Annotated in this window: 108 protein-coding genes, 1 tRNA gene and 1 riboswitch (2 of these 110 only partly in view); of the genes, 43 read left to right on the top strand and 66 right to left on the bottom strand. The window is 64.2% G+C overall.

What is annotated here, in order from left to right:
* The 5 genes from AC1DJB_RS11805 to AC1DJB_RS11785 all read right to left on the bottom strand — a co-directional run.
* On the bottom strand, positions 1–1,021 hold the 5' portion of the coding sequence (locus AC1DJB_RS11805) for a L,D-transpeptidase (RefSeq protein ID WP_476910279.1). Its footprint begins 167 nt before the window's first position; only the first 1,021 of its 1,188 coding nucleotides appear in the window; its start codon is at positions 1,019–1,021; its stop codon lies off the left edge, out of view.
* Positions 1,022–1,205: 184 nt separating this feature from the next.
* Positions 1,206–2,552 carry a L,D-transpeptidase gene (locus AC1DJB_RS11800; protein ID WP_476910278.1) on the bottom strand — a complete coding sequence of 449 codons (1,347 nt, stop codon included), beginning with the start codon at positions 2,550–2,552 and terminating at the stop codon, positions 1,206–1,208.
* 120 nt (positions 2,553–2,672) lie between these two features.
* Positions 2,673–4,154: an adenosylhomocysteinase gene (gene ahcY, locus AC1DJB_RS11795; RefSeq protein ID WP_476910277.1), complete on the bottom strand. Its 1,482-nt coding sequence runs from the start codon at positions 4,152–4,154 to the stop codon at positions 2,673–2,675.
* Positions 4,155–4,195: 41 nt separating this feature from the next.
* Positions 4,196–4,423, bottom strand: coding sequence for a Trm112 family protein (locus AC1DJB_RS11790; RefSeq protein ID WP_059387950.1), 228 nt, complete (start codon positions 4,421–4,423; stop codon positions 4,196–4,198).
* 185 nt (positions 4,424–4,608) lie between these two features.
* On the bottom strand, positions 4,609–4,983 hold the full coding sequence (locus tag AC1DJB_RS11785; protein WP_284752499.1) for a DUF3499 domain-containing protein: 375 nt from the start codon (positions 4,981–4,983) through the stop codon (positions 4,609–4,611).
* A 97-nt stretch (positions 4,984–5,080) separates the two neighbouring features.
* Here AC1DJB_RS11785 and AC1DJB_RS11780 point away from each other — a divergent pair, with 97 nt between their 5' ends.
* Positions 5,081–5,599 (top strand): metallopeptidase family protein, encoded by a 519-nt coding sequence (locus tag AC1DJB_RS11780; RefSeq protein WP_284989848.1) that lies wholly within the window; start codon positions 5,081–5,083, stop codon positions 5,597–5,599.
* Here AC1DJB_RS11780 and AC1DJB_RS11775 read toward each other — a convergent pair.
* From AC1DJB_RS11775 to AC1DJB_RS11765, 3 genes are read right to left on the bottom strand one after another with little or no spacing between them, the layout of a single operon-like run.
* Positions 5,593–7,254 carry a DUF5719 family protein gene (locus AC1DJB_RS11775; RefSeq protein WP_476910276.1) on the bottom strand — a complete coding sequence of 554 codons (1,662 nt, stop codon included), beginning with the start codon at positions 7,252–7,254 and terminating at the stop codon, positions 5,593–5,595. The two genes, AC1DJB_RS11780 and AC1DJB_RS11775, sit on opposite strands and share 7 nt — an antisense overlap.
* Positions 7,247–10,579, bottom strand: coding sequence for a glycosyltransferase (locus tag AC1DJB_RS11770; RefSeq protein WP_476910292.1), 3,333 nt, complete (start codon positions 10,577–10,579; stop codon positions 7,247–7,249). The genes AC1DJB_RS11775 and AC1DJB_RS11770 overlap by 8 nt, the downstream gene beginning before the upstream one ends.
* On the bottom strand, positions 10,579–11,124 hold the full coding sequence (locus AC1DJB_RS11765) for a WhiB family transcriptional regulator (RefSeq protein WP_084784377.1): 546 nt from the start codon (positions 11,122–11,124) through the stop codon (positions 10,579–10,581). Before AC1DJB_RS11765 ends, AC1DJB_RS11770 begins: the two co-directional genes overlap by 1 nt.
* Positions 11,125–11,488: 364 nt before the next feature.
* Between AC1DJB_RS11765 and AC1DJB_RS11760 the strand changes: the two genes are divergently transcribed.
* Entirely contained in the window at positions 11,489–12,187 is a 699-nt protein-coding gene (locus tag AC1DJB_RS11760) for a TIGR03089 family protein (RefSeq protein WP_476910275.1), read from the top strand.
* Positions 12,188–12,192: 5 nt separating this feature from the next.
* On the opposite strand, the gene AC1DJB_RS11755 is transcribed toward AC1DJB_RS11760, so the two are convergent.
* Entirely contained in the window at positions 12,193–12,765 is a 573-nt protein-coding gene (locus tag AC1DJB_RS11755; protein WP_284989853.1) for a GtrA family protein, read from the bottom strand.
* Between the two features lie 171 nt (positions 12,766–12,936).
* Between AC1DJB_RS11755 and AC1DJB_RS11750 the strand changes: the two genes are divergently transcribed.
* The 4 genes from AC1DJB_RS11750 (at position 12,937) to AC1DJB_RS11735 (ending at position 16,980) form a co-directional block, all read left to right on the top strand.
* Positions 12,937–14,124: a 5-(carboxyamino)imidazole ribonucleotide synthase gene (locus AC1DJB_RS11750; protein ID WP_476910274.1), complete on the top strand. Its 1,188-nt coding sequence runs from the start codon at positions 12,937–12,939 to the stop codon at positions 14,122–14,124.
* Positions 14,121–14,714, top strand: a complete 594-nt coding sequence (gene purE, locus AC1DJB_RS11745) for a 5-(carboxyamino)imidazole ribonucleotide mutase (protein ID WP_306961180.1) — start codon at positions 14,121–14,123, stop codon at positions 14,712–14,714. The genes AC1DJB_RS11750 and purE overlap by 4 nt, the downstream gene beginning before the upstream one ends.
* A 76-nt stretch (positions 14,715–14,790) precedes the next feature.
* Complete coding sequence (gene manA / locus AC1DJB_RS11740; protein ID WP_441433676.1) at positions 14,791–16,041, top strand: mannose-6-phosphate isomerase, class I; 1,251 nt, start codon at positions 14,791–14,793, stop codon at positions 16,039–16,041.
* 3 nt (positions 16,042–16,044) lie between these two features.
* Positions 16,045–16,980: a lipid II:glycine glycyltransferase FemX gene (locus AC1DJB_RS11735; RefSeq protein WP_306961177.1), complete on the top strand. Its 936-nt coding sequence runs from the start codon at positions 16,045–16,047 to the stop codon at positions 16,978–16,980.
* 85 nt (positions 16,981–17,065) lie between these two features.
* Here AC1DJB_RS11735 and glpX read toward each other — a convergent pair whose 3' ends face one another.
* Positions 17,066–18,085 carry a class II fructose-bisphosphatase gene (glpX, locus tag AC1DJB_RS11730; protein WP_171983398.1) on the bottom strand — a complete coding sequence of 340 codons (1,020 nt, stop codon included), beginning with the start codon at positions 18,083–18,085 and terminating at the stop codon, positions 17,066–17,068.
* Between the two features lie 204 nt (positions 18,086–18,289).
* Between glpX and AC1DJB_RS11725 the strand changes: the two genes are divergently transcribed.
* The 6 genes from AC1DJB_RS11725 to AC1DJB_RS11700 all read left to right on the top strand — a co-directional run bounded on the left by AC1DJB_RS11725 (position 18,290) and on the right by AC1DJB_RS11700 (position 24,007).
* Positions 18,290–19,009, top strand: coding sequence for a DUF4245 domain-containing protein (locus AC1DJB_RS11725; RefSeq protein ID WP_476910273.1), 720 nt, complete (start codon positions 18,290–18,292; stop codon positions 19,007–19,009).
* A gap of 9 nt (positions 19,010–19,018) precedes the next feature.
* Positions 19,019–19,633, top strand: coding sequence for a carbonic anhydrase (locus tag AC1DJB_RS11720; RefSeq protein WP_059387956.1), 615 nt, complete (start codon positions 19,019–19,021; stop codon positions 19,631–19,633).
* 97 nt (positions 19,634–19,730) lie between these two features.
* On the top strand, positions 19,731–21,167 hold the full coding sequence (locus tag AC1DJB_RS11715; protein WP_284990418.1) for a class II fumarate hydratase: 1,437 nt from the start codon (positions 19,731–19,733) through the stop codon (positions 21,165–21,167).
* Positions 21,168–21,299: 132 nt separating this feature from the next.
* The gene (locus tag AC1DJB_RS11710) at positions 21,300–21,968 is read left to right on the top strand and encodes a TetR/AcrR family transcriptional regulator (protein WP_306961173.1); all 669 of its coding nucleotides are present in this window, start codon (positions 21,300–21,302) and stop codon (positions 21,966–21,968) included.
* On the top strand, positions 21,965–23,689 hold the full coding sequence (locus tag AC1DJB_RS11705; protein ID WP_441437674.1) for an MDR family MFS transporter: 1,725 nt from the start codon (positions 21,965–21,967) through the stop codon (positions 23,687–23,689). Before AC1DJB_RS11710 ends, AC1DJB_RS11705 begins: the two co-directional genes overlap by 4 nt.
* A gap of 117 nt (positions 23,690–23,806) precedes the next feature.
* Positions 23,807–24,007 (top strand): hypothetical protein, encoded by a 201-nt coding sequence (locus AC1DJB_RS11700; RefSeq protein ID WP_059387958.1) that lies wholly within the window; start codon positions 23,807–23,809, stop codon positions 24,005–24,007.
* Here AC1DJB_RS11700 and AC1DJB_RS11695 read toward each other — a convergent pair.
* Both AC1DJB_RS11695 and AC1DJB_RS11690 read right to left on the bottom strand, forming a co-directional pair.
* Positions 23,995–24,468: an NUDIX hydrolase gene (locus AC1DJB_RS11695; protein WP_332601525.1), complete on the bottom strand. Its 474-nt coding sequence runs from the start codon at positions 24,466–24,468 to the stop codon at positions 23,995–23,997. The two genes, AC1DJB_RS11700 and AC1DJB_RS11695, sit on opposite strands and share 13 nt — an antisense overlap.
* Positions 24,469–24,632: 164 nt before the next feature.
* Positions 24,633–25,190, bottom strand: coding sequence for a prepilin peptidase (locus tag AC1DJB_RS11690; RefSeq protein ID WP_284990414.1), 558 nt, complete (start codon positions 25,188–25,190; stop codon positions 24,633–24,635).
* Between the two features lie 59 nt (positions 25,191–25,249).
* On the opposite strand from AC1DJB_RS11690, the gene AC1DJB_RS11685 reads away from it, so the two are divergent.
* On the top strand, positions 25,250–26,020 hold the full coding sequence (locus tag AC1DJB_RS11685; RefSeq protein WP_441437672.1) for a hypothetical protein: 771 nt from the start codon (positions 25,250–25,252) through the stop codon (positions 26,018–26,020).
* A 211-nt stretch (positions 26,021–26,231) separates the two neighbouring features.
* Entirely contained in the window at positions 26,232–26,876 is a 645-nt protein-coding gene (locus tag AC1DJB_RS11680) for a GNAT family N-acetyltransferase (protein WP_476910272.1), read from the top strand.
* Positions 26,877–27,036: 160 nt separating this feature from the next.
* On the opposite strand, the gene AC1DJB_RS11675 is transcribed toward AC1DJB_RS11680, so the two are convergent.
* Both AC1DJB_RS11675 and AC1DJB_RS11670 read right to left on the bottom strand, forming a co-directional pair.
* A complete protein-coding gene (locus tag AC1DJB_RS11675; RefSeq protein ID WP_370872299.1) occupies positions 27,037–28,311 on the bottom strand; it encodes a PhoH family protein in 1,275 nt (424 codons plus the stop codon).
* A 371-nt stretch (positions 28,312–28,682) separates the two neighbouring features.
* Positions 28,683–29,444 carry an isoprenyl transferase gene (locus AC1DJB_RS11670; RefSeq protein ID WP_059387964.1) on the bottom strand — a complete coding sequence of 254 codons (762 nt, stop codon included), beginning with the start codon at positions 29,442–29,444 and terminating at the stop codon, positions 28,683–28,685.
* Positions 29,445–29,687: 243 nt separating this feature from the next.
* Between AC1DJB_RS11670 and trhA the strand changes: the two genes are divergently transcribed.
* A complete protein-coding gene (gene trhA / locus AC1DJB_RS11665) occupies positions 29,688–30,329 on the top strand; it encodes a PAQR family membrane homeostasis protein TrhA (protein ID WP_307052656.1) in 642 nt (213 codons plus the stop codon).
* 14 nt (positions 30,330–30,343) lie between these two features.
* Here trhA and AC1DJB_RS11660 read toward each other — a convergent pair whose 3' ends face one another.
* The 3 genes from AC1DJB_RS11660 to mca all read right to left on the bottom strand — a co-directional run bounded on the left by AC1DJB_RS11660 (position 30,344) and on the right by mca (position 33,930).
* Positions 30,344–32,572 carry a thioredoxin domain-containing protein gene (locus AC1DJB_RS11660; protein ID WP_441433669.1) on the bottom strand — a complete coding sequence of 743 codons (2,229 nt, stop codon included), beginning with the start codon at positions 32,570–32,572 and terminating at the stop codon, positions 30,344–30,346.
* Positions 32,550–32,954 carry a hypothetical protein gene (locus AC1DJB_RS11655; RefSeq protein ID WP_441433668.1) on the bottom strand — a complete coding sequence of 135 codons (405 nt, stop codon included), beginning with the start codon at positions 32,952–32,954 and terminating at the stop codon, positions 32,550–32,552. The genes AC1DJB_RS11660 and AC1DJB_RS11655 overlap by 23 nt, the downstream gene beginning before the upstream one ends.
* 70 nt (positions 32,955–33,024) lie before the next feature.
* The gene (gene mca, locus AC1DJB_RS11650) at positions 33,025–33,930 is read right to left on the bottom strand and encodes a mycothiol conjugate amidase Mca (RefSeq protein ID WP_441433667.1); all 906 of its coding nucleotides are present in this window, start codon (positions 33,928–33,930) and stop codon (positions 33,025–33,027) included.
* A 127-nt stretch (positions 33,931–34,057) separates the two neighbouring features.
* Between mca and AC1DJB_RS11645 the strand changes: the two genes are divergently transcribed.
* Together AC1DJB_RS11645 and greA are read left to right on the top strand one after the other, a co-directional pair.
* Positions 34,058–34,516 (top strand): DUF4307 domain-containing protein, encoded by a 459-nt coding sequence (locus AC1DJB_RS11645; RefSeq protein WP_476910271.1) that lies wholly within the window; start codon positions 34,058–34,060, stop codon positions 34,514–34,516.
* A gap of 153 nt (positions 34,517–34,669) precedes the next feature.
* Positions 34,670–35,164, top strand: a complete 495-nt coding sequence (gene greA, locus AC1DJB_RS11640; RefSeq protein ID WP_184736437.1) for a transcription elongation factor GreA — start codon at positions 34,670–34,672, stop codon at positions 35,162–35,164.
* Between the two features lie 148 nt (positions 35,165–35,312).
* Here the strand turns inward: greA and ilvA are convergent, their stop codons facing one another.
* The 3 genes from ilvA to AC1DJB_RS11625 are packed head-to-tail and all read right to left on the bottom strand — an operon-like array spanning position 35,313 to position 38,872.
* The gene (ilvA, locus tag AC1DJB_RS11635; protein WP_284990405.1) at positions 35,313–36,551 is read right to left on the bottom strand and encodes a threonine ammonia-lyase; all 1,239 of its coding nucleotides are present in this window, start codon (positions 36,549–36,551) and stop codon (positions 35,313–35,315) included.
* A gap of 3 nt (positions 36,552–36,554) precedes the next feature.
* Complete coding sequence (locus AC1DJB_RS11630; RefSeq protein WP_284990403.1) at positions 36,555–37,880, bottom strand: AI-2E family transporter; 1,326 nt, start codon at positions 37,878–37,880, stop codon at positions 36,555–36,557.
* A gap of 41 nt (positions 37,881–37,921) precedes the next feature.
* Positions 37,922–38,872: an aldose 1-epimerase family protein gene (locus AC1DJB_RS11625; protein WP_306961152.1), complete on the bottom strand. Its 951-nt coding sequence runs from the start codon at positions 38,870–38,872 to the stop codon at positions 37,922–37,924.
* Positions 38,873–38,974: 102 nt separating this feature from the next.
* On the opposite strand from AC1DJB_RS11625, the gene galT reads away from it, so the two are divergent.
* Genes galT through AC1DJB_RS11610 form a run of 3 tightly spaced genes read left to right on the top strand, consistent with a single transcriptional unit; the run spans position 38,975 to position 42,566 of the window.
* Positions 38,975–40,108, top strand: coding sequence for a galactose-1-phosphate uridylyltransferase (gene galT / locus AC1DJB_RS11620; protein ID WP_284990401.1), 1,134 nt, complete (start codon positions 38,975–38,977; stop codon positions 40,106–40,108).
* Complete coding sequence (gene galK / locus AC1DJB_RS11615) at positions 40,105–41,274, top strand: galactokinase (RefSeq protein ID WP_332601536.1); 1,170 nt, start codon at positions 40,105–40,107, stop codon at positions 41,272–41,274. Before galT ends, galK begins: the two co-directional genes overlap by 4 nt.
* Positions 41,275–41,327: 53 nt before the next feature.
* Positions 41,328–42,566, top strand: coding sequence for an acetyl-CoA C-acetyltransferase (locus AC1DJB_RS11610; protein WP_284990399.1), 1,239 nt, complete (start codon positions 41,328–41,330; stop codon positions 42,564–42,566).
* 73 nt (positions 42,567–42,639) lie between these two features.
* On the opposite strand, the gene AC1DJB_RS11605 is transcribed toward AC1DJB_RS11610, so the two are convergent.
* The 29 genes from AC1DJB_RS11605 to AC1DJB_RS11465 form a co-directional block, all read right to left on the bottom strand.
* Entirely contained in the window at positions 42,640–43,542 is a 903-nt protein-coding gene (locus tag AC1DJB_RS11605) for a Bax inhibitor-1/YccA family protein (protein ID WP_284990398.1), read from the bottom strand.
* Between the two features lie 132 nt (positions 43,543–43,674).
* On the bottom strand, positions 43,675–44,388 hold the full coding sequence (locus AC1DJB_RS11600) for an ABC transporter ATP-binding protein (protein ID WP_284990397.1): 714 nt from the start codon (positions 44,386–44,388) through the stop codon (positions 43,675–43,677).
* Entirely contained in the window at positions 44,375–45,262 is an 888-nt protein-coding gene (locus AC1DJB_RS11595) for an ABC transporter ATP-binding protein (RefSeq protein ID WP_059387972.1), read from the bottom strand. Before AC1DJB_RS11595 ends, AC1DJB_RS11600 begins: the two co-directional genes overlap by 14 nt.
* Entirely contained in the window at positions 45,259–46,458 is a 1,200-nt protein-coding gene (locus AC1DJB_RS11590; RefSeq protein WP_476910270.1) for a branched-chain amino acid ABC transporter permease, read from the bottom strand. Before AC1DJB_RS11590 ends, AC1DJB_RS11595 begins: the two co-directional genes overlap by 4 nt.
* Entirely contained in the window at positions 46,455–47,474 is a 1,020-nt protein-coding gene (locus tag AC1DJB_RS11585; RefSeq protein ID WP_059387973.1) for a branched-chain amino acid ABC transporter permease, read from the bottom strand. The genes AC1DJB_RS11590 and AC1DJB_RS11585 overlap by 4 nt, the downstream gene beginning before the upstream one ends.
* A gap of 78 nt (positions 47,475–47,552) precedes the next feature.
* Positions 47,553–48,782: a branched-chain amino acid ABC transporter substrate-binding protein gene (locus AC1DJB_RS11580; protein WP_059387974.1), complete on the bottom strand. Its 1,230-nt coding sequence runs from the start codon at positions 48,780–48,782 to the stop codon at positions 47,553–47,555.
* Positions 48,783–49,023: 241 nt separating this feature from the next.
* Positions 49,024–49,097: transfer RNA gene (locus tag AC1DJB_RS11575), tRNA-Leu, on the bottom strand.
* A gap of 42 nt (positions 49,098–49,139) precedes the next feature.
* The gene (locus tag AC1DJB_RS11570) at positions 49,140–50,060 is read right to left on the bottom strand and encodes an N-acetyltransferase (protein WP_476910269.1); all 921 of its coding nucleotides are present in this window, start codon (positions 50,058–50,060) and stop codon (positions 49,140–49,142) included.
* 131 nt (positions 50,061–50,191) lie between these two features.
* Positions 50,192–51,637, bottom strand: coding sequence for an NAD(P)/FAD-dependent oxidoreductase (locus AC1DJB_RS11565; protein WP_284990394.1), 1,446 nt, complete (start codon positions 51,635–51,637; stop codon positions 50,192–50,194).
* 71 nt (positions 51,638–51,708) lie between these two features.
* The gene (locus AC1DJB_RS11560) at positions 51,709–53,097 is read right to left on the bottom strand and encodes a S8 family serine peptidase (protein WP_307052667.1); all 1,389 of its coding nucleotides are present in this window, start codon (positions 53,095–53,097) and stop codon (positions 51,709–51,711) included.
* Positions 53,098–53,113: 16 nt separating this feature from the next.
* Positions 53,114–54,079 (bottom strand): Ppx/GppA phosphatase family protein, encoded by a 966-nt coding sequence (locus AC1DJB_RS11555; protein WP_476910268.1) that lies wholly within the window; start codon positions 54,077–54,079, stop codon positions 53,114–53,116.
* Positions 54,076–54,792: a DUF501 domain-containing protein gene (locus AC1DJB_RS11550; protein WP_441433663.1), complete on the bottom strand. Its 717-nt coding sequence runs from the start codon at positions 54,790–54,792 to the stop codon at positions 54,076–54,078. The genes AC1DJB_RS11555 and AC1DJB_RS11550 overlap by 4 nt, the downstream gene beginning before the upstream one ends.
* 56 nt (positions 54,793–54,848) lie before the next feature.
* Positions 54,849–55,571 (bottom strand): FtsB family cell division protein, encoded by a 723-nt coding sequence (locus AC1DJB_RS11545; protein ID WP_441433662.1) that lies wholly within the window; start codon positions 55,569–55,571, stop codon positions 54,849–54,851.
* A gap of 157 nt (positions 55,572–55,728) precedes the next feature.
* On the bottom strand, positions 55,729–57,009 hold the full coding sequence (gene eno, locus AC1DJB_RS11540; protein WP_306961132.1) for a phosphopyruvate hydratase: 1,281 nt from the start codon (positions 57,007–57,009) through the stop codon (positions 55,729–55,731).
* Positions 57,010–57,102: 93 nt separating this feature from the next.
* Entirely contained in the window at positions 57,103–57,741 is a 639-nt protein-coding gene (locus AC1DJB_RS11535; RefSeq protein ID WP_307052671.1) for a MazG nucleotide pyrophosphohydrolase domain-containing protein, read from the bottom strand.
* Positions 57,742–57,829: 88 nt separating this feature from the next.
* Entirely contained in the window at positions 57,830–58,984 is a 1,155-nt protein-coding gene (locus tag AC1DJB_RS11530) for an adenosine deaminase (protein WP_059387977.1), read from the bottom strand.
* A 28-nt stretch (positions 58,985–59,012) separates the two neighbouring features.
* Positions 59,013–59,702 carry a DedA family protein gene (locus AC1DJB_RS11525; protein WP_332601836.1) on the bottom strand — a complete coding sequence of 230 codons (690 nt, stop codon included), beginning with the start codon at positions 59,700–59,702 and terminating at the stop codon, positions 59,013–59,015.
* Between the two features lie 234 nt (positions 59,703–59,936).
* Positions 59,937–60,587, bottom strand: a complete 651-nt coding sequence (locus AC1DJB_RS11520; protein ID WP_059387978.1) for a DedA family protein — start codon at positions 60,585–60,587, stop codon at positions 59,937–59,939.
* Between the two features lie 65 nt (positions 60,588–60,652).
* Positions 60,653–61,963, bottom strand: a complete 1,311-nt coding sequence (locus AC1DJB_RS11515) for a thymidine phosphorylase (protein ID WP_306961126.1) — start codon at positions 61,961–61,963, stop codon at positions 60,653–60,655.
* The gene (locus AC1DJB_RS11510; protein ID WP_441433660.1) at positions 61,960–62,370 is read right to left on the bottom strand and encodes a cytidine deaminase; all 411 of its coding nucleotides are present in this window, start codon (positions 62,368–62,370) and stop codon (positions 61,960–61,962) included. The genes AC1DJB_RS11515 and AC1DJB_RS11510 overlap by 4 nt, the downstream gene beginning before the upstream one ends.
* A gap of 2 nt (positions 62,371–62,372) precedes the next feature.
* A complete protein-coding gene (locus AC1DJB_RS11505) occupies positions 62,373–63,902 on the bottom strand; it encodes an ABC transporter permease (RefSeq protein WP_476910267.1) in 1,530 nt (509 codons plus the stop codon).
* Positions 63,899–65,272 carry an ABC transporter permease gene (locus tag AC1DJB_RS11500; protein WP_059387983.1) on the bottom strand — a complete coding sequence of 458 codons (1,374 nt, stop codon included), beginning with the start codon at positions 65,270–65,272 and terminating at the stop codon, positions 63,899–63,901. Before AC1DJB_RS11500 ends, AC1DJB_RS11505 begins: the two co-directional genes overlap by 4 nt.
* Complete coding sequence (locus AC1DJB_RS11495) at positions 65,265–66,815, bottom strand: ABC transporter ATP-binding protein (protein ID WP_284990383.1); 1,551 nt, start codon at positions 66,813–66,815, stop codon at positions 65,265–65,267. The genes AC1DJB_RS11500 and AC1DJB_RS11495 overlap by 8 nt, the downstream gene beginning before the upstream one ends.
* A gap of 163 nt (positions 66,816–66,978) precedes the next feature.
* Entirely contained in the window at positions 66,979–68,085 is a 1,107-nt protein-coding gene (locus AC1DJB_RS11490) for a BMP family lipoprotein (RefSeq protein ID WP_172465512.1), read from the bottom strand.
* Between the two features lie 328 nt (positions 68,086–68,413).
* The gene (locus AC1DJB_RS11485; protein WP_284992003.1) at positions 68,414–69,433 is read right to left on the bottom strand and encodes an NADP-dependent oxidoreductase; all 1,020 of its coding nucleotides are present in this window, start codon (positions 69,431–69,433) and stop codon (positions 68,414–68,416) included.
* Positions 69,430–69,861: an organic hydroperoxide resistance protein gene (locus tag AC1DJB_RS11480; RefSeq protein WP_476910266.1), complete on the bottom strand. Its 432-nt coding sequence runs from the start codon at positions 69,859–69,861 to the stop codon at positions 69,430–69,432. Before AC1DJB_RS11480 ends, AC1DJB_RS11485 begins: the two co-directional genes overlap by 4 nt.
* 46 nt (positions 69,862–69,907) lie before the next feature.
* A complete protein-coding gene (locus AC1DJB_RS11475; RefSeq protein ID WP_284992005.1) occupies positions 69,908–70,342 on the bottom strand; it encodes a MarR family winged helix-turn-helix transcriptional regulator in 435 nt (144 codons plus the stop codon).
* Positions 70,343–70,623: 281 nt separating this feature from the next.
* The gene (locus AC1DJB_RS11470; protein ID WP_059387988.1) at positions 70,624–71,823 is read right to left on the bottom strand and encodes an amidohydrolase; all 1,200 of its coding nucleotides are present in this window, start codon (positions 71,821–71,823) and stop codon (positions 70,624–70,626) included.
* A 76-nt stretch (positions 71,824–71,899) separates the two neighbouring features.
* Positions 71,900–73,033: a mannose-1-phosphate guanylyltransferase gene (locus tag AC1DJB_RS11465; protein WP_059387989.1), complete on the bottom strand. Its 1,134-nt coding sequence runs from the start codon at positions 73,031–73,033 to the stop codon at positions 71,900–71,902.
* Positions 73,034–73,271: 238 nt separating this feature from the next.
* Here AC1DJB_RS11465 and sdhC point away from each other — a divergent pair, with 238 nt between their 5' ends.
* The 5 genes from sdhC to AC1DJB_RS11440 all read left to right on the top strand — a co-directional run bounded on the left by sdhC (position 73,272) and on the right by AC1DJB_RS11440 (position 77,669).
* Positions 73,272–73,652 carry a succinate dehydrogenase, cytochrome b556 subunit gene (gene sdhC / locus AC1DJB_RS11460; RefSeq protein ID WP_084784381.1) on the top strand — a complete coding sequence of 127 codons (381 nt, stop codon included), beginning with the start codon at positions 73,272–73,274 and terminating at the stop codon, positions 73,650–73,652.
* 3 nt (positions 73,653–73,655) lie between these two features.
* Positions 73,656–74,135, top strand: a complete 480-nt coding sequence (locus AC1DJB_RS11455; protein WP_441437665.1) for a succinate dehydrogenase hydrophobic membrane anchor subunit — start codon at positions 73,656–73,658, stop codon at positions 74,133–74,135.
* A gap of 91 nt (positions 74,136–74,226) precedes the next feature.
* A complete protein-coding gene (gene sdhA, locus AC1DJB_RS11450) occupies positions 74,227–76,026 on the top strand; it encodes a succinate dehydrogenase flavoprotein subunit (RefSeq protein ID WP_476910265.1) in 1,800 nt (599 codons plus the stop codon).
* 1 nt (position 76,027) lies between these two features.
* Entirely contained in the window at positions 76,028–76,810 is a 783-nt protein-coding gene (locus AC1DJB_RS11445; protein ID WP_059387992.1) for a succinate dehydrogenase iron-sulfur subunit, read from the top strand.
* Between the two features lie 94 nt (positions 76,811–76,904).
* A complete protein-coding gene (locus AC1DJB_RS11440; protein ID WP_284992006.1) occupies positions 76,905–77,669 on the top strand; it encodes an alpha/beta hydrolase family protein in 765 nt (254 codons plus the stop codon).
* A gap of 90 nt (positions 77,670–77,759) precedes the next feature.
* On the opposite strand, the gene AC1DJB_RS11435 is transcribed toward AC1DJB_RS11440, so the two are convergent.
* The 13 genes from AC1DJB_RS11435 to glyA all read right to left on the bottom strand — a co-directional run bounded on the left by AC1DJB_RS11435 (position 77,760) and on the right by glyA (position 89,438).
* Positions 77,760–78,863 carry a YihY/virulence factor BrkB family protein gene (locus AC1DJB_RS11435; RefSeq protein WP_476910264.1) on the bottom strand — a complete coding sequence of 368 codons (1,104 nt, stop codon included), beginning with the start codon at positions 78,861–78,863 and terminating at the stop codon, positions 77,760–77,762.
* Positions 78,784–79,476: a 2'-5' RNA ligase family protein gene (locus AC1DJB_RS11430; protein WP_306964662.1), complete on the bottom strand. Its 693-nt coding sequence runs from the start codon at positions 79,474–79,476 to the stop codon at positions 78,784–78,786. The genes AC1DJB_RS11435 and AC1DJB_RS11430 overlap by 80 nt, the downstream gene beginning before the upstream one ends.
* Positions 79,477–79,480: 4 nt before the next feature.
* Positions 79,481–80,572, bottom strand: a complete 1,092-nt coding sequence (gene trpS / locus AC1DJB_RS11425; protein WP_332601545.1) for a tryptophan--tRNA ligase — start codon at positions 80,570–80,572, stop codon at positions 79,481–79,483.
* An 18-nt stretch (positions 80,573–80,590) separates the two neighbouring features.
* A complete protein-coding gene (locus AC1DJB_RS11420) occupies positions 80,591–81,424 on the bottom strand; it encodes an exodeoxyribonuclease III (protein WP_059388003.1) in 834 nt (277 codons plus the stop codon).
* A gap of 10 nt (positions 81,425–81,434) precedes the next feature.
* On the bottom strand, positions 81,435–82,007 hold the full coding sequence (locus AC1DJB_RS11415; protein ID WP_307052678.1) for a hypothetical protein: 573 nt from the start codon (positions 82,005–82,007) through the stop codon (positions 81,435–81,437).
* 67 nt (positions 82,008–82,074) lie between these two features.
* On the bottom strand, positions 82,075–82,908 hold the full coding sequence (locus tag AC1DJB_RS11410; protein WP_307052679.1) for an ABC transporter permease: 834 nt from the start codon (positions 82,906–82,908) through the stop codon (positions 82,075–82,077).
* A complete protein-coding gene (locus AC1DJB_RS11405; RefSeq protein WP_307052680.1) occupies positions 82,905–83,726 on the bottom strand; it encodes an ABC transporter permease in 822 nt (273 codons plus the stop codon). Before AC1DJB_RS11405 ends, AC1DJB_RS11410 begins: the two co-directional genes overlap by 4 nt.
* Entirely contained in the window at positions 83,719–84,648 is a 930-nt protein-coding gene (locus AC1DJB_RS11400) for an ABC transporter ATP-binding protein (RefSeq protein ID WP_059388000.1), read from the bottom strand. The genes AC1DJB_RS11405 and AC1DJB_RS11400 overlap by 8 nt, the downstream gene beginning before the upstream one ends.
* Positions 84,649–84,877: 229 nt before the next feature.
* Positions 84,878–85,180, bottom strand: a complete 303-nt coding sequence (locus AC1DJB_RS11395) for an SHOCT domain-containing protein (RefSeq protein ID WP_332601548.1) — start codon at positions 85,178–85,180, stop codon at positions 84,878–84,880.
* 133 nt (positions 85,181–85,313) lie between these two features.
* Complete coding sequence (locus tag AC1DJB_RS11390) at positions 85,314–85,979, bottom strand: response regulator transcription factor (RefSeq protein ID WP_284992010.1); 666 nt, start codon at positions 85,977–85,979, stop codon at positions 85,314–85,316.
* On the bottom strand, positions 85,976–87,106 hold the full coding sequence (locus tag AC1DJB_RS11385; RefSeq protein ID WP_306964654.1) for a sensor histidine kinase: 1,131 nt from the start codon (positions 87,104–87,106) through the stop codon (positions 85,976–85,978). Before AC1DJB_RS11385 ends, AC1DJB_RS11390 begins: the two co-directional genes overlap by 4 nt.
* A 101-nt stretch (positions 87,107–87,207) precedes the next feature.
* On the bottom strand, positions 87,208–88,116 hold the full coding sequence (locus tag AC1DJB_RS11380) for a bifunctional methylenetetrahydrofolate dehydrogenase/methenyltetrahydrofolate cyclohydrolase (protein ID WP_476910263.1): 909 nt from the start codon (positions 88,114–88,116) through the stop codon (positions 87,208–87,210).
* 8 nt (positions 88,117–88,124) lie between these two features.
* Positions 88,125–89,438 carry a serine hydroxymethyltransferase gene (gene glyA, locus AC1DJB_RS11375; protein ID WP_370872658.1) on the bottom strand — a complete coding sequence of 438 codons (1,314 nt, stop codon included), beginning with the start codon at positions 89,436–89,438 and terminating at the stop codon, positions 88,125–88,127.
* Between the two features lie 90 nt (positions 89,439–89,528).
* A riboswitch (ZMP/ZTP riboswitch) is annotated at positions 89,529–89,613 on the bottom strand.
* 35 nt (positions 89,614–89,648) lie between these two features.
* Here glyA and purU point away from each other — a divergent pair.
* The 3 genes from purU to AC1DJB_RS11360 all read left to right on the top strand — a co-directional run bounded on the left by purU (position 89,649) and on the right by AC1DJB_RS11360 (position 91,908).
* Positions 89,649–90,509, top strand: a complete 861-nt coding sequence (gene purU, locus AC1DJB_RS11370) for a formyltetrahydrofolate deformylase (RefSeq protein WP_284992013.1) — start codon at positions 89,649–89,651, stop codon at positions 90,507–90,509.
* Between the two features lie 124 nt (positions 90,510–90,633).
* Complete coding sequence (locus AC1DJB_RS11365) at positions 90,634–91,356, top strand: class I SAM-dependent methyltransferase (protein ID WP_476910262.1); 723 nt, start codon at positions 90,634–90,636, stop codon at positions 91,354–91,356.
* A gap of 27 nt (positions 91,357–91,383) precedes the next feature.
* Positions 91,384–91,908 carry a gamma carbonic anhydrase family protein gene (locus AC1DJB_RS11360; protein WP_476910261.1) on the top strand — a complete coding sequence of 175 codons (525 nt, stop codon included), beginning with the start codon at positions 91,384–91,386 and terminating at the stop codon, positions 91,906–91,908.
* Here AC1DJB_RS11360 and AC1DJB_RS11355 read toward each other — a convergent pair.
* Both AC1DJB_RS11355 and AC1DJB_RS11350 read right to left on the bottom strand, forming a co-directional pair.
* A complete protein-coding gene (locus tag AC1DJB_RS11355; protein WP_476910260.1) occupies positions 91,905–93,629 on the bottom strand; it encodes a flavin monoamine oxidase family protein in 1,725 nt (574 codons plus the stop codon). The genes AC1DJB_RS11360 and AC1DJB_RS11355 overlap by 4 nt on opposite strands.
* Positions 93,626–95,056, bottom strand: a complete 1,431-nt coding sequence (locus AC1DJB_RS11350) for an amino acid permease (protein ID WP_306964071.1) — start codon at positions 95,054–95,056, stop codon at positions 93,626–93,628. The genes AC1DJB_RS11355 and AC1DJB_RS11350 overlap by 4 nt, the downstream gene beginning before the upstream one ends.
* 219 nt (positions 95,057–95,275) lie before the next feature.
* Between AC1DJB_RS11350 and alr the strand changes: the two genes are divergently transcribed.
* The 6 genes from alr (at position 95,276) to AC1DJB_RS11320 (ending at position 101,533) form a co-directional block, all read left to right on the top strand.
* Positions 95,276–96,496 carry an alanine racemase gene (alr, locus tag AC1DJB_RS11345; RefSeq protein WP_441433651.1) on the top strand — a complete coding sequence of 407 codons (1,221 nt, stop codon included), beginning with the start codon at positions 95,276–95,278 and terminating at the stop codon, positions 96,494–96,496.
* Positions 96,486–98,093 (top strand): PucR family transcriptional regulator, encoded by a 1,608-nt coding sequence (locus AC1DJB_RS11340; protein WP_441433650.1) that lies wholly within the window; start codon positions 96,486–96,488, stop codon positions 98,091–98,093. Before alr ends, AC1DJB_RS11340 begins: the two co-directional genes overlap by 11 nt.
* Positions 98,094–98,554: 461 nt before the next feature.
* Positions 98,555–99,271: an ATP-binding cassette domain-containing protein gene (locus tag AC1DJB_RS11335; protein WP_476910259.1), complete on the top strand. Its 717-nt coding sequence runs from the start codon at positions 98,555–98,557 to the stop codon at positions 99,269–99,271.
* Complete coding sequence (locus tag AC1DJB_RS11330; RefSeq protein ID WP_476910258.1) at positions 99,272–100,699, top strand: hypothetical protein; 1,428 nt, start codon at positions 99,272–99,274, stop codon at positions 100,697–100,699.
* Positions 100,683–101,000, top strand: coding sequence for a hypothetical protein (locus AC1DJB_RS11325; protein WP_307053064.1), 318 nt, complete (start codon positions 100,683–100,685; stop codon positions 100,998–101,000). Before AC1DJB_RS11330 ends, AC1DJB_RS11325 begins: the two co-directional genes overlap by 17 nt.
* On the top strand, positions 100,997–101,533 hold the full coding sequence (locus AC1DJB_RS11320) for a hypothetical protein (RefSeq protein ID WP_306964045.1): 537 nt from the start codon (positions 100,997–100,999) through the stop codon (positions 101,531–101,533). Before AC1DJB_RS11325 ends, AC1DJB_RS11320 begins: the two co-directional genes overlap by 4 nt.
* A 30-nt stretch (positions 101,534–101,563) precedes the next feature.
* On the opposite strand, the gene AC1DJB_RS11315 is transcribed toward AC1DJB_RS11320, so the two are convergent.
* Positions 101,564–102,373 carry a nitrilase-related carbon-nitrogen hydrolase gene (locus tag AC1DJB_RS11315; RefSeq protein WP_476910257.1) on the bottom strand — a complete coding sequence of 270 codons (810 nt, stop codon included), beginning with the start codon at positions 102,371–102,373 and terminating at the stop codon, positions 101,564–101,566.
* A gap of 239 nt (positions 102,374–102,612) precedes the next feature.
* On the opposite strand from AC1DJB_RS11315, the gene AC1DJB_RS11310 reads away from it, so the two are divergent.
* The 9 genes from AC1DJB_RS11310 to AC1DJB_RS11270 all read left to right on the top strand — a co-directional run bounded on the left by AC1DJB_RS11310 (position 102,613) and on the right by AC1DJB_RS11270 (position 113,876).
* The gene (locus tag AC1DJB_RS11310; protein WP_284992024.1) at positions 102,613–103,803 is read left to right on the top strand and encodes an ROK family transcriptional regulator; all 1,191 of its coding nucleotides are present in this window, start codon (positions 102,613–102,615) and stop codon (positions 103,801–103,803) included.
* 138 nt (positions 103,804–103,941) lie between these two features.
* Positions 103,942–105,498: a multiple monosaccharide ABC transporter ATP-binding protein gene (gene mmsA / locus AC1DJB_RS11305; RefSeq protein WP_284992025.1), complete on the top strand. Its 1,557-nt coding sequence runs from the start codon at positions 103,942–103,944 to the stop codon at positions 105,496–105,498.
* Positions 105,499–105,542: 44 nt separating this feature from the next.
* Positions 105,543–106,811 (top strand): multiple monosaccharide ABC transporter permease, encoded by a 1,269-nt coding sequence (mmsB, locus tag AC1DJB_RS11300; protein ID WP_059388014.1) that lies wholly within the window; start codon positions 105,543–105,545, stop codon positions 106,809–106,811.
* 51 nt (positions 106,812–106,862) lie between these two features.
* Positions 106,863–107,963 carry a substrate-binding domain-containing protein gene (locus AC1DJB_RS11295; protein WP_059388015.1) on the top strand — a complete coding sequence of 367 codons (1,101 nt, stop codon included), beginning with the start codon at positions 106,863–106,865 and terminating at the stop codon, positions 107,961–107,963.
* A gap of 199 nt (positions 107,964–108,162) precedes the next feature.
* The gene (locus AC1DJB_RS11290) at positions 108,163–109,575 is read left to right on the top strand and encodes an ABC transporter permease (protein ID WP_332601558.1); all 1,413 of its coding nucleotides are present in this window, start codon (positions 108,163–108,165) and stop codon (positions 109,573–109,575) included.
* A gap of 2 nt (positions 109,576–109,577) precedes the next feature.
* Positions 109,578–110,279: an ABC transporter ATP-binding protein gene (locus tag AC1DJB_RS11285; RefSeq protein ID WP_059388016.1), complete on the top strand. Its 702-nt coding sequence runs from the start codon at positions 109,578–109,580 to the stop codon at positions 110,277–110,279.
* Positions 110,280–110,386: 107 nt separating this feature from the next.
* Entirely contained in the window at positions 110,387–111,457 is a 1,071-nt protein-coding gene (locus tag AC1DJB_RS11280) for a Gfo/Idh/MocA family protein (protein WP_476910256.1), read from the top strand.
* Between the two features lie 101 nt (positions 111,458–111,558).
* The gene (locus tag AC1DJB_RS11275; protein ID WP_476910255.1) at positions 111,559–112,503 is read left to right on the top strand and encodes a hypothetical protein; all 945 of its coding nucleotides are present in this window, start codon (positions 111,559–111,561) and stop codon (positions 112,501–112,503) included.
* A 107-nt stretch (positions 112,504–112,610) separates the two neighbouring features.
* Complete coding sequence (locus AC1DJB_RS11270; RefSeq protein WP_476910254.1) at positions 112,611–113,876, top strand: DUF320 domain-containing protein; 1,266 nt, start codon at positions 112,611–112,613, stop codon at positions 113,874–113,876.
* A gap of 110 nt (positions 113,877–113,986) precedes the next feature.
* Here the strand turns inward: AC1DJB_RS11270 and AC1DJB_RS11265 are convergent, their stop codons facing one another.
* Positions 113,987–114,342, bottom strand: the 3' end of a protein-coding gene (locus AC1DJB_RS11265) for a chlorohydrolase family protein (RefSeq protein ID WP_476910253.1). The gene runs 1,141 nt beyond the window's last position; the window shows 356 of its 1,497 coding nt (coding positions 1,142–1,497); the start codon falls outside the window, past its right edge; it ends in the stop codon at positions 113,987–113,989.

Raw genomic sequence — 114,342 nt, 5'->3', positions numbered from 1 at the left:
CGTTGTATGCGCCGACGGCCCCGTAAGCCGATGGAAGCGCTTGGTGAACGTAGACCCCTGAGTTCGTGAGCCGGTTGGCGTGCTCGACGACGAGCGGTGCGTAGTAGCCCTTGTCACCGGGTTTGAGTCCGATGCTGCCGGCGTTGAATTTGGAGTGGCGTTCCTGCTCCATGATCACGGCGTATCCGGTGGGCGAGAGCCAGTCCGGGCTGCCAAGGGTGACGGGAGCTGTCTTGACGAGTGCGCCGTCGAAATACACCTTCATGGTCTTGGTGGCGTCGTCCACTACCGCTATCCGCTGCGGACCGGTCGTGAACACTGCCTTGACATTGGAGTTGCCGATCATTCCGTTGCCGAAATCCTTGCCGAACAAAGGCATGTCCACTGTGACGCTCGTGTTGGCCGCCCAGAAGGTCTCCGGGCGGATCCGCACTTTGCGGTCCGAGTACCAGCGCCAGGCCACTTCCTGGCCAGAGGAAACGCCGATCTTCACGGCCTGTTCCATGGCGGCTTTATCCGCCACAGGCTCGCTGAAGTTGATTTCGATGGGTTGCCCCGAACCCATGACGGAACCGTCGTTGGGGAACACCAAGGCATTGGCCTCGTTGGGCGTGGATACCGTGCTGAAGGATTGCGTCTTCCGGGTTTCCCGGCCCGCGCCGTCAACAACAGTGAAGCCATAACGGTACTCGGTGTTGAACGCCAAGGGATCCAGCGTGGACCAGGTGCTGCCATCGGAACTGATGCTTCCCGTGATGGCCTTTCCGCCCTTGGCCGGGACGAGTTCAACGTCCTTCAGCGTGCCGTGTACCGCCTTCACGGAAGGCCCGACGGCGGGATTCACTTCGCGGGCGCCGTCAAGGGGCGTGATTCCCAGTTCCACTGCCTTGACGACAGCGGACGCCAACCCGGCATCCGTGCGTTGCGGAGATCCCGCTTCTGATTCGACCGCCGTTTGCAGCCAGTTCGGGGCGGTTGCAACACCGATTCCTCCGACCGCAACGCCGGCACATATCCCCATGATTCCGAGAATCTTCCCGGTCTTGCTTTTCCTTTGCGACGCCACAGTGCAACTCCACATCCCCCGGCAGAAAGCCAGCCCCCAAGACTGACCCGCCAAGTCTACCGGGGGTTCCGATGCGTCCGGGGCAGTGCGCTCAGGCGCGCCCTATCAGTCGGCGTATTGGGTCAGTCGGCGTATTGGGTCAGTTGGCGTATTGGGCCCAGGGGATGTTCCAGTCGCCAAAGCCGTCGTCGTAGTTGGCGTAGTCACCCTGGGTATTGACCACTTGGACGACGTCTCCGGTCGTCATGTTGTCGAACACCCATTTCGCGCCGTCAGGTCCCAATCCGATGCAGCCGTGGGAGAGGTTCGTGACGCCGATGTACGGCAAGGCCGAGTCGGTGGCCTGGTGGATGAACTCGCCGCTGGGCGTCAGGCGCGTCGCGTAGTTGACGTCAAGCTGTCCGTAGTAGGCCGGATCCCCCGGCTTAAGGCCGATGGTGGAGGCGTCCATGTGCTCCACCCGGTACTTCTCCATAAGGACCAAGTAGCCGCGCGCGGAAGGGAACCTGGTGTCGCCCATGGTGTCCGGCCACTGGCCCACTTGCTGGTCGTTGATGCTGACCGTGAACGTGTGGGCAACCGCGTCGGCCACCGCCACCTTCTTGTCGCCGATCTTGAAGGTGTTCGTCTTGTTGAAGTTGCCGATCTGGCCGTTGCCGAAGTCCACCCCGAACAGCTTGAGATCCACGGTGACGGTGCTGTTCGCTGCCCAGAAGTTCTCCGGACGGTAGCGCACCATGGTGTCGCTGAACCAGTGGAAGGCCCCCACCTGGCCCGACGTGGAGGTGACCTTGATGGCCTTCTCGACAGCGGCCTTGTTGACGACCGGTTCGCTGAACGTGAGCTGGAGCGGCTGCGCCACGCCCACCTTCGCCCCGTCCAGGGGGTACATGGCGGCGTCGGCCTCGTTCTGCGTGGAGACCGTCGTGAAGGATCCGGTCTTCGACGTTGCGCGACCGGCCGCATCGGCAACGGTGTAATTGAAGGTGTAGGAGGAGTTGAATTCGAGCGGAGTGGATGCCGTCCAGCTCAGTCCATCCGGGGTCAACGCACCATCAACGGTCTTGCCTTGGGCGCTCGTCAGGGAGACCCTGTCCAGGGTTCCGTCCTTGACGCTGATAGTGACGGGCGCAGCCGGGTTCACCTGTTTGGCTCCGCTCGCAGGCGAGGCAACCACCGTGGCAGGCTTCACGACGGGCAGCACCGCCGCTGCCTCGCTGCGTTCACCTGATGATCCCTCGGACTCGATTGCCGCACTCGCCGCATGCGGGGCCACTGCGGCGAACGTGCCGCTGAGCGCGGCAATGAGGCAGACAACCACGATCCAGGCGACCTTGCGGAACCTGCTTCGCTTCGTCGGCCCAGCGTCCAAGTGCCCAGCATCCAAGTGCCGGGCGCTGCCGCCGTCCTGCTCGGTGTCGAAGAGCCTCGCAGCGTCCACTTGCTCGAAAGTGTCCGCTTGCTCGCCGTCGGGATTAAGGCCCATTCCTTTTTTCTCCAAAACTCACGCCCCCCAATAAAACTCACGCCCCACAGCCGCATCCTAAGGGGCGCGGCTTGATATTGGCTGGGAGCCCGCCTTCCGGCGTGCCCCCAGCCAGTGTTCTTAGTACCGGTAGTGTTCCGGCTTGTACGGCCCGGCAACGTCAAGGTCCAGGTATTCCGCCTGTTCCTTGCTGAGCTCGGTCAGTTCCACGCCCAAAGCATCCAGGTGCAGGCGGGCAACCTTCTCATCGAGGATCTTGGGCAGGACATAGACCTGGTTCGAGTATTCGCGCTCGGCCTCGGGCTGGTCCCTCTTGGTCCACAGCTCGATCTGGGCGATCGTCTGGTTCGCGAAGGAGTTGCTCATAACGAACGAGGGGTGGCCCGTGGCGTTGCCCAGGTTCAGGAGGCGGCCTTCGGAAAGCACGATGATCGAACGCTCCTCGCGGCCGTCGGCTGCGGCGAACACCCACTCGTGGACCTGCGGCTTGATTTCCACCTTGTGCACGCCGGGGACCTTTGCCAGTCCGGCCATGTCGATCTCGTTGTCGAAGTGGCCGATGTTGCCCACGATCGCCTTGTTCTTCATGCGGAGCATGTCGGAGGCCATGATGACGTCCTTGTTGCCCGTAGTCGTGATGAAGATGTCGCCCTGTTCCAACACGGAATCCAGCTTGGCCACCTGGTACCCGTCCATTGCTGCCTGGAGCGCGCAGATGGGGTCGATCTCCGTCACGATCACGCGCGAACCCTGGCCGCGGAGCGCCTCTGCGGCGCCCTTGCCGACGTCGCCATAGCCGCAGACGATGGCGACCTTTCCGCCCATCAGGACATCCGTGGCGCGGTTGAGGCCGTCCGGCAGGGAGTGGCGGATGCCGTACTTGTTATCGAATTTGCTCTTGGTCACCGAGTCGTTGACGTTGATGGCCGGGAACAGCAGCTTGCCCTGTTCGGCGAGCTGGTAGAGCCGGTGCACGCCCGTGGTGGTTTCTTCGCTCACGCCACGGATCCCGGCGGCGATGCGGGTCCACTTCTTCGGGTCGGCGGCAAGGCTCTTCCGCAGCACGTCGAGGACCAGCGCATACTCTTCGGGATCACTCTCCGTGGCGGTCGGCACCGCGCCGGCTGCTTCGAATTCGACGCCTTTGTGGACCAGCAGCGTGGCGTCTCCGCCGTCGTCGAGGATCATGTTGGGCCCAAGCTCAGGGTTGGCGTCCGCGCCCGGCCAGGTGAGGATCTGCTCGGCGGTCCACCAGTATTCGTCGAGGGTCTCGCCCTTCCAGGCGAACACGGGAACACCCCGGGGATCCTCGACAGTTCCCTTGCCGACGACAACGGCGGCCGCTGCCTCGTCCTGGGTGGAAAAGATGTTGCACGAGGCCCACCGCACCTCCGCGCCGAGGGCCGTCAGCGTCTCGATGAGCACCGCGGTCTGCACGGTCATGTGCAGGGACCCGGCAATACGCGCCCCCTTGAGCGGCTGGCTTGGACCGAACTCGGCGCGCAGCGACATGAGGCCCGGCATTTCGTGCTCTGCCAGGCGAATCTGGTGGCGCCCGGCTTCGGCCAGGGAGATGTCTGCAACCTTGTAGTCGAAAGTCATGGAAGTCCTTTGGAAGTACCGAATGGTCGAGTCAGGGGGGCTCAGGCGTCGTGCCGGCCTGCGTCGTGCTGGTCTGAGGCCGCGGCGTTGGCGGCGGCCAGCAGCTCCGGGGGCAGGAGCAAGGGGATTCCGTCCTGGATTGCATAGCGGAGCTTCTCACCCGAGGCGGACGCGGCCGTCGAGACAAGTTCCTCGCCGTCCTGCTCCAGCGGGGACCCGGTGACAGGGCACCGCAGGATGGACAACAATTCAGGACTGACCTTTGGCATGGTTGAAGCTCCCTGGATGGCATCTCGCGGACGCCGCTTTGGACAGATATGGCAGCTTCCAGAGTACAACCCAGCGGCGCTGCACACGGTGTCACAATGCTTGTCGCTCAGGGAGCCGCGACACATTGGGCGACACACGCGGCGGTAGACAGAGGCAATGGACGCGTGGTTGCTGTCGTCCGGGTTCAGGACGGATCGCGCAGGATGCGCAGGTGGCGCCTTGTTCCCTCCACGGGGGCCGGTCCGTCAAAGGGGGCCCGGACTGTGCGCTGTTCCGGCGCGGCAGGCGCCGATGCGGCTTCCCGCACTGCATTCGCCAGGGCAAGGAGATCGTCCGGCCCCGGCTGGGGCGGTGAGGACGGCATGGCGAGCCGCATGACTTCCCAGCCCCTCGGTACGGTCAGCGACTCGGCATGCTGCGCACACAGATCGTAGGAATGCGGCTCGGCATACGTGGCCAACGGACCAAGCACCGCCGTGGACTCGGCATAGACGTACGTCAAAGTAGCCACCGCGGATTGGCGGCAAGCTGATCTGGAACACTGACGAATTGCACCCACAACATCCCAGATTAGCCGCACTTCCCCGCGGCGCGGTGCATTGCCCCTTTGCGCGCATTATGTCGCGTTGGCGGAATCACGGGTCTAGAGTCGATATATGCAGTCACAGCACCACGTTCCGGGCTTCACAGTCCATTTGTCCGGCACCGGGGACAGCCAGGAAACGACGACGGCGGGCACGTCCGCACGCGGCTTCAGGGAGCGCCGCAGGAACCGCCACGGGCGGGGCTTGCGCGGCGAAATCATCCTTCCCAACCTTCCCGGCTACCGGACGCGCGCCGAAAGGTTCGACGACCTCGTGCTCGATTCCGCTGAACGGCTGCAGGATATGTGGGGCAAACGGCTCGACGGTGTCGCGTTCGCGGTGGACGAGATCCCGCCGAACCTTGAGGAACTGGTGGCACAAGGCACCGCGGCACCGCTGGGCTCGTACACCCCGGCAGCCCGCGGCGCGGGCCCCGTCATCACCATCTATCGGCGCGTCGTCGAGCACACCACCGGCGGCCGCGAGGACCTCCAGGACCTGGTGCACGACGTCGTCGTCGAGTACACCGCCGAGATGCTCGGAGTGCCGCCGGAGACCCTGGACCCCGTGTACCGCCGCCGCTATCAGTAACCGAGCGTGACCTGCACTTTTTCGTGGCCCGCAGCGCCATCCTGGATGGTCAGGACCGAAACGCCTGGTTGATCGCCCTGGCCGAGGACGAGCGCGCCGTAGGCCGCGTCCCCTGCCGCCGACACGATGTAGCCCGAAACCGCCGCGCCGTCGGACTTGTCCGGAACGCCGATGACCGCGGTGGTCCCTCCGGCGATGTCGACCGTTTGCGCCTTGTGTACCTTGCCGTCCGAGGTGACCGGCGTGTAACTGACAGTGGCCCGTCCCGTCGGCACACCGAAGCTGAGGAAACGGGTCCCGCCTTGGGGTACCGCCATCACATGCTGGCTGCCCAAACGGACCGCAGCCGGAGACCAGGCGAAGTCAACGGGGTCCTCCGCCTTGAGCCCCCGCGTTACGCGGGAGGACGCTGCGAAGGAAACATCCGAGCTAGCGCTGACGGTATACATACCGGCCGGGACGCCCGCGAGCGGCACTTCGGTGACCGAACCCGCCTTCGCGGTCACGGCTCCCCCGCCGGGCAAAGCGCGCTGGCCGTTCGGCCCGTACAAGCGCACGTCCACGACGGCGTCCACAGGACCGGGAACGGTGATCTGCAGGGCCGGAACGACGTCGGCAAAACCGGGCTTGTCCGCGAGTGACTTCACGGCGGCCGGGTCCTGGACGTCCACCCCGGTCATGACCTGGGAATCGGCGGCGCCGGCACCTGGAGTGATGACCTCGACGCCACCGGCGGTGAGGCCCCGGAGGACGCTTTGCTGGATGGTTGCCGCGACCGGGCCGCCGCTGCTGCGCAAATGCACCGAGAGCTGACCCTCGTTCGGGGCCAGTCCGGCCAAATTGATGGACCGGGTAGCTCCCGGCGAAACCAGCAAGCCTCGGCTGTCCGGGGCTTGGATCTGCCCGTGGGCGCCGAACAGCTCGAGATTGACGGTAGCCGGGGTGCCCGAGGCATTGCTGATGTTCAAGACCGCCGTTCGCCCGAGTGCAGTGTTCGCTCCAAGGAGCCATGCATCATTGACCGGCTGCTGGCAGGGTGCTGCCGCCAGTCCGCGGAGGTCGCCGTCGCTCGCGGTGTAGCTCATCAGGCCCGCTACCGCGGCCTTCTGGCCGCTGATGGGATCGGCGCCCACCACGGTGACGTCGCCCGCAGGCCGCTGGGCCACGACGCCGGCATTCAGCACGGGCGGCCCGGACGCAGGGGCTGGGGCGGCGGCGGGAGGCTTGGCAATATCGGCGATTGCAGAACCACCGAGCGAGGCGAGGTTGCTCCCGGGAACGGATCCGCCGGCGTCGCTAAGCACCACCGCGTCCAGGAAGCTCTTTGCCGAACGCGAAACAGGGCTGAACTGGCTGTCGGTGCCCGCGCTCGTTCCCTCGGCGAGACGGGGAGGTGCCGGACACACTGCGGCTGTCCTGCCCGCCGGGACATCCGCTAGGGTCATGTCCAGCGTTTTGCTTCCCGACGGCGACGGCAGGATCGAGGCTGCCGACACCATCCCGGCCCCAGCAGCAAGGAGCAACGTCGCGGAAAGCGCTCCCAACACAACGGCCTTGTTCTTGTTCTGGCCTTTGCTCTGGTTGTGGGCTTTGCGCTGGCCGCGCTTCCTCGACCCCGCTCCGGGCTCGGCTGCCGGTCCTTGGTTGTCAGACACTGCTGTACTCCTTACGGAGGGAGTTTTGTTCCTTCAGGAGGCCGGCTTTCGGCCTGCGGGCAGGCATGGGGATGGCCAGAAGGACGGTCAATCCAATCACCACGGCCTGCAAAATGCTGAGCCAAGGCTCCCACACGGTGGTATAGCGGATCTCGATCTGGCCGCCCGCGGACGGCAAGGTGAATGCTTGGGCCCATCCGGACGTCGTCGGGCTCAGTTGGCGGCCATCCAACCAAGCGCTCCAACCGGCATCTGCCCGCTCAGCGAGCACCACCAGGCGTTCGTCCCCGCCCGCCGGGATGTTGCCGGTGGCAGAGGATCCAACGGAAGGCAAGAGCGCAACGACGGCACCTTTTGCGTCCACCACCCTGACACGGTGTGCCGTTTCGGCGTCGGCCGCGGCGGCCTGGTTGAGCGGCGTGACCCGCCACAGCCACCCGGAATCGGTTTTGCCCACAGCCACCAGGCCGGGCACGGAATCGATCCGGTTGGCCGTCAACGGTGCGGCGGTGTCGGCTGACTTCAGAACCACGAATCCTGCGCCAAGCTGCTCAAGGGCGGGCCGCGGGTCAACCCCTGTTCCCGCGACAATCGTGGCTACGGCGTTCCGGATGGACGCGGTAGCGTCGTCGTCGGCCACGAGGCGTTCCTGCCCGGGTGATCCCACAATGGAACGTCCGGCAGCGACAGTCGAGAGCGAGTCCAAAGTAGTTCCGGCTCCGCGCATGAGGGATGACGTGTAGCCACCGTTCTCACCGGCGGTGATGACCAGCGTGCGGGTCTGTTCCGGCCCTTGGCCGTGGTCGAAGGCGGTGGCCGGCAACGTGCCGGGACCTGCGGGCTGGACCAGTCGCGGCGTGCCCAGCGCGCCGCTAGCCGAGGGCGGGCTGTCTGGGCCGGCCAGGACATTCTGGGTTGCCCAGAGGCCCATGCTTGCCAGGGGTCCGGCAATAAGGAGAAGCGTCGCTACAGCGGAGACGATGCGCACTGCCGCGCGTTGGACCGGGCGGCCGTCTTCCGCCTTGGCCTTCAGGTGGAGGAGGTTATCGGCGCCGATCAGCGCCGCTCCCAGGAACGCGAACCCGGCCGCGGAAACTGCCGGACCCGTGAATGGCGCGACGAGCAGGTTGCCGTCGACTCCGGTTGCGACGTGTCCGGCGAGCCATGCCCAAGCGAGGAGCACAAGGGCTCCGGCCCAGAGGAAACGCGTGACGCGGGACCGGCCTCCGGGGACAAAGAGTGCGGCGATGGACAGGAGCAGGACCGGCGCGCCGATCAGCAGGGCAAGCGCCAGCGCCCACGGAATACCCGACGGGCCGAATAATGCCAAGCCGGCCACTCCGCCGTTGACGTCGAATTTCAAGGGTTGGCCAAGCAGTTGCTGCCACAACGGTGCGGCTTCGAATCCCAACGGGACGCCAGGATCGGCCAGCATGGTGCGGGGCCGTTCAAGCGCCGAGAGGACGTACGGCGCAAAGAGCGCGGCGCTTGGAAGCAGCGACCACCAAATGGTCCGGCCCCGCCGCCCCAAGGCGATGCCGCAAAAAACAATGAGGACGGCAAAGGGAGGAAGCAGGGATGGCGCAGAGGCAGTCACCACGGCCAGCGCCAAGCCGGCCGCGGCAGCAGCAGTCCACGACGGAGTGCCGTTGACGCCCGGCTTGCCCGGCAACGGCCTGGTTGCGGCGCGGCCGGACTGCTGGACCTGGTCCAGCGTAGTTCCGCGCCCCAGGGCCGATCCGGTGGCCCGGAAGAGTGCCAGCACCAACAAGGGCATCACTACGTGGGCCAAGAGGGCGCCGGCCCGTCCTTGGTTCACGGCGACTTGAAGGGCCGGGGCTGCGGCCCAGATCAGCGCCGCCATGAAGCGGTAGCGGCGCAAGCTGGTCATCGCGCCCGCGGCAAACCAGGCGCCCAATCCTGACAGTGGCATCGCCAACAACAACAGCCACACGATCGCCGTGCTGGAATCGCTTCCCCCGAGCAATGACACAAGCCACAGGATGTAGGCGAACGGATCCCCGTGTCCGGGCAAACCCGCGCCCAAGCCAATCCACCACGTGGATGCCGACCGCCAGATGTCGCCTGCGGCGGACAACGGCAAGAGGCCGCCGCCCGTCACGCCGTTTGCACCCAGGAGCCCCAGCAGCCCCACGATGGAGGCAGCCAGTGCAACAAACGCGGCGGCCACCGCGCCCGTCCCGATCCAACCCCGCTCATTCGTTGCTAGGGCCACAAAATCGTCACCTGCGTCACCGCTCGGTTCCGGAGCCAGGGAGTCGGTCTCCTGGAATTCGTCTGCGCCAATCGCCTCGACGAGGGAGCGTCGATGGGCCCAAACCTCGCGCCGCGGTGTCTGCAGGCCCTTGACCATTGACCGCGGTACGCGTCGCGTCCGGGCGGCGTTTCGCCGCGAACGCCAAATCGCCCCGGGACGGCCGAGCGCCGCAACGGTCGCGCCAAGCTGGGAAATTCCGTGACCCGGTTCTTTGACCAGGATGCTTAAGACGAGCCTGACCATGCTCCCGAGCAACGCGCCGAGCGCGTGCAGCGGAACCTTCCACGGCGAAGCGTGGGTGAGCCTCAAATGGACTTGGCTCTTGCGTGCGGCCGCAGGTGTCGCCAGGCTGTGGGGACGGTTCTCCACGTGGAACATGCGCGCCGCCGGAACCACCACCACCCTGTTGCCCGCCAGCCAGTTGCGCCAACAGAAATCGACGTCGTCTCCCACTCCGGGAATCGCGGGGTCGAAGCCGCCCAATTGCTCCCAGGCGTCGCGGCGGATCAGCATGCCGGCGGAATTCACCGCAAAAGTGTCCGTGCGCCCGTCGTACTGGCCCTGGTCGAGTTCGTCGGATTCAATGAGCGTCAGCCGTTCGGCCCAGCGGCTCGTGGACAGGCCGGCGTCGACGAGCCTGCGTTCCGCGTTCCAGGACAACTGCTTGCAACCGGCCACTGTGACCGAAGGGGCTCGCTCGACTGCCTGAAGCAGTTCGGCGAGTGCATCCGGGGCGGGAGCGGCGTCGTCGTGCAACAACCAGATCCATTCCACGGCTCCCGGCTCCCGCGAAGGTGGCGCCGAGCGGGCCAGGCCGGCCATGACGGCCGCACCGAAACCTACTTTGTGTTCGCCGGTGCCGGTGACATTGGCCTTGCCGAGAGCCCGCTGCAGCAACGCGGCGGACTTGTCGCGGGAGCCCGTATCAATGCCAATGGCGGCATCTGCCGGACGCGTCTGGTCCAGCAGAGCCGCCAGGGTTCTGGGGAGATAGTTACCGCCGTCGTGCGAGACGACGACGGCGGTAACGTGTACTGCCTTGAGAATCAGACCGCTCGCTTCCTCAGCCTGCGGCGTTCACGCTCGGAGAGCCCGCCCCAGATACCAAAACGTTCATCATTGGCGAGTGCGTATTCAAGGCACTGCGAACGGACATTGCACGCACCGCAAACCTTTTTGGCATCCCGCGTGGAGCCGCCCTTCTCAGGGAAGAACGCCTCCGGGTCCGTCTGGGCGCACAATGCGTCCGTCTGCCAGCCGAGTTCGCCTTCGTCGTCGAAGTCCCCCTGGCGCGGAAGCCCGATCCACACCGGCTGGGCCGGGTTGTCGAGCGGACGGCGCAGCTCCATCGGAGGATCGTCGAGATCATCCTCCGGATCTGCCGGCGTGCCTCCCACAAGAGCCTCGTGGGCAGCAAGAAAGGCTGTTGCCTCATCTTCCAGTGACTCCCGAGTGGTCTCTATGTAGCGGTCCGCCGCCTGCGGATCTGCCGGGTCAACATACCAATCCCCCGGAACTTCACGCGACCGGTACTTCACCGACGCATATTCCGCGACGACTGCATCTTCCTGGATACGCAACGCTTGCCCCATGGCGTCCCTCCTGATGTGTGCAGCTGCTGCCGTGCTCATTCGGTACTCGGTTATGTACCCGATACTCCCGCAGCGGCGTTCGATATCTAATTACACGTGTGTAACTACCAAGCCGTCAAGCCGCGCCGGGATAATAATCAACTTTCCGCACTAACTCCCGCCGCGCCACGCCCGCGATTTTTTTGCCCCATCCGCGCGCTTCCGCGGAAAAACGGAAGCTTCGACTCACTTAAGATGTATTTTCATTGAATTTCAGGGAAATTGCTTGGCCCTCAAGCGCCGTGCCGTCACCGGCCCTTGGCCCCGTGTGGCGCAAGTCATACCCGCCTGCGCCGGGCCGGACGCCCCGTGGCAAGATGTAGCCATGAACACCCCCGCGATGAACCTGATGGCAGCCCTGCGCTCCGGACACGCCACATCCCCCCGACTGACCTGGTACGGGCCGGACGCCGAACGGGTGGAGCTCTCGGGACGGGTCCTGGACAATTGGGTGGCCAAGACCAGCAACCTACTCCAGGACGAGTTCGACGCCGAACCGGGCATGAGCCTTCGCCTCGACCTGCCGGCCCATTGGAAGTCCCTCGTATGGGCGCTGGCCGGATGGCAGTTGGGGATGGAACTGGTGCTCGACGGCGGCAGCGCCGACCTGCTTGTCACGGACACCCCCGACGTCGGTGCGGGAGCCGACTTCGACGCCGTCGTCGCCGTGCCGCTCGCGGCACTTGCGATGCGCTGGCCGGGAGAACTGCCTGCCGGCGTCGTGGACTACGCGGCCGAAGTCCGCTCCCACGGCGACGTGTTCATGGCGCACGCCGAACCGGACGCCGCGCTGCCGGCGCTGCGCCGCCCTGAAGCCGGACACTCGCACGGCGAATTGCTGGACGGCTTCGCCAAGGAACACGACGCCGGCGTCCGCCTGCTGGTCCGCGCGGCCGACGGCTTGGAGTCGGCCCTCGCGGACGCACTGGGCGCGTGGAGCAAAGACGGTTCAGTGGTCCTCGTGCACCCGGACGTCGACGTCACCCGGCACCTGCTGGACAACGAGCGCGTCAGCGGCGCCTAGGCACGTCAGCGGCGCTTGACCGCGTCTTCGCCTTGGTCCGAGCCAGTCTCGGAGCTGGCAACATGCATGGCCTTGGCCTTGGCCCTGTGGTGGGCCTCGATGATCTCGTGGTCATGCGAGAAGGCGGGCTCTTCGTCGAGTTCCTTGTTGAAGACCAGGAAGCGGTAGGCGAAGAAGCGCACGACAGTGGCCACGAGGATGCCGACGACTCCGGCGGCGAAGAGGACGTTCTTGTCCTGGATGTTCATGCCGTATTTGGCGATGGCGGTGAGGCCGGTGGAGATGCCGATACCAATTCCGTTGATGATGATGAACATCACGAACTCGCGCACCACGTTCTGCTGGCGGCGGTGGCGGAAGGTCCAGAAACGGTTGGCGATCCACGAGAACACGGTGGCCACGGTGGCGCCGACGAAACGGGCCTTCGCCTCACTGTCCGACATCGGGCCGTGCATGAGATAGTAGGTCAAGCCGTTATCTATGACGAACGCAACACCGCCGACAGCGCCAAACTTGGCTACTTCGCGCCAAAAGAGCGAGGCGAGCCCGCGGATGCGATCTGCAAGTGTGTTGATCATGACCCTCCATGGCCGTTGTTCTAGGGGGCCGATGGGCCGAAGCCTCCATTTTAGCTCCGATTTCTTGGAGCTTGCCCATTTGTTCCGTACCGACGGCTTCGAGCCGGGTTCCAAGGACCCAGCGGCGAGCAGAATCTGGGAACCAGCCGCTGGTTCGGTAGGCTGAACCTTGTGACTTTTCCTGTAATTGGCGTGGTGGGCGGCGGACAGCTCGCACGAATGATGGCCCCGGCCGCAACCGCTCTCGGCTTTGAACTCCGGGTCCTTGCTGAAGGTGGGGACGTTTCCGCAGTCCAGGCCGTAGCAACGGCCCCCATTGGCGACTACAAGGACCTCGCGGCCCTTCTTGAGTTCTCGGAGGGCTTGGACATCATGACCTTCGACCACGAACACGTTCCCACCGAGCACCTCCGGGCCTTGATCGAGGCCGGAGTCAACGTCCAGCCCGGCCCCGATGCCCTGGTGCACGCGCAGGACAAACTGGTGATGCGCGCCGCGATCGACCGCTTGGGGCTCCCCAATCCGGCGTGGGCTGCAGTCCACGGCGTCGAGGACCTCGTGGCATTCGGTGAGCAGACCGGTTGGCCGATCGTCTTGAAGACCCCGCGCGGAGGCTATGACGGCAAAGGCGTGCGCATCGTCCATTCCGCCGACGACGCCCGGAGCACCACGGACTGGTTCGACGCCATGAGCCCGCTGCTCGCGGAAGAGAAGGTTGACTTCAGCCGCGAGCTTTCCGCGCTCGTCGCAAGGACCCCAGACGGCGAATCCCGTGCTTGGCCGGTAGTCCACACCGTCCAGGTGGACGGCGTTTGCGACGAAGTGATTGCGCCGGCCCAGGACATTCCCGTAGAGGTCGCCGCGGCAGCCGAAGAGGCAGCGCTGCGGATCGCCAATGAACTCGGAGTCACGGGCGTCATGGCGGCCGAACTCTTCGAAACGCCCGGCGTCGGAGTCGGCTTCCTGGTCAACGAGCTCGCCATGCGGCCGCACAACACCGGCCACTGGACGCAAGACGGCTCCGTCACGAGCCAGTTCGAACAGCACTTGCGAGCGGTCCTCAACCTCCCGCTCGGTGCCACCGACGCGCTCGGCGCAGTAGTTGTCATGAAGAACTTCCTGGGCGGCGACAACCAGGATCTCTTCAGCGCCTACCCCAAGGCCCTCGCCTACGAACCTGCCGCAAAGGTCCACTGCTACGGCAAGTCCGTGCGGGCCGGCCGCAAGATCGGGCACGTGAACCTCGTCGGCAACTCGACGGCGGACGTCGACTCCATCCGACGCCGCGCCACCGTAGTGGCCGACATCATCCGCGACGGCCGCATGCCGGCCGAAACCACCTCCGAGGAGACCGCATGAGCGCAGAGAACATGGAAGCCGAAAACGCGGATGCGGCTGTCGCCGCCCCGATCGTAGGCCTCGTCATGGGCTCCGACTCCGACTGGCCGGTCATGGAAGCCGCGGCGGACGCCCTGGCAGAATTCGGCATCCCTTTCGAAGCCGACGTCGTCTCAGCCCACCGCATGCCCACGGAAATGATCCGATACGGCCAGACTGCCCATGAACGTGGCCTCCGCGTCATCATCGCGGGAGCCGGCGGCGCGGCCCACTTGCCGGGGATGCTCGCCTCCGTCACCCCGCTGCCCGTCATCGGCGTCCCGGTCCCGCTGAAGACCCTGGACGGTATGGATTCCTTGCTGTCCATCGTGCAGATGCCCGCCGGTGTTCCCGTCGCCACGGTGTCCATCGGCGGCGCCCGTAACGCCGGCCTCCTGGCAGTGCGCATGCTGGCGTCCGGAACCGACGAGCTGGCCGTGCGGCTTCGCGGCGAACTGCTCGAATTCGCCCAGGAGCTCAACAACACCGCCACCGAGAAAGGCGCCCGGCTCCGCGACAAGGTCGCCGAAGTCTTCTCCACCGCGAACGTCTCCGCCCGAAGCAGTCGTTAAGAGCCCGGGCAGCCGTTAAGAGGTCATCCCCGGCAATCCCGAATGTACCGTCCCGCAATGACAAGGATCCCCTGCCGTGTACCAGCTTGAGAATGTTCTCCGCCCCTACGCATGGGGATCGACGACGGCGATCGCCGCTCTGCTGGGAAGGTCCGCCTCGGGCGGTCCGGAGGCGGAGTTGTGGATCGGAGCGCACCCAGACTCGCCGTCCGTGGCCACCCGTCCGGATGGATCGTCCGTCGCCTTGGACGCCCTGATCAAGGTGGACCCCGTGCATTTCCTCGGTGAAACGAGCGTGGCCGAATTCGGTCCGCGCTTGCCGTTCCTCACCAAGCTCCTTGCGGCCGACAAGCCCCTGTCCTTGCAGGTCCACCCTTGCTTGCAGCAGGCCAAGGACGGATACGCGAAGGAAAATGCCGCAGGCATGGCGGCGGACGCGCCCGAGCGCAACTACCGGGATGACAACCACAAGCCCGAGATGATCTTTGCGCTGACCCCGTTTCACGCCCTCTGCGGTTTCCGTCCGGCCGCGGATTCGCAGCGTGTCTTCGAGCATCTCGCAACCCTCCTGGACCTTGCCGCCGTCGACGTCCCGGACGTCATCACCGGTGTCATCGCGGATCTCTCCGAGCCCGATGAGCCCTCGGCACTCAAGGCTGCGTTCACCCGGCTGATTACCGGCGGGGATGCCGTCTCCGCCGCCACCGATCAGGTGGTTTCGATCCTGAAATCGGGCGCACCGATGGGTCAGCACGCCGCGGAACTCTCCACCTTGATGGACATCAACAATGAGTTCCCGGGCGATCCCGGTGTCCTGATTTCGCTGCTCTTGAACCTCGTCTTCCTGTCCCCGGGCGAATCGGTGTACCTGCCGGGCGGAAACGTCCACGCCTACCTGAAAGGCCTCGGTGTCGAGGTGATGGCGGCCTCGGACAACGTGCTCCGTGGCGGCCTCACCCCCAAGCACATCGACGTCCCCGAACTCCTGAAGACCATCGAATTCGCTTCCCTCGGCGTACCGCGCATCGAGCCCAGGATCTCCGGATTCGGCCAGGATCTCTATGTGCCGCCCTTCAAGGAATTCCAGCTCCAGCGCATCGAGTTGGCTCCCGGAGCGGAACCGGTGCCGATGGCGCAAGCCGGTCCCGCCGTCGTCGTCGTGGTTTCGGGTTCCGTGGTGCTCGACTCCCCCAAGAGCGAGCTCGCCGTGGAACGCGGCGGGAGTGCCTTCATCCCGGCATCCGAAGAGCCCGTGATGGTGCACCCGGTTTCCGGCGCAACGGGAACCAGCGTCGCCTTTGCCGTCACAACCGGCTTGGGGAATTAAGGGGTGGAGTACTTCCTGCAAACGCCCGCATGGGCGTCCTTCCAGCGATCCCTCGGCCGCACCGTGCACGAGGAGTCCGGTCCGGGGTGGCGTTTCCTCGCCGTGGAGGAAAAGAACCCGGCTGGAAAGGTCATCTACTCCCCCTACGGGCCCGTGGCCGACTCGTTGGAAGCCTTCGACGAAGCCCTGGCCGCGCTGGTGGCGATTGCGCGCCGCAGCAAGGCGGTGTTTGTGAGGATGGAACCCGTCACTGCTGGATTTGAAGCGGCCGACGCCGCTGCGGTGCTGGGGGGACGCGGCCTGCAGCCCGCGCCGTCCAACCAGCAGCCGGAATTGAGCTGGATCGTGGATCTGGACGGCGACTTCAAAGACGTCCTTGCGGGCATGAAACCCACCAACCGGAACCTGTACCGCAACATCCATAAGAAGGGCGTCACCTTCCGGTCCTCGCAGGATCCCGCAGAGATCTCGATACTTCTCGACTTCCTCCACATGACAGCGGCACGCAACGGCTTCAAGCCCCAGAGCGACGACTACCTGAGCTCGGTGGCCCGCTCCCTCATGCCCGCTGGTGCCAGCACGCTGTTCATCGCCGAACTCGAGGGCGAACCCATTGCGGCCGCCTTGGCGTACGACTCCGCCGACACCCGCACCTACGCCCACGCAGCGCTCGATGACACGCACCGCAAGCTCAGCGCGGGCATTCCCTTGCTCGTGACGCTCATGGCCGATGCCAAGGACAAGGGGCTCAAGCACGTCGACCTGTGGGGCGTGGCCCCGGAGGACGAGCCCGACCACAAGTGGGCCGGATTCACCGCCTTCAAGAAGTCCTTCGGAGGCAGGGAAATCGCCTACCCAGGCACCTGGGACCTTCCCGTCAACAAGCTCCGCTACGGGGCCTACCAGCTGGCCCGGAAGCTGCGCGAAAAGCTCCGCTAGGGTCCCTTCGCGCGAACTGGCAGCAGATGCCCTCTGCGTCGATTCAGAGGGCCTCTGCTGCCAGTTCGCGCTGGGGGGGTGGGCCCTACTTGCGGGCGTAGCCCTCCCACTTGCTGGCCTGGTGCTCGCCGTCGACGAAGCGGATGGTGCCGGACTTGGAGCGCATCACGATGGACTGGGTCAGGACCTTGTCCTTGGAGTAGCGCACGCCCTTGAGGAGGTCGCCGTCGGTGATGCCGGTAGCGGCGAAGTAGCAGTTGTCGCTCGTGACGAGGTCGTTCGTGGAGAGGACGCGCTCGAGGTCGTGTCCGGCGTCGATGGCCTTCTGCTTCTCGTCGTCGCTGGTGGGCCACAGGCGGCCCTGGATGACGCCGCCGAGGGACTTGATGGCACACGCGGCCACGATGCCTTCGGGGGTGCCGCCGATGCCCATCAGGGCGTCGACGCCGGTGCCGGAACGTGCAGCGGCAATGGCGCCTGCGACGTCGCCGTCCATGATGAACTTGGTGCGGGCACCGGCTTCGCGGATTTCCTCCACGAGCGGGCGGTGGCGGTCGCGGTCCAGGATCATGACGTTGAGCTGGTTGACCTTGACGCCCTTGGCCTTGGCGATCAAGTGCAGGTTCTGCTTCACCGGGAGGCGCAGGTCCACCATGTCGGCTGCTTCGGGACCCGTGACGAGCTTCTCCATGTAGAACACGGCGGAGGGGTCGAACATGGTGCCGCGCTCGGCAACTGCCAACACGGCGAGGGCGTTGTTGATGCCCAGCGCGGTCAGGCGGGTTCCGTCGATGGGGTCGACGGCGACGTCGCACTCGGGTCCGGTGCCGTCACCGACGTGCTCGCCGTTGAAGAGCATGGGGGCTTCGTCCTTTTCACCCTCGCCAATGACAACGACGCCGTTGAAATGGACGGTGTGGAGGAAGGAGCGCATGGCGTCGACGGCGGCGCCGTCTGCTTTGTTCTTGTCGCCGAATCCAACCCAGTGGCCGCCCGCAATGGCGGCAGCTTCGGTAACCCGGACAAGTTCGAGGGCCAGGTTGCGGTCCGGCTCATCGGTCCCGACGGCGAGCGCCGGCGAAATCGTGGAATACTTCTGGGACATTGGCGCTGGAGACACGTGAACCTCTTCTTCGATGACGCGATTCGTGGGACCAGGAATGGCTGGGCTTGGCGGCCTGAATGATTCCTCTAGAAGAGATCATAGTCGGGGCGGGGTGGCGCGGTCATGGGATGACCAACTCCCGGAACGCCCCTTGCGCGGACCGGCCGATGTGTATTAGCCGCTTGGATAGGAGACTATTGAAGCGTGAGTGAAACGCAAGACAAAGCAATTGCCGCCGCCCCCTCCGACGGCGGAGGCGCGGGCGCAGCTGGCGCCGACGACGCTGGTCAGGCCGCGGTGAAGCCCGTTATCCCGGCGAAAGCAGCCAAAAGGGCCAATGCGTCGGTGATTGGCATGCTCATCGCCTTGCTCCTCTGCGTGCTGGCGTTCCTGCCGATTGTGCTCATGAATCCGGCGCCAAAGAGCAATGGTTACAAGCCCAACGTCGATGTGGCGGCAACCGCCGCCAATGCGAAAGATGTGGCCGGTTTCACACCGGTGGCGCCGGATACCGGCGACACATTTAGTCCGAACTACGCCCGCTGGTCATCCGGAACCGGCGATGGCGTGCCCACGTGGGAGGTCGGATACGTCACTCCCAAGCAGGCCTTCATCGGCATTGTCCAGACCCGCAAGGCCAACCCAACCTGGATCTTCCAGCAGACCGGCAGTGCTCCGGTTACCGGAACGCGCAGCGCCGGCGGCCACGACTGGGAGCTCCACGACACGGCCAAGGGCAACCGCAGCATGGTCCTGAACTACCGCGGCACCACGATCATCCTGAGCGGCGGCGCCGGCCTGGACGAGTTCTCCACCTTGGCCACCGCAGTGGTCAAGGCGATGGACGCAGCTCCGGTCGCTTCGGCGGACGCGAGCACGAAGCCGGGCGACACAGTTTCGCAGCCTGGCACCACAAAGCCGTAAAGTAGCGCCGTGGCTACCTATCTGACTCCTGCACTTGCCTGGCGCCGTCTGCGCGAAGGAAACGAACGCTTCGTCGCCGGGGAGTCCATGCACCCCAACCAGGACGCTTCCCGCCGGCATTCCCTGGTGGAGGACCAGCACCCCTTTGCCGTGATCTTCGGTTGTTCTGATTCCCGCCTGGCCGCCGAAATCATCTTCGACCTCGGCCTGGGCGATGCCTTCGTGGTCCGCACCGCCGGTCAGGTGATCGACGACGCGGTGCTCGGCTCGCTGGAGTACAGCATCTCCCAACTGCATGTTCCGCTCATCGTGATCCTTGGCCACGACAGCTGCGGCGCGGTGACCGCGACGAAGAGTGCCGTCGAGACCGGTGAAATGCCGGCAGGTTTCATCCGTTCCCTCGTGGAGCGCATCACGCCTTCCGTCCTCACCGCAATGCGCAACGAGCAGACGGACGTCAACGAGATGGTGGTGGAGCACGTCAAGCAGACGGCCCGCCGCCTCGCCGACAGTTCCCGTGTGATTTCCGACGCGATCGACGACGGCCGGGCCGCCGTCGTCGGGCTTTCCTACAAACTGGACGAAGGCCGCGCGGCGCTTGTTTCCGGGATCGGCAAGCTCTAGGCCGGATGCCGGGCCGCCCCGAAGGGGCGGCAAGCGGCGGCCGTAGCTTTGTTCCACCGGTTTTCGGTCAAGCGGCTGCTCGCCATAAGCTAGCCCCATGACTTCCACTCAAGAATCCAACACGGCCGAGTTCCGTATTGAACATGACACGATGGGCGAAGTTCGCGTTCCTGTGAACGCCCTGTACCGCGCCCAGACGCAGCGCGCCGTGGAGAACTTCCCGATCTCCGGCAAGACGCTTGAGCGCGCGCACATCGAGGCCCTGGCCCGCGTCAAGAAGGCCGCGGCCCTGGCGAACGCTGAACTTGGGGTGCTCGACGGCGAGCTCGCCGAGGCCATTGCCAACGCTGCCGATGAGGTTGCCGCCGGAAAGTACGACGGCGATTTCCCCATCGACGTCTTCCAGACCGGTTCGGGCACGTCCTCCAACATGAACACCAACGAGGTCATCGCCGAGCTGGCGACGCGCGCCCTCGCGGCCGCCGGGAGCGACAAAGTTGTCCACCCGAACGACCACGTCAACGCTTCGCAGTCCTCCAACGATGTCTTCCCGACGTCGGTCCACGTCGCCGCGACGTCGGCCCTGATCAACGACCTGATCCCGGCCCTCGAGTACCTGGCTGCTTCCCTGGACCGCAAGGCCGTGGAGTTCAAGGACGTCGTCAAGTCCGGCCGTACCCACCTCATGGACGCCACCCCGGTAACCCTTGGCCAGGAGTTCGGCGGCTACGCAGCGCAGGTCCGTTACGGCGTCGAGCGCATCAACGCCGCCCTCCCCCGCGTCGCCGAGGTCCCCCTGGGCGGCACCGCGGTGGGCACCGGCATCAACACCCCGGAAGGCTTCCCGGAGCGCGTCATCGAGCTGCTCGCAGCCGACACCGGCCTGCCGCTGACCGAGGCACGCGACCACTTCGAAGCGCAGGCCAACCGCGACGGCCTCATCGAGGGCTCCAGCCAGCTGCGCAACATCGCCATTTCCTTCATGAAGATCAACAACGACCTCCGCTGGATGGGCTCCGGCCCCAACACGGGACTCGGCGAGATCTCCATCCCGGACCTCCAGCCGGGTTCGTCGATCATGCCGGGCAAGGTCAACCCGGTCATCTGCGAAGCCTCGATCATGGTCTGCGCCCAGGTCATCGGCAACGACACCGCCATCGCCTGGTCCGGTACCAACGGCGCCTTCGAGCTCAACGTCGGCATCCCCGTCATGGCTGCCAACCTGCTCGAATCCATCCGCCTCCTGGCCAACACCAGCCGCGTCATGGCCGACAAGATGATCGACGGCATCACCGCGAACGTCGAGCGCGCCCGCTTCCTGGCCGAGGCTTCCCCGTCCATCGTGACCCCGCTGAACAAGTTCATCGGTTACGAAGCAGCGGCAAAGATCGCCAAGAAGGCCGTTGCGGAGGGTTTGACCATCCGCGAAGCCGTGGTCTCCCTGGGTTACCTCGAGCGCGGCGAACTGACTGAAGAGCAGCTCGACAAGGCCCTCGACGTCACCACCATGACCCGCCCGGCCCACAAGGCCTAGTTTCTCGCCAGCCCGACTGGCCAGCCCGACGGCGGCCGGCACCTTCCCCACGGAAGGCGCCGGCCGCCGTCGTCGTTTCTGCCCGCATAGGATTTCTTGCACTTTCCAATCAAAAGTGCAAAACTTTACTCTGTGGAAAATAGTGCAATTAACGACGGTGGACTCCGGGAGCGCAAGCGCGCTCAGACCCGCGCGGCGATCTCCGCCGTCGCGCGGTCCTTGACGGCCCAGCACGGACTCAACGGCTTCACTGTCGAGGAAGCCTGCGAGCAGGCCGGCATATCGCGGCGGACCTTCTTCAACTATTTCCACACCAAGGAAGACGCAGTGATCGGCTCGTTCTCCGACGAGCTTCCCGAGGACGCGCTGGAAGCCTTTAACCGCAATCCCGATCGTGCAGCCGGCACGATCTCCGGCTCGCTGCTGTCCGCCCTGCGGCACTTCACCCTGGCGGTCCTCGAGCGGTCCACCGTCAGCCCTTCGGAGATCCGCCAACTCATCGCCGCAGTCAAGGCCGAGCCCCAGCTCCTTGGCCGGTTGACCCGTGAAGGCGAAGTCCGCGAGCGCCAATTCGCAGAGCTCATCGCATCCCGTGAAGGCCTCGCCGCGGACCATGCCGAGATCGTCATGGCCGCGGCGGTCTTCGGCGCCGTCACCAAGAAGACAAGCCAACAGTTCTTTTCCGAAGAGAACACCGAGCCCTACCGCGAACTGCTGGACCGGAACCTCCACGCAGCCCGTACTCTCTTCGCCCAAGCGCTGGACACCCACCCCGTCGAACCCCAGAAGGACCAACCGTGAGTACCACCCTCAAGACCAAAGCGGCCGCACCGCTGCTCTTGACCCAGAGAAGGATCTGGATCATTTTCTCGGCGCTCATCGCCGGAATGCTGCTCTCGAGCCTGGACCAGACCATCGTGTCCACGGCCATGCCCACGATCGTCGGCAAGCTCGGCGGCGTGGAGAACCAGGCCTGGATCACCACGGCCTACTTGCTGGCCACCACCGTCGTCATGCCGATCTACGGCAAATTCGGTGACATCCTGGGCCGGCGGAACCTCTTCCTCATTGCCATCGGCTTGTTCACCGCAGCTTCCATCGGTTGCGCCCTCGCCACCGACTTCTGGGGTTTCGTGATCTTCCGCGCCATCCAGGGCCTGGGCGGCGGCGGCCTGATGATCCTGTCGCAGGCCATCATCGCGGACATCGTGCCTGCCAAGGAACGCGGCAAGTACATGGGCCCCCTCGGCGCCATCTTCGGCCTCTCCGCCGTGGCCGGCCCGCTCCTGGGCGGCTTCTTCGTCGATCACCTGACGTGGGAATGGGCTTTCTACATCAACATCCCCGTCGGCATTGCGGCGTTCACCATCGCCTGGTTCACGCTCACGCTGCCGAACAAGAAGGCCGAAAAGCGCATCGACATCCTGGGCGTGCTGCTGCTGTCCGCTGCAACGGCCTGCCTGATCTTCTTCACCGACTTCGGCGGCAAGAAGGACCAAGGCTGGGACTCCCCGCTCACCTGGGCCTTCGGCGCCGGCATGGTGCTTGCTGCCTTCCTCTTCGTCCTTGTGGAGCGTAAAGCCGAAGATCCCATCATTCCGTTGAGCCTGTTCAAGAACCGGATCTTCATCAACGCAACGGCCATCGGCTTCACCCTGGGCTTGGGCATGTTCGCCGCTATCGCCTTCGTGCCGACGTTCCTGCAGATGTCCTCCGGCACCTCGGCCGCCGTCTCCGGCCTGCTTATGCTGCCGATGATGGTGGGACTCATGGGTACGTCCATCTACTCCGGTATCCGCATCTCCAAGACCGGCAAGTACAAGATGTTCCCGATCCTCGGAGCGAGCCTCACGATCGTTGCCATGTTGTGGCTCACGACCCTCACCGCGGCAACTCCGATCTGGGTCATCTGCATCCAGCTGTTCATCTTCGGCGCGGGCCTGGGCCTGATCATGCAGGTCATCGTCCTCGTGGTGCAGAACGCCGTTCCAGCCGAGCAAATCGGCACGGCAACGAGCACCAACAACTACTTCCGCGAGGTCGGGGCTTCCTTGGGCGTCGCCGTCTTCGGCTCGATCTTCACCACGCGGCTCGCTGAGTCCCTCACCAAGGCATTCACAGGCGCGGGTGCTTCAGCCTCACAGGCCGCACAGTCCACCAGCAAGCTTGACCCTCAGACGCTGGCCCAACTGCCGGTCCAGGTCAAGGACGCCATCGTCAACGCCTACGCCGATTCACTGGCACCCGTGTTTTGGTACCTCATCCCGTTCATCGCCATCGCCCTCCTCCTCGCGATCACGCTCAAGCAGATCCCGCTCTCCGACACCGCCGGAATGGTGGCCCGGGGCGAGGCTGTCGGGGGCGCCGAGGCCGAACGCCTTGAAGCCGAACGCCTCGGAGTGTCCGTGGAGGGACCCGGCGAAGGGTCCGCCGAGGGTTCCGGCGAGGGGTCTCGCGCCGTAGACGCTGTTCCGGAGTCCGGCCGGCTGGGGGACAAAGACGGCGAGCTCGCCCGGCGCTGAGCCCGCGACATGCCCGCCCTTGGCTCGGACCAGTGGACATATGGGGAATCTGTCCACTGCCGGGACGCAAGGCCGGGCATGTTCTCCGGGCCGAGCATCTGGCTTAGGCTGGAACGCATGAGTTCAGAGCCCGAAGAATCCGCGAACATCAGCCCGGCCGTTCGATGGGGACTCGGGGCAGTCCTTTTCGGCCTCCTGGCCGTCTCGATAGCCTCCGCCAAGGGCGAATGGTGGACCATCGTCGGCGCTATTGCCTGTGGTGCCGCCGCATGCCTCTTCGCTGCCCGCGCGATCCTCGCGGCCCGTCAGTCCCGCTGATATGCGACGGCGGAACCTGGCTCCAGCGCAAGCCGGATGGTTTCGCGGTGGCCGGCACTGATCTCAGGCAACTCGTCGAGGGCAAACCAGCCGACTGCGATTGACTCGTCGTCGTTGACGCGGGCCTCTCCCGAGACATAGCGGCATTTGAAGGCAATATCCAGGAAGTCGCAGACGTCTCCGTTGGGATACGTGACCGGGCCGATCACGCCCACCGCCAGGATGCGCTCGGTTTCGGCCACAACTGCAGTCTCCTCGAAGATCTCGCGGAGCAAACCAGGGGCCGGATGCTCCCCGGGTTCCAGCATTCCGGTGATCAGGGTCCACCGGCCATTGTCGGCCCGTTGGCACAGCAGGACCCGGTTCTCCTCATCCAGGACCACGCCCCGGACGCCGGGTAGCCACAGCGGGTCGTTGCCGATCTTCTCGCGGATTTCTCGGATGAATTCCGGGACCGGCACGGCCTAGCCTGCTTCCGTTGAATCAGCCATAACCAACACGAGCTCTGCCTCCGCTTCCGGATCGGATCCGCCAGTAGGGCGAGTATCCCACCGGCGATGCCCGAATGACAGCGGGCAAGGCGGCTCAAACGGTCGCTTCTCGCTCCGTTTGCCCACAGCTCTCCTCACGCCGGCAGGGCAAACATGGCCGCAGCGGCACCGGCCAGCATGAACGGCCCGAACGGTATCGAAGATTTCAAGGTTCCCCGCCGGGCAGCAAGGACTCCCAGGCTCCACAGCCCACCGAAGAGGAACGCCGCAAATGTTCCGGCAAAAACATGCGCCCAACCCAGATAGCCAAGGTAAAGGCCGAGGACACCGGCCAATTTGACGTCGCCGAAGCCCATCCCCGGCGGGTAGACCAAGCGCAGGATGAAATAGAACACCCACAGCACGGCTCCCCCGGCCACGATTCCCAAGGCAGGCACCCCGAGGAAGGGGGCACCGCCGTCGGGCGCTGGTCCAGCCGCTCCCCCCGCCAAGGTGACGGCCACCGCAGCGCCGAGCAGCAACGCACCGGCGATGGCATAGGAGGGGAAGACGATCCGGTTGGGCAAGAGGTGGTGACGGACGTCGATGACCGTGAGCCGGGCAGCCATGACAGCAAAGTAAACACAAGCTGCGAGCAGCAGCCAGAAGGCCGGGAAACTGGTCCCCCATAATTCGCCGAGTCGTCGGATCACCCTCGGATGCTATCGGTTTTCTCAAACCTCCGCCGGTTACGCACGCTTAGACTGTGGATATGGGGCGTTACAGTGCAGAAATCCATGGCAGTCCGGATGCCGACATGTCCTCCACCTTCCGAAACCTCTGCCGCTCCTCCCCATGGAAATGGACAAGCCTCAGGTTCGAATACCTGGACAGGCCGGGCAAGGCGGATGCCACAGTGCGCGCCTGGTTGCGCCGGCCGGGAGCGCTTCGGCTCGAAACCGTCGACGGTGCGTTACTGCATAGCACCACGGGCATCAACGACTCCCGAGACGGGCTTTACCTAGGCTCCAAGCGAAAGTCCTGGCTTTTGCCGGCCCACTTGGTGACCCCCGTGTACGACTCCGCCGGCTTGGTCCGCCGGCGCCCCGAGGCAGCGTACGGTGAACCGTCGTTCGGGAACGGTCGGCTCGCGGCTGCCCTCGATCCTGTCGAGCTCGCCGGAAATGCGCCGGTGCCGATGGAGTTTCCCGAGTCCAACAGGGTGTCGTTCGGCGCCATTCGGGAAGTGGATCACGAGGGGCGTCCAGCGCTCGAAACCATCGCGACGCCGGGATCCAGTTACGTGGCTGCTGATGCGGCAACGCCGCTCTGTTTCCCTGGGCGCACGCTGTTGCGGGTGGACTCGGGAACGGGCGTGTGCGTTTCCAGCCAATCGCTCGACGGCGATACCACCGGCCACGGGCATTGGATGCGGATCCTGGGGGTGGACGAATACATGCTGGACGATCTGTTCCTCGCCGAATCGATGAACCTCACTGACGTCCGCAAGCACATCAGTTGGGACATCGGTCCCCGTGCATGAGCGCGGCCCCCGCCCTGGAACGCTAGCTCACGTATATCGGGTTTCCGGCCGACCCCCGCTCACGTATATCGGGTTTCCGGCCGACGCCCGCTCACATATATCGGGTTTCCGGCCGACGCCCGCTCACATGTATCCGGTTTCCGGCCGACGCCCGCTCACATATATCGGGTTTCCGGCCGACGCCCGCTCACATGTCCGCTAGGCTTCCCGGATGAATGAGCTAAGCGCCATCTGGCCCTTCTTCGGCCTCATCCTGACCACACCCCGCTTGGAGTTGCGCCCCATACAGGACGCCGACATCCCCGCAGCCGTCAAGGCCGCCCTCAGCGGCATTCACGAGCCTGGGAAGTCCCCCTTCAGCAACCCCTGGACGGAACTGCCCAAGGATGAGTTGGGTGCCAACATGGCCGGGTGGTATTGGCGCTGCCGTGCGGGAATGGCTGCGGAATCATGGACGCTCCTCCTCGGCATCTGGCATAACGACGAGTTCATTGGCTGCCAGGATATCGAGGCGAAGAACTTCGCATCGTTGAAGACCGTCTCCACCGGCTCCTGGCTCAAGAAAGGCGCCCAAGGCCTAGGCCTTGGCAAGGAGATGCGCGCGGCCGCCCTCAGCTACGCCTTCGACTACCTGAACGCCGAAGTAGCGACATCCGAAGCTGCCATTTGGAACAAGGAATCCTTGGGCGTTTCCGCCAGCCTCGGCTATAAACCCAACGGCATTTACCGCGACCAATGGGGCACCGACGTCGTGCAGGTCCAACGAGTTCGACTCACCTCGGGCTCCTTCACCCGACCCGATTGGAAGCTAAAGGTGGAAGGCCATGAAGCCACAGCACAGTTCCTGGGTTTGTGAGCGAGCGTCGGGGGAAAACCCCACATACGTGAGCGAGCGTCGGGGGGAAAACCCGACATACGTGAGCGAGCGTCGGGGAGAGAGCGACAACGATCGACGCGCGGAGGGGCGGGGGCCCGGCGACCGGGGCCACGGCCCTCCGGACAACAGAGGCCGAGCCTTAGATTTCGGCCCCTTCAAGCAGTTCCGTCACGAGGGCCGCGATCGGCGAGCGCTCGGAGCGGGTCAGGGTGATGTGGCCGAAGAGCGGGTGCCCCTTGAGGGTCTCGACGACGGCGGCAACGCCGTCGTGCCGGCCGACGCGGAGGTTGTCCCGCTGGGCGACGTCGTGGGTCAGGACGATCTTGGAGTTCTGGCCGATACGGCTCATGACCGTGAGGAGCACGTTCTTTTCGAGCGACTGTGCCTCGTCCACGATCACGAAGGCGTCATGGAGCGAACGTCCGCGGATGTGGGTCAGCGGCATGACTTCCAGCATGCCCCGGTCCATGACTTCTTCCACGACTTCCTGGCTGACGAGCGCACCGAGAGTGTCGAAGACCGCCTGCGCCCAGGGGTTCATCTTCTCCGCCTCGGAACCGGGAAGGTAGCCAAGTTCCTGTCCACCCACCGCATACAGGGGGCGGAAGACGATCACTTTGCGGTGCTCCCGGCGCTCCAGGACGGCCTCGAGTCCGGCGCACAGGGCCAGGGCCGACTTTCCCGTACCCGCGCGGCCTCCGATCGAGACGATTCCGACGCTGGGATCCATGAGCAGATCGATCGCAAGCCGTTGCTCCGCCGAGCGGCCGTGCAGTCCGAAGACATCGCGGTCCCCCTTGACCAGCCGCACTTGCTTGTCCGCGCCGACGCGTCCCAAGGCGGAGCCCCGGTTGGAAAGCAGCACCAGTCCCGTGTTGACGGGCAGCTCCGCCGCCGCCGGGATGAACACCGGTTCATGCCCGTACAGGGTGGTGATTTCGTCCTCGCTGGCTTCGATCTCCGCCATGCCGGTCCAGCCGGAGTCCTTGACGAGCTCATTGCGGTATTCGTCCGCGAACAGCCCCATCGCGGAGGCTTTGACGCGCATCGGAAGGTCCTTGGAGACGACCGTGACGTTGCGGCCTTCGTTGGCGAGGTTCTTGGCGACTGCCAGGATGCGGCTGTCGTTGTCCGGGCCACGGAATCCTGCCGGAAGCACTTCGGTGGACACATGGTTCATCTCAACGCGCAGCGTGCCGCCGTCGGTTCCGATCGGGATGGCTTGATTCAATCCGCCATGCTCGATGCGCAGGTCATCCAGGAGCCTGAGGGCCTTGCGGGCGAAGTAGCCCAACTCGGGATCGTGGCGTTTGCCCTCCAATTCGGTGATGACCACGATCGGGACAATGACTTCGTGCTCCGCGAAGCGCAACAGGGCGTGCGGATCGGAAAGCAAGACGGAAGTGTCAATCACATAGCTCCGGCCAGTCGCGGTCCCGGACTGTGCAGTCCGCCCGCTGTTGGCCCGCTTGGTGCGAGAGGTAGCTGAACTTTCCCCGTCTGAAACGACTACGGGCAGTTGCTCAGAAATAGCCACATCGACTCCAGCCCCGGGCGAACCCGGCTTATTCGTGAGGCGGCTCGGCCGGAAGGCCGGGCGCGGCCCCCCACGTAACTGGTGCGATGATTCGCTCCATCTACTGGCCTCCCCGATCAGCAGGCGGTTTGCCTACTGATGGGATTAACGTATTCCCGTGCGATTACATTTCCGGTTAGCCCAAACGGCGATTCGTGTAGACAACATGTGAACTTCCCGTAAACGGGAGCGTACCGGAAGTCACCGAGTCAGGAACCGAAGCGGCGTTGGCGGCCGGCGTAGTCCCGCAGGGCCCGCAGGAAATCAACCTTGCGGAACGCGGGCCAGAGTGCCTCGCAAAAGTAGAACTCGCTGTAGGCGCTTTGCCACATGAGGAAACCTGACAAACGCTGTTCACCTGACGTGCGGATCACCAGATCCGGGTCCGGCTGGCCTCGCGTGTAAAGGAAACGCGAGATGTCGTCCACTGAGAGCTCATCGGCCAGCTCGGTGATGTCGCGGCCGTGCGCGACGGCGTCGTGCAGCAGTTCCCGCACGGCGTCAACGATCTCGCGCCGTCCGCCGTACCCGACGGCCACGTTCACATGCAGCCGCTCGCGGATCGGCGTGCGGGCCGTGAGCTTGTTGAGCCTCTCGGCGAGGTAGTCCGGAAGGAGCTCCGGCGCGCCCATGGCGTGGACCGAGATATCGGCGTCGTCATCCAAGCGGTCGAGCGTGTTGGCGATGATTCCCATCAGCAGTTCGAGCTCTTCGCCGGAACGGTTCATGTTGTCCGTCGAGAGCATGTAGAGAGTGACGACTTTGACACCGAGTTCCTGGCACCAGCCGAGGAATTCGTGGATCTTGTCCGCGCCTGCCTGATGGCCTTCGCTGGTCGGAGCGTTGAACTGCCGCGCCCAGCGGCGGTTGCCATCCACCATGACGCCGATGTGCCGGGGAATCTTCTCCCGCTCGAGCGAACGGAGCAGTTTGCGCTCGTAGAAGCCATAGAGGAAGCCGGGCCACTCCATCCGGACACTCACCTGACTTCCTATGAACAGCACGTTAAAAGCGAAACAAACGACGACGGCGGCCGGTCCGCTTGGCAGCCGGCCCCCAGCCAAACAACTATCGACACCTCCGGACCGCTGCCGTAGGCGCACCACCAAGGCTACCTTCCCAAGGCGGGCAGCCGGCACACCTGAACAGCGGAAAGCGATCGCAAAGGGCGCTACTCGGCAGTAACTTATCCAGGCGCGGGTTACGCTTTAACGATGTCGGAGCTGCTCACAACCAAGCCGAGGTGGCGCGGCTGGATCCATGCTGTGGCCACGCCTTTCGCCGTCGCGGCAGGGATCGTCCTGGTGACATTGGCGCCAACGACGGATCGCAAAATCGCCTCCGCCATCTACGCCTTGACGGGTGTGCTGCTCTTCGGCGTGTCCGCGGTCTACCACCGCGGCAATTGGGAGCCGAAGACCAGGATGGTCCTCAAGCGCCTGGACCACACCAACATCATGCTGGTGATCGCGGGCAGCTACACGCCCCTCGCATGGTCGCTGCTGGAGCGTCCCAAGGCCGTCCTCCTGCTGTGGGTGATCTGGTCCGGTGCACTGCTGGGAGTGCTTTTCCGGGTTCTCTGGACCGGCGCTCCACGTTGGCTCTACGTGCCCATCTACGTCGCGCTGGGCTGCGGGGCATTGTTCTACCTGCCGGAGTTCTTCACGGCGAACGTTCCAGCGGCGATCCTGATCTGCGTGGGCGGGGTCCTCTACATCGCGGGCGCGGTTTTCTACGGAATCAAGAGGCCCAACTTCAGTCCGTTGAACTTCGGCTTCCACGAGCTCTTCCACGCCCTCACCGTGCTGGCGTTCGCCGCACATTTCGCCGCGATCATGATTGCCGTGCTGAGTTAATTGGCGATCCTGGGCTAGCCGGCGGCTTCCGCCATCGCGTCGAGGCGCTGCGCGAGTTCCTCGACCGATCCAAGCGGCAGGTCACACACCATCCCCCGGCATAGATACACCAGCGGTGAGCCGTCCGCGGCAGCCGTACGGGCTTCGAGCAGCGGCACCTCAGGTTCCGCTGCCCGGGCCCCGGGCAGGGCGCCGTCGTCGGGCGCTTGTTCGCCGGCCACACGGAGCTGGACCGCAACCACCATCCCCGGGCTCGGCGAGGCCAACAGCGCGCGGTGGAGTTCCCGTTGTTTGGCGCCTGGTGGGCCGGATACTGCGGCCTCTACGGGACCAACCGCGGCTGCCTCGGCGGTCGCAAGCAACCATCCCGCTACCCGTGGAGCCCGCCCGGCTATGGGCGGCAGGAGCGAGAGGATGTTGCTCGCCATGGCCCTGTGCTCGTGCGAACCGGAGTAGGCCGCGTAGCTCAGCAACACTCCGGCAAACGCAGCTGCCCCGCTGGGCGCCGCGTTGTCGAAGGGGTCCAGGCCCGCGTGCTGGCCCTGCGCGTTGAATACCTGGGCCGACTCCCCTACGGAGTCCGACAACCTGCCGTCCACCACGAATCGCGCGCAGGCTCCGCTGATCAGCTCCTCCGCGAACCGGTACCAGCGCTGCTGGCCAGTCACCGCGTAGAGGGCCAGGAAGCCTTCGGCGCAAAATGCGTAGTCTTCCAACAAGCCGCTGATGCCGCGCGCAACGCCGTCGTGCGAGACCCTCATCAGCACCCTCGCCCCGGGCTTTGAGGTGCCGGCGGCCGGACGCCAGTGCGCGCGCACCAGGTACTCGGCCACGCTTTCCGCGGCGGTCACCAGTTCAGGCCTGTCCAGGACAGCGCCGGCTTCGGCAAGCGCCGCGATGGCCAGGCCGTTCCAGCCCGCCACGACCTTGTCGTCCCGGGCCGGTTGGGGCCGCGCCGAGCGCGCGGCGCGCAAGGCGGGCCTGACTCGGTTCCACAACCGCGATTCCGCACCGGAGAGCTGGCGCCCGGGATGGAGCGGAGATCCGAGTTCCGAGACCGTCCCGGACGGCCCCACGTTCATGAGCCGGGCCACTGCGGCGCCGTCCCCGGGGCCAAGCACGGCTTCGAGGCTCGCAGGAGTCCACAGGTAGGACGCCCCTTCGTGATGCACTCCGTCCACCACGGTATCGGCGTCGAGCGAGGAAGCGAGTCCGTCCGGCGCCGCGGGATCACCCACGCCGAGCGAGCCGAGCATCCAGTCCGCCACCCGCGACGCCACACTTGCGGCCTCGCCGGCCGGCAAGACCCAGTCGCCCCGAAGCCGGACCCAGTGGACGTAGGCACGGAGGAGCTGGGCATTGTCGTAGAGCATCTTCTCGAAATGCGGCACGGCCCAATCCGCGGTCACGGAATACCGGGCGAAGCCGCCGTCGAGCTGGTCGCACAGTGCGGAACGGGCCATGGCGGCGAGCGTGCGGCCCGCCATGTCGCGGGCGGCGTCCGAGGTATCCGACGGTACGGCAGCGTGCCGGATCAGGAACTCAAGAACGGCCGACGGCGGGAACTTGGGAGCGCCGCCGAAGCCACCGCCGTCGGGGTCCTCCGAACGGGCGAGAAGACGCACGGCTTCCGATAACAGGCTTCTGTCCAGGCTTTCGGACGGCCTGTCGAGGAACACGGCTGAGGCGAGCTGGGCATCGGCCATGCCGACGGCGAGCCCTCGCGCGTTTTGCTCGACGGCGTCTCGGCGTTCCAGCCAAGCCTCATGGACCGCTTCAAGCACCTGGCGGAAGGACGGCCTTCCGGGTTGTGGCTTCGGCGGGAAATAGGTGCCTGCATGGAAGGCCAAGCCGTCGGGCGTCAGGAACACGGACATCGGCCAGCCGCCCTCGCCGCTGATGGCCTGCGTGGCTGCCATGTAGATCGAGTCCACGTCGGGGCGTTCTTCGCGGTCCACCTTGATGGCCACGAAGTGGGCGTTCAGATACTCGGCGGTGTCCTTGTCTTCGAATGACTCGTGGGCCATGACGTGGCACCAGTGGCACGCGGCATAGCCGATGGAGAGAAAGACGGGAACATCGCGGGCCGCCGCGAATGCAAAGGCCTCGTCGCCGAACGGCCGCCAGTACACCGGATTGTCCGCATGCTGGCGGAGATAGGCGGACGGTTCCGAGCCGAGGGCGTTGGACGCCCCCGGCCATTCCCGGGTGATGCCCGGGTCAGCGGGCTCCGGAGCCGGCATCGCCGTCGGAGTCTTCTGCGCGCGGCTTGCCCGCAACAGCGCCGCCGGTCTCAGCAGTGCCGGTCCCAGCGCCGGTCGCAGCGCCGCCGGTCTCAGCAGTGCCGGTCCCAGAGCCGGTCACGGAACCGTCAGTCCCGGAACCGTCCGCCTCAGCCGCGTCGGGACCCCCGACCAGGGCTTCTTCAACCTGGGCGCGGTAGCGGACCCGCCGGATCCGGCGGACCATGTCGACGATCAGGAAGGTCGTGAGCACCACGATGAAGGCAGTCAGGACGAATCCCCAGGTTCCCGGGGTCACCTGGTCTTCCGACAAGCCGGGGCGCAGCGACGGGGTCGGGGTAGGCGACGGGGTCGTGGCCAGGGCGATGAGAAAGTGGTGCACGGTTCAAACCTTCTATGGGAGTTTCCAGCCGGGTGGCGACTTCTACGCTTGATAGAAATCGCCGGCGATCCTATCTTAGCCCTGCGAACAGGTCCTTTTCCGGCAGTTCGGCCGGGATCACGGAGTGGACCAGCGTGTAGTCCTCCCACGGCCAGGCCCTGCGCTGCATCTCCGGGGATACCGCGAAGAAGAAGCCGAGGGGGTCAATCTGCGTCCGATGCGCCCTGAGTGCGTCGTCACGGGCCTCAAAGTAGTCACCGCAATCCACTTGCGTGGTGGTCTGGTGCATAGGCCTCGGCGGAGTATGTCCTTCCGCGTCGGCTTCAAGCCAGGAGGCCAGGCGTTCGGCGTAGGGCGATTGCAGGCCCGCCTCTTCGAGCGCGAAATGCAAGGCCCGGAAGCGGTCGGGGCTGAAGGCGCGGTCGTAGTACAGCTTGCTGGGCGCCCAGCTATCGCCTGTCCCAGGGTAGCGTTCCGGGTCACCGGCTGCGTGGAAGGCTTCGACGGCAACCTTGTGGGCCATGATGTGGTCAGGATGCGGGTAGCCGCCGTTTTCGTCGTAGCTCACCATGACGTGCGGCTTGAAGTCGCGGACCAAGCGGACGAGCGGTGCCGAGGCCCGCTCAAGGGGCTGAAGCGCAAAGCAGCCGGCGGGCAGGGGTGGCAACGGATCGCCGTCGGGCAGTCCGGAATCCACGAAGCCCAACCAACGCTGCTTGATTCCGAGGACCGCGGCAGCTTGCTTCATTTCCAAACGGCGCGCGCCTGCCATGTCGCGCTTCGGGTGCGGGGCGGACTCCATGGCCGGGTTCTGGATGTCCCCGCGGGAACCGTCGGTGCAGGTAGCCACCATGACCTCCACGCCGGAAGCCGCATACATCGCCATGGTTGCCGCGCCCTTGCTTGACTCGTCGTCCGGGTGTGCGTGGACGGCGAGCAGCCGGAGCTGCGTGTCGGGGCTGGTGGATGTGCTCATCCGGTACGGTTCCTCTTTCCGGGTCATGCTGTTCTGGGTTTGCTGGTGGCTGTACTGATCAGGTCTTTCTAACGCGTGCGACTCCGCTGTGGGCGAAGAGGCGCCGGAAGCCCACTAAACTGGGTGGGTGACTTCGGAAGACCCATCGGGCACGGCGCTGCCAGCAACTACCAGCCTAGCCAATCGCTACGGCAGCCAAAAGCGCGCCTTCGGAGGGAAAACCAAACGGAACATCGTCATCGCCGTCCTCCTCATGGTCATCGGGCTCTTGTTTTGGGTCACTATGTCTTCCTCGCAATCGTCTGTGTCTTTCAAGGACATCGGTTACAGCGCCACTGATGCCACTCAGCTGTCGGTCGATTTCCAGGTCACAAAGAACCCGGATGCCACCGCAAAATGCGCGGTCAAGGCCATGGATTCCAAGTTCGCGGTGGTCGGCTGGAAAGTCGTTGAGATCGGCCCGAATGCCCCGAAGGCAGGGGCCGACGGTGGCCAGACAACCGCCCAAAGGGCCATCCTTCGCACGGAGTCCGAGGCCGTGTCCGCCGTCGTGGACAACTGCTGGATTGTCGATGGCAGCAAATAGCAACGGTGTGACCCGCGACTCAGTGAGCTTGGGTTTGTCCACAGGATTGACTACACTGGATCAATACCTTAACCCCGCTGAGTTGGTTGCTGAGTTCCACGAGTGGCCTGCACCGGCGGGGTCTTTGCTTGTCAGATCCATAAGGAGAAGTCCGTGTCGACCACCAACAGCGCGCCTGCAGCTTGGCTTACCCAGGACGCATTTGACCGCCTGAAGGCAGAGCTGGACCACCTTTCCGGCCCTGGCCGTGCGGAGATCGTACAGAAGATCGAAGCCGCCCGTCAGGAAGGCGACCTCAAGGAAAACGGTGGATACCATGCCGCCAAGGAAGAGCAGGGCAAGATCGAGGCCCGCATCCGCCAGCTGACCGTGCTCCTGCGCGACGCCCAGGTGGGCGAAGCTCCGGCCGATGATGGAATCGTCGAGCCCGGCATGCTCGTCGTCGCACGCATCGCCGGTGACGAAGAGACCTTCCTGCTCGGATCCCGTGAAATCGCCGGTGATTCCGATCTCAACGTCTTCAGCGAGAAGTCCCCGCTCGGCGTGGCGATCATGGGCCACAAGGAAGGCGACAAGATCAGCTACGTCGCCCCCAACGGCAAGGAAATTCCGGTGGAGATTGTTTCCGCCAAGCCGTTCGCCGGCTGATTATTCCGCGAAACAACGACGCCGGCCCACCCCTTCCCGGGGCGGGCCAGCGTTTTGCTTTGCGTTCCCCCCAACTAGCTCGCAGTTGTTGTCGTTTTGAGGGCTCATAACGACAACAACTGCGAGTCAGTTGGGGTGGGCTACGGCGTCAGTGCACCACGATCGGGTGGAAGCCCTCGGCTCGAAGGGCTGCCAGGACCTGCTCGCTGTGTTCGTGGCCCTTGGTTTCCAGGTTGACGGTGATGGAGACGTCGCCCATGCTGATCGCGCCGCCCACCCGGGTGTGGTCCAGGCCGGTCACGTTGGCATCGTTTTCGGCGATGATGCGGGCAATGGTCGCCAAGGAACCGGGACGGTCATCCAGCATCATGCGCACGGTCATGTAGCGCCCCGCAGCCGAGAGGCCGCGCTGGATCACCTTGAGCATCAGCATGGGGTCGATGTTGCCGCCGGACAGGATGACGGCGGTGGTCCCCGGGTTCTCGATCTTGCCGTCCATGAGGGCTGCGACGCCGACAGCACCGGCCGGCTCGACCACCATCTTGGCGCGCTCCAGCAGGAAGATGAGGGCCCGGGCCAAAGAGTCTTCGCTCACCGTCACGACGTCGTCCACGAGTTCGCGGATGATGCTGAACGGCAGCTGGCCGGGGCGTCCGACGGCGATGCCGTCCGCCATGGTGGAAACCTTCTTGAGCGGCACCAAGGCGTCAGCGGCGAGCGACGGCGGGTAGGCGGCCGCGTTCTCGGCCTGCACGCCGATGATCCGGATCTCGCGTCCCAGCTCCCTGGCCCTCGCTTTGATCGCGACGGCGACTCCGGCCAGCAGGCCACCGCCACCGACGCCCATCAGGACCGTGTCGACGTTAGGGACCTGATCCAGGATTTCAAGCCCGACGGTGCCCTGGCCCGCCACGACGTCGACGTTGTCGAAGGGGTGGACGAAGACCGCGCCAGTTTCGTTCGCGTAGCGCTGCGCCTCGGCCAGGGCCTCATCCACGTTGTGTCCGTGCAGGACGACTTCGGCTCCGTGGCTGCGGGTTGCGGCAAGCTTCGGAAGCGCCACACCGAGCGGCATGTAGATGCGTGCCTTGATTCCGAGGCTTTTCGCCGCCACCGCAACGCCTTGCGCGTGGTTGCCTGCCGAAGCCGCCACCACGCCGCGCTTCTTTTCCTCGGGAGACAGGCGTGCCATCCGCACGTAGGCACCGCGGACCTTGAAGGAACCTGCCCGCTGGAGGTTCTCGCATTTGAAGAAGACCTCTCCGCCTACCATCGCTCCCAGGGCCCGTGAGGACTCGATGGGGGTCTTGGTAATAATGCCCTCGAGCAGCTCCTGCGCCTTAAGGACATCGTCCAGGGTGACGGGCAGGGTATCGAGGGTATTCACGGGTTAATCTCCTTTGTTGGTGTGCTGTGCGGCATCCTTGGCGAATGTCCGTTCCGCAGCCGCGTGCTGACCTGCGGCGCCTTCGCCGCTGTTGGACCGTGCGCCCGCGTTGGCGCCGGGACCGTGGATTTCCTTGATGGTGGGTTCCTCATCGGAGTCCGGTGGTGCAATCCCTGCGCCGGCGTACGCCGTCATCAGTCCTTCATCATGTTCCCACGTCCGCGCTGCAATATAGCGAACCGCCGTATTTGCTACGGCGAGGAGCGGGACGGCAAAGAGCGCTCCCGGGATTCCGGCCAGGTAGGAACCGGCGGCGACCGACAAGATGACGGCGACCGGGTGCAGCGATACGGCCTTGCCCATGATGAGCGGCTGGAGGATATGGCTTTCAAGCTGCTGCACGAACAGGACGATGGCCAACATGACGAGCGCGTTGACGGGACCATTCGCCACCAAGGCCAGGAGCACCGCGATGGCTCCCGTCACGAGGGCGCCGACCACCGGGATGAACGAGCCGATGAACACCAACACACCCAGGGGCAGGGCGAGGGGAACCTGGATAATCGCTGCGCCGACGCCGATCCCCACCGCGTCCACGAACGCAACGAACATCTGGATGCGCACGTAGCTGACCATGGACGACCAACCGCGCCGGCCCGCGCCATAGGCCGCTGCGCGTGCGGTCCGGGGCAGGAGCCCGACGATGAACCGCCAGATCCTGGACCCCTCGAGGAGGAAAAAGATTAGGATGAAGAGGGCCAGGACCATGCCCGCGGCAAAATGCCCGGCGGTACTACCGAAGGACAGGGCACCGCTGAGGATGCTGCTGCTGTTGTTCTGCAGGGCCGAGGTGGCGCTCTGGATGTAGGTGTCGATCTGGTCCGCGGTCAGGTGCAGCGGGCCGTCAGCGAGCCAGGCCTGGATTTGCTGGATGCCCGTGAGCGCTTCCTGCCACAGCTCGCCGAATCCCACAGCGAGTTGCCGTCCCACCAACGCCAGGGCTCCCGCGATGACCCCGAGAAACCCCACCACTGTGATGGCAACGGCCGCTCCTTGGGGCATCTTGAGCTTCCTGAGCCACCCCGTGACCGGGTAGAGCAAGCCTGCCAGGAGGGAGGCGACCATGAGCGGGATGATCAGGAAGCTGACCTTCCCCAACAGCCAAATAAGGGCTCCAACGACCACCAATATGAGGCCCACCCGCCATGCCCACGCGGCAGCAATCCGGACTCCGTACGGGATGTCCTGCGCAATGTGATGCTCCGACACCTGCCTGGGCGCGGCCGAAACGGGCTCACTCGATGGCGTGGCGTCCTGTGCTGGCGTCATTCACCCATAATTCCGCAGGGAGCGCCCGATAGGAAACCCATCTACAGCGCGCCCACGATTCCCCACCTCATAGTGAAGGTCTCCCCCGGTTCGAGCCACCGGAGGCCGTCGCCCGAGTTGAACGCGTTCGCCGGACCGGTCATGGGCTCAATCGCCACCGCTTTCGAGCGGCCCGGAAAAGTATCCGTGACGAAGATGTGGACGTAGGCGCAGTTTTCGTCCTGCTCCAAGGAGACGCTTCGGCCATCCGGCGCCGACAGCGTTTGGCGGGCGATGCCGCCGTCGAACTCCAAATCCGTGAACGCCACGTCGACATCCAGGCCACCCACACTCCGGCCGGCGCCAAAATCAAAATCACCGTCGACAGGCACCGAACTACGCGGGATCAGCCGCTCGTCGGCCACGAGCCGCGTACCGGCGTGGACAGTCAGGACCATCTCTTCCGGCGGAACGTCCCCTACACGCAAATACGGGTGCGCCCCGAGGACGAAGGGCGCGGGGGCCGCCGAATCATTGATGAAACTCTGGGAGACCCGAAGCGCCAGCCCGGCGTCGATCTCGTAGTGGACCTGATGCCGGGCCAGGAAGGGGTAGCCGTGCTGTGGGAAGATCACGGCTTCGAGGGTCACGGAGAATTCGTCTTCCGCCACGAGGGCGTAGGACGAGTTGCGCAGGAGCCCGTGGCTGGCGTTGTTGCGGGACACCTCCGTGATGTCCAGTTGCTGCTTTTTGCCGTCGAGGTACCAGATCCCGTCCTCGATCCGGTTGGCCCACGGGGCGAGGGTAATTCCGGTGGCCCCGGGCGGAAGTTGCGCGTCGCCGTAGCTCTCGGTGAGCTGGACGCCGTCGCGGCTGAACAACCGCAAGCCCGCGGCGAGCTCGGTGACGACGGCGAGTGCGTCACCGCGGCGGATCTCGAATTGGCGTCCGCTGGCAAAGCGGCGGGATACGGTCTCTTCGCCCGGTGTCGAAGACGGTGTTGTGGGAGGCATGGCACCACCGTACTGCATCCCATGTGTTGCTTGGCTTCACCCTCAATGTTCTTTTTTGTTAGATATTTTGCCTTTTTGAGCACTCTGTGGCACCATAAATCCATGACTCGCCTTACCAGCACACGCCTCGCCGATGGCCGGGAGCTGATCTATTTCGACGACGCCGGCTCGCCGGAGCGCGATCCCGGCTCGCTGACGGATCACCGTGAGCTGCCGCAGCGCGCCGATCCGGGCGAGTTGCGCTACGACGCGCTGAGCGGCGAATGGGTCGCCGTGGCGGCACACCGCCAAAGCCGCACCCACCTGCCACCGGCAGACCAATGTCCCATCTGCCCCACCACCCCCGCGAACCCTTCCGAAATCCCGGCGCCGGACTACGACGTCGTGGTGTTCGAGAACCGCTTCCCCTCACTGGGGCCGGCGGTCGGCATGATCCCGGGCATGCCCGCTTGGGGAACCTCCGGCCCTGCATACGGCCGCTGCGAAGTTGTCTCATTCACGCCCAGCCACACCGGATCCTTTGCCGAGCTTGGCGAAACCAGGGCACGCACGGTCGTCGAAGCCTGGGCGCACAGGACTGAGGCGCTCAGCGCCCTTCCCGGAATCCAGCAGGTGTTCCCGTTCGAAAACCGGGGCGCTGACATCGGGGTAACCCTTCACCACCCGCACGGACAGATCTACGCCTACCCCTACGTCACGCCGCGGGCGGCCAGCCTTGGCGCCGCCGCCGGCCGGTACTTCGACGACTCCAAGGGCCGGGAATCGCTCACGTCCTCGATCCTCAAGGCCGAACGCCAGGACGGGAGCCGCATGGTGCTCGAAGCCGAGCACTTCAGCGCCTACGTGCCGTTCGCCGCCCGCTGGCCGCTGGAGGTGCATCTCGTCCCCCATCGGCAAGTTCCCGACCTCGCCGCTTTGAGCGGCGAAGAACGCGACGAACTGGCCCACGTCTACCTTGAATTGCTCAAGCGCATGGACGCCCTGTATCCGACTCCCACACCGTACATTTCCGCTTGGCACCAGGCACCCCTGGACCCCGCCTTGAGACCGTCCGGCCACCTGCACCTGCAACTCACCTCCCCACGCCGTGCTGCCGACAAGCTCAAGTACCTTGCCGGTTCCGAGGCCGCCATGGGAGCCTTCATCAACGACACCACGCCCGAATCGGTGGCCGAACGGCTGCGCGCCGTCGCCAGCGATTCCCAGCGCGCTATTCCGGAAGGGGCCCCAGCATGACCTCCACTCCCGACGCCCCCGCCGTGGGCGCCCTCTCCGGGCTTTTCGAGTCGACTTTCGGTTCAGCCCCCGACGGCGTGTGGCAGGCACCGGGACGCGTGAACCTGATCGGCGAGCACACCGATTACAACGAAGGTTTCGTGTTGCCTTTCGCCATCGACAAGACCGCGAAGGTTGCAGTCCGGATCCGCCATGACTCACGCGTCCGGCTGTTGTCTACCTTCGGCGGGCAAGGCCTCGTCGAAGCCGACGTCGACGCGTTGGTTCCCGAAGCGGCCAAAGGCTGGACGAAGTATCCGCTCGGCGTCGCCTGGGCCTTGCAACAGCGCGGCGTCCTTGTCCCGGGCTTCGACCTCCTCATGGATTCGGATGTCCCGCTGGGCGCGGGACTGTCCTCCTCGCACGCCATCGAATGCGCCGTCATCTCCGCCCTCAACGAGCTAACGGGCGCGGGACTGGGCGCCGAAGACATGGTCCTCGCAACGCAGAGGGCCGAGAACGACTTCGTGGGCGCCCCTACCGGAATCATGGACCAGTCGGCGTCGCTTCGCGGGTCAAAGGGCCATGCGGTCTTCCTGGACTGCCGCGACCAGAGCGTGCAACTAGTCCCCTTCGACGCCCAGGAGGCCGGACTCGTTCTGCTGGTCATCGACACCAAGGTCTCCCATTCACATGCCGACGGCGGTTATGCCTCGCGTCGTGCTTCCTGCGAACTCGGGGCCCAGGTACTGGGGGTCCCGGCCCTGCGCGACGTCGGCATCGGCGACTTGGAGGAAGCCAGCGGCCTCCTGGACAGCATCACTTTCCGGCGGGTGCGTCACATCGTCACGGAAAACGACCGCGTGCTGCAGACCGTGGAACGCCTCACCACGGAGGGCCCCGCCCACATCGGCAGGCTCCTGGATGCGAGCCATGCGTCCATGCGCGATGACTTCGAGATCTCCTGTCCGGAACTGGATCTCGCGGTGGAAACCTCCCGAGCCCACGGTGCCATCGGCGCCCGGATGACGGGCGGCGGCTTCGGCGGCTCGGCCATCGCCCTCACCCCGGTGGGCCACGAGCAGGAGGTGCGCGACGCCGTCGTACGCGCCTTCGCGGCGGCCGGTTTCACGACGCCGGACATCTTCACCGTGACCCCGGCCGCCGGGGCCACACGACTCGCCTGAGGTCCGTGCATCCGCCGCCTTTCGGCGGGCCGGCCCCGGCGTAAGCTGGGGGCATGACTGAGGCCGTCATCGTTTCCACCGCCAGAAGCCCCATTGGACGGGCCTTCAAAGGGTCACTCAAGGACGAACGTCCCGACGACCTCGCGGCGGCCATGGTGACTGCCGCGCTGGCGAAGATTCCGGCTTTCGATCCAGGGGCACTAGACGGCCGCGGGCTCGATGACCTCTACCTTGGCTGCGCCGAGCCCAGCGGCGAGGCCGGCTCGAACATGGCCAGGGTGGTGACCGTCCTGGCCGGCCTGGACACCGTCCCCGCGGCCACGATCAACCGCTTCTGCGCCTCGAGCCTGCAAACTCTGCGGATGGCCTTCCACGCCATCAGCTCCGGAGAAGGCCACGCCTTCGTCTCGGCGGGGGTCGAATCGGTGTCCCGCTACCAGAACTGGGTCGGGGCAGGGGAAACCGACACCAGCGTGCACAACCCCCTGTTTGAAGCCGCGCGCGCCCGTACGGCCGCCCGGGCCGCGTCCAACACCCCGTGGACGGATCCCCGCATGGGAGGACGGATGCCGGACGTCTACATCGCGATGGGACAGACCGCGGAAAACGTCGCCACGAGCCACGGAATCAGCCGGGCCGAGCAGGATCTGTGGGCGGTCCAGAGCCAGAACCGTGCCGAGGCGGCCATCTCCTCCGGTTTCTACGCCCGCGAGATCACGCCGTACACCCGCAAAGACGGGACCGTCGTCGAGCGCGACGATTCACCTCGCGCCGGCGTCACCCTTGAAGCGGTCAGCGCCTTGGAGCCGGTCTTCCGCAAGGAAGGGACCGTGACCGCCGGGAATGCCTGCCCGCTCAACGATGGCGCCGCCGCCGTGGTGGTCATGAGCGATTTCCGGGCCCGGGAGCTTGGCCTCGAGCCGCTGGCACGCATCGTCTCGACGGGAGTCAGCGCCCTTTCCCCGGAACTCATGGGCATGGGTCCCGTGGAGTCGTCGCGCCGGGCCTTGGCACTGGCGGGGCTGAGCATGGCGGACATTGACCTCGTGGAACTCAACGAAGCCTTCGCCGTCCAGGTGGTAGCGAGCGCCCGCGAACTCGGCATCGATCCGGAGAAACTTAACGTCCACGGCGGAGCCATCGCCCTTGGCCATCCCTTTGGCATGACAGGCGCCCGGATGACCACCACTTTGCTCAATGGCCTCCGGGAACGGGACTGCACCTTGGGACTGGCGACCCTGTGTGTCGGTGGCGGGCAGGGCATGGCGGTGGTCTTCGAGCGTCTGTCCTAACCGCACCGGAAAGACACGTAGTGCCCCTGAAGACGGATCTTCAGGGGCACTACGCTCAACAAATCCTGGGAGCTTAGTCGTCGCCGCGCAGGATCGCCAGCAGGCGGATGATCTCCACGTACAGCCACACGAGCGTCACGGTCAGGCCGAAAGCGGCCGTCCAGGAGTATTTCTCCGGAGCGCCCTGCCGGACACCCTGTTCGATGCTCGTGAAGTCCATGACCAGTGAGAACGCGGCCAGGCCGATAGCCAGGATGCCGATGAAAACGCCCAACGGGATGCCGAAGATGTGCACGCTGCTGCTCAGGCCGAACGGCGACTGGACTGCGCCCGTCCACACCAGGACCATATTGATCACTGCGAAGACGAGGTAGCCGAGCATGGCGATCATGAAGAAGCGAACAGCCTTGGGGGTGGCACGCACCTTGCCGCTCTTGAAGAGAGCCAAGGTCACGCCGAACACCGCAAGGGTGCCAATGACAGCTTGCAGGCCGACGCCCGGGAACATTCCGTCCAGGAGGCGGGTCAGGCCTCCGAGGAACAGACCCTCAAGTCCGGCATACGTCAGGATCAGTGCCGGGGACGGCTGCTTCTTGAAGGAGTTGACCATGCCCAACGCGAAGCCGCCCAAGGCGCCGACAATCATCAGGAGATTTGCGGTTCCCGGAGCAACGAACAACGTGCCCGCCGCGCCAAGCAGCAGCACCGCAAGGCACGCTGCAGTCTTGACGATGACGTCGTCGAAAGTCATACGGCCGGTCTCGGCCGGACCGGCTGCGGGCTGGTTGTACATCTCCTGCAGCTGATCGCTCGTCATGGGCGGCTGTGCCGCCCAGGCAGGCTGGCCGTACTGGGGCTGGCCATACTGGGGCTGGCCGTATTGGGGCTGGCCGTGGGTGTAGCTGGGAACGGGCGGAGCCTGTGTGGCTCCACGGAAATTCTTTCCGTTGAAGATCGGGTTGCCGCCGAGTGCCATGGTGGATGTCCTTCTTGCTGTGGGTGCGAAGTGATAGTTCACGCTACCAATTCCCACGCTTGGTCCGCACCGAAAGTTCCACCGCCGCCGATGCCGGCACCCTCCGCGTTGCGAGGGTGCCGGCACACGGGGCTATCCGACGCCGAGGTACGCTTCCTTGACCGCCGGGTTGGCGAGCAGTTCCTTGCCGGTGCCCCTGTGCGTAATTGACCCGGTTTCCAGGACAAAAGCACGGTGTGCACGGGCCAGGGCCTGGTTGGCGTTTTGCTCCACCAGAAGCACCGTGGTGCCCTGGTTGTTGATCTCGGTGACAATCTTGAAGATCTGGCGGATGAACTGCGGAGCCAGCCCCATGGAAGGTTCATCCAGGAGCAACAGCTTGGGGTTGGACATCAGGGCCCGGCCAATCGCGAGCATCTGTTGTTCGCCACCGCTCATGGTGCCGCCAAACTGCTTGATACGTTCCTTCAACCGCGGAAACAGGTCGAAGACTCGCTCCAAATCGTCTGCAACCTTGGTCCGGTCCTTGCGGCCGTAGGAACCCATGTCAAGGTTCTCCTCCACCGTCATGCCGGGGAAAATTCCCCGTCCCTCAGGCGCCTGCGAAATGCCCTGGACGACTCGGATGTGCGCTTTCATCCGGGTGATGTCCTTGCCGGCGAACGTGATGGAGCCGGCCGACGGAGCCAGCAATCCGGAGATGGTCCTCATGGTGGTGGTCTTGCCGGCACCATTTGCCCCGATGAGCGAGACGATTTCGCCTTCCTCCACGCTGAATGACATGTCGGAAATGGCTTGGATCCGGCCATAGTGGACGGATATGTTCTTCAGCTCAAGCAAGGTCATCTTCAGGCTCCCCGAGATAGGCGGAAATAACTTTCGGGTCATCGCGGATAATCTTCGGCACCGCATCCGCGATCTTTTTCCCGAACTCAAGGACCACGATCCGGTCGGTCACCCCCATGACCAACTTCATGTCGTGCTCAATGAGCAGGACCGTGTAGCCGTCGTCACGAATGGTCCGGATCAGGGCCATGAGCTCTTCTTTTTCCGCCGGATTGAACCCTGCTGCGGGCTCGTCCAAGCACAGGACTTTGGGATCAGTCGCAAGTGCGCGCGCGATTTCCAGGCGGCGCTGGTAACCGTAAGGCAAGTGCCGTGACAAGAAGTGGGCATGATCGGCGATGCCCACGAACTCAAGCAATGCCATGCCGCGTTCAATGGCGGTTTTCTCTTCCCGGACATGGGTGGGCAGACGGAAGAGCGCTCCGCCGACACTCGTGCGGTGGCGTGCATCGAGGCCGACAACCACGTTTTCCAAAGCGGTCATCTCACCAAAAAGGCGGATGTTCTGGAAGGTCCTCGCCAGGCCACGCCTGGTGATCCGGTGCTGCGGCAGTCCGTTGAGCAATTGTCCTTCGAGCAGGACCTTTCCGGACGTCGGCTTATAGACACCCGTCATGGCATTGAAACAAGTGGTCTTACCGGCACCGTTGGGGCCGATGAGACCGAGGATTTCGCCTCTGTTGATATCAAACGTGACATTGTCCAGGGCCGTCAGGCCGCCGAATTTGATGGTGAGGTCTTGGACCTGCACCAAGGCTTCGCCCACTTTGGTGACGATGTCCCTCTCAGGGGCCACCTTCTCGGCGACTTCGAGGTCCACACCCTGTTCCTTGAGTGCCTCTACATCAATATCCGGTTCGATCGCTTCACTCATTTGTCAGCCCCCTTTCCCGGTTCCAGAACGACTTTGCCCGAAGCAGGAATGTCGCCCATGGCACCCTTGAGTTTGTTGTACGCCAGGCGGCCGTAGGCGAGGAGGCTTTGGCGTGCGGGCAGAAGGCCACCGGGGCGGAAGATCATGATGACCACCAGCGCCGCGCCAAAGATCAGATACTTGAACTCGGCAATCGCGGTGAAACGGAGTGGAATATATGCCACCAACGCACCGCCGAGAATCGCACCGACCTTGTTTCCCGTGCCGCCCATGACAACGGCAGCGACGAACAGGATGGACGTGGCGATATCGAACTTCTGGTTGTTCACAAAGCCCACTTGCCCGGCAAACAAGGCACCCGAGAGCCCGCCAACGGAAGCGCCGATGGCAAAAGCCCACACCTTGTACCTGAAGGTCGGGACGCCCATGATTTCCGCGGCATCTTCATCCTCGCGGATGGCAATCCAGGCGCGTCCCACGCGGCTGCGCTCCAGGTTTCCCGCGGCCAAAAGCACCACGATGATGATGGACAGCGTCAGCCAGTACCACGGGGTTCCGTTCGAGTTCTGGAAAATTGTTTGCCCGCTCGAATCCGTTCCCGGAGGGTGGCCAACGTTCTGGAAGCCAACCTGGCCTTTCATCGCCGGAATAATCGTGGCCAAAATGCGCACGATTTCACCGAAGCCGAGCGTGACGATAGCCAGGTAGTCGCCGCGAAGGCGAAGCGTAGGCACACCGAGGACCACTCCGAAGAACATGGCGACTGCCATCGCCAGCGGGAGCGTCCACAAGTAGGGAATGTGCACATACGGCGAATCCGGGCTGGTAAACATTGCCGCCGTGTAGGAACCCAGGGCGAAAAATGCCACATAGCCCAAGTCGAGGAGGCCCGCATAGCCGACCACCACGTTCAAGCCCACAGCCACCAGGGCATAAACAGACATTTGCGCGAGCGCGATTTGCCAATTGTTGCCGGGTTCCGTCGTGATCAACGGCGGGTTGAGGATGGGGAGCAAGTACGCAATGACTACGACGACGATGAGGATCAGCCATTGGGTTTGGCGCGGGAGCGCGTTCCATTTGTCGCTGAGTCCCGGGAACCAGCCTTTGCGGCGCCGCATTTTGGCTTCGCGGTCCGCAATTTCCTGTGCCGAAGCATCATCGGGAATAAGTGTGGGGCCGTCTGTTGTGCTCATGCCTTACTCTTTCCTAGCGAGCTACCCAAGACACCTTCGGGTCGCACAATCAATACCAACACCAGGACCACGAACGCGACCACGTCGGTCCATTGGGAACTGCCCAGGAGCACCTGGCCGTAGTTGCCGATCAAACCGATCAGCAGGCCGCCCAGCAAAGCGCCGCGCACATTGCCGATGCCTCCGAGGACAGCGGCCGCGAAGGCCTTGACGCCGAGGATGAATCCGCCGTTGTATTGCACGCCGGACGGGATTTTCATCACGTAGAACAAGGCGGCTGCGCCGGCCAGGATCCCTCCGATGATGAAGGTGGTCACGATGATCTTTTCCTTGTTGACACCCATCAAAGTTGCGGTATCCGGGTCCTGCGCAACGGCACGGATGCCCCGGCCGGTCCGGGACCGCCTGATGAACTGGTCGGTGGCGATCATGAGGATAATCGCTGCGACCACGATCACCACCTGCTGCGAATCGACGATCGTCCCGAAGACGTCGAAAATCGGGAGCGGCCTGAACATCGTCAGCGCAGCCTCCGGGCTCGGTCCGCGCCACCAGTAGATGGTGTACTGAATGGCGAAGGAAACACCGATGGCGGTAATCAAGAATGCCAGGCGGGGCGCCTTGCGCTGCCGCAAAGGTTTATAGGCCACCCGTTCCACGATCACTGCCATCAAGGCTGAGGCGATGATGGCGACAACGAGGGCGAGGACAAGATTTCCCACGATGGCCCAAAAGGCCAGCCTCGGAGCAGAGGGCCCGAAATTCAGCGCGCTGAGGGTAAAGAACACCCCGTAACAGCCCGTGATGAACACTTCGGAGTGGGCAAAGTTGATGAGGTTGAGAACGCCGTAGACGAGGGTATAGCCGAGGGCTACCAACGCGTAAATTGCCCCGAAGGTCAACCCGTCAAAGGTTGAACTCCAGAAATTTTCGGTAAAGGAGTTTACGTCGAAGGTGATCCACGTATCGTCCATTGGAACCGAGTGGAGCAGGTTGGGAATTACTTCACTGATCATGGCACTTCCTGATGTAATCAAAAGAAATGCTGGGGGTCGGCATGGATGCTAACCCCCAGCATTCATCTGGGCTCGGTGTTATTTTCCGATGACGCCGATGGGAACGATCTTGCCGTTCTCAACTTTGTAGCCGTAAACATCAGGCGTTGCCAGTTCGCCGGTTGAATCCCACTTGTAGTGCTTCGACAGGCCGTCTGCATCGTAGGACTTGACCCAGGAAAGAAGGTCCGCGCGGGACTGCTTGCCCTTGTCGATACCGGAGAGCAGGACCGTGGCTGCGTCGTAACCTTCAATGGAGTAGGTTCCGGGCTCAGCGTTGGCAAGCTTCTTGTACTCGGACTCGAAGCTCGGGATCAGCTCGCCGGGGATGCACGGGCAGGTGAAGTACGAGTTCGACGATGCGTCGCCGGCCTGCTTGATGAACTGGTCATCCTTCACGCCATCCGGGCCCACGAAGGAGCCGGTGAATCCCTTTCCAACCAGCTGCTGGTCGAAGGGAGCGCCTTCTGCGTAGTAGCCCGCGTAGTAGACGGTGTCTGCCTTGGCGTTCATGATCTTGGAGATCACGGCCGAGAAGTCCTTCTGGCCTGTGACAACCTTGTCGGACCCCACCATCGCGGAGCCCAGGGCCGCGGAGGTTGTGGTTCCCAAACCGATGCCGTAGTCAGAGTCGTCCTGGACGAGGTAGACCTTCTTGGCCTGCAGCTTGTCCGTGAGGAACTTCGCTGCGGCCGGACCCTGGACGGCGTCATTGCCGAGGGCCCGGAAGAAAGTGGTCCAGCCGTTCTTCGTCAGGCTCGGGTTGGTTGCGGAGGGCGTGATGTGCACCAAGCCCTTCTGCTCGAAGATGTTGCCGGTGGCCTTGGATTCTCCCGAGAAGGGCAAGCCCACCACTCCGATGATGTCCGGCTCGGACACGATCTGCGTTACCGGGCCAGTGGCCTTGTTCGGATCGCCTTCAGTATCGAATTTCTTGAACTGGACCTGGCAGCCGGGGTTCGCGGTGTTGTGCTGGTTGATGGCCAGTTGGATGCCGTTGAAGATGTTGATACCCAGCTGGGCGTTGGGTCCTGTCTCGGCACCGGCATAGGCAAGGGTGGTGGTTGACGGGCAATTTGCCTTGCCATCGCCTGCAGGCAAAACAGCTCCGGCAGGAACGTCGACTTTGGAAATCGCAGGGATATTGATCCTGCCGCCGCCACCCGAGGTTTCGGTGCCGCTAGGGGCAGTCTGATTCGCACAGCCCGCCACCAGCATGCCGAGGGTGGCTGCTGCTGCAATCGCCGAAATGACTTTCTTCCTGTACATAAATAGCCTCCGCGGTGCGTCTGATTCGTGGTCATTCGCCCGAAGTCACTTTCACTTCGAACATGTTCCATGAGAGTACTACCAAATATGTGTCCTAGAACACATATACGCAGGTCAGGATCTAATAACGGTGTGTCGCTGTCCAGTCCGGACGGCCCTTCACATGAACGCGGGGTTAAATTCCTGTCACGGCACAGCTTGGCGCAACAAGTGGGGCCGCAGGGTTCGCATTTCGCATGCGTGCCCCAGGTGGGACTCGAACCCACAACACGCGGATTTTAAGTCCGCTGCCTCTGCCAATTGGGCTACTGGGGCGCCCGGATAATGGTAACCCAGTGCACTCCCCTCTTTCGTCTCCTAGAGCCGTTCAAACGGCGCGGCATAACGGAAGGTTCCACTGACGCCGTCGGGCCATGCTTTGAGGGGCAACAGTTCGAAATGGTCTCCCCACCCGGCGTCGGGGGCCACCACGCCCAGCGTGCGCGCGGGCAGGAATCCAAAGCGCGCATAGTACTCGGGGCTGCCCAGCAGGGCGATGCCCGGTTCGCCCGCTTCGTCGGCCCGTCGAGCGGTTTCCCGCAAGAGGGCAGATCCGATGCCGCGCCGCTGCAGGTGCGGTTCGACGCTGATGGGGCCAAGCCCCAAAAGCCGGAGCTCCCCTATCCGGCCGCGGGTACTGATGACGTGGCCCACGATCTCACCGGCAATCTCGGCCACGATGCTGAACTCCGGCAGGTACTCATCGCACTCGAAGAGTTCACGCAGGAGCTTCACTTCGGCCGGGACTCCGTCGACGGGCAGCCCGGTGACCGGGCTGGTGGAAAAGGCGGCAGCTGTGAGCGCCAGCACGGACTCGCGGTCATCCTGCCGCTCCGTTCGCAGCACCACGCCTCGGCCCAGCAACTTAAGGACTTCCATGGCGTGGCCGCGTTCGGCGGATGGAACCAGCAGGTGGTCGTGATGGAACCCTGCCAGGACGTTGCAACTGATACCGGCTGCCGTGAGGGCGGAGCTGACGGCCGCTGTGAGCCCCACGGCGTCCAAGGCAGAGTGGATTTGAAGAGTGATCCACGCCGCCACGAAATCGTAGGACAGTCCCAGGCGTCCGGCTTCTTCACGGCGCAGGACCACCGTGAGGCCTTCCGCTTCGCGGACAGCGGCTTCGATATCGCCCTCAAGCGCTTTGCCGTGCGGCCACAACGCGTACACGTAGTCGCCGTCCCGAAGGACGGGGTGCATGGATCCCAGGAGGGTCGTCAGATCGCTTTCGCCAGCCATGCTGCAAGTCTAGGACCCGCCGTCGCCGGCCATGCCTGCACCGCCGTCGCGGACGGGCCGCGAGTTAAACGACGACGGCGGCCGCTCCCGCGTGGGAAACGACCGCCGTCGGCGGGGCTGCTTGGGGTTCGCTACTTGGCGTCAGCCGTGACCGGAGCCTTGGCTTCGGCGGGCTCAGCGGCCGGCGCAGGTGCGGCGGCCGGCTTGGGAGCCGGGGTGGCCGCGGCCACGAAGGCTCCACGCGGGTTGTCGAGGTCCAGCAGCTGGGTGGTGTCGCGGCCCATCGTCATGCCCAGGATCCAGTTGAAGATCACGCGGACCTTGCGCTCACCGGTGGGGATGGCCAGGCCGTGGTAGCCGCGGTGGGCCAGCCAGGCGAGTCCACCCTTGAGGCCGATACGGCCCAGGATGTTGATGTTGGCAACGCCCTTCCATTCGCCGAAGCCGGCAACCGCACCGAGGTTCTTGTGCTTGTAGTCGCCCATGGGCTTGTCCCAGCGGGAGGCCCACAGGTTCTTGGCGAGGCGCTTGGCCTGACGCAGCGCGTGCTGGGCGTTCGGAACGCAGGTGCCGTCCGGCAGGCCGCTGCCCGTGAGGTCCGGGACGGCAGCGATGTCGCCGGCTGCCCAGGCGTTGTCGATGATGCCTTCGTCGCCCGCAATGCGCAGGTCCGGGAGGACACGGACACGTCCGCGCGGCTCGAGCGGGAAGTCGGTGGAACGGATCATCGGGTTGGCCTGCACGCCTGCAGTCCACACGAGGGTGTCGGCTTCGAACTCCTGGGCAGGCGTCTTGTCCGGCAGGTTGATGAGCTTGAGGCTTCCCTCTGCGTTGTCGAGGGAGGTGTTGAGCAGGACCTCGATGCCGCGGCTGCGCAGGTGTTCGACAACCCACTCTGCCTGGGCTGCGGTGACCTCGGGCATGATGCGGCCCATGGCTTCGACGAGAACGAAGCGGACCTCTTCCTGGCGGATGCGCGCGTTGTTCTTGACGGCAGCGCGGGCGAGGTCTTCCATCTCGGTGATGCACTCGATACCTGCGAAACCGCCACCCACGACCACGAAGGTCAGGGCCTTGGCGCGTTCGGCGGCGTCCGTCATGGTGGAGGCAACCTCGATGCGCTCAAGGACCTTGTTGCGCAGGGCGACCGCTTCTTCGATGGTCTTCAGGCCAATGCCTTCGTCAGCGAGCCCCTTGATGGGGAACGTCCGGGTGATGGCGCCGGCGGCAACCACGACGTCGAAGTACGGGATCTCGAAAGGCTCTCCACCGTCGGCCGGAGCAACAACGGCGGTGCGGTTCTTGTGGTCGATGCTGGTGACGCGGCCCTGGATGAGTTCCGTCTGCTTGAGGTGCTGGCGGTGCGAGACGACGGCGTGGCGTGCCTCGATGTTGCCGCCGGCCACTTCGGGGAGGAAGGGCTGGTAGGTCATGTAGGGAAGGGGATCAACGACGGTGACGATGCCGCCGGCGTTCGCGATCTTCTTCTGCAGCTTGAGTGCTACGTACAGGCCGACGTATCCGCCGCCGACAACGAGAACACGGGGACGGTCAATGAGCTCAGGGGTGGTTGCCATAAGAATAGAGTACAGCACCTTGTGAAAATCTTCACTAACTATTTCCCGACGCTACGGATCGGCGCCGGAGGCTATTTCGGGGGGCTCGGATCCACGACGTCCACCACGCCGGTCGAGGTCTCGTCGGGCAGTTCCGGGGAGGTCCGGTAGGCGCGCCTCAATTGGACGGTGGCGCCCGCGACGATCGCCACGAAAAGCGAACCAAAGCCGATGACCACCGCGGCCGGAACCGCAGTGTCGGACTGCGATGGCGCCTTGGCCGCGGGAACTGTGGGATCCGCCAAGGTGGCCGCGGGAATGCTTGGTTTCGACGTTGACGGAGGCGTCGGGCTGCTGAGGTCGCCACGTCGATGGACCCGGATCCAGTCCGCAATGGATCCCACGGGATTGCTCGCTACCTCGGGTACATCGGCTTTCAGGGCCGCCTCGGCATTGAGGATGCCGTAGCCATAGATGGGGTCCTTGCCGGGCGCGCCTGCATCCTCGGCCGTCGACACAATCCTGTTGATGACCTGCTTGGCGCTCATATCAGGCCATTTCGAGCGGATAAGTGCCGCGACGCCGGAGACAATCGGCGCGGAGCCGGACGTGCCGGCCCAATCTTCATAGCTCCCACCGGGCAGTCCGCCCACCAGCTTCTCCGCGGGCGCCGAGACGCCGATGCTGATTCCCTGCGAAGAAGCGTCGACGCTGGCCGTACGGTTCCGGTCGAGTCCCGCCACGGTCAGTACACCCGGAATCGTGGCCGGCGCGCCCACCTGGACGTTTCCGCCGATCCGGTTGCCCGCCGCGGCCACGATCACCACGTCCTTTTGTTCGGCATAGAGGAACGCCGCATCCCAGCTTTGGGGCCAATCAGGCGAGGTGCTGCCGAGGGAAATGTTGATGACCTTGGCGCCGTTGTCCACCGCCCATCGGACAGCTTCGGGAATCTGTTCCTGGTCCGTCTTGCCCGCCGGATTCGGCGAACCGAGCCAGGCGGAAACGGAGAGGATCTGGGCCTCGGGCGCGACGCCGACGATTCCGTCCGGACCGACGCCGGAACCGGGCGAAGGGGACGGCCCCGGCGACGGAGACGCCGATGGGCTGGCCGGAGCGTGTCCACGCCCTGCCAGCAGCGTGGCGACGAGGGTCCCGTGCTCAGGTTTGGCCCCGATGCTTTTCTGTCCGTTGGGGTCGCCCGCACCGGAAGCGTCGGTTCCTCCGACCACCGCGCCGTTGAGGTCGGGGTGTTGCCCGTCCACTCCGCTGTCGATGATGGCCACTTTCACCCCGGCGCCCTTTGATACCTGCCAGGCTGCGGAAATGCCGTACTCGTTGAGCCAGTATTCCTTGTCCCGCCAAGAGTCGGCGAACGCCGAAGGGGCAGTGAGCAGGGCCCCTGCAAGGCTTCCCCCGGCCAACATGGCCGCCAGTGCGGCCGATGCTGTCCGGCGGCGCCAACCGTGTGGCAACGTCATCAGCGAATACCCACTCTTACCGAGTACTCGGCATGCTCAGAATACTCAGCGCGATGCCGTCGAGGATGTCATGTTCGCTGGAGGTAGCCGCAGTGATGGAGCCCTCTCCGAGCTCAGCCAAGCGTTGGAGGATGCGGCGCCAAACAAGGGCTCCGGCACCGATGACGTCGACGCGTCCGGGGTGCATGTAGGGTAGCCGGGCACGTTCCTCGCGGCTCATTTCCAACAAACTTGTGGCCGCGTCGCTGATGGTCTCCAGGTCCAGGCTGGCACCGTGGATGAGTGTGGGATCGTACTCGTCCAGGCCCAACGCGTGCGCGGTGATGGTGGTGACGGTACCGGCTACGCCCACGACGGCGGTGGCCCGGTCCAGCGGGACCGTGCGGGCCACGAGGTCCATGGCTGCGTCGACGTCGGCTTCCGCGGCGGCGATCTGCTCCGGCGTCGGAGGGTCGCTGCGAAGGTGCCGCTCGGTCAGCCGCACGCAGCCGATGTCGACGGATTTGGCGGCAATGACGCCGTCGGAGTCTCCGAGGACGAATTCGGTGCTTCCACCGCCAAGGTCCACCACAAGCACAGGGTCCTTGCCGCGCGAAGGCAGCACGCTGCTTGCGCCGGCGAAGGACAGCGAGGCTTCTTCGTCACCGGAGATGACCTCGGGTTCGACGCCCAGCAGCCCCCGTATCCCGTCAACAAAGACGTCCCGGTTACGGGCGTCCCGGCTGGCAGAGGTCGCCACGAAACGGATGCCCCGGGCTCCGTGATGGCGGATCAGCTCGGCGTAGTCGGCGGTCGCCGCGAAGGTGCGCTCAAGCGCCTCAGGGGCGAGTTCGCCGGTGGCGTCAACCCCTTGGCCGAGGCGCACCACGCGCATCTCGCGGACAACGTCCCGCAAGGGAGACCCGGAGTCCGTGCCGTTGGAATCCGCGATCAGGAGGCGAATCGAATTGGTCCCGCAGTCAATCGCAGCTACGCGGTTCATACGTTGAGCCCCCCTGCGGATGGTTCCCCTGATGGCTCTGTCGCGTGGGAGGACTTGGATTTGCGGACGGGGGCGGGACGGCCCACGATGTCCGGCAGGCCCTGCGGTCCGTGGCGGCTGAGGTCCTTGGACGGGGCCTCCCCCGCACTGTCCCATGCGCCGTCGCAATAGCAGCGGTCCGCGGTCCACCATTCGCTAATTGCCCCGATGGCCTCGTCGCCGAGCGGATTGACGCCGGGACCGGCGGCCAGGGAGTGGCCGACCAGCACGTGCAGGCACTTGACGCGGGTAGGCATGCCGCCGGCCGAGACCCCTGCGATTTCCGGAACGTCTCCCGTGCCGGCACGTCCGGCAATCTCGTCACGCGCCTGGAGATAGGCTTCGTGGGCGCTCCTGTAAGCCGCAGCCAAAGGCTCGTCCGCGGTGAGCCGTTCGTTCATCTCATTCATGAGCCCGCCGGCTTCCAGCCGCGACACGGCGGCGGTGATGACGGGGTGCGTCAAGTAGAACGTCGTGGGAAACGGGGTTCCATTGCTCAAGCGCGGAGCGGTTGCAGCGACCAGCGGGTTGCCGCAGACGCAGCGCGCCGGGATTTCGACGACGTCGCGCACCGGCCGTCCGAGCTGGCGGCTGAGGATTTCGAGATCGTGTGCTGATGGCTTGCGGGACTCCTGCGATGCAGGTGCCGAGTTGTCTTCCACTGGCGCTGCCATCCTTCCTGCCCTTTTTGGCCGCGCCCATCAGGGCGCGACGGCGGCGGGCACCGCGTCTAGTCTGTTGCCGAGCGCCTGATGGATTCCCACAGGCCGTCCACCCATGGCAGGTTGGACGGGCTTCCGGAAGCTCCTGAACTGGTGCTCCCACCCGGTGTGCCGGCGGGAACGTCTCCACCAAACACCCAGTAGCCAGCTTCACCCGGCATAACCATGTTAATGCGGTCCCGGGCTTGTTGTTTCACGTAGTTGGGGTCCTGCCACCGCGTGATCTGCTTCTGGAGGCTGGCCTGCTCGGCCTGTTTGCTGGCAATGTCGGCTTCCAGGCCGGAGATTTCGGCCTTTTTCTCCAACCAGATCTTCACTGTGGGAGCGAGCATGATAGTGATCGCTATCATCACCACAGCGAGGGCAAGCATACGGCCGGAGAACGCCTTCGCGGGCACAGGGCGCGCGCCGTGGTCCTTGTCGGAGTGCGAGGATCCGGCACCGGACGCCTTGCTGGATGCCTTGCCGACAACCGGGGTGTTTCCCGAACGTCCCGGTTTCGCAGCACCACCAACCTTGGATCCGGAAGAGGCTTTGCTTTGGGTGCCGCCTTCGGCTTTGGCATTGGACGGCGTCCTGGACCCTGCATGAACCGGTGCCTCTTGCTGGGCGGCGGATGCCTTGCGGGACTCGCCGAAGTCGGCACGGATGACATGGCCGCCGTCGGGGTTCTTTTGGGGCGAGCGGCCGAGGGCATCTGCCCGGGGGACCTTGGGGCGGCGGGTGGCCATGACACTCCTGTAATGCCTGGTGCTTGCCTGGCGGGTTGCTGCGCGTTGCGTTCCTCACGGAGCCTGCGGTTTGCCGAAGTGCTCGCACATTTCGTTAAACAGAACCGGTGGCTATGGTCTTTCCACCATAGCCACCGGTCAGCTGTTTCAGCGGATACTAGCCCTTGAAACGCGGGAAAGCGCTGCGGCCGGCGTAGCGGGCGGCGTCGTCGAGTTCTTCTTCGATGCGCAGCAGCTGGTTGTACTTGGCGACGCGCTCGGAGCGGGCCGGGGCACCGGTCTTGATCTGGCCCGCGTTGGTGGCAACGGCGATGTCAGCAATGGTGGTGTCCTCGGTTTCGCCGGAGCGGTGCGAGGTGATGGTGGTGTAACCGGAGCGCTGGGCCAGGGAAACGGCGTCCAGGGTTTCCGTCAGGGAACCGATCTGGTTGACCTTGACGAGCAGGGAGTTGGCCGTGGCGGAGTCGATGCCCTGCTGCAGGCGGATCGGGTTGGTGACGAAGAGGTCGTCGCCAACTAGCTGGACCTTGTCACCGATGGTGTCGGTAAGGGTCTTCCAGCCTTCCCAGTCATTTTCGTCCAGCGGGTCCTCGATGGAGACGAGCGGGTAATCGGCAACGAGTTCGGCATAGTAGGCGCTCATCTCGGTGGCTGAGAGTGCCTTGCCTTCGAACTGGTAGGCGCCGTCCTTGTAGAACTCGGAGGAGGCGACGTCCAGCGCGAGGGCGATGTCCTTGCCCGGGGTGTAGCCGGCGTTCTTGATGGCTTCCTGGATCAGGTCCAGTGCGGCACGGTTGGACGGCAGGTTCGGAGCGAAGCCGCCTTCGTCGCCGAGGCCGGTGGAGAGGCCCTTGGCCTGCAGGACCGACTTGAGGTTGTGGTAGACCTCAACGCCCCAGCGCAGGCCTTCGGAGAAGGTCTCGGCGCCGATCGGGGCGATCATGAATTCCTGGATGTCGACGTCCGAGTCGGCGTGGGAGCCACCGTTGAGGATGTTCATCAGCGGGACGGGCAGGACGTGGGCGTTCGGGCCGCCCAGGTACTTGTACAGGGGCAGGTCCGCGGAGGCGGCGGCCGCGTTTGCCACGGCGAGGGAAACGCCGAGGATGGCGTTCGCGCCGAGCTTGCCCTTGTTCGGGGTGCCGTCGAGGTCGATCATGGCCTGGTCGATGCTGCGCTGGTCCGTGGCGTCGAAGCCGATCAGGGCCGGGGCGATTTCGTCGATGACCGCGTCAACGGCCTTCTGGACGCCCTTGCCGAGGTAACGGCCCTTGTCGCCGTCGCGCAGTTCGACGGCTTCGTGCTCGCCGGTGGAAGCACCGGAGGGAACTGCCGCGCGGCCGATCTGGCCATCGGAAAGCAGAACTTCAACTTCTACTGTCGGGTTTCCGCGGGAATCAAGGATCTCGCGGGCGTGGATGGCATCGATAAGCGCCATGGACTGCTCCTTATGGTGAAGCGATTTACTGGGAATCTTGAGGGAAATTCTCGACGTCCTCGTCGCCACTAGCCTAGTCGAGACCGGCCAAGGTTACGGAACAGCGTCGGAACCCTCACGTTTTGTGGCTTCGCCGTCGCGGCCCTGGTATCGGCGGACGGCACCGCGCAGGGCCCGTTCGGCGTCGAAGCCCTTCTCCCGCGAGCCCGCGACGACGGCGAGCAGCAAGTCTCCAAGCGCAGCTTCGGAGTCGGGAACCTCCACCGCCGCGACTGGACGGCCGCCGCGTTCAGGACTGCCCGAGCGCTCTGAGCGGGCTGCGCGGTCAAGCGACTTTTGCGCCAAGGCGAGGGCGGGAAGGTGCGGTGGAATGCCTTCGAAGGGATCCGAACGCCCGGGCTTCTCGGCCTTCTTCACGGCGTCCCACTTTTCGACGATCTCCTCCACGGTGGCCGGGAAGGATTCCTGCAAGGACCCGTCCGGTTTGAACACGTGGGGATTGCGCCGCACCATCTTGTCCGTGATGGCGCGCGCGACGTCGTCGAAGGTGAATTGTCCTTGCTCCTCGGCGAGCCGGGCGTGCAGCACCACTTGGAGCAGCACGTCGCCCAGCTCGCCGCGGAGTTCGTCGGATGTATCGGAACCGGACGCGCCGGCCTCGATCGAATCGACAACCTCATACGCTTCCTCGATCAGGTACTCGACCAAGGACTCGTGGGTCAGCGCCCCCATCCAAGGACAGTGCTCGCGCAAAGAGGCAATCGTCCCCAGCAGCTCCACGACAGGACTTTCAGGAGAACTGGCACCCGAAGGAGTTTGTTCAGCCAAGGTTGGCGTAGGCGTCGTTGATGTACTCCACCAACGCTTCTTTTTCGTCCAACGGCAGGAACGACGACTCGGCGGCGTTGAGGGTCAGTTCGAGGAGGTCATCGAGATCGTAGTCGAAGGTCTCCACGAGAAGCTCGAACTCGTCCGTGAGCGTCACACCGCTCATAAGGCGGTTGTCCGTGTTGATCGTGACGTTGAAGCCCAGCTGGTAGAGCATGTCCAGCGGGTGGTTCTCGATGCCTTCGCCGAAGTTCGCGATCGCGCCGGTCTGCAGGTTGGAGGAAGGGCAGATTTCCAGCGCGATTCCACGGTCACGGACCCAGCCGGCCACTTCACCCAAGGTGACCATGCCGACGGTGTCCTCGGCGTCGTCGTCGGCTTCTTCGCCCTCGGCGTCTTCGAACTCAACGGTGATGTCCTCCGCGATGCGCACGCCGTGACCCAATCTCAGGGCGCGGCCGTCCACAAGGGCGGACTGGATGCTTTCCAGGCCCGCGGCTTCGCCGGCGTGGACCGTGGCCGGGAAGTTGTGCTCGGCCAGGTAGGTGAACGCGTCCTTGAAGCGGGAAGGCAGGAAACCGTCTTCGGCTCCGGCGATGTCAAAGCCGACAGCTCCGTTGTAGCGGTGGCGCACTGCGAGCTCGGCAATCTCCTGGCCGCGGTCCGCGTGGCGCATCGCCGTGATGAGCTGGCCCACCTGGATCTGGCGGCCTGACTCCTCGACGGCGTCGACGCCGGCGTCGAGCCCTTCCTGGACAGCGTCCACAACCTCGTCCAGGGTGAGGCCCTTCTGCAGGTGCTGCTCAGGTGCCCAACGGATCTCGCCGTACACGACGCCGTCGTCAGCCAGGTCTTCGACGAATTCCTTGGCGACGCGCGCCAGGCCTTCCTTGGTCTGCATGACGGCAATCGTGTGGTCAAAGGTTTCGAGGTAGCGGACCAAAGAACCGGAGTCTGCGGACTCACGGAACCACTGGCCCAGCGCTACGGGATCCGTGGAAGGCAGAGTGTGGCCGACGGCCTCCGCCAGCTCGATGATGGTGGCCGGGCGCAGTCCCCCGTCCAGATGGTCGTGAAGGGAAACTTTCGGCAGGCTCTTCAGGTCGAAGTCAAGGGCAGGGGCGGCATCAACAATAGGCTCAGTCACGTCTCAACTCTAGGGGGACGGAAGAAGCTTAGCCAGCAGGGTTTGAGCGGTCGACGCCGGCCGTCGCGTTAACCGCGGTTCCCGCGTCTGCTGCGGCTGCTTCCGCGGAGGCCGCTTCCTTCTTCTCGCCGTCTTTCTTTTCGAGATGCTTGTGCCACCAACGCAGGCTGTGGTCCACGATGACGCCGAGTACCACGGCGAATGCCACCGCAATCCCCACGCCGAGGAGCGGGTTGTTGTGCACCCAGTGGCCGGCCAGCGATCCAATGCCGATCGAATAGCCTACCCAGGTGAGGCAGGCGAAGGCGTCCAGGAAGAAGAAGGTCTTGTGGCGGAAGCCGGTCTGTCCGGCGACGTAGTTCACCGCCACCCGGCCCCAGGGGATATACCGGGCGGTGAAGATCAGCACGGCGCCGCGCTTGTCCAACTCGTAGTGCGCCCACGCGAACATCTTCTGGACCTTCGGCTTGCGCATCCATTTCCAGCGGTCCAGGCCGATCTTGCGGCCCAGCATATAGGCCATGTTGTCGCCGGCCATGGCCCCGACAAGCGCGGTGGCGCCAAGGAGCCACAGGTTGGGCTCACCCCGGTGCATCGCAAGGGCCGAGAGCCCGACGATCGCGGTCTCACTGGGAAGGATCGTGGCAAAGCCGTCGATGAAAAAGAAAACCAGGAGCACCGGGTAGATCCACGGTTGCCCGGCGGCATGCTCGAGCATGTGGTTCATGAAGTCCACGCAGGCATTGCTCCTCAAGGAAAGTCACACGGTCGCGTGACATAGATCGCTATCCAGTGTCCCACGGCCCGGGCGTCGTTCGCTACGCCCCGGCCGGGTGGAACACAATTTAAGGCTAGCTCGAAAGTCGAAATGGAAGCATCCCCCCATGGAGGGATCTTCCGGTGCCAGGCACGTCATACCAAGGGAGGAGATGGCTCCCCCCTGCCGTGCCTGCTACACGACCGATTCCTCTTCGGGCTCCCCGGTTTCTTCGTCCTCTACGGTGGCGGGCGTGGCCCCGCGGACTTTGCTGATGATCCGGTCCACGATGATTCCCAGGATGACGGCAGCGACGATCGCGATGACCGCCCCGAGCAGGTGGTTGTGCTCGAACCATTGGCCGAAGAACACACCGATGGCCACCGAATAACTGGCCCACAGGACGGCGGACATAGCCGTGAGCGCCACAAACATGCCGTGCGGGAAGTGGGTTGCTCCGGCTGTGAGGTTGACGGCCACCCGGCCGATGGGGATGAACCGGGCCACCATGATCAGTGATGCGGCCCGCCGTCGTAGTTCCCTCCCGGCCCAGCGGAAGGCACCCTGCATCCTTTGGGAACGCATCCACCGCCATCGGCGTACACCTACTTTGCGCCCAATCAAGTAGGCGATGTTGTCACCTGTGAAGGCCCCAAGGGCTCCCACCAGGATCAGCAGCCACGTGTTGGGCATCCCTGCGGTCACGGAGACTGCCGCGAGTCCCACCACCATCGACTCGCTGGGAATGGGCGGGAAGAAACCGTCGATCACGCAGCAGGCAAAAACCAGGAGCAAGACCCAAGGCTGCCCGGCCGCGGCGAGGATGAAGTCGTTGATGGCTTGCACGGTCTTCCTAACGAATGGCCGCAGGGAATGTCTCCCGGGCATTCCGGAATGCCCGGGAGATCAGCCTAGGAGATCCGGTCGATGATGAGCCGTTGCGCCGGCCGTGAGCCTTCCGGCGCGATGAGCACAGCCCCGTCCAAGGCTTCCTTGGCCCTGTCGAACTTTTCCGGGGTGTCGGTGAGGAGGGTCATGAGTGGCTCCCCCGCCCGGACCAAGGCGCCCGGTTTGGCGTGCATCCGCACCCCTGCGCCGGCCTGGACGATGTCTTCCTTCCGGGCGCGTCCAGCGCCGAGGCGCCACGCAGCCACGCCCACCGCCAAGGCGTCGAGCTCCACCAGGACGCCGTCGGCCGGAGCCGGGATGACCTCGGATTCCCTGGCCACGGGCAGGGCCGCGCGCGGATCGCCGCCCTGGGCTTCGATCATGCGGTTCCAGACATCCATCGCGCGGCCATCCCTGAGGGCGGCCGCGGGATCGGCGTCGTGCACTCCGGCGCAGGCGAGCATCTCTTCGGCGAGCCTGACGGTCAGCTCGACGACGTCTTCCGGACCGCCGCCCGCAAGCACCTCCACCGATTCCTCCACCTCGATGGCATTGCCCGCAGTCAGGCCCAGCGGGGTCCCCATGTTGGTCAGGAGGGCCACCGTATTGACGCCCGCATCCTTGCCCAGGGCCACCATGGTTTCGGCAAGCTCCCGGGCACGGGCTTCGTCCTTCATGAATGCCCCGGAACCCACCTTCACGTCGAGCACCAGGGAGCCCGTGCCTTCGGCGATCTTCTTGCTCATGATGGACGAGGCAATCAGGGGGATGGCTTCCACGGTGCCCGTGACGTCGCGCAGGGCATAGAGCTTCTTGTCCGCCGGAGCCAAACCCGTGCCGGCGGCGCAAATGACCGCACCCACGTCCTGCAGCTGGGCCAGGATTTCCTCGTTGCTCAGGTTCGCCCGCCATCCGGGGATCGCCTCGAGCTTGTCGAGCGTGCCACCCGTGTGGCCCAGTCCCCTCCCGGAAAGCTGGGGAACCGCCACCCCGAAGACCGCCACCAACGGCGCCAGCGGAAGGGTGATTTTGTCCCCGACACCCCCGGTGGAGTGTTTGTCCGTGGTGGCTTTCACGCCGCCGTCGGGACGCCGGAGGCTGGAGAAGTCCATCCGCTCGCCCGAGGCGATCATCGCCTCGGTCCAGCGCGAGATCTCGGCACGGTCCATCCCGTTGAGCAGGATCGCCATGTTCAGGGCTGCCATTTGCTCGTCGGCAATGACGCCGCGGGTATAGGCATCGATCGTCCAGTCGATCTGCTCCGGGCTTAGGGTTCCTTTGTCCCGCTTGATGCTGATGATCTGTACGGCATCAAAAGCTTCAGTCTGTGTCACCGGTTCTCCTCCAGGTTGTCGGGACCGAAGGCATCTGGCAGCACTTGGTCCATGGTCTTGATGCCCTGCGTTGTCATGAGTTGCATGCCGGGTGCCCGGAATTCATACAGCAATTGCCTGCAACGGCCGCACGGCATGAGGACATTGCCTTTGCCGTCGACGCAATAGAACGCCCGCAATCTGCCGCCGCCACCCATGTGGAGGTCCCCCACCAGGGCGCACTCGGCGCACAGCGTGAGTCCATAGCTGGCGTTCTCGACATTGCATCCGCTGACGATCCGCCCGTTCTCGGTGAGGGCAGCCGCCCCCACCGGGAACTTCGAATACGGAGCGTAGGCCTTCCCCATGGCGGCGACCGCGGCGGCTTCGAGGGCCGCCCAGTCCACCTCGGTACCCTTGAGCGCCACGGTCAGCCCTTGACGTACGGTATGCCGCTCGCCGCCGGCGGCCGGGACCTGCCCACCAATCCAGCGACGGCGAAGACCGTCAAGGCGTAAGGCAACATGGCCATGAACTGGCTCGGCACAGGCGATCCGATGATGGTGATGACGCTCTGCAGGTTGTCCGCGAAGCCGAACAGCAACGCCGCCAGGAAGGCGCCGATCGGGTTCCAGCGCCCGAAGATCAATGCCGCCAACGCGATATACCCACGGCCACCGGACATGTCCTTGCTGAACGCATCCACGGATACGAGCGTGAAGAACGAGCCGCCAATGCCCGCGATCGCACCGCCCATGAGCACGTTCCAGAATCGGGTCCGGTTGACGTTGATGCCCACGGTGTCGGCCGCCTGCGGATGCTCGCCGACGGCCCGCACGCGCAGCCCCCACTTCGTGTGGAAGAGGACGAGGTAAACGACGATCACTGCGATGTACATCAAATAGCCCACGAGGGACTGGTGGAACAGGATGGGGCCGATGATGGGGATATCGGACAGGAAGGGAATGTCCACCGGAGGCAAGCGCCCCGGCTTGTTGAGTCCATCCGGGTCCGCCGTCAGCAGCGTCGAAAAGAGGAAGCTCGTCAGTCCGCTGATGAGGACGTTGAGGACGACGCCCACGATGATCTGGTTGACGAGGTACTTGATGCTGACCACGGCCAGGACCAAGGAGACAAGCGTTCCGGCGACGGCCGCCGCGACCAGCCCGGCGTAGACGTTGTGCGTCACCGTGGCAACGACGGCCGCCGAGAATGCGCCCAGCAGGAGCTGGCCCTCAATGGCAATGTTGACCACGCCGACGCGTTCGCACAGGACGCCGGAAAGGGATCCGAAGACCAGCGGCACAGCCAAGGTGACGGACCCTGCGATCAGTCCGGCGAGGGAGATCGACGGCTCATCGCCATTTCCGCCAGCCACGATCCAGACCATGAACCCGATGAGGAACACGGCGGCAAAGGTGCCGCCCACCCAGCGGGGTACGGCCCTCTTCGCCTGGGTGAGGTACACCGTGTAGCCCGCCAGGCCCAGGAGAATCACGGCGGCGATCCAGCCGATGGCCGCGGAAGAGAGCGTGACCTTTGAAACCTTTGCCACGCCGAGCGCGGCGAGGCCGAGGACCACGACGGCGGCGACGGTGGAGGCGGGCAGCCAACCGGGTACCGTGCCGGAAACTGACGCGCGGCCTGAACCCGACGCGCGGCCTGAACGACGGCGGACGAACCACAGATATCCGAGTCCAGCCGAAAGCAGAAGGGCCAGGACGAACGTGACCAAAGCGGCGACACTTGAGGCCGCTTCATTGGCCGCCTCGGCAATGCCGAAGCCTGCCGATTTCGAATTGGACATGAAACCGAACAGCACGGTTCCCAGGATTGCGAGGAGGGACAATCCGATGCCGGCCTTCCAGCTCACCAGCTCCGTGGCGCCCGTCTTTCCCGGGCTCGCCGGGGCGTTGCCGGCGGGTGTGCCACCGCCGGGCTGAGTTGTTGTGGTGCTCATGCTGTTGCAGCTCCGCTCTCGATTTTTCCGGAGGGGATGGTTCCGGAGCCGGGGCCGCCGGTGGCCTTCTTCTTTTTGCGCGGGTTCAGTCCGAAGATCGCGCGCACCAGCGGCGGTGCCGCAATGAACAGGACGATCAAGGACTGGATGACCAGGACGATGTCGATGGGGGTCTGGGTTTCGGCCTGCATCGCGACGCCTCCTGCGCGGAACGCGCCGAACAGGAGCCCGGCGAAGAAGGTTCCCCACGGCGTCGAACGTCCGAGCAATGCGACCGTAATGGCATCGAAGCCAATGGAAGCCGCGACGCCCCCCGAGAGGTATTTCTCCGTCCCGGATACCTGCGCAATGCCGGCCAGGCCTGCAAGCGCACCCGCAATCGCCATCACCAGGATCACGGCGCGGGGAACGTTGATTCCAGCGGTGCGTGCCGCGCTCTGGTTGGCGCCCACGGCCCGGAATTCAAAGCCGAGCGTGGAGCGCTTCAGGAGCCACCAGACGAAAACCGTTGCCAGCACTGCCAAGAGGAATCCGGCATGGAGCCTGAACTGGGGTCCGAGCAACTCCGGAAACAGTGCCGATTGGTCAAGGAAGGGGGAGATCGGGTTGGTGGAGCCCTTGCGCTGGAAAGCGGGAGTGGTCAGCAGGAACAGGAGCAGGAAGTTCGCGATGTAGTTCAGCATGATGGTCACGATGACCTCATGGGCACCGGTCCGGGCCTTGAGCAGCCCGACGACGCCGCCCCACACCGCGCCGCCGATGAATCCGGCAACGATGACAAGCAACAGGTGAACCAGGAAGGGCAGGTGCCAGGTGAATCCCACGTAGGCGCCGAACAGGGCACCGAAGATGATCTGGCCTTGCGCACCGATATTGAACAGCCCGGCACGGAAGGCCAGGGCCACGCCGAGTCCAGCCAGGATCAGGGGGGTGGACACCGTCAGGGTCTCAGTGATCGGGTACAGCTGGGCAGCGGCGTCGGCCCCGGCCCAGTTGAATATGGCGCCCTGGACCAACGCCACGTAGGGCCTGAAGACCTCGGTAAGCATGTCCCCCGGCTGCGCGAAGAAGTAACCTGCTGTCTCGGCGACTTTGGGGTTGGTCACGGCCATCAGGATTCCGCCGAGCACAATCGCGAGGAGCACGGACAACACCGAGACCATGGCGTTTCCGGTCACGATCTGCCGGAAGACCGAACCACCGGCGGCGTGCGGGATCTGTCCGCCTTGGCTGGTAGCCGGGATGACTGACGGGGCCATTGCGCCGTCGGCCGTGTCCAGCGCGACATCCAGGACGACCTCGTCGTCCAGAGTCTCCGGGCGCTCAGGCTCGGCCTCGTTTTCCTGTCGAGGGGTATTGGACTCAGACATGGGTTCCTCCCTCGAGGGTCTTGTGCGCAGTCAGTTCTGCCTCATGTTCCGGAACGCCGGCCATCATCAAGCCCAGCACATCGCGGGACGTACCGGCCGGAACAATCCCGACCAGCTTTCCCCGGTAGAGGACGGCGATCCTGTCAGCGAGTTCGAGCACTTCATCGAGCTCGGTGGACACGATCATCACGGGAGTTCCGTTGTCCCGTTCGGCAATGACCCGCTTGTGCACGAATTCGATGGAGCCGACGTCGAGCCCTCGGGTGGGCTGCGATGCGATGAAGAGCCTCAACGGCCTGGAAAGCTCCCGGGCCAGAACCACCTTTTGCTGGTTGCCTCCGGAGAGCGTACCCACGGCGACATCGATCGACGGCGTCCGCACATCGAACTCCTCGACCTTCTTCTCCGCGTGCGAAGCAATCAAGGCCGGTTTCATGCCGATGCCTTGGGCGAAAGGCGCCTTGTCGTAAAGGTCCAGGATCATGTTCTCGGAAATGGAGAACGTTCCCACCAGGCCGTCGATCTTGCGGTCCTCAGGGACGAACCCGACGCCGGCGGACAAGACCTGCTTGACGCTCTTGCCGAGAAGTTCGACGCCGTCGAGGACGATGGACCCCGTGACGTGCTGCTGGACGCCGAGGATGGCTTCCGTGAGCTCCGTCTGGCCGTTGCCCTGGACACCGGCGATAGCGAGCACTTCACCCTTGGCGATGTCGAAGCTCAGCCCGTCCACGACGTGCTGGCCATTGTGGTCCACAACCGTAAGGTCCCGGACCTTGAAAGTCGCTTCACCCGGTTGGGCGGGTTTCTTTTCCAGGGTCAGACTGACCGCGCGGCCAACCATCGCCGAGGCGAGTTCCGTAGGGGACGCCGAAGGATCGGCCGAGCCCACCACTTTCCCCCGCCGGATCACCGTGATGATGTCCGAAATTTCCTTGACCTCACGCAATTTGTGCGAAATGAAGACAATTGACTTTCCGGCTGCTTTGAGCTGGCGGATGATGTCCAGGAGCTCATCGGTTTCCTGCGGAGTGAGAACCGCGGTCGGTTCATCGAGAATCAGGACTTCGGCGTCGCGCACGAGTGCCTTGATGATCTCGACCCGCTGCTGGACGCCCACGGGCAGGTCTTCCACGAGGGCATCGGGGTCGACATGGAACCCGTATTGCTTGGAAATCTCGGAGATTCTCCGGCGGGTTTCATCCAAGTTCAGGAAACCGGCTGCCTTGGTGGCTTCGTTTCCCAACGCGACGTTTTCGGCGACGGTGAATACCGGAATCAGCATGAAGTGCTGGTGGACCATTCCGATCCCGGCCGCCATGGCATCGCCGGGACCCTTGAAAACGACCGGCTTGCCGTCAACCAGGATTTCGCCGTCGCTGGGGTCGTAGAGTCCGTAAAGGACATTCATCAGGGTGGATTTACCGGCACCGTTTTCGCCCAGGAGGCAATGGACTTGGCCGGGTTCAACCACCAGATCGATGTGGTCATTGGCTACAAGGGACCCGAAGCGTTTCGTGATCCCTTTCAGTTCGAGTTTCAAAACTCCAACCCATCTATAAAGGATGGCTCCTCGTCATCACCGTGCTCCCAGCATAGTGCTCGGCAAAGGAGTGTCGAAGAGCAAATTGAAGGCAACGCAGAACGCGCTGCCCTTCTGCCAAAACTCGGCTGAAGGGCAGCGCGATGCGGTTTAGCCCGGATTTTTACTTGGGGCTGGACTTCGATTCGACCTTGACTGCGCCGGAGATGATGTCCTTCTTCAACTGGTCAAGATCGCTCTTCATGTCTGCCGGAACAGCGGAGTCGAGATCGTGGAACGGGGCAAGCGCCACGCCCCCGTTGTCGAGGGTGCCGACATACGGGCTGGGGTCGAACTTGCCTTCCTTGTCGGCCTTGATGACCGTCTCCACGGCCGTCGCCATGGTTTTCTGGACCGACGTCAGGATGACCGACTTGTAGGCGGGTGCGGTCAGGTAGCCGTCCGAGTCGACCCAGATCAGCTTTGCGTCCGTGCCCTTTGCCTTGGCGTCAAGGATCGCGCTTCCGGCGCCCGCTCCAACAGGTCCAGCGACGGGAAGGACCACGTCCGCCCCCTGGTCAAGGAATCCCTGGGTGAGGACCTTGCCCTTGTCGACCTGCTTGAAGTCGCCGACGAACGTTCCGTCCTGCTTGTCCTTGTCCCAGCCAAGCAGCTGGACGGACTTGCCCTTCTTCTGGTTGTAGTACTTCACGCCGTCAGAGAAGCCATCCATGAAGATGCTCACGGTGGGGATGTTGAGGCCACCGAAGGTCGCAACCTTGCCCGTTTTGGACGTGCCGGCGGCGAGGTACCCGGCCAGGAACGCGGCCTGGGCGGTGTTATAGACAATCGGCTTGACGTTCTTCGGGAAGGTGGGGTCCGAGTAGTCGATGATGGCGAAGTGGCTGTTGGGGTTCGCCGTCGCGATGTTCTTCGTGGCGTCGCCAAGCAGGAAGCCGACCGTAACCGTCAGCTTGCAGCCTTGTTGGACCATGGAACGAAGGTTGGGGTCGTAGTCCGTGTCGGCCTTGGACTGGACGTGCTTCTCCTGGATGCTCAGGTCCTTGGCTGCTGCCTGAAGGCCCTCGAAGCCTGACTGGTTGAACGACTTGTCATCGAAGCCGCCGGAGTCGGACACCATGCATGCGGTGTAGTCCGACTTGGTGGCGCTGCCCGAGCTCGAAGCAGACGGTGCGCTACCGCAGCCTGCCAGCAAAAGTGCAGCGGCGCCCGCAGTTGCGACGCCCGCAAATGAACCGCGCTTTAGTGTGGCACGCAGTGATTGCTTCAATTTTCCTCCAGGAAGAAAGTGATTGATGCTACGACAGTTGGTCAATGAGTGTCCGTTTCGAAAACTCGAGTCTGAAATTCTGTTTTCACTGATGCTTCGCAGCACTGCGCCTGGGGCGCACTGATGGCACAACTTTAGTGGGATTGAACACACCCGGGTAACACAAAAGCCCAACAACCCGAAGATTGTTGAGCTTTTGTTACCAAGCAGTAGCGGAACTCCCAGCGAACGGTCCTAGGATGCCCGTTCCCAAGCGCGCGAACTGGCAGCAGATGACCCAAAAATCGCGTTTTGCGGGCATCTGCCGCCAGTTCGCGCCGGGAATCCCTCAGTGCAGCCGGACCAGCATCTTGCCGGTATTGGCCCCATCCAGGAGGTCGATGAAGGCCTTCGGCGCGTTTTCCAGTCCGTCAACGATCGTCTCGTCGTAGCGGACCGTTCCATCAGCCAGCCATCCGGCCATCTTCCCGGCGAACTCCGCGGCGTGCTGGCGCTGGCCGCCCACGAGGAAGCCACGCAGGGTCAATTGCTTTCCGATGGCCAAGGCCAGGTTCCGCGGGCCCGGCGTGGGCTCTGTGGAGTTGTACTGCGAAATGGCACCGCACATTGCCACCCGCCCACCCACAGTGAGGACCGCGAGGGCAGCCTCGAGGTGTTCGCCGCCCACGTTGTCGAAGTAGACGTCAATGCCGCGCTCCCCCGCTGCTTCACGCAGTTGCTTCGCCACCGGACCGTCGTGGTAGTCGAACGCCGCGTCGAAGCCGAGTTCCAGCAAACGCGCCACCTTCTCCGGGGAACCGGCGCTGCCGATCACCTTGGAGGCCCCCATGGCCTTGGCGACCTGCCCGACAATCGAACCAACCGCGCCGGCGGCACCGGAAACGAAGACCACGTCCCCGGCTTTGAACTCGGCCACTTTGAGCAGCCCGGCATACGCCGTCAGGCCCGTCATGCCCAGCGCCCCGAGGAACGCCGAGGTCGGCGCCAGTCCGGCCGGGACCGGCGTCGCGCTTGCCGCATCCACCACCGAATATTCGCGCCAGCCGAGCTGGTGCACGACGACGTCACCCACCTTGAGCGCCTCGGAACGGGACGCGATCACCTCGCCCACCGCACCGCCGTCGAGCGCTGCGTCGAGCCGGAAAGGCGCCGAATAGGACTTTGTGTCATTCATGCGGCCGCGCATGTAGGGATCGACCGACATGAACTCGTTGCGGACCAGGATCTGGCCGTCCTGCAGCTCCGGCAGATCGGTCTCTGCCAGCCGGAAGTTCTCCTGGACGGGGCGTCCCTGCGGGCGGGACGCCAGCTGGATTTCGCGGGTGCTCGTGGGAACGGCGGCGCTCATGCGGCCACCTCCACAAGCTTGATGTCGACGGCGATGTTCCCGCGCGTCGCGTTGGAGTAGGGGCAGATCTGGTGGGCCTTGGCCACGAGCTGCTCGGCGGTTTCGCGGTCCAGGGCAGGCAGGGCGATCTCAAGCTCCGCGGCGAGGCCATATCCCTCGCTGCCCCCCAAGGCACCGAAATGGATCTTGGCAGCCACGGCGGAATCAGTCAGATCCACCCGGGCCTTGCGTCCCACCAGCCTGAGTGCCGAGTGGAAGCATGCCGCGTATCCGGCGGCGAAGAGCTGCTCGGGATTAGTGCCCTGGCCGTTTCCGCCCAGTTCCACCGGGCTGGCGAGGGTGACGTCCAGCTTGCCGTCATTGGTGCGTGCGTTGCCTTCGCGGCCTTCACCGGAGGCAAGCGCCTCTGCTACGTACAAAGTCTTCACTGTGGTTCCTTTTCCTTCGATGGGATGGAGGTGCTGGGGTGGACGATCAGATGGCTGAATGGAGGGCGGCGGTAAGCCGGCCCAGGGTGTCGTGAAGCTGCGCGAGCTCGGCTGCGCTCAAGCCGGCGGCGTCGGCGAGCCGCTGCGGAACAGCCCCCGCCCGGGCACTCAGGGCCCGCCCGGCGTCGCTCAGGTGGATCTCGACGCGACGCTCGTCCTCTACTGAACGCCGGCGCTCCACGAGGCCCATGGCTTCAAGCCTCTTGAGCAGCGGAGACAGGGTGCCCGAGTCGAGTCCCAGCTCGGTGCCCAGTTCCCGCACGCTTCGAGGCTCGTTTTCCCAGAGCACCAACATCACGAGGTACTGCGGATACGTCAGTCCAAGCTCGTCCAGCACCGGCCGGTAGACCGCAGTGGCCGCCTTCGAAGCGGAATACAGCGCGAAACAGACCTGGCGGTCGAGGCGGGGGGCTTCACTCATGGGAATAACGATAGCTCACAATTAAATTGTGCACAACTCAATTGCTTCGGGCGACGCCCGCTCACAAACAAGCCGTACCCCGGCAACCCCCGCTCACAAACAAGCCCAAACGAAAGGATCCTCCTGCAGATAATCCGCAGGAGGATCCCCGGCCTTTAGACCAAGAGTGAGCGAGCGTCCGGCCAAAACCCGGCATAAGTGAGCGAGCGTCCGGCCAAAACCCGGCATAAGTGAGCGAGCGTCCGGCCAAAACCCGGCATAAGTGAGCGAGCGTCCGGGGTTCAGAGATCCCGGATGGTTCGCAGCGCGGCGGCGGCAAGGACTTGGATTGCGAAGCCGAGGGCACGCTCGTCCACAATGAAGTCACCGCGGTGGAGATCGTATTCCTCGCCGCCGGGCGTGTGGGTTCCGAGCCGCATCATGGCACCCGGCAGGTCGGCCAGGAACCAGGCGAAGTCCTCGCCACCCATGGACTGCGGTGTCAGGACGACGGCGTGCTCGCCGAGTTCCGCACGGGCAGCGGCCTCGATGATGGCAGTTTCGTGTTCCGAGTTGACCACGGGAGGGACGCCGCGGGTGTGCTCAAGGTGCACGTCCACCCCGTACGGCGCGGCAACCTGCTGGACGACGTCGTCGAGCAACTCCCCTGCGCTGTGCCAGGCGTCCCTGTCGAGGCAACGCATGGTGCCGGCCATGTAGCCGTTGGCGGGGATGGCGTTGGGTGCCGAACCTGCCGCGATCTGGCCCCACACCACCGAAACGCCGCTGCGCACATCGACCCGACGGGACAGGACGGCCGGCACGTTGACGGCGATTTGGGCCAGCGCGAAGACCAGGTCTTCGGTCAAATGCGGACGGGAAGTATGGCCGCCACGTCCCGTCAATTCGATTTTGATGGTGTCCGACGCCGAGGTGATGGCGCCGATGCGCGTGCCGATCTTGCCGACGTTGATACGCGGATCGCAGTGCAGCGCAAGAATACGCGGAACGCCTTGGAGCACGCCCTGCTCGATGCAGGACAACGCACCGCCGGGCATGGTTTCTTCTGCCGGCTGGAAGATGATGCGCACCGTTCCGCCCAAGGGGGATTCCTGGTGCATGGCGTGCAGCACCAGGGCAATGCCAAGCATGCTCGTGGTGTGGACGTCATGCCCGCACGCGTGGGTGACGCCATGGTTCTTCGACGCGAACGGAAGCCCGGTCTCCTCGATGATGGGGAGGGCGTCGATGTCTCCGCGCAGGGCCGTGGCGATGGGCCCGTCGCCGACGTCGACCGTCAGCCCCGAGCCTTCCAGCCGGCGGGGTTCAAGTCCCGCCGCCTCGAGCCGTTCAACCAGCTTGTCCGTAGTGCGAAATTCCTTGAAGGAAAGTTCGGGGTGCGCATGCAGGTCCCTCCGGAATTCAAGGAGTTCCGGCAAGAGATCGTCAAGCCATGGCTTCACCACAGGGGTCGGCTCGGTTTCGGTAGTGAAATTGCGCACCTCACAACTCTAGCCATCCACACCCCCCGAATAGCGAAAGGGGTCTCTTGGTTACGGACAGCGCCGCAAGAGGGCACTATAGAACGTCGGTGTCTCCACTTGCCTTGAGCGCGTCCACCGCACCCTTGACCCGCTGGGCGTGCTCCTTCGTGGTGACAAGCAGCGCGTCCGGCGTATCGACGATCACGACGTCCTTGATCCCGATAAGGGCGATCACACGCTTCGTATCGGAGACAACCACACCGCTGGCGTTCTCCGTGAAGACGCGGGCGCCTTCACCGAGGACCGTCACCTCATCGACGTCGCCGGCATTGTTGAGGCGGCCGATCGCGGCGAAGTCTCCGACGTCGTCCCAGCGGAAAGTACCGGGCACGACGGCGACATCCCCCGCCGCCGCGGCTGGTTCGGCCACGGCGTAGTCAATGGCGATCTTCGGCAGCGTGGGCCACACCCGGGCGGTCACTTCATCGCGTTCCGGCGTGTCCCATGCGTCGGCAATTTCCTGCAGCCCGGCAAACAGGACCGGTTGGTTTGCCTCCAGGTGCTTGAGCATGAGAGCGACGGGCGCGACGAACATGCCGGCATTCCAGACGTAGTCGCCAGTCTCGAGGTACTTCTTGGCAATGTCCTCACTCGGCTTCTCGACGAACTCGACCACGGCGTGCGCATTCGGCGCGTCGTCGATATTGAGCAAGTCCCCGGTGCGGATGTAACCGAACCCGGTCGAGGGGTGCGTGGGCTTGATGCCGATGGTGACGATTTTCCCGGCAGCCGCAGTGTGGATAGCCTCGCGCACAGTTTCCTGGAAAAGGTGGTCCGGGCTGATGACGTGGTCGGCGGCGAAGGAACCCATGATGGTGTCGGGGTCGCGACGGTGCAGGATGGCGGCGGCGAGGCCAATCGCCGCTCCCGAGTCCTTCGGTTCGCTTTCGAGGACCAACTCGTTTTCGCCCACTTCTGGAAGCTGGCGGCAGACGGCAACCCGGTGCGCCACACCCGTAACCACCAGAACGCGGTTGCCGGCCAACGGTTCGAGACGGTCGTACGTAGCCCGCAGGAGGGTGCTGCCCGAACCCGTGAGGTCGTGGAGGAACTTGGGCGCGGCAGCACGCGAAAGCGGCCACAGGCGCGTGCCCACTCCGCCGGCCGGAATAACCGCATGGAAGTGGCGCAATGGCGATTCGAGGCTTGCAGCGTTTTCTATACTCACCGCAACACCTTATCCGACACCCGCTCAAGTCCCGCTTTGTGGTCTTCGTCTCACCATCGTGGCGAAAACGCCGGAATTCAGGCGAAACCCCGCGCTCTCGTTACAAGAAGGGGTGCCTAAATTGAATAAGCTGTGAGCGAAGCCTAGATTTAGGCTGAGCTACGAGTGCTCTCGCAGCTGGCGTTTCCCCCGCATGGATCCCGTGCCGGCGCCGCTGTGTTGCAGGAAGGTTTATTCAGTGCCGACAAAACCAGCTGGCACCTTGTACCGCGGCCGTGAAGGCATGTGGTCCTGGGTTGGACACCGCATTACCGGTGTTGTGATCTTTTTCTTCTTGTTGGTCCATGTGCTGGACACCTCACTGGTGCGTGTGTCCCCGGAGGCCTACACGGCCGTTATCGGCGCCTACAAGAACCCCCTCATGGCCCTGGGCGAAACGGGCCTCGTCGCAGCGATCGTTTTCCACGCCTTCAATGGCCTACGCGTTATCGCCATTGACTTCTGGAAGAAGGGCGCGAAATACCAGCGCCAGATGCTGTGGACCGTCCTGGTATTGTGGCTGGTCACCTTCGGGGCCTTCGCCATCCGCCACCTGTCCCTCGCACTGGGAGGCCACTAAGCCATGAGTACTGACATTCAAAGCCCGCGCAGTGGAAAAATCGGCAGCGGGAAGATTGCTCCGCAGTACCGTCGCGGCACCGGTTCCAAGGGGAACTTCGAGATGCTCGCGTGGCTGTTCATGCGGCTCTCCGGCGTCGTGCTCGTGGTTCTGATCTTCGGCCACCTTTTCGTGAACCTCATGGTGGGCGAAGGCATCCACGGCATCGACTTCGGCTTCGTTGCCGGCAAGTGGGCCGACCCGTTCTGGCAGTTCTGGGACCTGGCCATGCTGTGGCTCGCCATGCTGCACGGCACCAACGGCGTCCGCACCATCATCAACGACTACGCCGAGAAGGACGCCACGCGCCTTTGGCTCAAGGTAGTCCTTTACGCGGCCACGGTCGTCATCGTCGTTCTTGGCACACTGGTGATCTTCACATTCAACCCGTGCCCCGTCCTCAACGGCGTTCAGCTGCCCGGCGGGTTCTGCCCGGCGCCGTAGCGCTCCGCTGCACCACCGGCTTGTCCGGCTGTGCACAACACGCGGAGCAGGCTCCGCCGACCATCTGACTTAGAGAGAAAGAGCATCTGGTATGCAGGTCCATAAGTACGACGTCGTTATTGTCGGTGCCGGCGGCGCCGGCATGCGCGCCGCGATCGAATCCGGTCAGCGCGCACGCACCGCAGTACTGACCAAGCTCTACCCCACCCGTTCCCACACCGGCGCAGCCCAGGGCGGCATGTGTGCAGCCCTGGCCAACGTCGAAGAGGACAACTGGGAGTGGCACACGTTCGACACCATCAAGGGTGGCGACTACCTGGTTGACCAGGACGCAGCCGAGGTCATGGCGAAGGAAGCCATCGACGCCGTGCTGGACCTGGAGAAGATGGGCTTGCCGTTCAACCGCACGCCCGAAGGCCGCATTGACCAGCGCCGTTTCGGTGGCCACACCCGTGACCACGGCAAGGCTCCGGTCCGCCGCGCCTGCTATGCAGCAGACCGCACGGGCCACATGATCCTGCAGACGCTGTACCAAAACTGCGTCAAGCACAACGTCGAGTTCTACAACGAGTACTACGTCCTGGACCTGCTGACCGTCGAGGAAGACGCCGTCCGCGAAGACGGGACGCGGTACAAGCAGAAGCGCGTTGCCGGCGTCGTGTCCTACGACCTCGCCTCCGGCGAATTGCACGTTTTCCAGGCCAAGTCCGTGGTGTTCGCCTCGGGCGGCGCGGGCAAGGTTTTCAAGACCACCTCCAACGCCCACACCCTGACCGGTGACGGCATGGGAATCGCGTTCCGCCGCGGAATCCCGCTGGAGGACATGGAGTTCTTCCAGTTCCACCCGACCGGTCTTGCCGGCTTGGGCATCCTCCTCTCGGAAGCTGCCCGCGGCGAAGGCGCGATCCTGCGTAACTCCGAGGGTGAGCGTTTCATGGAACGCTACGCTCCCACCATCAAGGACCTCGCTCCCCGCGACATCGTGGCCCGCTCCATGGCAAACGAAGTGCGTGAAGGACGCGGCTGCGGCCCGAACAAGGACTACGTGCTCCTGGACCTGACCCACCTCGAGCCGGCCCACATCGACGCGAAGCTCCCGGACATCACCGAATTCGCCCGCACCTACCTCGGTGTCGAGCCGTACACCGAGCCGGTTCCCGTGTTCCCGACGGCGCACTACGCCATGGGCGGCATCCCCACGAACATCACCACCGAGGTCCTGCAGGACAACGACACGATCGTTCCGGGCCTGTACGCAGCCGGCGAAGTGGCTTGTGTTTCCGTGCACGGCTCCAACCGCCTGGGTACCAACTCCCTGCTGGACATCAACGTCTTTGGCAAGCGTGCGGGCATTGCTGCGGCCGAATACGCCAAGACCGCTGACTTCGTGGAGCTCCCGGAAGACCCGGAGGCATACACGCTGGATCTGCTGAACCACGTCCGCACTTCCGACGGCGGCGAGAGGGTTGCCGCGATCCGCAAGGAACTGCAGGACACCATGGACGCCAACATGCAGGTGTTCCGTACGGCGGACACCCTGAACCAGGTGCTCAAGGACATCGCGGCCCTCGAAGAGCGGTACCAGCGCATCAGCGTCCAGGACAAGGGAAAGCGCTTCAACCTTGACCTGCTCGAAGCGGTGGAACTGGGTTTCCTGCTGGAACTGGCCAAGGTCATGACAGTTGCTGCCCTGCACCGCGAGGAGTCCCGTGGAGGCCACTTCCGGGAGGACTTCCCGGAGCGCGACGACGAGAAATTCATGAAGCACTCCATGGCATATAAAGATGAGCACGCTCCGGCGGACGGATCTGCGGAAGCAATCGCGGGCATCCGACTCGGCACCAAGCCTGTTGTCTTTACGCGCTACGAGCCGATGGTGAGGAAGTACTAAGATGTCTGCTGAACTTGCTGAGCCAGCATCCAAGATCGAGCTGCCCGCGCACATTGGTGGAGGCGGGGAAATTCCCACCTTCAACATCACACTGCGGGTGCGACGCTACAACCCCGAGGTCTCGGAAGAGGCCGCATGGGAAGACCACCAGCTGACGATGTACGGCACCGACCGCGTGCTGGACGCCCTGCACAAGATCAAGTGGGAAATCGACGGCTCGCTGTCGTTCCGCCGTTCCTGTGCCCACGGCGTTTGCGGTTCCGACGCCATGCGCATCAACGGCCGCAACCGCCTCGCGTGCAAGACCCTGCTGAAGGACCTGGACACCTCCAAGCCCATCACCGTTGAACCGATCAAGGGCCTCCCGGTGGAGAAGGACCTGATCGTGGACATGGAGCCGTTCTTCCAGTCCTTCCGCGAAGTCATGCCGTTCCTGATCAACAAGGGCCACGAGCCCACCAAGGAACGCTTGCAGTCGGTCGAGGACCGTGAACGGTTCGACGACACCACCAAGTGCATCCTGTGCGCCGCCTGCACGTCGTCCTGCCCCGTGTTCTGGACGGACGGCCAGTACTTCGGCCCGGCCGCCATCGTGAACGCACACCGCTTCATCTTCGATTCCCGCGACGATGCCGGTGACATGCGCTTGGAGATCCTCAACGACAAGGAAGGCGTGTGGCGCTGCCGCACCACCTTCAACTGCTCGGAAGCTTGCCCGCGTGGCATCCAGGTGACCCAGGCCATCGCCGAGGTCAAGCAGGCCATCCTGGCACGCAAGATCTAGTCCAAAATTCAGAATACGACGACGACGGCGTCCCCTTGGCGGGGTCCGCCGTCGTCGCTGTTTAAGACTTCCTCGCAAAACGAAAGGCGGACAGGTGTCCAAATCCATGAAGATCAGCTTCGAAGGCAGCACCGGAGATCTCCTGGCAGGGATCGTGGATGTTCCTGAGGGTCCGGTCCGGGGCTGGGGTGTGTTCTCCCATGGTTTGACCCTCGGCAAGGACAGCCCGTCAGCATCGCGTATCTGCAAGGGTTTGGCGGATCTCGGCGTCGGCATGCTTCGCTTCGACAACCTTGGACTGGGCGACTCCGCCGGCGATTGGTCCGCTGGATCGTTCAGTGTGAAGGTGGCTGACACCATCCGCGCCGCCGGGTTCATGCGCGCCGAAGGCAAGGAAATCTCCCTGCTTGTTGGCCACTCCTTCGGAGGGGCGGCCGTGTTGGCTGCCGCCCTCAGCCTCCCCGAGGTACGTGCCGTTGCCACGGTCGGCGCCCCGTTCCAGCCCAGGCACGTGGAGCACATGTTCGACGCCGAAGTCAGCACGATCCTCAGCGAAGGCAGCGCCGAGGTCAACCTGGGCGGCAGGCGCATGGAGGTCCGCCGGCACTTTGTGGAGGATGTCGAGAAGGCCGACCTCAGGGACTGCATCCGTACCCTGCACAGGCCCCTCATGGTGCTGCACTCCCCCACGGACAACACCGTGGGCATCGACAACGCCAGCGAGATCTTCCAGACTGCACGGCACCCTCGGAGCTTCATTTCGCTCGAAGGCAGTGACCACCTGTTGACGGGCAAAGGACAAGCTGCCCGGGTTGCAGGGATCATCTCCGCCTGGGCCGGGCAGTACCTCGGCGACTAGCGCGGGCCCCAGCCCAACTGACTAGCAATTGTTGTCGTTATGAGGGCTCAAAACGACAACAACTGCTAGCTAGTTGGGGCGCTGGCTCCCTCAGGAGTCCTTTGCGTGGAACGTGCGGGGCGAAGGGTGCCGCGATCCGAGGGCCGGCTTGGGGTGCCCGTGGGCGCTGGTGTCCGCTTCCCTGACGGCCGCCCACGCCCCGGAGACCAAGTAGACCTGGCTGACCAGGTTGAACCAGATGAGAAGCCCGATGATGATGGCAAATGAGGCCAGAATGGGATTCCGTCCGGCATTCGCCAGCAACTCCGTGCTGAAGATCTGGAGGATGGTGGTTCCGATGCCGGCCAGCACCGTTCCTTCCACGAAGGCTTGCCGGCGAAGCTTCAAGCGGCCTGCGAAGCGGAACATGATCACCGCCGTCGCCCAGTTGAGGACCAGGGGTACGGCCGTGCGAACGAGCCAGGTGACCGGGCCAGCGACGGCGTCGGCCAAACCGAGCCGCTCGATGATCCATCCGGCTGCTGTCCCGAACACGAGCGAAACACCGGCGCTGACCACCAAGGCTGCGCCGAGCATCAGGAGGGTACCGGCGTCGCGGGCCTTCATCAGCAGAGGGTTTTCTTGCACGGGCTCCAGACCGCACACCCCGCGGAGACCCTCCCGGATCCCCGCGATCCAGCCGAGAGCAGTAAAGACCGTGACGACGGCGGCTATGACGGCCGTCCAGCCAAGGCCTGTGGGATTCAGGAGATCATGCGGATCCACCAGGCCGTTGCCCCCGCTGGTTTTCAGGAGTCCCGGGGCCGCTGTGGCGACGCTCGAGACGATTGAATCAACTAGTTGGGGTTGCCCGTTGAGGACCAAGCCGGTCACGGCGAATCCCGTGGCCAGCAGGCCTGTGATGGAGAAGAACATGGTGAAGCCTATGCCGGCGCTCAACAACGGACCGTGGCGCAGGTTGTAGAGGTTGAAGGCGCGCATCGGCCGGAAGTTGCCGAGCCGGGCGAGGGCCAGGTTGATGAACGCCGGTATGGTGGCGCCTCTGTTGCCCGAGCGCCGGGCTTTACCCCATTCGACCTGACGATGGATGAGCTGCAGCTTCAGCTGCGCCCCTTCAGTCGGCAGCGGTGGCTTCTCCGCCTGCTGCCGGTCGTTGCGCTGTGCTTTTCCGTGATTGGTCTGCGTCGCCGCCAAAGTCGAGCTCTTCCCGTAGCTGCCAAATGCCGTTGTCGTCGTGCTCGTAAAGTCCCATGCTAACCACAGGGAAGGTGGCGCTGTAGTTCTTGAGCACCGTTTCGGCCTCGTCAAGACTCTCGGGAGCGACGTCGTGCGCTACCGTCACGTGCGGGTGGTAGGGGAAGGGAAGATCGCGTTCCAGGGGGCCGGTCTGTAGTTGTTCGTGCAGGCCTACGCACTCCTCGAAACCGTCTGCGACCTTCAGGAACACCACCGGGGATACCGGCCGGAAGGAGCCCGTGCCGGAAATCGTGATCCTGAATGGTGCCTGGCGCCGCGCGACGTCGCGGACATGCTCAAGGGTTGCTTCCCAGTCCTGGGCAGGGGTAGTGGTCACGAGGGTGATGTGGGCCGGGATCACTTCCGCCATCGGATCGCCAAAGGATGCTCGCCATTGCTGCAGTTCCTGGGCGACTTCCCGGGGGAAACCCAGAATGACCCCTACGCACAGGTTGTCCCCGCACGCGCTGGCAGACTGGTGTGCGCCCGTGCCCGGGCGGGCATCAGTGTCCCGGCCGGCTCCCCGTGAACGGGAGCCGACCTGGACGCTGAGCTTGCCAGCCGCGCACATGGCTTTAGCGGATTCCTTGTGCTCCGCCGTACGGCAGGAAGCCCACCTTGGCGTAGACGTCGGCGAGCGTGGCCGAGGCGATCTCGCGGGCTTTGTCCGCTCCGTGAGCCAGGAGCCGGTCGAGTTCTGCCGGATCGGCGAGCAACTCGTTGGCGCGGTCCCGGATCGGCCCGAGGTGGGCCGCAACGAGTTCAGCGAGGTCGACCTTCAGGTGGCCGTACATCTTGCCTTCATAGTCCGCGACGATTTTCTCCACCGTCTGGCCGCTGATGGACGAGTAGATGCTCAGCAGGTTGGATACTCCGGGCTTCGCTTCGCGATCGAAGCGGATTTCCGTGCCGTTATCCGTGACTGCCGACTTGATGCGTTTGGCCGTGACCTTCGGGTCATCGAGCAGGTTGATCAGGCCGGCCGGCGACTCCGCGGACTTGGACATCTTGGCCGTGGGGTTCTGGAGATCGTAGATCTTGGCCGTTTCCTTCTGGATAAAGGCCTGCGGCACCTGGAATGTCTCGCCGTAGCGGCTGTTGAAGCGCTGGGCGAGGTCGCGGCTGAGCTCAATGTGCTGCCGCTGGTCTTCACCTACGGGCACCCCGTGTGGCTGGTATAGCAGGATGTCGGCCGCCTGCAGGATCGGGTAGGTGAAGAGCCCGACGCTCGCGTGGTCGGAGCCGTGCTGCAACGACTTGTCCTTGAACTGGATCATGCGCGATGCTTCGCCGAAGCCCGTGATACAGCCCAGGACCCACGCCAGCTGGGCGTGTTCAGGCACCTGGGACTGGACGAACAGGGTGCACTTGTTGACGTCTACACCGCCGGCGATGTACTGCGCAGCGGTGACGCGCGTACGGCGGGCCAGCTCGGATGGATCCTGCGGCACCGTAATGGCATGCAGGTCCGGGATGAAGAAGATGGCGTCGTACTCGTCCTGCATGCGGACCCAGTTGACCAGGGCACCGAGGTAGTTGCCCAGGTGGAGGGAGTCAGCAGAGGGCTGCATGCCGGACAGCACGCGGTGCTTCGCCCCGGCGGCCAGTTTGGTTGATGTTGCCTTGGCTGCGGCTGCAGCGGGTTCAGTCGTGGTGGAACTGGTCATGAGGAAACTTTCGAAAGCCTAGAGCTGGTAGTCGACTACCAGCGGTGCGTGGTCGGAGAAACGGGTGTCCCATGACGGCGCCCGGTCGACGACGGCCGAAAGTGCGGCTGCCGCGAGTCCGGGAGTGGCCATGTGGTAGTCGATGCGCCAGCCTGTGTCAGTGTCAAAGGCCTTACCGCGCTGAGACCACCAGGTGTAGGGGCCATCGACATTTCCTGCCAGGCCCCTGTGGACATCCCTCCATCCGATCTCGTCGCCGAAGAAGCGGTCGAAGTACGCGCGCTCCTCAGGAAGGAAACCGGCACGCTTGGTGTTGCCCTTCCAATTCTTGATGTCCAGCTCCGTATGGCCCACGTTCAGGTCGCCGACCACCAAGGCATGCTCGCTGTGCTTGGCAAGTTCCGGAAGCCTCGTGGTCATGATGTCCAGGAAGCGGTACTTGTCCACCTGCTTGGGTGTGTCCACTTCGCCGGAGTGCACATAGGCGCTGACGACCGTCAGGGTAGTGTCCTTGCCGCCGCCGTCCCGAACGACGTAGTCGGCCTCGACCCAGCGCCCAGTCGTGGCGAAGTAGTCGTCGCCGATACCCACGCGGGTGGCGACGGGTTCCTGCCGGGAGGCAATCGCAACGCCGGCGCGGCCCTTTGCCTCGGCTTCGGCGTGCAGGATGTACCAGCCTTCGCCGATGAGCTGGTGGACCACCTCATCGGGCGCGCGGACTTCCTGCAGACACAGGATGTCGACGTCGCGCGGTTCCAGCCACTCCGCCATGCCCTTCTTGTAGGCGGCGCGAATGCCGTTGACGTTGACCGTTGCGATGCGAAGGAAGTCCTTCTTCAATGCCGAGCTCACCCCGTCCACTCTAGTCGATGATGGTGCCCGAGACCGGCTCGTCGCCGCCGCCGGATGACTTGATCATGTCCCGGGCATTGCTTGACGTGATGGCGATGGTTTCCAAGGCGCGGTTGATCGTGTCCTGATCGGCGGCGTCGCCCTTGGCGCGTTCGTCCTCCACCACGCGGACCTGCACCTGGACAATCTTGAAAGAGTGGTCCAGTTTGAGGTCCCGCATTTCGTCAGCTTCGCTCCGTTCCGAGACCACCCGTGTGCCACCGTGGTCGGCGCTCGACGACGACGGCGCCCGGCCGGTTGCCGCGTTGAAGGCGTTCTGGGCCTCGGTGAGTTTTTCACCGGCCCTCCTGGCGGCCTTCTGGATGCTGAAGACCACGAAAGCGGCGAGCGCGAGCCAGCCAAAGGAGACAACCGCAACGATCCAACCGACGACGTCGTTGTGGTTGGCGGCGAAGATCACGGCCACCAGGAAAGCGATGAGCACCACGGTCATGCCCAGTCCACCGATGCGGAAGCCTTTGAAAGGGCTCCTGGCGGAAGCGGACGAGGGAACAGATGACGGGGAGTCGCCGAGGGATCGCATGCACCCATTGTCGCAAACTCCGCGCGGCGAACCGCCCGCTTCCACCCCCGGCGAACAGCCCGCGCCGCTATTTCAGGAAGAGCTTGCGCAACCTTCCGGTAGTGAGCGTGATGCCGAGTCCGATCATCACGAGGTAGTAGGCGATATGGACTGCCGTGGCCGGGCTGAAGGAGCCGATGCTGATCTGCCGCAGGAGTTCCACCCCATGCCAGAGGGGCATTGCTTGGATGAGCCACTGGATGTATTGCGGATAGACGCTCAGCGGGTAGAAGGTAGCGCTGAAAAGGAACATGGGCAGCATGAAGAAGTTGATCCAGTCCATCTGCTGGAACGTCTTCATGAAGCTGGTGATGCCCATGCCGAAACTCGCAAAGCCGAAAGCGATCAGCACTGAGGCGGGGATGACGAGGACGGCCCATGGCGTGGTGATGAGGCCCATGACGGCCATGACGGCCGTGAACCCCGTGGCATACAGGAGTCCGCGCAGCAGGGCCAGGAAGATCTCCCCGATGGCTACATCCAACGGCCCGAGGGAGGTGTAGAGCATTCCCTGGTACAGCTTGGCGAAGTTCATCTTGAAGAAGACGTTCCAGGTGGAGTCGTAGACGGCGCCGTTCATGGCGGACACGGCAAGGAGCGCGGGCGCGATGTAGGCCGCATAACTGATTTCCTGGCCGCCCGGTCCCGCCACGGTACCCACAATTGGGCCGAGTCCCACGCCCATGGAAATCAGGTAAAGCACCGGCTCGAAGAATCCGGATACCAGGATCAACCACGTGCTGCTTTTCGCTGCCATGAGGCCCCGGGACACAACAGCAAGCGCGTTGCGGGAGTACAGCGGGCCGAAGGTACGTTCACGGGCGGCGTCGGTGGCGCTGTGGCCTCCGGTAAGAACGCTCATGCTCCCATCCTCCTGACGAACTGGCGCCGTGTCAGCGTCCAGCCTGCGGCGGCGGAGCCCACAAGGAACAGGACGTGGGCCAGGGTCAACAAGGGATTCTCCTCGAGTCCATAGGTGAAGACGCGGCCGAGCTGAGTGCCGTGCCAGACCGGGGAGATCCAACCGATCCAGCGCACTCCAAGCGGCAGCGAATCCAGCGGGAAGAAGGTGCCCGAAAACAGGAACAGCGGCACCACGATGAAGCGCTGCACCAGCGCGAACTGGCCGGAGTCTTTGGTGATGGTCGAGGCATAGGCCATGAGCGGCAGCCCGAAGGACAGTCCGGCCACCGTGGCAACTATCGCCGACACCCAACCCCACGGACTCGGCGAGGCACCGAACATGGCCACGATGGCGAAGTACACCACCGATTGCACCAGGAACTTCAAGGCACTCGCCATGATGTGGCCCGCGGCGATCTGCTGCGGTACCAGCGGGGAGGCGTGCGGGCCATAGAACACGCGGCGCCACTTGAAGCCGTCCATGATCGGGTAGGAAAAGTCTCCCGACGCCGTCATGACCGCGGATGAGACCAACAATGCCGGCGCGATGAAGGTCAAATAGTTCACTCCACCGAACACCGCTGCGCTGTTCGCATCCACGAGGCTCGCCAGCCCGACTCCCATGGCGAACAGGTAGGCCACCGGCTGCCCCACGCTGTACAGGAACACGGACCAGCCGTAGCCACGCATCACTCGGAGGACCTGCTCGGCGTAGAAGAAAGATCCCCAGCGCTTCGCCCGGCTGGCTGAGACGGCAGGCGAGTGGGCGCTAGTCAACGAGGCTCCGTCCGGTCAGCCGGAGGAAGACGTCCTCCAGCGAAGAACGCCGCACCAGCGACGTCAGGGGACGGAGCCGGCGTGCGGAGACTTGCTCCAGGGCCGATTCGCCGTCGTTCGCGTAGATGAGCACCCGGTCCGGGAGCGTCTCGACGCGTTCGCCGATGCCCGCGAGTTCGGCGCCGATAGTGGCGTTGCGTTCCGAACCGAAGCGCAGTTCCAGCACCTCGCGCGTGGAATATTCGCGGATCAGGCTGGCAGGCGAACCTTCGGCCATGATCCGGCCCTTGTCCACCACGATCAGCCGGTCGCAAAGCTGTTCGGCCTCGTCCATGTAGTGCGTAGTGAGGATCAGCGTGACACCTTGCTCCTTGAGCCTGAACAGCCGGTCCCAAAGGATGTGGCGCGCCTGCGGGTCCAGTCCCGTAGTGGGCTCGTCCAGGAGCAGGATCTTCGGCTCGTTGATCAGCGAGCGGGCAATCGTGAGGCGCCGTTTCATGCCGCCCGACAGGGCATCGACCCTCGACTTGGCCTTGTCCGTCAGCTGGGCGAACTCGAGCAGTTCATCAGCCTTGGGGCGCAAGTAGCTCAAGGGCAAGCCGAAGTAGCGACCATAGACAATCAGGTTTTCGCGGACCTTCAGTTCCTCGTCCAGGTTGTCCTGTTGCGGTACCACTCCGAGGTGCGCGCGGACTTCCGGCCCGTGGGTTTCCGGGTCCAGGCCCATGATGCTGAGCTTCCCGGACGTTCGCTGGGAGACTCCGCCGATCATTTTCATGGTGGTCGATTTGCCGGCACCGTTGGGGCCAAGCAGGCCAAAGGACTCCCCTGCCGGGACCTCGAACGAGATTCCGTCGACGGCGATGAGCTCGCCGTAGCTCTTGGTGAGGTTTTCGGCGGTGATGACTGCGGGTGGGTTCATCTGGAAGCTGGCTGACGTGGAGGAAGATCGGGTGGCTTCATTGTGCACCCCAGCAGACTAGTAGAGCCAAGGAATACGTGAAAGAGGTATTCCGCAATTTTCTGGACTAACCTGCTGGACCCTTCGTGACATTCTGCTGGATCATTCCGCACCTCAGGCCCTGGAACCGCGTGGTTCCAGGGCCTGAGGGTTTATCCAGACGAATGATCCAGCAGAATCCGCCGGTTCATCACTTCGTGGGATGTGCCCGCAGCACTTCCAGGCGTTGGCGGTACTCGGTCTCATCGATTTCGCCCCGCGCGTAGCGCTCCCTCAGCACGCTTTCGGCGCCCTGTGTTGCTGCCCAGTAGTGGTTCCGGCGCCACATCCGGCGGCCGAAAAAGATGAAGAATCCGATCACGAGGAACCAAAACAGCGGGATCAGGAGGAAAAACGGCCAGAAGACGAATCCGTCCCCCGGTCCATGGACGACGACGTCGGCGGGCAGCTGCGCGGCCGCGGCGCCGATGGTGGTGCTCAGTGATGTCAACATGTCCAGTCCAAACTCTCAACAGGCCGTATCTCGGCTCTGTTTCCAGTCTTGTTTTTGGCCCGTCGAGACGCGTCGGCCACCGGGAGTCACTTGCGGCCAGCTGCCTACTCCCCCGGGAGACTGCAGGCCAGGGCTAGCTGCTCCAACCCGGCCGCACCAGGCCGGACTCGTACGCGAGCACCACCAATTGCGCACGGTCACGCACCAGCAGTTTGGTCATGATCCGTGAAACGTGCGTCTTTGCCGTGAGCGGGGTGATGAACAGCCGCTCGGCGATCTCTGCGTTGTTCAGGCCCTCGCCAACCAACGCCAGAACTTCCCGTTCGCGCTCGGTGATTTGCTCCAGCGGCACTGTCTTCGACGCCGCCTTGCTGTGCAGGGCAAGCTGGGCCATGATGCGGCGTGTCACCGACGGCGAAAGGAGGGCGTCGCCGTCGTGCACTACCCGCACGGCCCGGATCAGTTCCTCCGGTTCGGTGTCCTTGACGAGGAAGCCCGCGGCGCCCGCGCGCACGGCTTCGGCGATGTATTCGTCCAGCTCGAAGGTCGTGAGGATGATAATGCGCGTGTGCGCGAGTTGTGGGTTGGCCAGGATTTGCCGGGTTGCGGCCAGCCCGTCGCCATCCGGCATGCGGATGTCCATGAGCACGACGTCGGGTGCCTCACGCTCGGCCAGCCTGACGGCGTCCCGGCCGGTACCGGCTTCGGCCACCACCTCCATGTCCGGTTCGGCGTCCAGGAGGGCCCGGAATCCCGCCCGGATAAGGTTCTGGTCGTCGGCGAGCAGCAAGCGGATCATCGTTGGTGTCCTCCCTCGTGGGGGTTCAGCGGAAGGTTCGCTTCCACGCGCAGCCCGGGCTCCAGCGGCGTCAGGCCAAGCGTGCCGCCCAGCGCCTCGACGCGCTCCCGCATGCCCCTCAGCCCGTTCCCGGCGGGCGCTCCGCGGAGGCCTCCGCCGTCGTCGTCGATCCGCACCCTCAGCGCGTTCCCGGACAATTCGAGAAGTACGACGGCGGACGCCGCGCCTGAGTGCCTGCGGACATTGCTCAGCCCTTCCTGGACGGTCCGGTAGGCCGCTTCCTGCTGGCCTGGGCCCACGCGTTCCGGGTCTACGGAGTTTTCGAACCGCACCTCCAGGCCGCCTCGCCGCGCGTCGTCGACGAGTTCCGGGATCCGCCCCAGGCTTGGCGGAGCCGAGGGACTCAGCGGGGCGTCGTCGCGCAGCACACCGAGGAGCTGGCGGACTTCGGCCAAGGACTCCTTGCTCGCGGCCTTGATGGCCTCCAGCGCGGGGCGGAGCTTCTCGGGATCGTTCGTTCCCAGATGGAGCGCCACAGAGGCTTGGACGTTGATCATCGACAGGGAGTGCGCCACCACATCGTGGATATCGCGGGCGAGCGTGAGGCGGTACTCGTCCCGTTCGGCCTGTTTCGCGGCCTCCCGCCGTCGCCGGTATTCGGCCATCCGTTCGCCCCGGCGTCGGAAGCCTTCACCGATCAGGACAAGGATCGCGGCCCAGGCGACACCGGCAGAGGCCCGGATCAGCCCCGTCTCATCTCCGGCGAGGACAGCCATCAGAACGACGGCCGCGGCGGAAATCCCGGCCCCGAGCCAGGCCTGCCAGCGCAGCCCCGCGGCAGCAGTGAGGATGATCGAGAGAGCCAGGGACAGCACTATCGGACCCCAGGCGTAACCGAGGAGCAGATAGACGGACGTGGCCGCGAGGGTGATCGGGAGCATGACGGCCGGCCTGCGGGTCCGGAAAGCCAAGGCCACCGGTCCCGCGAACAGCAAGATGAAGGCGAGCGGGTCCAAGGGGCGCAGGGTGGCCTGGTGGCTCGCTGAAAAGACGGTCCCCAAGACCTGGATCAGCGCCACCGCGATCACGATGAAACTCGTGGGAGGACCCTGGAAACGCCGCTGCATGCTCCGAGCCTAGCCGCGGAGGGCGCCGACGTCGTCGGGTTAACGGTGTAGGGCGCCTACTCCCGCGGGAGTAGGCGCCCTACACGGTGGTGGGAGCACAATCAGGCGACGCCGGAGACGCTTCCCGCCAGTTGGCGTTCGGCGGCTTCGACCACGTTGGTCATGAGCAGCGCCACGGTCATGGGGCCCACGCCGCCGGGGTTCGGCGAAATCCAGCCGGCTACCTCGGCAACCGCGGGATCGATGTCGCCGTGGACCTTGCTCTTGCCCGTCTCGGGGTCGGTTTCACGGGTGACACCGACGTCGAGCACGGCCGCGCCCGGCTTCACGTCCCCTGGCTTGACGATGTGCTTGGCACCCGCCGCGCCCACAATCACGTCCGCCAGCCGCAGCAACTCCGAGAGGTTCTTGGTGCCGGTGTGCGTGAGCGTCACGGTGGCGTTCACGGCCCGCCGCGTGAGCAGCAGTCCGATCGAGCGGCCGATGGTGACCCCGCGGCCGACCACCACGACGTGCTTGCCGGCGAGGCTGTAGCCGTTGCGCTCCAGGAGTTCGATGACGCCGCGGGGTGTGCACGGCAGCGGCGAGGTGATCTCTCCGTTGACGTTGAGCACCAGCCGGCCCAGGTTGGTCGGGTGCAGGCCGTCGGCATCCTTGGCGGGGTCGATCCGCTCGAGGATGGCGTCGGTGTCCAGGTGTTTGGGCAGCGGCAGCTGCACGATGTAACCGTGGCAGGCGGGGTCCGCATTGAGTTCGTCGATAAGGTCCTCGACCTGCGCCTGGGTGGCGTCCGCCGGAAGCTCACGCTGGATCGAGTTCATCCCGATTTCCACGGACTGCTTGTGCTTCATGGACACGTAAAGCTGCGAAGCAGGGTCCCCACCGACGAGCACAGTGGCAATGCCCGGAGTTACGCCGCGGGCCCTCAGTGCAGCTACACGCTCAGTCAGCTCAGACTTGATGGCGGCAGCGGCGGCCTTGCCGTCAAGGATCTTCGCGGTCTGCGCCATGGACGGGTTCACCACTGCTCGTGCTGCGGGTACAGCGGGAAGTCAGCGGCGAGCTTGTCGACGCGGGCCTGCAATGCTTCGACGTCGGTAGCGGAACCGGCCTTCAACGCCGAAGCGATGATCTCGGCAACCTCGGCGAACTCGGTGGCTCCGAAGCCGCGGGTAGCCAGGGCCGGGGTACCGATGCGCAGGCCCGAGGTGACCATCGGCGGGCGGGGGTCGAACGGAACGGCGTTGCGGTTGACGGTGATGCCCACGGAGTGAAGGAGGTCTTCGGCCTGCTGGCCGTCCAGCTGCGAGTTGCGCAGGTCCACGAGGACCAGGTGCACGTCGGTGCCGCCGGTCAGAACGGAAACACCAGCTTCAGCGACGTCGGCCTGGTTGAGGCGATCGGCGATGATCTTGGCGCCTTCGAGGACGCGCTCCTGCCGCTCCTTGAACTCCTCGCCGGCGGCGATCTTGAAGGCAACGGCCTTGGCGGCGATCACGTGCATGAGCGGGCCGCCCTGCTGGCCCGGGAACACGTTGGAGTTGAGCTTCTTGGCCCATTCCTGCTTGGCGAGGATCACCCCGGAACGGGGGCCGGCCAGCGTCTTGTGCACCGTGGAGGTCACGACGTCGGAGTGCGGCACCGGGCTCGGGTGCAGGCCGGCTGCGACGAGGCCCGCGAAGTGGGCCATGTCCGTCCAGAGGAGCGCGCCAACCTCGTCGGCGATGGAACGGAAGGCTGCGAAATCGAGGTGGCGCGGGTAAGCGGACCAGCCGGCGATGATGACCTGGGGCTTCTCGGCAATGGCTTGTTCGCGGAGCTTGTCCATGTCCACGCGGAAGGTGTCTTCTTCAACCTGGTAGGCAGCCACGTTGTAGAGCTTCCCGGAGAAGTTGAGCTTCATGCCGTGGGTCAGGTGGCCGCCGTGGGCAAGGGAAAGGCCGAGGATCTTGTCACCTGGAGTGATCATGGCGGACAGGGCTGCGGCGTTGGCCTGCGCACCGGAGTGCGGCTGGACGTTGGCGTACTCGGCGCCGAAGAGCGCCTTCACGCGGTCGATGGCCAGTTGCTCGGCGACGTCCACGTATTCGCAACCACCGTAGTAGCGGCGGCCCGGGTAGCCTTCGGCGTACTTGTTGGTCAGGACCGAGCCCTGGGCTTCCATGACGGCGCGGGGCGCAAAGTTCTCGGAAGCGATCATTTCCAGGGTGCCGCGCTGGCGGCCGAGTTCCTGTTCCAGAACTGCTGCGATCTCGGGGTCGAGCTCGGCAAGCGGCTGGTTGCTGATGGTCGCGGAGGTGATGGTGGTGGTGGTCACGAAGATCTCCTGGATAGGCAACGGGTATTTCTACAGGTCAGGCTACCGGCTGGGTTTTTTCCATGCCTTTGATTACGGGGCATGGCACAGCGACAGTAAAACGTGACCCTCGGCCCAGGCGTACGATCCGTGGTCTTCAAAATGCCGCTCCCTGGTGGTGCACCACCCAACGCCAGTCGCGACGACTTAAACAGTACAACAGGTGCGCAACGGTAGGCTTTAGCTGTGACTGACTCCACCCTGCCTACGTCTTTTGTTGTAACCCTGTCCTGCCCGGACCGGCCCGGAATTGTGCACGCCGTTGCGGGGGCTTTGTTGGAGGCCGGCTGCAACATCGCAGATTCCCAGCAATACGGCAGCCCCAGCACGGGAAACTTCTTCATGCGGGTGGAAGCCACAACGTCTTCGAGCCAGGCTGAACTGAGTGCGGCGCTGGCCCCGGTGGCCGAAGAATTCGGCATGAAGTGGCAAATCAACCCGGTGGGCCAAAAGGTCCGTACCCTGATCCTGGGTTCAAAGGACGCACACTGCCTCAACGACCTGCTCTTCCAGCAACGCTCAGGAACCCTCCCCATCGAGGTGCCGGCCATCGTCTCCAACCACCGGGACCTCGAAGGCCTGGCCGAGTTCTATGGGATCCCCTTCCACCACATCCCGGTCACCCCGGACACCAAGCCGCAGGCCGAGGCGAAGCTGCTCGCACTCATCCATGAGCACGGCATCGAGCTGACCGTCCTGGCGCGCTACATGCAAGTACTCTCCAACGAGCTCTGCTCCGAGCTCAACGGCAAGGCCATCAACATCCATCACTCCTTCCTGCCGTCCTTCAAGGGCGCCAAGCCCTACCACCAGGCGCATGCCCGGGGCGTGAAGATCATCGGGGCCACTGCGCACTACGTCACGGCGGACCTCGACGAGGGTCCGATCATCGAGCAGGAAGTCATCCGGGTGGACCACGCACGCACGGCCGAGCAATTCGTGCAGATGGGCCGCGACGTCGAGGGCCGCACGCTGGCACAGGCTGTGCAGTGGCACGCAGAGCACCGCGTCCTGCTCGACGGCACCCGCACAGTGGTGTTCAACTAGGCGCCCCACCCAACCAGCCCCCCCACCCAACCAGCTCCGCACCCAACTGACTCGCAGTTGTTGTCGTTTAGAGGCCTCATAACGACACCTACTGCTAGTTAGTTGGGTGTTCTACGCTGGGTCCATGGACGGGACCCGAAGGGCCTTCAGCGACGAAGCCGACTATCACGAGGCGAACCTGGCCGTTTATTACGACCGGCAGGCCGGCATCCAGAACACCCGCGCCATGACCCCGCGTCGGACGGAATGCCGCGACTGGTTTATCCGCCTGCTCAAGGAAGAACACAGGCACTCGCTGTTCGAACTAGGCTGCGGCACAGGCGTCGAAGGCTTGGAATTCGTGCGGGCCGGACTGCACTACACCGGCGTCGACCTGTCCGAGGAGAGCATCCACGTTGCCCGTGCCAAAGGGCTCGACGCCAGCGTTGCCAGCGGCCGGTCCCTGCCGTTCGCCGATGCTACTTTCCCGGCCGTGTGGACTATGAGCACCCTGCTGCACGTGCCCAACGCGGTAATCCACGACGTCGTCAGTGAACTCGTGCGGGTCAGCGCGGCTGGCGCGCCAATCGCCGTCGGACTCTGGTCCGGTGACGATGAGGAAGTCCTCAACCCCGAGGACGAAGACGAGCCGCGGCGGTTCTTCAGCCGGCGGAGCGATGACACCCTGCACCGCATCTTTGGCGCGCACGGCGACGTCGAGCGCTTTGAGACCTGGCCCGAGGGCACAGGAGTCGAGTCGGGACCCGGCGCCGGGAACTGGACGCAGCATTACCAGTTCCTGGTCCTCCGGACTCCTTCGTTTGGGCCCACGCCGCCAGGGTTCCCTGGCCGAGCGAAGCGAGGTTAGGCAGGCGCCGTCATCTAGGCTTGCCCCATGGCTCCCATTTACACGTTCGCCGGGGATACCCCGGCCATCCATGACACCGCCTTCGTGGCACCCACGGCTTCCATCATCGGCAAGGCAACCCTCGGCGCGGACTCCAGCGCCTTCTATGGTGTGTCAGTCCGTGCCGACACCGCCGCCATCAGCGTCGGTGCCGGCTCGAACCTCCAGGACAATGTGGTCCTGCACGCCGACCCCGGCTTCCCCTGCACCGTCGGCGAGCGCGTCAGTGTCGGCCACAGCGCCGTCGTCCACGGATGCACCGTTGAGGACGACTGCCTCGTTGGCATGAGCGCCACCATCCTGAACGGAGCCGTGATCGGTACGGGTTCGCTGGTGGCCGCGGGCGCCGTCGTGCTTGAGGGAACTGTCATCCCGCCGCGTTCCTTGGTTGCGGGCGTGCCTGCCAAGGTGCGACGCGAACTGAGCGAAGAAGAGCTCGACGGCGTGAAGCGCAACGCAGCGCACTACCGGGAGCTAGCGGCGGCGCACCGCGGGATGCACGCGCAGGGTTAGTCCAGGCTGATCGGCCCCAGCTCGTCCAACAGGTCACCGGGACCGGGGTTGCCTGCCACGGACGAACCACCGAGGTGGTTCACCACGCCCCACACAGCGTTCAGCCCTGTGGTGACGGCGCCTTCTGCCCAGCCTGCGGTAAACGAGACGTCGTCGCCGGCAAGGAAGATGCCCCGCTGGCTCTCCGGCAGCTTGTCCTGCTTGAAGTGGGTAAACAGTCGCTGCTGGTAGCGGTAGTGCCCCGGAAGGTTGGCCTTGAAGGCACCCATGAAGTTGGGGTCGGCCTCCCAGGATACGGTGATGGGCTGACCCACGATGTGGCTCGCGATGTCCACGCCCGGGTAGATCTGCTCGAGCGAGTGCAGCATGAGCTTGACGCGTTCCTCGGCGCTGAGCGAGAGCCACTTCAGTGCGTCGTCGTTCCACGTATAGGAGAGCAGGATGACGGCTGGCTTGTCCGGGCCGTCGTCGAGCAGGTACGTCGCCCGGTTGAGCCGGTCGGTCAGCGTCATGGACAACACTTCGCGGCCCGTTTCGGGGTCGATGTCCTTCCAGAACGGTCGGTCCACCATGACGAAGGTCTTGGACGACTGCATGTAGTGCGAGCGTTCGATCGCGGTCCACAGTTCCGATGGGAACAACGATTCCTGGGTGTGGATGCGCGTGGACAGCAGCCAGGACTGGCAGGTGGTCACGACGGCGGAGTACCCGGTTTCGCGGCCCCAACGCTCGCGCACCATGAGGTCGCCGTTCTCTCGGCGCTCGATGCGGTCCACGGCTCCGCGCGGGGAACCGGAATGCAACGATGCGAGCGAGGTGCCCTCGGGCCAGTGGGCCATGCCCGACGGCGCGTGGTGCCAGAGTGCCTCGGGGAGCCGTTGCGCTCCCCCGGTGATGAGGCGGTGCTGGTCATCGGCGTCGGTGTAGACGACGCGCAGGATTTCGAGGATGGAGTTGGGGAAGTCGGTGTCCCAGCCACCCGTGCCGAAACCTACTTGGCCGAAGGCCTCGCGGTGCGCGAATCCGGCGTCCTTGAAGGACGTGCTTGCGGCGATGAATCCGTAGAAGGTCTGTTCGTCGAGCAGCGGGAGCAGCCCGTTCCATAGCTCCTTGATGCGCTTGGTGTCGCGGACCCGGATCGCCTCCTGCATTTCCTGGAACGCGGCGCCGTCATTCACTGCGGCCTTCCAGGCTGCGGCAACCTCGTGGAAGAACTCCGGCAGCTCAGCCGACGTGGCGGCGTAGTGCTTCTGTCCGGCCAACTCGATCACGGTGCTCGATGTTGCCGGGGCAAGCGGGTTGGGGAATTCCTGGGTGTCCAAGCCGAGGAGTTCCACGTAGTGGTAGAACGCCTTTCCGGACACCGGGAAGCGCATGCCACCGAGGTCTGCCACCACTCCGGGAGCGGACGGGAAGCTCGCGGTGCGCAACCGCCCGCCGATTTGGTCGGCCTCGTAGACAACGGGGCGCAGCCCGAGCTTCATGAGCTCGTAGGCCGTCACGAGTCCCGAAAGGCCCGCACCGATCACCGCGACCTCTGTGCCGTACAGTTCCGGCGGAATGACCGCCAGCCCGTCGGGGTGGGCCAGGTAGTGGTCGTAGCTGAACGGGAAGTCCGGGTTCAGCATGGTGATGGGAGCGTCGGCCGGCGTTGCTTGGGAAATTCCGGCATCCCCCGCGCGGGGTGTGGGTTCCGTGGGCAATTCGGTGGCGATGGTCATGAAAGTTCTGCCTTCACAGTTTCCGGGTCGGCGACCCTGGCGGATAGTTCACGGTATTCCTGTTCGGTCAGGGCCGCTACCTTGGAGTTCCGGCGTCCATAGCCGAAGTAGAGGGCGATCCCCACGAGCATCCAGCCACCGAACACCACCCAGGTGTCGGCACCCAGGTTGGCCATGAGGTAGGCACACATGAGGGTGCCGAGGACGGGGGTGATCGGGTAGAGCGGTACGCGGAAGCTGCGCTTGAGCTCCGGGCGGTTGCGCCGCAGGTAGATGACGGCGACGTTGACCAGCGCGAACGCGAAGAGGGTGCCGATGCTGGTGGCGTCGGCCAGCGCGCCGAGCGGGACAAGCCCAGCGGTGAGTGCGACGGCGGTGCCCACGATGAGCGTTCCGGCCACCGGAGTGCCGGTGCGGGGGGAGATCCGTCCGAAGACCTCAGGGACCAGCCCGTCGCGGGACATGGAGAGCAGGATGCGGGTCTGGCCGTAGAGCACGGTCAGGACGATGCTGGCGATGGCGAGCACGGCACCGATGGAGAAGACGAGCGCGATCCAGGGTTGGTGGGTGGTTTCCTCGAGGATCTGGACCAGGGCTGCCTCTGTGCCGCCGAACCATTCCCAGGGGCGGGCCCCGATAGCGGCCACGGCAACCAGGACGTAGATGCTGGTCACGATCACCATGGAGAGCAGGATGGCCCGGGGCAGGTCTCGCTTGGGGTTGCGGGCTTCCTCGCCTGCGGTGGAAGCGGCGTCGAAACCGATGTAGGAGAAGAACACCCGGGATGCTGCGGCCGAAACGCCTGCGGCACCCATCGGCATGAGAGGTTCGAAGTTGCCGGCGTTGAACGCGGTGAACGCAACGGCGCAGAAGAACAGCAGGATGACAATCTTGATGGTCACGATCGCAGTGTTGATCCAGGCGCTTTCCTTGGCGCCGCGCACCAGCAGGACCATGGCGAGGACCACGATCAGCATGGCCGGCACGTTGACCACGCCGCCGCTGCCCGGCGGCTGGGACATCGCGTCCGGCAGGAACTGCCCGAACGCGGCGAGCGTTTCGTTCACGTATTGCCCTGCGCCGACGGCCACGGCAGCCACGGAGACCGCGTATTCGAGGACGAGGCACCAACCACAGATCCAGGCCATGCCCTCGCCCATCGTGGCATAGGAGTAGGAATAGCTGGACCCGGCGACGGGCACAAGGCCTGCCATTTCGGCGTAGGACACGGCCGAGAACAGGGCGGCCAGCCCAGCGACCACGAAGGAAATCCAGACCGCGGGTCCGGCCAGCGGCACGGATTCACCCAGGATCACCAGGATGCCGGTTCCCAGGGTCGCGCCGACGCTGATCATCGTCAGCTGGAGGACGCCGAAGCTGCGGACCAGCGGCGTACCGCTTTCGCTGCTTCCTGCTTCGCTGACCATTTGCCCGATCGGCTTGCGGCGCAGGAGCTGCGAACCGAGCCCCGGGCGGCGGACGGCATTGCCTGCATCCGTATTCGTGGCGTGCGTTGGCTTGGTCTGGGTGGAGGTAGGCACAGTCACCGTTGACGTCCCTTCAGAGTAGTTGGCGGTTTCCCCTGACAACCGTAAGCCTGTGAGCCAGCTCTCACGGCGGTGCAAAATGACCTATAGTGATCAACCATGAGACGTATTGCACAATCAGAAACGGCGCCCGGAGCGGCGCTTTCCGGGCAGGTCAGCGTTGATCTGTCTGCGATTTCAGACAACATCAAGGCCCTCAAGAAGCGCACAGCCGCGCCGCATTTCATGGCCGTGGTCAAGGGGAACGGCTACGGTCACGGCCTCGTCGACGTGGCCCGCACGGCGGTGGGGGCAGGGGCTGATTGGCTCGGAACGGCCCAATTGAGCGAAGCCATCACCTTGCGTCAGGCGGGCATCACCGTGCCGGTCCTGTCGTGGCTGTATCTGGCATCCCAGACCAGCGCGACCATCCGTGAGGCGCTCGAGTACGACGTCGACGTTTCGCTTGGGAGCGTCGGTCAACTTGAGGTGCTGGCCGGGATCGCGGAGCAATTGGGCCGCCCCGCCGTCGTGCACTTGGAGCTGGACAGCGGCCTCAGCCGCGGCGGCGCGCGCAAGGAAGACTGGCCCGAACTCGTGGCCCGGGCACGCAAGGCGGAGCAGGACGGCACGGTGCTTGTCCGCGGCATCTGGACCCACTTGGCCTGGGCCGACGTTCCCGCCCACCCCGGCAACGCCGCGGCCGTCGCGGAGTTCGAAGACGCAGTTGGCGAAGCCCGCGCTGCCGGACTGGACCCGCAGCTGCGGCACGTGTCGAGCTCGGCCAACATCCTGGACCGGCCCGAATTCCACTTCGACATGGTCCGCGCCGGACTGGCGATTTACGGCTTGGCCCCAGCGGACCATCTGGATCCCGCCGACTTCGGACTCCGCCCCGCTTTGGGCGTCACCGCGCCGCTCGTCATGGTCAAGAAAGTCCCGGCGGGGACTGGCGTCAGCTACGAACACCAGGCCATCACGCATGAGCCGCGCTACCTCGGACTCATCCCCCTCGGCTACGCCGATGGTATCCCCAAGGGCATCAGCGGCCGGAGCCTGGTCCATATCGCCGGCCGGAGGGTCCCGGTGATCGGCAAGGTGTGCATGGACCAGTTCATGGTGGACCTCGGCCCGGACGCGTCCGGAATCGAGGTCGGAGACACAGCGGTTTTGTTCGGCGATCCCGCAGGAGGGGCCGCGAGTGCCGACGATTGGGGCGCCGCCATCGGAAGCCACGGCGACGAGATCATCAACCGGATCGCACCGCGACTCCCCCGCGTGTATGAGTCCAGCGCCTACGAGTGCCCCGATTACCAGGAGGCACCGAGCGATGTCGCCTGAGCCAGCCGCCGGCCGCCTGAGTTTCGTCACCCTTGAGCAGTTCCTGAAGCAGCTGCCGCCGGAGTTGGAGATACTCCACGACGGCGGCAGCGGCGGGGAGCTCCTGCGCTGGGTTGAACCCAGCGAACTGGACGACCCCACCCCGTACCTGCCGGACGGGGAGTTCCTGCTGACCGCGGGGCTCCCTTTCCTGGGGGACGGCGGGTCCAGCGAGAACGTCGATGCTTACGTGAAGCGGCTGGTGGGGGCCAAGGTGCCGGCGCTGGGCTTCGGGATCAGGCCGTATTTTGACGCCGTCCCGTCCGAGCTGCTGAAAGCGTGCCGCCGGCACAAGCTCACCTTGATCGAGATTCCCGAGTCCATCCCGTTCGCAGCGATCGGCTTAGAGTTCTCCCAGCTCCTGGAGTCGGACAATGCGAAGGTCTTCCGCCAGCTCGCGGACACCAACCGGCAACTCATGCGGGCGGTCCTCTCCCCTCGGCCTGAACACGAGCTGCTCGCCGCTTTGGTCCAGAAGGTGCCCGTCTGGGCACTTCTGGTCGGAGCGGACGGGCGGGTACGTGCGCGCGCCCACGCGGCCGGCGGCAGCAGCGGCGTCGAGCATTCACTGCTGGAGCCCATGCTGGAACGGCTCCTTTCGGGCAGCGGGCCGCGAGTCGAGATGGACGGCTTTGAGCAGCCGGGATCGGAGAGGGTCTTTGGCCACCCGCTGCGGAGCACCAAGGACGCCAACCTCGGCGCCCTGATCCTGGGCTCGGACGCTGCGCTGACTCCCGCCCAGAACAGCGTGGTGCAGTCGGTGGTGGGGTTGCTGGAGTTGCTGGTCCGCCAACGGACCAGCGGCTCGCTCGCCCCGAGCCAATTGGCGACGGCGTTGCTGCTGCACCCCGAAAGCCTCGCCAGCGGCGGGACCCGGCACGTCAACGGGCTCAAGGACCTCCTCGCCCAGAGCCTGTCTTCCACCAGATCCGCTCCCCTGCGCGTGGTCCAGGGCATCAAGGTGGACTCCCCCGAATGGCCCGCCGGCGACAGCCCGGTGCGTGAGCTCTTGCAGTGGCGGCGCCTTTTCGACACCAAACTGGTGGAAATCACCGAGTACGGATTCGCCGCGATCACTCGCTTGAAGGTGGACGACGCGCTCCTGGCGGACGTAGAAAAGCTGGGCTGGCGGCTCGTCATCGGAGACCCGACGGAACTGACAGGCCTCGCCGCAGCGCACCAGCGGGTGACCTCGCTACGTTCACGGGTCCAGTCCAGCGGACGGAGCGCCCGCGTCGACGAGGTGACGTGGTCGGTCACCGGGCTCCTCGGCCGCGAGGCCGGGTCGATGCTGGCCGCGAGGCTTCTTGAACCGGTGCTTGCCTTGGAAGCCGACAAGCGCGATCCCCTCTTGGCAGTGCTCCGGGGCTGGCTAAGCGAAAACGGCAGCTGGGACGCCTCTGCCAAGCTGCTGGGGTTGCACCGCAACAGCGTGCGCCGCCAGATCGGGCTGCTCGCCGAACTGCTCGATACGGACCTGAACCAGGCCCAAGTGCGCGCGGAGCTTTGGATCGCGCTGCAGTACGCGGACGGTTTGGCGGGCGGAGGGGATGCCTAGTCCCGGGCACTTTCTGACTGCGGCACCGTCTACGTGTCGTGCTGCTTAAAACACGTAGACGGAGCCGCCGGCACACGGAGAAACGTCGATTTTGCACGTATTTTGCCGGGTTTCACCACTTAATTTCGCCGTTTGACCACTGAGACGCGGTTTTCGCGGCCTAGCATTCGAGTGCCGGCTACACGGGATCCGCCAGTAGCTCAAATCGAAGTGGAGGAACGAAATGCTCACTACGACCGCCTTGAATGCAAGCAGCACCATGGCAACGGCACGAACCAAGATTGACGAAATGATTGTTCGCTACGATGGCTGGTTTCTGGTGGTTCTCGCCGTCCTGATGGTGCTTGCTTTTGCAATGCTCGCAGCGATGGCCGTCTGGTGTTTGACGCAAGGACGAGGCCGCTTTACTGGCAAGGCACTGACAACGTGCCACCACGACCAGAGCATCGGAATCACGCCTCATGACTCTCAGTGTTGCCAACGTCAACTACGCCTATAACTCCAGAACCCAAGTGCTTCATGATGTCTCGTTCACGATCGCCGAGGACCAGATCATGGGCCTCATCGGTCCCAACGGATCCGGGAAGTCCACCCTGATAAAGGTCATCCTGGATCTGCTCCAACTTCAAAGCGGCCGCGTCCGCATCGGACCTGACAGCAGTCAGAGCCGCAGCGCCAAGATGTCTTCGATCTACTTGTCGAGCAATGATTACCTCCCTGAGTTCCTCACGGGGGAGGAATACGTGCGTTTCATGCACGGGCTCTATGGAGAATCCATGGATCACGCGGCACTGAGGACGCAATTCGCCAGGTACTCCATGCGCGACAGGCACCGCGACTTGATCGAGGACTACTCACACGGCATGAGGAAGAAGCTGCAACTTATCGCGGCGTTCATGCTCCGGCGAAGGTTTACCGTCATCGATGAGACCCTCAATGGCGTCGACATCGACGCCATCAACCTCTTCGAGCGAGATATCCGACAACTTGCCAAAGAAGGCCGATCGGTTCTGCTGTGCAGTCATGACTTCACCATGTTGGAGCACGTCGCTGACGAGCTGGCGCTTCTCATCCAAGGGGCCCTGGTGGTTCAGGCTCCCGTCCGGAAGATTATCGAAGATCACGGAACGATAGCTGACCTTGCCAACGAATTCATCCAGGCAATGGAGCCATCCTAAATGCGCTTCAAGAGCGTAGTTCTCCTGTCTCGATTGTTCTGGCTCTTCATCGTGAGGCGCGTCTTGGGACGAGGCCTGTTGGCCAGCCCGGCTGCTCGGCTTTCTACCATATTCCTGCTCGTTCTCGCGTTCGCGGGATTCAACGTGTTGAGCTATGTGGTCATCCGTCAGTATCTCGGTGGAACCGGCCTGCTTGAGCCGGTTCTTCAAGTGGCCAACGCATCGGTCGGATTTTGGGTACTTATTGCGTACACACTGATCCGGGTGCTGTTCATGAAGGCAGATGAGCTTCTGAAGCTCTCCTTCAATCTGCCCGTGACCAACAAGGAAAGGACGATGGCGTTTGCGCTCTTTGAGTCATCCCTCGTTCTCCTTATGACCGTGTTCGTTTTCGGTGCTTTCTCCATTTCAACCGTGTTGATCGAGGGTCCTGATTACATTCCGAGGGTTCTGGCATCCATCTGGTTCCCCGCTATTTCAACCTACTTGCTTCTGAGCCTCGGCTACTACCTGCTTGAGCGTGCTCTGCAGGCCCTCCGGATCGCCCGACTTCGCGGTCTGATAGTCCCGATGGTGCTGGCTTTCGGGCTGGCGGTGGCGTTTCCTCAAACCAACGAGCAGAGCAGCCAGATCGCCGAAAGCTACGTATTGGGGCGCGACTACTTTGCACCTGCATTGCTCTACGCGAAACTGCAGGAAGCCGTTGGGCTCTGGTTATCCATTTTAATCCTCCTTGCGACATCGGCGGCAGTAATTCCGGCAATCGTCGCCATCGCACCCAGGAACTACGTCCCGATGCGTCGCTTCTTCGTCTTTCTGCCTTCACGCTTGGCAGATCGTAAGTTCGGCGTTTACATTCTGGTCTTGTTTCGAAGTTTCGAAACGATGGTGGCTATCTCTTTTATCATCATTTATTCAGTCTTCGCCTGGCTCGAGCATTTGGTGTTCCCACCCTACGTCCTCGCTCTCATAACATTTCAGGGAGTCTATGCATTTTCAAACTCGGAGCCCCTGCGGCGCATGGTCACTTATCCGGGCCGCACCGTTGCGAACTACTTACGCCTCGTCGGCTCGCAAGGCGTCCTCTTGATGGTTGTGGGCATTCCAGTCATCACGATTTCCTTGTCGCAAGGAATTACCTTCGAAGCGTGCCTGCCGGTGCTTGGATTGTGTTTGAGCAACATTCTCATATCAACCCTAGTTGGCATCGCTTTCCCTCCTGAGAAGGGAAACCCATTCACTGTCATCATGGGGGTCCTGCTCACGGTGATAGTCGTCATGATTGTGGCGCTCGGCTTGAACGTCTTTAACTTTGATCCAATGATCAGTGCGGGAATTTTCACCGCGCTTAACATGCTCGTCGTCTTTTACAGCATCCTGGGTATGCGAAGAATGGAAAGGATTGCACGCCATGAAGTGGTTGCTTAGATCCATCGTCGGGATGACAGTCTCTTTTGTTGTCACCATGATCGTCGTTGTCGCAAGTTTCATCACCACGATGTTCTCGGCGTCAGAAATAGGAGTCAGGAAATCTGGCCTGTTCGGCGCGCTCTTCTTCGAGCCCCATGCAAAGCCCGACGGGGCGACCGCGTTGGAAATCGGGGTGTCGAACGGCGCGCCCATCGCTTTTGTCTTCGCGGCATCGCTGGTCTTTTATGTTGCCGTTGCATCAGTCCTGGAACGGCTAAAGCTCCACAAGAAGCGACTCCTACAAGCGAACCAGGATTGACTGTTCGAAAGTTCGCCCTCCGGGATGTCACTGCCGGGCTGATAGCCAAGCAACTCATATGGTCATGTAGCTTGCCTTTTGCCGCCGCGGCTCTCGGCTTCACGGCGTGCACCTTCCTGGCCGCCATGACCACTGACCCGATACTTTTCCGGGCTGGCCTGTGGCTTCTTGTGCATGTGCTGTGCCTGCTGTGCGGATTTCTGGTGCATGAGTGGTCTCACGTTGCGGGCATGAGGCTGTTTCACGGGATTTCCGACGTCGTAGTTTCTTCCGGCATCCTTCGCTTCTCCGTCATTCCCGTCGGGCATCTCTACGGGTGGCAGATCGCAATCGTGGCGATACTCGGTCCGGGTGGATCATGCTTGGTGGGGGCGCTGGTTGCACTACTGGCACCCGGTTCATTCCTGCAGTACTGGTTCTTGTTGCATGCAGTCTTTCTTCTGCCATTCTTTGGCGACGGACGCAGCCTCATTCTCGGAATCCGTGCTTGGGCTCGGCCGGTTGGCTTACGCGCGCCCGTAGTCAACCGCTGAGCTACTCATCCACCCCATGCATTCGCGGCCTCAACCTTTCGGAGCAGAACCTTCCCACTCCCGGTACAGCTCCGGGCGGCGTTCGCGCAGGTAGGGCACCTGTTCCCGGGCTTCGTTGACGCGTTCCGTGGAGATCTCGGCGAACAGCAAGGCCGCACCGTCCCCGGCCGCAGCGAGCAACGAACCGTCCGGACCCGCGACCACGCTCCCGCCGAGGAAGTCGCAGCCGTCCTCGTGGCCGCTGTGGTTCGCGTAGGCCACGTTGAGTTGGCTCTCCAGTGCCCGGGCCCGGATCAAGACCCGGGGCACGGCGTCGAATCCGGCGGACAGGGCGGTGGGGACCAGCAGAAGCTCGGCGCCCCGCGTGGCCGCGGCGCGGACGCTTTCGGGAAACTCGACGTCGTAGCAAATCAGCAGCGAGGTTTTGATCCCGTTGAAGTCCACGACGCCGGGAGCCGCCTGGGCGGCGGAGAACGCCTTTCGCTCCTCCGCGCCGAAGAGGTGCACTTTGCCGTAGTCCAGGAGCACGGTTCCGTGCGCGTCCAGAAGAGTGGCGGAGATATGCCAACCGCCATCAGCAGCTGGTGCGGGAAGGCTATACACGAGCCCGATGCCGTGCGTGCGGGCGATGTCCGCAAGGCGTTCCCTGATGCTTGGAAGCGTTGCGAAATCCAGCTCCGCGTGGAGCCGCAACGGCGCGTACCCCACCGGGAAGAGCTCGGGGGTCAGCAACAAGGCGGCCCCGGCCGCGGCAGCGCGTTGTGCCGCCGCATCGACCGTCTTCAGATTGGCGTCGATGTCCAGGACAACAGCGTTGGCCTGCAGAACGGACAGCAGCATCATTACCACCTCAATAGCACCTTGCATCCCCGTCAGGCGTTCATGGGAGACACGCCCGGGATCACTCGTCCTTCCAGCCTAGCTAGCCGCAGGCCGTCCAACCGGGACAAAAGGACCTGTGGGCAGCCCGCCGGGGATGGTTCGTACAAAACTGGGGCATAGTTCATGATGACGACGCAAGTTCACGCCGTTGCGTTAACTTCTTGACTGCAACTGTGATTTGAGGCACGCTTCATGTCATGCCCGCAACATCCAGCTCGACGAAGAGCCACCGCAAGAACCCCGGCTCGCAATCAGCGCTGCGCCACCTGAACCAGCAGCGGCTCATCGAATGCCTGCTGAGCGGCCCCTCCACCCAGGCCGAACTCGCCCGGCAGACCGGCCTTTCCACGGCAACGGTGTCCAACATCGTCAAGATCATGCAGGACGCGGGGCTTGTCTCCACCGAACCGATCACAAGCTCCGGACGACGGGCGCTGAACGTCAGGCTCAACAGCAACGGCGCGGTGGCCGTCGGGATCGATTTTGGCCGGCGCCACCTGCGGGTGGTCCTGGCCTCGCTGGGCTATCACATCATCGTCGAGGAAACGGTCACGCTCCCCCTTGGCCACCACGCCGAACAGGGCATCAGCGCCGCCGTCGCACTCCTCAACAAGCTCCTGCTCGAGAGCGGCGTGGACCGAAGCGCGGTGGTAGGCGCCGGGGCCGGCATAGCGGGCCCCATCGACCGCCGTTCCGGCACCGTGGCGCAGGGCGCCATCCTGCCCGAGTGGGTGGGGATCCAGATTCTCGAACGGCTGGAGGAAGCCCTCGATCTTCCCGTATACGTTGACAACGACGCCAATCTGGGCGCCCTCTCCGAGGTCACCTGGGGGCCCCACAGCGGGATCAGCAACCTTATGTTCCTCAAGATCGGCTCCGGCATCGGAGCGGGCCTCATCATCAACGGCGCGCCCTACTACGGGGCAGTGGGAATCACAGGAGAAATCGGCCATGCGACCATCCACGAATACGGCGCGATCTGCCGCTGCGGCAACCGGGGCTGCCTGGAAACGATGGCTTCCACCACCACCATGATCGAGCTGCTCGGGAAGGGCTCAGGGCTCCATCTCGAACCCGAGGACATTGTCCGCAACGCCCTGGCGAGGGATCCGGCGACCCTTCGCGTAGTGGACGACGCCGGACTCGCGGTGGGGCGCGCGCTGGGCAATGTGGCGAATCTCATAAACCCGGAAGTCATCGTGGTGGGCGGCCCTCTGGCCGGCCTCGGCGACATCCTCCTGGACCCGATCCGGCGGGGCCTCGTCCGCCATGCAGTGCCCGTAATCGGCGAGACAACGCACCTCGCGATGTCTTCGCTCGGCGCCCGGGCGGAGGCCCTGGGGGCGGCCGCTTTGGTGTTCCAGCACGCCGGAATTAAGCAGTCCTAAACATTTCGTTACCACGCTGTTATCGCCGTCTTGCGTTAAAGTCTTGACGACAAGCGGTGTGATCCAGTTTACTTTCTCATCAGATAGGCTCGCCATCCCCGAGCCGACAACGACGTCAAACATTGGAGGCGCGAGGGTATGTCGACCCCCATAACGCACCAGGATCCGGTTCTCCTCGAGATGCGGTCCATCACCAAGGAATTCCCCGGCGTGAAGGCGCTCTCGGACGTGAGCCTCCGGGTCAAGGTGGGCGAAATCCATGCGATCTGCGGCGAAAACGGTGCAGGAAAGTCCACGTTGATGAAGGTGCTCTCCGGGGTTTACCCCTACGGCAGCTACGACGGCGACATCGTGTACCAGGCGGAAGTCCAGCAGTTCAAGGACATCCGGGCCAGCGAACATGCGGGAATCGTGATCATCCACCAGGAACTGGCACTGATCCCCGAGCTGTCCATCATGGAAAACATCTTCCTCGGCAACGAACCCGTCCGGCGCGGCATCATCGACTGGGCCGAGGCACGCAAGCGGTCAATCGAACTCCTCGCACGGGTCGGCTTGCGCGAAGACCCGGATACCCCCATCAAGGAAATCGGCGTCGGCAAGCAGCAACTGGTGGAAATCGCCAAGGCGCTGAACAAGTCCGTCAAGCTGCTCATCCTCGACGAGCCCACGGCAGCCCTGAACGAATCGGACTCCCAGCACTTGCTGGACCTGATCCTTGGCCTCAAGGGCCGGGGCATCACGTCCATCATCATTTCCCACAAGCTCAACGAGATCGAGCAGATCGCGGACGAGATCACCATCATCCGCGATGGCAAGTCCATCGAGACGCTCAACGTCGTGGAAGACGGCGTCGACGAGGACCGGATCATCAAGGGCATGGTCGGGCGGACGCTCGAGTCCCGCTTCCCGGACCACACGCCGAAGATCGGCGAGGTGTTCTTCGAAGTCAAGGATTGGACGGTCGGGCATCCCCAGATCCAGGACCGCCTGGTCTGCAAGAACTCCAGCTTCCATGTGCGCCGGGGTGAAATCGTCGGCTTTGCCGGCCTGATGGGCGCCGGGCGCACCGAGCTTGCCCGCTCCGTCTTCGGCCACTCCTACGGCCGGTTCATCTCGGGGCAGGTGTACAAGGACGGCAAACCGATCACCATGCGCAGCGTCCGCCAAGCGATCGACGCCGGTCTCGGCTACGTCACGGAGGACCGCAAGAGCCTGGGACTGAACCTCCTGGACGACATCAAGACCACCACGGTGTCTGCCAACTTGAAGAAGATCAGCCGGGGAATCGTTGTGGACACCAACAAGGAATTCATGGTGGCCGAGCAATACCGGAAGTCGCTGCGCACCAAAACGCCGTCGGTGGAGGAAGGCGTATCGAAGCTTTCCGGCGGAAACCAACAAAAGGTTGTTCTCGCCAAATGGATGTTCACTGATCCGGACCTTCTCATCCTGGATGAACCCACCCGCGGAATCGACGTCGGGGCCAAGTACGAGATCTACGGAATCATCCAGCAGCTGGCAAACCAAGGGAAGGGCGTGATTGTGATCTCCTCCGAACTTCCCGAACTGCTGGGCCTCTCCGACCGTATCTACACCATCTTCGAGGGCTCCATCACTGGCGTACTCAACAAGGACGAAGCCAGCCAGGAAAGCCTCATGAAGCTCATGACATCCAGCCGCAAAGCTGCCTGACCCCGGTCATCTCCAGAACCACACGGACACAAGGACCCAAAACAATGAACGCGCTCAAGAAGCTATTCGGTGGCAACACCCGCCAATTCGGCATGATCTTCGCCCTGGTTGCACTCGTCATCTTCTTCCAGATCTTCACCTCGGGCCGCACGCTCACCCCGGGCAATGTCATCAACCTCTTCAACGGCAACTCCTACATCCTGATCCTGGCCATCGGCATGGTCCTGGTCATCATCGCCGGCCACATCGACCTCTCCGTAGGTTCGGTAGCGGCCTTCGTCGGCATCTCGGTGGCCCTGGCCATCAGGGACTGGCACCTGCCCTGGTACGTAGCCGTCCTGTTCGGGCTCCTGCTCGGCGCCCTGATCGGAGCCTGGCAAGGATTCTGGACGGCATACGTCGGTATCCCGGCCTTCATCGTGACCCTTGCCGGCATGCTGCTGTTCCGCGGTTTCAACCAGTTCGTGGGCAAGTCCAACACCGTTCCGGTCCCGGAAGACTTCCAGTACCTGGGCTCCGGGTACCTGCCCGAGATAGGGCCGAAGACGGGGTATAACAACCTGACAATCCTGCTGGGCCTTATCGCCGTCGCATTCGTGATTGTCAGTGCGATCCGTTCCCGCCGCACCGCCCAGGCACTGGGCGCCGAAGTGCAAGAAGGCTGGGTGATGGTCACCAAGCTCGTGCTCGTCAATGCAGCCATCCTCTACGCCACGTACCTGTTCGCGACTGGCCGCCCCGGCACCTCATTCCCCATCCCGGGCCTTATTCTGGCCGTGCTGGTCCTGATCTACGGTTTCATTTCCGCCAAGACGGTCATTGGCCGCCACATCTACGCAGTCGGCGGCAACCGCCACGCGGCCGAACTCTCCGGAGTCCAGTCCAAGAAGGTCAATTTCATGGTCATGATGAACATGTCCATCCTTGCCGGCCTCGCCGGCATGATCTTCGTGGGCCGCTCCACGGCTTCGGGTCCGTTCGACGGCGTCGGCTGGGAACTGGATGCGATCGCGGCCGTATTCATCGGTGGCGCAGCGGTCACCGGCGGCGTGGGCACGGTGATCGGCTCCATCGTTGGTGGCCTGGTCATGGCTGTCCTCAACAACGGCCTCCAACTGCTCGGCGTCGGCGCGGACCTCACCCAGATCATCAAGGGCCTCGTGCTGCTGGCGGCAGTTGCCTTCGACGTCTACAACAAGACGCAGGGCAAGAAATCGATCATCGGATTGATGATGAAGAACTTCGGCCGGAGCAGCGAAAGTGCCCCGGACGAGACGACCTCAACCAAGGAAGTCATCTCCAAGGAAGCCTGATCGGCTTCAAGACGGCTTGTTCCATCCACAACAAAGAAAGCGAACCAAGATATGCGAATGTTTGGTAAAGCAGGAAAGGCAGCAGCAGTAGCTGCGATCGCGGCACTGGCGCTGACGGCCTGCGGCCGTACGGACAGCGGCAGCTCCGGTGGCTCGTCAAGCGGCAGCGAGGCATTCCCCAAGGGTTCCTCGATCGGCGTCGCGCTCCCGCAGAAGACCAGTGAGAACTGGGTCCTGGCAGAGAAGCTCTTCAACGACGGGCTCACAAGCGCAGGCTTCAAGCCGGATGTGCAGTTCGCAAACGGTGGCGTTTCGGAGCAGCAGAACCAGATCAGCGCGATGATCACCAAGGGCGACAAGCTCATCATCGTCGGTGCCATCGACGGCGCCCAGCTGGGCACGCAGCTCAAGCAGGCCAAGGACGCCGGCGCTACGGTCATTGCCTACGACCGCCTGCTCCTGAACACCTCCAACGTGGACTACTACGTGGCCTACGACAACTTCAAGGTCGGTGTGCTGCAGGGCCAGGCCCTGCTGGACGGACTCAAGGCCAAGAAGCCGAGCGGCCCGTACAACATCGAGCTGTTTGCAGGTTCCCCCGATGACGCCAACGCGAAGGTCTTCTTCGACGGCGCCATGAGCATCCTGCAGCCGAAGATCGATGACGGAACCCTCAAGGTGGTTTCCGGCCAGAAGTCCTTCGAGCAGGCCGTCACCCAGGGTTGGAAGGCAGAGAACGCCCAGAAGCGCATGGACACCCTGCTCGCAGGTACCTACACGAGCGCTTCGCTGGACGGCGTGCTGTCCCCGAACGACACCCTGGCCCGCGCCATCCTGACCTCGGTCAAGGCGGCAGGCAAGCCGCTTCCGGTCGTGACCGGCCAGGACTCCGAGGTTGAGTCGGTCAAGTCCATCCTTGCGGGCGAGCAGTACTCCACCATCAACAAGGACACCCGCAAGCTCGTTGAGCACTCCATCACCATGGTCAACGACATCCAGTCCGGCAAGACCCCGGAAATCAACGACACCAAGTCCTACAACAACGGCGTCAAGACCGTGCCGGCGTACCTGCTGCCTCCGGTCATCGTGACCCTCGCCAACGTGAAGACGGCCTACGTGGACGATCCGGTCCTCGGCCCGATCACCAAGTAGTAGCACTCCTCTAGGCACCACCGACGGCGGCCATCCCCACTCCAGGGGGTGGCCGCCGTCGGTGTGTCCGGCTCCATCCGCCGTCGCGCAACTCTTCACAGGCCCCGCATAGCTTCAGCAGCACAGCCGCACAGCCGCCGTGAGCACTGTTAGGTGAGCAGGCGCGCCGCTGGGGCGGGCCAGGTCCAGAAGGAGAATCGTGAGCGTCCTCGCCCGGAGTGTAGGCAATGCCTTCCGCAACAAGATAAGAACCGCGGCTGTAGTGGCAGTCCTGGCCGTCGCGATCGGGCTGGCGCTTGCCATGCTCGTGGCCAACCAAGCCGTTGGCGGCAAGGTCCAGGAGCTGAACGCCTCCGTGGGCACGGTCCTGACCGTGAATCCGGCCGGCGCGCAGGGATTCGACGGCGGCGGCGAGCCGCTCACCGCGGCCCAGACCGCGACGGCGGCAGCGGTACCGAACGTCGTTTCCGTGGTGGGCACCAAGGCGCTGCGGCTGGAGACCGCGACGACGGCCTCCACCTCGACCACCGGCACCACCGGGCAGCAAGCCGGACCCGGTGGCGGTCCCGGCGGCGGCACGAGCGTCACCACGAACCTTCAGGCAGCCATCGACGCCGGCACGCTCGGCAACCGCAACAACACAAGCGGCAGCACGGGCTCGGGTAGCACCGGAACGGCGCCCACGTTCTCGCTGCCCATCACTGCTACGGGTATCGGGGCCGAGGTGGACACCGCCGGCAAGGCCCTGAACATCACGAGCGGCACAGGCCTGGGCGACTACACCGTCGCCAGCACCAAGGCCCTCGTCGGAACGACTCTCGCGACGAAGAACAACCTCAAGGCCGGCTCGACGTTCACCATCGCCGGCAAGACGTTCACGGTGGCAGGCATCTTCGACGCCGGCACCACTTTCGGCAACAACGCCGTGTACACGACACTCGCCGAGGCCCAGGCCCTCGCGGCGACTCCGGGCGAGCTCTCCAGCATGGTGGTCACCGTCAACAGCATGGCGAATGTGGACGCCGCCAAGACGGCGCTTCAAGCCGCCCTCGGCTCCGGCAAGGCCGACGTCACACAGGGCCAGCGGAACCTCGAAACCGCGGTCAGTTCGCTGGACAGCGTCAAGAACATTTCACTCGTGGCCTTCTTCGCGGCACTCGGCACCGCCGGCTTGATCATCCTGCTCATCATGGTCATGTTGGTCCGCGAGCGCCGCCGTGAGATCGGAGTCCTCAAGGCCATCGGCGCCCGCAACCGGACCATCGGCTTGCAGTTCGTGCTCGAAGCCCTCGTCCTCGTGGCGCTTGGCAGCGTCGTTGGCGCTGCCATCGCCTCCTTCGCCAGCGGCGGCATCGCGTCGGCGCTGATCAGTTCCAACAGCTCGACGACGGCCACGAGCCAGCGCGGTCCCGGCGGCGGAGGGTTTGGTGGTCCAGGTGGAAACCCCTTCGGCGGAGCCTCCCAGTTGCTGACCTCGGTCACGGCGAGCGCCTCCCCCGGCGTCATTGCTGCAGGCGTTGCCGCGGTCTTCGGCGTCGCCGTCGTGGGCGCCTTGGTACCAGCGCTGCTCACCGCCCGCATCCGCCCCATCGAAGTCCTCCGAGGAGAATAGCCATGATTGAAGTCAAAGACCTGGTCCGCCAGTTCAAGTCCGGCGACCGCACCATCAAGCCCGTCAACGGCGTGAGCTTCGAGCTCGAAAAGGGCACCCTCGCCTCGATCGTGGGAAAGAGCGGAAGCGGCAAGAGCACCCTGCTCTCCCTGCTCGGTGCCCTCGACAAGCCCACCAGCGGGGACGTCGTCGTGGACGGAGTCAGCCTGGCCGGGCTCCCCGCCGGCAAACTCACCGAATACCGGCGCCGGGACATCGGGTTCGTTTTCCAGCAGTTCAACCTCATCCCCAACCTTTCGGCAGTGGATAACGTGATGCTGCCCATGGAGTTCGCCGGAATGCGGAAGGCTGCCCGCTTGGAGCGGGCCAGGTCCCTCCTGGAGCAGGTGCAGCTGGATCCGGAGAAACAGTCCCGCCGCATCAACAAGCTCTCGGGCGGCGAGCAGCAGCGCGTTGCCATTGCCCGGGCGCTGGCCAACGAGCCCAAGCTCATCCTGGCCGACGAGCCCACCGGCAACCTGGATGAGCAGACCGGTGAGCACATCATCGAACTGCTCAGTTCCTTGAGCCGGGACCATAACACCACCATTCTGGTGGTGACGCACGACCGGAGCCTGGCTCAGAAGACCGAGCGCCGCTTCAGGTTGCAGCAGGGCAAACTGAGCGAGGAAGCCGTTCGTCCGCGGGTCGCCGCCGGGGCCTGATCGCCTCTTCAGTTCTACAGACGGAGGGCCGGGAATCGCAAGGTTCCCGGCCCGTTGGCCCGAATGCGTCCTGTAAACGCGGCTTGTGCAATGAGAGGATTGGCCGCATGAGTCTGCATATCGCCAAACCGTGGTTGTTCAGCCAGCCGAACCAGGATCCCCGCGCGGCCACTGGCAAGGCCTTGAACTGGGGCATCATCGCCACGGGAGGAATCGCCAAGACCGTGAGCGGCGACCTCGCCCAGCTCGAGGACGCAAACCTCCATGCAGTGAGTTCACGGCGCCAGGAATCCGCGGATGCCTTTGCCGCCGCGCAGGGGGTCACGAAGTCCTATGGCGACGACGGCGGTGTACCCGGCTACCAGCGGCTGCTAGCCGATGACGCCGTCGATGTCGTCTACGTGGCCACCCCGCATGCCCAGCACTTCGAGATCGTCAGGGATGCCCTCAACGCCGGGAAACACGTCCTGTGCGAGAAATCTTTGACCATCAACGGCCGTGAAGCGGCGGAGCTCGTCGCTCTGGCCCGGGAACGGAAACTGTTCCTCATGGAAGCCGTGTGGAGTCGATTCCTGCCCAGCATGCAGAGGGCATTCGCCATTGCCGCGTCGGGCGAGCTGGGCGACATCAAGTGGGTCAGCGCCGACCTTGGATTCCCTGCCCCTTACGATCCCACCGCCCGCATTTGGGCCCCGGCGGACGGCGGTGGAGCCCTTTTGGACCTCACGGTGTACGCCCTGCTGTGGCCCTTGGGTACCCTCGGTTTCCCGCAGTCTGTCAGCGCAATCGGCACTTTGACGGACGACGGCGTCGACTCCCAGAATGCGCTCACGCTGGGTTACGACGGCGGTGCTATCGCCCAGCTGACATCCTCGTTGCTGGCCCATGGGCCGCGCTCGGCATCCGTTGCAGGCTCCAAGGGCTTCCTCCAGACGCAGGGGTCCATTAACAATCCGCGCGAGCTGCTGATTCGAACGGGCTGGGATGAACCCCGGACCGAACGTTTTGACGCGGTCGGGATCGGCTACACCTACGAACTGCGTGAGGTTACCCGCTGTGTCCAGCAAGGACTGACCGAAAGTCCCGTGATGCCCTTGGACGATTCGCTGAACACAATGCGCCTCTTCGACGGGGTGCGATCCCAGCTCGGAGTCCAGTACGCCAACGACGCCCGCTGAACTGAATGGGCGAATCCGCCCTCCAACGTCTGGACTAGTTAACTAGTGAGGCCTAGGATGGGAGCGATCGTCGATCCAAGCTGACGCTGGGGGGTGTCGAGATGGAAGCTGAGCAAAGTAAGTCGCGCGTTCTTCATGTTCTCCGCTCCGTCATGCTTGCCGGCGCGGGGGCCGTTGTTTGGATCGCCCTCTCTTCCACGGCAGCCAGCGCTGATTCCGGAAACACCAACAACCACACCCTTCTGGGCGGCGCGAGCTCTGCGGTGTCAAACGTGGTGCACAATACGCCAAAGGGGCTTTCCGGAACTGTCAGCAACGCGGTTGCGGCAAGTGTCGCGTCCGTGCCGGCCCCGGCCGTGGCATCCGTTCCAGTCCCCGAGGTCCGGCTACCCGCGGTACAGGTGCCCCCTGTGGTGGTCAACGAGCTTCCGCAGCTGACTGCGAGCGTCGATCAACTTCTGGCCAACACGCCCATGGTGAGCACAGTCCTCCCTGATGGCGCAGTTAGTGCCGCGACTGCAAGCCTCGTATCGCCGGCAGCGCGCGCGGTTGACGGGGTCGGGTCAGGCGTTGGTTCCTTGGTTGGCAGCCTTCCGGTCACTGTCCCGGACGTAACCGTCCCTTCAATCCACATCCCCGATGCCGCCGGAATCGGCGAAGCCCTTGAAGCGGGATCCGCTGTTGCAGGGCCCGCTGGCAGTGTCCCCTTGACGTCGGCTCAGGACGTCGCGACCCCGTTGCTCAGCCTCGCTGGCTCCAGTGGCCTTCCGAGCCTGATTGCAACGCCTTCGAAGTCGACAGTCCGGGCTAGCGGTACAAACGAACCTTCAGCGCCCTCCGACGGGACATTCCCGCCCGGTGCGCCAGGCGGCAGCGACACCGTAAGCGGCTCTGCGGTCCTTTCCAGCAATCCCTCGGGGGCTTCTGCCGCTTGGCTCCAAGGCACCAAGCTGTTTTACCCCTTGGCTGGGACCATCGTGTCAACAGCTGCTGCCGGCAGAGTTCCGGCTCCGGTGTCGTTTGACCCGGGTTCATCCCCTGACTAGTTCCGCGCCCCGCCGCTTTCCCGGAAGCCAATTCCGGACCGCGGCAAATGGCCAATCCAGGCGCTCCAATGCGCCTTTCGGAACTACTCGTTCAGGAGAACAACATAATGCACAGCATGATTCGCAAGGGGCTGCTTGGCACCCTCTTTGCCGGTGGGTTGATAGCCCTCGGCGCAACTGCCGCGAACGCGGCAGACACCACTACAAGTGCGCTGGGCAATGCCTCAGGCACCCAAGTCGTTGCACCGGTGTCCATTCCGGTGAACGTCGGGTCGACGTCGCTCTCAATCCTTTCGGGCGCCGCGACCACCGCCCCTGCACTCGCCCCGGTTCCGGCCCCGGCGACCAATTCCGGCGGAGCAGCCGTCCCGTCCGGAACCCAGGTGGTGGCTCCGATATCGGTCCCTGTTAATATCGGAGCCACCTCACTGGCAGTTCTGAGCAACTCCGCCCCTGGAACAGCCTCTGGCACCCAGGCGACGGCTCCCGTCAGCGGGCCTGTCACCGCTCCAGTCACCGTGGGTGACACCTCGGTCAACGTCCTCAGCACGACACCGACAGGCACCAGCGGAGGCACCGGCGTCAGCGCGCCAGTCACCGCTCCTGTCACCGTGGGCGACACCTCGGTCAACGTCCTCAGCACCACACCGGCCAGCACCAGCGGAGGCACCGGCGTCAGCGCGCCTGTCACCGCTCCTGTCACCGTGGGCGACACCTCGGTCAACGTCCTCAGCACGACGCCCACTGGCGCCACCGGAGGCACCGGCGGAACCGGCGTCACGGCCCCGGTGAACGGACTGGCCACCGTCGGCGACACCTCGGTCAACGTCCTCAGCACGACACCGACAGGCACCAGCGGAGGCACTGGCGTCGCTGGGTCGGTGAACGGACTGGCCTCCTTGGGTGACACCTCGGCGAGCCTACTCGGCACCGCGTCGACGGGCACCAATGGAGGCGTCGGATCGCTCTTGAGTGCAGGACTGACGGCACCCTTGGGTCTGCCGAACACTGTCGGCACCGCATCGGTGGGTTTGGGATTGCCCTCTATCAGCCAACCCGTTGTCACCCTGCCCGCCGTCACCCTGCCGGTCGTGAACCTGCCCGTCGTGAACGGGCCGGTCGGATCTCAGGGCTTCGTCGATCCGGCTGCAGCCGCTCCTTCGGTTGAGACACCGGCGGCCCTTGCATCCGGAACTGCAGCACAAGCCAATGCGGCCTCTGTAACTGCAGCGGGTGCTGTTGGGACCGGAACGGCTGTTCTCGCAAGCACCGGCTTCAATGGCCTGTGGTTGTTGTTCGCGGCAGCGCTGCTGTTGCTTGGCCTCATCGTGATGGTGGGCAGCCGGAAGATCCGGGCAACAATTCCCGCATAGTCACCGGCTCGGGCTTCTCCACCGCATTGGATGTAGCCCGCTCGCAGCTCCTCCGCAGGGCAAACAGCCCCGCGGAGGAGCTCACGCGTGAACATAGGGACTTCTGACCCTTAAGCTGCGTACGCCGTCGCGTCATGTGTCAGAGCTGCTGCCGGGGCATAGACCGGTGGAAACAGCTCGGAGGCATCGCGCCGCAGGTAGTCGCGTTCGCCGTAGGCGTCCACCATCTGTCCAAAGAGCTGCTGACCCTCAGCGCGCAGTCCATCCAGGTCGATGCCTGGGAGCGAGCCGTCAACAACCACGGGGCGGCCCGCAACGTACGTGTCGGTGACATTGCGTGCCGAACCGTTGAGGATGAGCGTGCGCAATGGATCTTCCACGACTCCGTCACGGAAGTCCTCCAGTGAGGCGACCATAATGTCGGCTTGGGCGCCCGGACACAGGCGCCCCAGGTCGTCGCGACCCA

It is taken from the genome of Arthrobacter sp. 01T428 (genome assembly GCF_056398685.1).
This window is presented reverse-complemented; position numbering and strand designations above follow the sequence as displayed.

Bases quoted from the DNA above. Each gene is read 5' to 3' on its own strand.
- AC1DJB_RS11800 (WP_476910278.1), bottom strand. From the start codon at position 2,552: ATGGGCCTTAATCCCGACGGCGAGCAAGCGGACACTTTCGAGCAAGTG.
- ahcY (WP_476910277.1), bottom strand. From the start codon at position 4,154: ATGACTTTCGACTACAAGGTTGCAGACATCTCCCTGGCCGAAGCCGGG.
- AC1DJB_RS11790 (WP_059387950.1), bottom strand. From the start codon at position 4,423: ATGCCAAAGGTCAGTCCTGAATTGTTGTCCATCCTGCGGTGCCCTGTC.
- AC1DJB_RS11780 (WP_284989848.1), top strand. From the start codon at position 5,081: ATGCAGTCACAGCACCACGTTCCGGGCTTCACAGTCCATTTGTCCGGC.
- AC1DJB_RS11765 (WP_084784377.1), bottom strand. From the start codon at position 11,124: ATGGGGCAAGCGTTGCGTATCCAGGAAGATGCAGTCGTCGCGGAATAT.
- AC1DJB_RS11760 (WP_476910275.1), top strand. From the start codon at position 11,489: ATGAACACCCCCGCGATGAACCTGATGGCAGCCCTGCGCTCCGGACAC.
- AC1DJB_RS11755 (WP_284989853.1), bottom strand. From the start codon at position 12,765: ATGATCAACACACTTGCAGATCGCATCCGCGGGCTCGCCTCGCTCTTT.
- purE (WP_306961180.1), top strand. From the start codon at position 14,121: ATGAGCGCAGAGAACATGGAAGCCGAAAACGCGGATGCGGCTGTCGCC.
- glpX (WP_171983398.1), bottom strand. From the start codon at position 18,085: ATGTCCCAGAAGTATTCCACGATTTCGCCGGCGCTCGCCGTCGGGACC.
- AC1DJB_RS11715 (WP_284990418.1), top strand. From the start codon at position 19,731: ATGACTTCCACTCAAGAATCCAACACGGCCGAGTTCCGTATTGAACAT.
- AC1DJB_RS11700 (WP_059387958.1), top strand. From the start codon at position 23,807: ATGAGTTCAGAGCCCGAAGAATCCGCGAACATCAGCCCGGCCGTTCGA.
- AC1DJB_RS11685 (WP_441437672.1), top strand. From the start codon at position 25,250: ATGGGGCGTTACAGTGCAGAAATCCATGGCAGTCCGGATGCCGACATG.
- AC1DJB_RS11680 (WP_476910272.1), top strand. From the start codon at position 26,232: ATGAATGAGCTAAGCGCCATCTGGCCCTTCTTCGGCCTCATCCTGACC.
- AC1DJB_RS11670 (WP_059387964.1), bottom strand. From the start codon at position 29,444: ATGGAGTGGCCCGGCTTCCTCTATGGCTTCTACGAGCGCAAACTGCTC.
- trhA (WP_307052656.1), top strand. From the start codon at position 29,688: ATGTCGGAGCTGCTCACAACCAAGCCGAGGTGGCGCGGCTGGATCCAT.
- AC1DJB_RS11660 (WP_441433669.1), bottom strand. From the start codon at position 32,572: ATGCCGGCTCCGGAGCCCGCTGACCCGGGCATCACCCGGGAATGGCCG.
- mca (WP_441433667.1), bottom strand. From the start codon at position 33,930: ATGAGCACATCCACCAGCCCCGACACGCAGCTCCGGCTGCTCGCCGTC.
- AC1DJB_RS11630 (WP_284990403.1), bottom strand. From the start codon at position 37,880: ATGACGCCAGCACAGGACGCCACGCCATCGAGTGAGCCCGTTTCGGCC.
- AC1DJB_RS11625 (WP_306961152.1), bottom strand. From the start codon at position 38,872: ATGCCTCCCACAACACCGTCTTCGACACCGGGCGAAGAGACCGTATCC.
- galT (WP_284990401.1), top strand. From the start codon at position 38,975: ATGACTCGCCTTACCAGCACACGCCTCGCCGATGGCCGGGAGCTGATC.
- galK (WP_332601536.1), top strand. From the start codon at position 40,105: ATGACCTCCACTCCCGACGCCCCCGCCGTGGGCGCCCTCTCCGGGCTT.
- AC1DJB_RS11610 (WP_284990399.1), top strand. From the start codon at position 41,328: ATGACTGAGGCCGTCATCGTTTCCACCGCCAGAAGCCCCATTGGACGG.
- AC1DJB_RS11605 (WP_284990398.1), bottom strand. From the start codon at position 43,542: ATGGCACTCGGCGGCAACCCGATCTTCAACGGAAAGAATTTCCGTGGA.
- AC1DJB_RS11600 (WP_284990397.1), bottom strand. From the start codon at position 44,388: ATGACCTTGCTTGAGCTGAAGAACATATCCGTCCACTATGGCCGGATC.
- AC1DJB_RS11595 (WP_059387972.1), bottom strand. From the start codon at position 45,262: ATGAGTGAAGCGATCGAACCGGATATTGATGTAGAGGCACTCAAGGAA.
- AC1DJB_RS11590 (WP_476910270.1), bottom strand. From the start codon at position 46,458: ATGAGCACAACAGACGGCCCCACACTTATTCCCGATGATGCTTCGGCA.
- AC1DJB_RS11585 (WP_059387973.1), bottom strand. From the start codon at position 47,474: ATGATCAGTGAAGTAATTCCCAACCTGCTCCACTCGGTTCCAATGGAC.
- AC1DJB_RS11580 (WP_059387974.1), bottom strand. From the start codon at position 48,782: ATGTACAGGAAGAAAGTCATTTCGGCGATTGCAGCAGCAGCCACCCTC.
- AC1DJB_RS11570 (WP_476910269.1), bottom strand. From the start codon at position 50,060: ATGGCTGGCGAAAGCGATCTGACGACCCTCCTGGGATCCATGCACCCC.
- AC1DJB_RS11565 (WP_284990394.1), bottom strand. From the start codon at position 51,637: ATGGCAACCACCCCTGAGCTCATTGACCGTCCCCGTGTTCTCGTTGTC.
- AC1DJB_RS11560 (WP_307052667.1), bottom strand. From the start codon at position 53,097: ATGACGTTGCCACACGGTTGGCGCCGCCGGACAGCATCGGCCGCACTG.
- AC1DJB_RS11555 (WP_476910268.1), bottom strand. From the start codon at position 54,079: ATGAACCGCGTAGCTGCGATTGACTGCGGGACCAATTCGATTCGCCTC.
- AC1DJB_RS11550 (WP_441433663.1), bottom strand. From the start codon at position 54,792: ATGGCAGCGCCAGTGGAAGACAACTCGGCACCTGCATCGCAGGAGTCC.
- AC1DJB_RS11545 (WP_441433662.1), bottom strand. From the start codon at position 55,571: ATGGCCACCCGCCGCCCCAAGGTCCCCCGGGCAGATGCCCTCGGCCGC.
- eno (WP_306961132.1), bottom strand. From the start codon at position 57,009: ATGGCGCTTATCGATGCCATCCACGCCCGCGAGATCCTTGATTCCCGC.
- AC1DJB_RS11535 (WP_307052671.1), bottom strand. From the start codon at position 57,741: ATGGGGGCGCTGACCCACGAGTCCTTGGTCGAGTACCTGATCGAGGAA.
- AC1DJB_RS11525 (WP_332601836.1), bottom strand. From the start codon at position 59,702: ATGCTCGAGCATGCCGCCGGGCAACCGTGGATCTACCCGGTGCTCCTG.
- AC1DJB_RS11505 (WP_476910267.1), bottom strand. From the start codon at position 63,902: ATGAGCACCACAACAACTCAGCCCGGCGGTGGCACACCCGCCGGCAAC.
- AC1DJB_RS11500 (WP_059387983.1), bottom strand. From the start codon at position 65,272: ATGTCTGAGTCCAATACCCCTCGACAGGAAAACGAGGCCGAGCCTGAG.
- AC1DJB_RS11485 (WP_284992003.1), bottom strand. From the start codon at position 69,433: ATGAGCGCCGCCGTTCCCACGAGCACCCGCGAAATCCAGCTGGCGTCC.
- AC1DJB_RS11475 (WP_284992005.1), bottom strand. From the start codon at position 70,342: ATGAGTGAAGCCCCCCGCCTCGACCGCCAGGTCTGTTTCGCGCTGTAT.
- AC1DJB_RS11455 (WP_441437665.1), top strand. From the start codon at position 73,656: ATGAGTACTGACATTCAAAGCCCGCGCAGTGGAAAAATCGGCAGCGGG.
- sdhA (WP_476910265.1), top strand. From the start codon at position 74,227: ATGCAGGTCCATAAGTACGACGTCGTTATTGTCGGTGCCGGCGGCGCC.
- AC1DJB_RS11445 (WP_059387992.1), top strand. From the start codon at position 76,028: ATGTCTGCTGAACTTGCTGAGCCAGCATCCAAGATCGAGCTGCCCGCG.
- AC1DJB_RS11430 (WP_306964662.1), bottom strand. From the start codon at position 79,476: ATGTGCGCGGCTGGCAAGCTCAGCGTCCAGGTCGGCTCCCGTTCACGG.
- trpS (WP_332601545.1), bottom strand. From the start codon at position 80,572: ATGACCAGTTCCACCACGACTGAACCCGCTGCAGCCGCAGCCAAGGCA.
- AC1DJB_RS11415 (WP_307052678.1), bottom strand. From the start codon at position 82,007: ATGCGATCCCTCGGCGACTCCCCGTCATCTGTTCCCTCGTCCGCTTCC.
- AC1DJB_RS11410 (WP_307052679.1), bottom strand. From the start codon at position 82,908: ATGAGCGTTCTTACCGGAGGCCACAGCGCCACCGACGCCGCCCGTGAA.
- AC1DJB_RS11400 (WP_059388000.1), bottom strand. From the start codon at position 84,648: ATGAACCCACCCGCAGTCATCACCGCCGAAAACCTCACCAAGAGCTAC.
- AC1DJB_RS11395 (WP_332601548.1), bottom strand. From the start codon at position 85,180: ATGTTGACATCACTGAGCACCACCATCGGCGCCGCGGCCGCGCAGCTG.
- AC1DJB_RS11390 (WP_284992010.1), bottom strand. From the start codon at position 85,979: ATGATCCGCTTGCTGCTCGCCGACGACCAGAACCTTATCCGGGCGGGA.
- AC1DJB_RS11385 (WP_306964654.1), bottom strand. From the start codon at position 87,106: ATGCAGCGGCGTTTCCAGGGTCCTCCCACGAGTTTCATCGTGATCGCG.
- AC1DJB_RS11380 (WP_476910263.1), bottom strand. From the start codon at position 88,116: ATGGCGCAGACCGCGAAGATCCTTGACGGCAAGGCCGCCGCTGCCGCC.
- AC1DJB_RS11365 (WP_476910262.1), top strand. From the start codon at position 90,634: ATGGACGGGACCCGAAGGGCCTTCAGCGACGAAGCCGACTATCACGAG.
- AC1DJB_RS11360 (WP_476910261.1), top strand. From the start codon at position 91,384: ATGGCTCCCATTTACACGTTCGCCGGGGATACCCCGGCCATCCATGAC.
- AC1DJB_RS11355 (WP_476910260.1), bottom strand. From the start codon at position 93,629: ATGACCATCGCCACCGAATTGCCCACGGAACCCACACCCCGCGCGGGG.
- AC1DJB_RS11350 (WP_306964071.1), bottom strand. From the start codon at position 95,056: ATGGTCAGCGAAGCAGGAAGCAGCGAAAGCGGTACGCCGCTGGTCCGC.
- alr (WP_441433651.1), top strand. From the start codon at position 95,276: ATGAGACGTATTGCACAATCAGAAACGGCGCCCGGAGCGGCGCTTTCC.
- AC1DJB_RS11340 (WP_441433650.1), top strand. From the start codon at position 96,486: ATGTCGCCTGAGCCAGCCGCCGGCCGCCTGAGTTTCGTCACCCTTGAG.
- AC1DJB_RS11335 (WP_476910259.1), top strand. From the start codon at position 98,555: ATGACTCTCAGTGTTGCCAACGTCAACTACGCCTATAACTCCAGAACC.
- AC1DJB_RS11330 (WP_476910258.1), top strand. From the start codon at position 99,272: ATGCGCTTCAAGAGCGTAGTTCTCCTGTCTCGATTGTTCTGGCTCTTC.
- AC1DJB_RS11325 (WP_307053064.1), top strand. From the start codon at position 100,683: ATGAAGTGGTTGCTTAGATCCATCGTCGGGATGACAGTCTCTTTTGTT.
- AC1DJB_RS11315 (WP_476910257.1), bottom strand. From the start codon at position 102,373: ATGCTGCTGTCCGTTCTGCAGGCCAACGCTGTTGTCCTGGACATCGAC.
- AC1DJB_RS11310 (WP_284992024.1), top strand. From the start codon at position 102,613: ATGCCCGCAACATCCAGCTCGACGAAGAGCCACCGCAAGAACCCCGGC.
- mmsA (WP_284992025.1), top strand. From the start codon at position 103,942: ATGTCGACCCCCATAACGCACCAGGATCCGGTTCTCCTCGAGATGCGG.
- mmsB (WP_059388014.1), top strand. From the start codon at position 105,543: ATGAACGCGCTCAAGAAGCTATTCGGTGGCAACACCCGCCAATTCGGC.
- AC1DJB_RS11295 (WP_059388015.1), top strand. From the start codon at position 106,863: ATGCGAATGTTTGGTAAAGCAGGAAAGGCAGCAGCAGTAGCTGCGATC.
- AC1DJB_RS11285 (WP_059388016.1), top strand. From the start codon at position 109,578: ATGATTGAAGTCAAAGACCTGGTCCGCCAGTTCAAGTCCGGCGACCGC.
- AC1DJB_RS11280 (WP_476910256.1), top strand. From the start codon at position 110,387: ATGAGTCTGCATATCGCCAAACCGTGGTTGTTCAGCCAGCCGAACCAG.
- AC1DJB_RS11275 (WP_476910255.1), top strand. From the start codon at position 111,559: ATGGAAGCTGAGCAAAGTAAGTCGCGCGTTCTTCATGTTCTCCGCTCC.
- AC1DJB_RS11270 (WP_476910254.1), top strand. From the start codon at position 112,611: ATGCACAGCATGATTCGCAAGGGGCTGCTTGGCACCCTCTTTGCCGGT.